Here is a 111084-nt window from a genome sequence, read left to right on the forward strand (position 1 = left end):
CCGGCTGTGCCGGCGTGGCGGCCTTGGGCTGTGCCGCCGGTGCGGCCGGGGTCTTGTTCTTCGGCGGGATGACGGTGCGCACGCGGCTGCCGTCACCACCGGAGTTCATCTCGCCGGTGCGGGTGTTGTAGACCATGCGCTGGCCGGCATTGGTGCCGCGCGCGCTGGTGACCTTGTAGTTGCCGGTCAGGGTGATGATCTCGGTCTTGATGTCGTAGTCGATGCGATCAGCCAGCGCGTCCATCCAGGTACCGTCATCAAGCTGCTGTTTCATCTTCGCCTGCTTGCCGGTGAACACCGCGCGCACGGCTTCGCCGTCCTTGAGGTAGATCTCGGCCTCGGACGAGCGCAGGTCCAGCGTGCCCTGGGTGATGACCACGCCCTGCGACAGCACGGTCTTGCCGTCGCCGGTGAGCGTGCCCGACTGGGCGCCGGAATCGATGTGCATGTCTTCGTTGCGGTCGGTGGACTTGGCGAAGGCGGCGCTGGGGACAAGAAGACCAAGCGCGAGTACGGCGGCAAAGGGAATCTTCATCGGGGTCCGTTCTACCGGTGGGGGCCTCCCGGGTGGACCGGGGGCGGGCGGGTGGGGCTGCCGGCCCTGCGCCTGTCCGGAGACGTCGCAGGCTGGCGGCGGAATCAGCGTTTGGGCGTGTAGCGGCCCTTGGACTGGCTGAGGAAATGATACGTGTTGTTCTTCGAATCCACTTCGAAGCCGACGCCGGACTGTTCCATGCCCGGGCGGGTCATGGTTACCAGGGCGTCGGTGCGGGCGCGGTTGTCCTTCGGGAACACGTCCAGATGGTCGGTGCGGAAGGTGGTCGGCACCACGCCCGGGCCCGCCGGGCTGTCGCCGGCGACATTGCCGCGCAGCTTCATCTCGTCGCCCTTGGCGCTGAGCCAGCCGGTCTCTGCACGCAGGGTCCAGTGCTTGCCATCCTTGTCCGGCATCTCGAACAGCGGGGTGGCGATGTTGATGGTCTGGTCGCCGCGCTGGCGCTCCAGCAACGGTGCGCGCAAGGTGGTCGATTCCTTGCCGTGCTCATCCAGGGCGACGATCTGGAAGTCATGCAGGATGTAATCCACGCCGATTTCCTGGCCACCGGTGGCTGGCCCCTTGTCGCGGTTGCGCAGCGCCGCCCAGCTGCTCAGCAGGGCGGCCAGCAGCAGGCCGATGCCGAGCAGGGTGCGCCAGTTCAAGGTGGGCACGTTCATGCGCCGAACCTCGCCAGCACCGCATCCACGCGGCCCTGAGCGGCCAGCAGGATGTCGCACAGCTCGCGCGCGGCGCCACGGCCGCCCTCGGCGCGGGTCTGCCAGTGCACGCGTTCGGCGATCCACGGATGGGCATTGGCCGGGGCCACCGCCAGGCCGACCGCACCCAGCGGCGCCAGGTCGGGCAGGTCATCGCCCATGAACGCCACCTGTTCCAGGCCGATGCCGTGCTGCGCACACAGCGCCTGCACGCTGGCCAGCTTGTCGCCCACGGCGATCTGGGTGTCGATGCCGAGGTCGGCGCCGCGCTTGAGCGCGGACTGGCTGTTGCGCGCGGTGATCAGCACGGGGTGGATGCCGTGCTGCTGCAGCAGTTTCAGGCCCAGGCCGTCCTGCACGAAGTACGCCTTGCTCTCGTTGCCGTCCTTGTCGTAGTACAGCCGACCATCGGTGAGGGTGCCGTCCACGTCGAAGCACGCCAGGCGGATCTGGGCCGCGGCGGCATGCAGGTGGGCGGGGAAGGCGGGCAGGGGGGACCAGGGCATCAGGGCGGCAGGCTCGTTGTGGGCGGGTACGGCGTTACAGACTGAATGGGGTCTATGGACTGTCGGTTAAACCACCCGGGCCCGCAACAGGTCATGAATGTTCAGGGCACCGACCGCACGGCCCTGGCCATCGACCACGATCAGGCCGGTGATCTTGTGGGTCTCCATCAGCCGGGCGGCCTCGACCGCCAGCTGGTCGGCGCCGATGGTGCGCGGGTTGCGGGTCATCACGTCGGCGATCTTCGCCGTGCGCACGTCCAACGCGCTGTCCAGCGCACGGCGCAGGTCGCCGTCGGTGAACAGCCCGATCAGCACGCCGTCGGCGTCGACCACGGCGGTCATGCCCAGCCGCTTGCGGCTCATCTCCATCAGTGCTTCGCTGAGGCTGGCGTCGGTGCCCACGCTGGGCAGGTCGTCGCCGGTGTGCATGACGTCGGTGATGTGCAGCAGCAGGCGGCGGCCAAGGCTGCCGGCCGGGTGTGAACGGGCGAAGTCATCAGCGGTGAAGCCACGTGCGTCGAGCAGGGCCACGGCCAGTGCATCGCCCATGGCCAGCGAGGCGGTGGTGCTGGAGGTGGGCGCCAGCGCCAGCGGGCAGGCCTCGGCCGGCACGCTCACGTCCAGGTGGATGTCGGCGGCGGTGGCCAGGCTGGACTGCGGGCGGCCGGTCATGGAAATCAGTACGTTGCCCTGGCGCTTGAGCACCGGTAGCAGCATCAGCACCTCGTCCGATTCGCCCGAATAGGACAGGGCCAGCACCACGTCGTCCTCGGTGATCATGCCCAGGTCGCCGTGGCCGGCTTCGCCGGGGTGCACGTAGAACGCCGGCGTGCCGGTAGAGGCCAGGGTGGCAGCGATCTTGCGGGCGATATGCCCGGACTTGCCCATGCCGGTGGCGACCACCCGGCCACGGCTGGCCAGGATCGCCTGGCAGGCCTGCTGGAAGGCTTCGCCGAGGCGGTCGGCCACGGCATCCAGCGCCTGCCGCTCGATCTCGAACACGCGGCGGCCGCTGGCAACCAGGCCGGCAGGGTCGACGGAACGGGGGGGCAACAGGGATTCGGCCATGCGGACGCCACGCAGCGGAAGTAGAATGGACGCACATTTTATTAGGAAAGCCCGTTGGACGCCGACACCATCCGCAATCTGATCGAAACCGGCCTGCCCGGCGCCCGCGCCGACGTGCAGGGCGACGATGGCGTGCATTTCGAAGCGACCGTGGTCTGCGAGGCCTTTGCCGGCAAGATGCCGCTGGCCCGCCACCGCATGGTGTATGCCACTCTGGGCGACCTGATGGGCGGCGCGATCCACGCGCTGGCGCTGAAAACCGTGACCCCGGCCGAAGCCGGCTGAACCGCAGAAGATCCCGAATACATGGCCAAGATCGTTGTGACCGGCGGCGCTGCGCTGCACGGTGAAGTGAGCATCTCCGGCGCCAAGAACGCCGTCCTCCCCATTCTCTGCGCGACCCTGCTGGCCGATGAACCGGTGGAGATCACCAACGTGCCGCACCTGCACGACGTGGTCACCACGGTGAAGCTGCTGGGCGAGCTGGGCGCCAAGGTCACCATCGACCAGGGCACGTTGTCGCGCGGCAGCGCGATCGTGGTCGACCCGCGCTCGGTGAACCAGCACGTGGCACCGTACGAGCTGGTCAAGACCATGCGCGCCTCGATCCTGGTGCTGGGCCCGCTGCTGGCCCGTTTCGGCGCGGCCGAAGTGTCGCTGCCGGGCGGCTGCGCGATCGGCTCGCGTCCGGTCGACCAGCACATCAAGGGCCTGCAGGCGCTGGGTGCCGAGATCGTGGTCGAGAACGGCTTCATCAAGGCCACCGCCAAGCGCCTGAAGGGTGGCCATTTCACCTTCGACATGGTCAGTGTCACCGGCACCGAGAACGTGCTGATGGGCGCGGTGCTGGCTGAAGGCACCACCATCCTCGACAACTGCGCGATGGAACCGGAAGTGACCGATCTGGCGCATTGCCTGATCGCGCTGGGCGCGAAGATCGAAGGCCTGGGCACTGCCCGGCTGGTCATCGAAGGCGTCGAGCGCCTGTCCGGTGGCCGCCATGAAGTGCTGCCCGACCGCATCGAGACCGGCACCTTCCTGGTGGCCGCGGCGATGACCGGTGGCAAGGTCACCGTCAACCGTGCGCGCCCGAACACCATGGACGCGGTGCTGTCCAAGCTGGTCGAGGCCGGTGCGAAGATCGAGACCACCGACGACAGCATCACCCTGGACATGCAGGGCAAGCGGCCGAAGGCGGTCAACCTGACCACCGCGCCGTACCCGGCATTCCCGACCGACATGCAGGCGCAGTTCATGGCACTCAACTGCGTGGCTGACGGCGTGGGCGTGATCAACGAAACGATCTTCGAGAACCGTTTCATGCACGTCAACGAACTGCTGCGCCTGGGGGCGGACATCCAGGTCGAAGGCCACACCGCCATCGTGCGTGGCAGCGAGCACCTGAGTGGCGCACCGGTGATGGCGACCGACCTGCGTGCGTCGGCCTCGCTGATCCTGGCCGGCCTGATGGCCAGCGGCGATACCACCATCGACCGCATCTACCACCTTGATCGTGGCTACGAGAACATCGAAGAGAAGCTGTCTTCGCTCGGCGCCACCATCCGGCGCGTGCCATGATCCTGCGCGGCAAGTTCAGCCCGCGCCGCAAGGCGCTGCTGGCCCTGGTGCTGATCGTGCTGGCGTGGCTGGGCTATGCCTGGTACGCCAACATCGCCATCACCCAGGGCATCGAGCAGAAGGACATGGACTGGAACGGCGACGGAACGGTCACGCGTGACGAGATCATCGAGTCGTTCTATGCGGTTGCGGTGAACGACAGCCAGGACGGCAACCGCCATTGCCGCACGTTTGTCTGGCGCAGCACCGGCGAGCAGATCCGCGTGGACTGCCGCACCGAGTTCAAGCCCGCCGAAGAAGCGAAGAAATAAAAAAACGCCCGCGAAAGCGGGCGTTTTTTTCGGTAGTGCCGGCCGCTGGCCGGCAACCCCATGAATCTCGTGGAGCATCGTGAAAATGCCGGCCAGCGGCCGGCACTACCGGTCTACCGGTCAGTTCATCGCCTTGATGGTCAGGTCCAGCGCATCGCGGCCGCTCTCACGCTGCAGCATCCGCGCCGGCACCGGGAAGTCCGGTACGATCCAGGCGATCAGCTCCTTGTTGCCATCGGCACGCGATACCTTGGTGGCCTCGTAACTCTTGCCGGCCACGGTGATCGATTCCTTGCCGACCACGCGGTAGGTCATGTTCTTGATCCGGCCCTCGTCCACCATGCGGTAGGTCAGCGGCTTGCCGGCCGCCAGGTCACGGGCAATTGCCAGGTTGATCAGCAGCGCATCCATGTCACCGGCCTTCAGTGCGATCGGTCCGGCGCGGTCGGGCTTGATGTCGCCGCTCCAGGTGGCCTGGTTGCTGTTCCAGTTGTAGGTGGCCTGCACGTTGCGCTTCTTCACCAGCAGGGCCGAACGGTCCTGGCTGCTGAGCGGGCGCAGCTGGCCGCGCACTTCCTCGAACACGGTGCTCTGGCTGAGGTCGGCCAGCTGGTTCTTCACCTGCAGGCTGTAGCGCCACTTGTTGGCGCCTTCGCTGGACAGGGTCATGGTGCCGTTGGCCTGCATGCCCATGTAGCTGGCCAGGTAGTCGGCCTTGAACGGCTCCAGCGCCATTGCCGGCAGGCTGGCCACGGTCAGCGCGGCAGCGGCGATCCAGGTGAGGGGGCGGGTCAGGGTGCTCATGCTCAGACTCCTTGGTATTCGATCAGGCGCAGGTCGACGCGGTCTTCGCCGTCTTCGCGTTGCAGGATGCGCACCGGGGTGGGGACACCGTTGGCGATCCAGAGGATGGTTTCGTTGTTGCCGCCATTGGTCCGGTAGACCCGCAGCGCGTTGTAGGACAGGTCGCCGACCTCGACGTTCTCGGTCTGCGGCGCGGCCTGGTAGTCGTGCTGGCGGACCTTGCCCATGTCCACGTAGCGGTAATGCATGGCGGCGCCGGGGCGCGCGTCGCGCATGATCGCCAGGTTGATCAGCAGTGCGCTCTGGTCGCCCGGCTGCAGCGGGATCGGCTGCGCACGTTCCTTCTTGACGTCGCCGGTCCACTGCGCGGTACCGGCCTGCCAGTTGTAGGTGCCCACGGCCTTCTTGCCCAGGAACAGGCCCTTGCGCACCGTGCTCTGGCTGAGCGGTGCGTAGACGCCACTGCGCTCTTCGAACACCGTGCTCTGCTCGATGTTCAGGCCGAGCACGCTGGCAAAGCCGCGGCGGCCGACCACCTGCATGTCCACCCGCCACTGGGTGCCGCCGGTGTGGGTGACCTGCATGCTGGCATCACCCGCTTCCTTGCCCTTGTAGAAGGCCTGATAGGTGGCGGTGAACGGCTGCAGCGGCGGCGGTTCCCAAGCCAATGCCGGCAGCAGCGGCACACTGGGCTCGTTCGGTGGCAGCGCAGCGGGTGCAGGTGGCGGTGCCGGTGAAGCCGCGGGCGGCTGCGCCTGGCCCCAGCCCACGCCGGGAAGCACGGCAAGCGACAACAGCAGTGAAGTGGACAGCAGCGTCGTGGTCTTCATGGAGGACAGGGACCGCAGGAGGGGGCAGGATGCCAGCCCCGCAGTCAGCGGGGCGTGTGCAAGGGCGTTACCGGTTCAGGTTTCCGGCGGAATCTAGGGCCAAGGGGCTAAACAGGGGGTGACCGTCCAGCCAGGGCTGACCCTCCCGTTCAGCCAGGCGGCCCTCGCACAGCAGCTGCAGCGTGGCGATCAGCAGCGGGTGCTCCACCGCCAGCACCCGCTCGGCCAGGCTGTGCGCGTCGTCGCCGGGCAGCACGGGAACCCGCACCTGCGCCAGCACGGCTCCGGCATCCAGCTCCGGCACCACCAGGTGCACGCTGGCACCGTGCTCGGCATCGCCGGCCTGCAGCGCCCGCGCGTGGGTGTCCAGGCCCTTGTGCAGCGGCAGCAGCGACGGGTGGATGTTGACCAGGCGGCCAGCGAAGCGCTGCACGAAGGCCGGACCAAGGATGCGCATGTAGCCTGCACAGACGATCCAGTCCGGCTGTACTGCTGCCAGCGCATCGCCCAGAGCCTGCTCGTAGGCGGCGCGGTCGCTGAAGGACTTCGGCGTGTGTGCCCAGCGCAGGCTGGAATCGACGCGTTGCAGTGCTTCTGCAGCGGGGCGGTCGGAGAACACGCCGATCACCTCGGCCGGCAGGCGGCCATTGCCGATCGCGTCGAGGATGGCCTGCAGGTTGCTGCCGCGGCCCGAAGCGAGCACGGCGATGCGGGTTGGGGCGGTCATTGCAGGGAACTCCGGCGGATCAATGGCCAGGTCAGCAGGCTGCCGATGGTCGCCATCAGCATGTCGGCATGCGCATCCCACATGTCACCCTGCTGGCCGTTGTAGGCCTCGGCGGCATCCGGCGACAGCGCCAGCGCGATGGCCCATTCGAACCATTCGTAGACCAGGCTGGCGCACATCACCGTCATTACCGCCAGGGCGAAGGCCTGGCCCAGGCGCAGCGCTGGCCACGCATGGCGCGCCAGCTGCAGCAGCGCGGGGGTGAAGCAGACGCCGAACAGGAAGTGGATGAGGCGGTCGAAGTGATTGCGCTGCCAGCCGAATGCCGCGTTGGGCGACCAGCCGGTCAGCGCCTGCGCCCAGGCGTCGTAGGGCACGTTCGAATACAGCCAGCGCGCCGCCACGCAGTGCAGGGCGATGAAACCGCAGATGGCGATGAAAGCGCCATTGCCCAGCCAGCCGCCGCGGCGGTCGACCCATAGCAGCGCGGCCAGCCCGATCACGGTCAGGGTACTGTGCAGGGCCTGTTCGGTAGGCCACAGCGGGTGGATCCAGCTGATCGCGAAGACCGCCAGCACGGCGGCGAAGGCCAGCTTCTTCGGGCCCGAAAAGCGGTAGCGGGCGGGTGAGGCGGTTGTCGAGAGGGCAGGCGAGGACATGGAGAGTCGATCTGGGAAGGGCGGGTCGTCTGCCTGCGGGCTCAGACGCCGAGATGGTCGCCGCGGTCGAACAGCGCGGCCATGTCCGGCTTGGACAGGAACACCCAGGCATAGGCGGTCAACGCCATGCCCAGTGGGCCAGCCAGCACGCCCAGCCACGCCGCGCGCTGGCACCAGGCCAGGCCGGTGCGGCGTGACAGCAGGCGCGCGGTATGCAGCTGCACAACACCCAGCACGATGGCCAGCACGGCGATCGAGGCATAGACCGTGGTCAGCATCCAGGCATCGTCCAGGCCGCGTGAGTGGGCCACCCATCCACTGAGGCCAAGGAACGCCACTGCGGCGACCCAGTGGAAACCGGCCAGGGCGTAGAACAGCACTCCCAGTGTCTGCAGATGGCTGACCAGCTGCAGCTGCGCCAGGGTCTGCTGCGGCAACGGCGGCGGCATGTTGGAGGCGGTCATGCGGCCGTGGCGGGAGCGTCGAAGGCAGCCTTGACCTGCGGACGCAGCAGGGTGATCAGGCTGAACACACCCAGCACCGTGCCGACCGGCGTGAACAGGCAGGCCAGGCCAGCCGCGATCAGGCACAGCAGATGGCGGCGACGGCGGGCCAGGCAACGACCCGCATAGGCCACGAACCCGCCCAGCGCGATGCCACCGAACACAACGACGCAGCCGAGAACAGTGAACACCCAGCCCATCAGGCGCTGTTCCTCCGGCGAGGAGGGCTCGCCGCCAGACTTCATCGGCAGGCTGCCGGTCAACGCAGCGATGCCGATCACGATGTGCAGGATGAAGATCAGCGAGAACAGCACGATCAGGCCACCGACCACGAAGTGTGCGATGGCCAGCATGCGCAGGTGGTCGGCATCCTGCGCGCTGAACGGCGGTACCGTCGCCAGCGGCGGCGGTACGGGGGCGGGCGACAAGGGGGGCGTTGCGTCCATGCGGGCTCCTGGTTGCCGGGCTCAGCCGATGTGGACGCGCTCGGCGCCTTCGGCGGTGACCACCTGGCCGATGGTCCAGTGCTCCAGGCCCTGCGCCTTGACCGCCTCGGACACGGCGGCCACCTGCTCCGCTGCGACGATCAGCACGAAGCCGATGCCGCAGTTGAAGGTGCGCCACATCTCGCTGTCGGCCACCGCGCCTTCCTTCTGCAGCCACTGGAACACCGGCGGCAGGGTCCAGGACGACGCCTGGATGTCCAGGCCGAGGCCGTCGGGCACCACGCGGATGATGTTCTCGGTCAGGCCGCCACCGGTGATGTGGGCCATGCCATGGATGGCCTCGCCGTGCGACTTCAGCAGCGACAGGATCGGCTTGACGTACAGGCGGGTCGGTGCCATCAGGGCATCGACCAGCTTCACGCCGCCTTCCAGCTCCAGATCGGCCGGGCGGCCGGCGCGGTCGTAGATGCGGCGCACCAGCGAGTAGCCGTTGGAGTGCGGGCCGGAGGAGGCGATGCCGATCAGCACGTCGCCGGCGGCCACGCTGGCGCCGTCCTTCAGCTCGCTCTTCTCGACTGCGGCGACGGTGAAGCCAGCCAGGTCGTACTCGCCCGGGGCATACATGTCGGGCATTTCAGCGGTTTCGCCGCCGATCAGGGCGCAGCCGGCCTCGGTGCAGCCGTTGGCGATGCCGCCCACGACCGCCGCGGCGGTATCGATGTCCAGCTTGCCGGTGGCGAAGTAGTCCAGGAAGAACAGCGGCTCGGCCCCCTGCACCAGCACGTCGTTCACGCACATGGCGACCAGGTCGATGCCGATCGTATCGTGGCGGTTCAGCTGGTGGGCCAGCTTCAGCTTGGTGCCCACGCCGTCGGTACCGGACACCAGCACCGGCTCGCGGTACTTGTTGGACAGGTCGAACAGGGCGCCGAAGCCGCCCAGGCCGCCCATCACTTCCGGGCGGAAGCTGCGCTTGACCAGGGGCTTGATCCGCTCGACCAGCTCATTGCCGGCGTCGATGTCGACACCCGCGTCACGATAGGTGAGGGGGGAGGGGGCGGAAGACGGGGTGTTGGTCACGGGCGTCGGCGCTGGCAGGGGTTGAACGGGCGATTTTAACAGGCCGCATTGGCGCAAAGGCCGTATTCGGGCAACAATTCCCCCGGATACGTCGAGCCAATGGATGTCCTGATGCGCCGCAGCCTGATTCTGACCCTGCTCCTTGCGCTGAGCCTGCCGGTGGCCACGATGGCCCAGAGCGGCCTTCGCACCGAGGGTGATGTCGCCACCGCCAGTGGCGCGTACGAGGCCGAAGTGCCCGTCAACAGCCAAGCCGAGGCCGATCGCAACGGCGCCCTGGCCCGCGCCCTGAGCGTGGTACTGGGCAAGCTGTCCGGCGACCGCAGCGTGATGTCCCGCCCCGGCGTGGTGCAGGCGCTGCGCAACGCCAAGGACTACGTGGCCAGCTACGACTACAAGCAGGACCAGAGCGTGAGCGCCAGCGGTGCCCCCAGCTTCCGTACTCTGCTGGTGGCCCGCTTCCGCGAGGACGACGTTGATTCGCTGGTGTCGGCGCTGGGCCTGCCACTGTGGCCGCAGCCGCGACCGAAGCCGGTGCTGTGGCTGGCCGTCGACGATGGCAGCGGCCCGCGCCTGGTCAGCGTGCAGCAGGCCAACGCCGCCCGCCCGCTGCTGAACCGCGCCATCGAGCGTGGCTACAAGCTGGGCCTGCCCAGTGGTGGTGCCGCCGAACAGGCGCTGGCGGGTGCGATCTGGCGCCAGGACAGTGCCGCCGTGGCCCGTGCCTCCTCGCGCTACTCGCCGCCGATGCAGCTGATCGGCAAGCTGTACCGCGCCAATGGCGGCTGGCAGGCGGACTGGGTGTTCGTCGACAACGGCCGTGAACTGAACAAGTGGACCAGCAAGGACGCCAACGCCATGCGCGCGATGGCCGCCGGTGCCGACGGCGCCGCCGATGCGCTGGTCAAGCGCTATGCCAAGGCGGGCGCTGCCGTCGGCCAGGCCGGGACCTACCGTGTGGTGGTCACCGGCATCAACAGTGCCGACGACTACCTGCGCCTGGCTGCCGGCCTGCGCGAAGTGCCGGTGGTACGCAGCGTCACCCCGCTGCACGCCTCGGCAAGCCAGCTGGAACTGAGCCTGGAGATGACCACCGGCCTGGCCGGCTTCAACCGCATGCTGGGCGACAACGGCGTGCTGGTGCCGAGCGCGCCGCTGCCGGCCCTGCCTACGCCGATCGATGACACCACCGGTACCCCGGTGGCCGCCCCGGTCAGCAACGAGTACCGCCTGCGATGACCCTGACCCCTGAAGCGGAAATCGCGCAGTTCCTGCGCCGCCTGAAGTACATCCTGTTCGCCGGCCTGATCGGCTGGGTGGTGTGGCTTCTGGCGCCGATCCTGACCCCGTTCGTGCTGGCGCTGGCGCTGGCCTGGCTGGGTGACCCGCTGGTGGACCGCATCGAGGCCACCGGCCGCTCGCGCATGACCGGCGTGGTGCTGGTGTTCGCGGCGATGGTACTGGTGATCGTGGCGCTGCTGCTGGTGCTGGTGCCGATGATCGAGCGCCAGATCACCACCCTGATCGCGGTCGCGCCGCAGGCACAGGCGTGGCTGATGGAGAAGGGGATTCCCTGGTTCGAGCAGAAGACCGGCCTGGAAGTGATGCAGTGGATGGACCCGGACCGCCTGATCGAATGGGTGCGCAGCCACTGGCAGCAGGCCGGCGGCTTTGCCACCACGTTCATGGGCTACGTCTCGCGCTCGGGTTTTGCGATGGTGACCTGGGTGGTCAACATCCTGCTGCTGCCGATCCTGGCGTTCTACTTCCTGCGTGACTGGGACAAGCTGGTCGAGCGGGTGGCTTCGGTGATCCCGCGCAACCAGATCGGCACCATCAGCGCGCTGGCGCGTGAATCCAACGAAGTGCTGGGTGCGTTCATCCGCGGGCAGTTCCTGGTGATGCTGGCGCTGGGCGTGATCTACGCCGGTGGCCTGTCGCTGGTCGGCCTGAAGCTGGGCCTGCTGATCGGCCTGATTGCCGGCCTGATCAGCTTCATTCCCTACCTGGGCGCGACCACCGGCATCCTGATGGCGGTGGTCGCCGCGCTGGTGCAGGCGCAGGGCTTCGACCTGAAGCTGCTGATCCTGGTGGGCGTGGTGTTCACCGTGGGCCAGCTGCTGGAGAGCTACGTGCTGACCCCGCGCATCGTCGGCGACAAGATCGGCCTGCACCCGGTGGCGGTGATCTTCGCGGTGATGGCCGGTGGCCAGCTGTTCGGCTTCCTCGGCATGCTGCTGGCGCTGCCGGTGGCCGCAGTGACCAACGTGCTGCTGCGCTACGCGCACCAGCGTTATCGCCAGAGCGAGCTGTACGTGGGTGAGAAGCCGGCGATCGTGCTTGATGGCGTGGTCGATGCCCCCCATATCATCATTCCGAACGACAAGGGCCCCGACCTGAAGTGATGGGTGTGCCGCAACTGCCGCTGGCCCTGCATTACCCGCGGGACCAGCGCCTGGAGACCTTCATCGGCGCGCCGGATGGCGCGCTGGCGCAGCTGCGCGCGATCGCGGTGGGTGCCAGCCACGATTGGGTCTACCTGGAAGGTGCGGCGGGCACCGGCAAGACCCACCAGGCGCTGGCGATGTGCTCCAGCGCCGAGCAGGCCGGGCGGCTGCCGACCTACGTACCGCTGGCCAGTGCGGCCGGCCGCGTGCGTGCGGCGCTGGATGGGCTGGAGGCGCGCGAACTGGTGGCGCTGGACGGCCTGGACGAGGTTGCCGGCAACCGCGAGGACGAGATCGCGCTGTTCGATTTCCACAACCGTGCGCGCGCGGCGGGCGTGACTGTGCTGTACACGGCGCAGAAGGCGCCGGAAGCGCTGGGCCTGGTGCTGCCGGACCTGCGTTCGCGGCTGGGCCAGTGCGTGCGCGTGCTGCTGCAGCCGCTGGATGAGGAAGGGCGAGCAGCGGTGCTGCGTGAGCGTGCGCTGCGCCGTGGGCTGGCGATCGACGAGGCGTCCATCGAGTGGCTGCTGTCGCACACCGGACGCGAGCTGGGTGGGTTGATCACGCTGCTGGACTGGCTGGACCGCGAGTCGCTGGCGGCGAAGCGGCGAATCACCGTGCCGTTCCTGCGGCAGGTGCTGGAAGAAGGCCGGCCGCGTTACTGAGGGATGTTGTTCGGCAGGGCTGCGCCCTGCACCCGCAGAAGCCGAAGCAACGTCAACGTCAAAAGCGGGCTATCCGTGGGATGGCGGGGCGCTGTGGGTTTGCGGGGACGCCGTGAACCCGTCCATGGGGGCTTGGTCGCCGCATCCATGCGGCTCACACCCCGCAAACCCACAGCGCCCCGCCTTCGACAGGTTCCCGCGATCTGCCGGGACTGCGTACTGCACTGCTGACTACTGTTGGTGGGTGTCGACCTTGGTCGACACCAGAGCAAGCGCAGCGAAGCAACCCGCTTTTGCTTTTCTTTCTTTCTTCCGTGGCTGGACGCCCACGGAAACTGTCAGAGGCCGGGCGGGGTGGGTTCGTGGGGGTGTCCGCGGCATGGATGCCGCGGCCAAGCCCCCAGGGATGGGTTCACGGCGTCCCCCGCGAACCCACCCCGCCCGGCCAAGCACGGCTTTTGCTCTGAAAACGCCCAGCCACGAGGGGCTCAGCCGTTCGCCGCCAACTCAGCATCCAGCGCACGCAGGCGATCCACGGTGCCGACATCGGTCCAGCGCCCGCGATGGTGCTGCCCCGTCATCAATCCCTGCCCCATGAAATGCTTCTGCAGCGGCACCACCGAGAACTTCGGCGGCATCCGCTCGCTGCCCGGTGCCTCGCCGATCACTGCGCGCCAGTCGGCCACGATCGAAGGACGGTACACGCCGATGCCGGCATAGGTCAGGCAGGGCCCTTCGCGGTCGTGGTGCAGCAACCCCTGCGCATCAAGGCGGTAGTCCCCGTCCGGGTGCTGCGTGGGATTGTCGACCAGCACCAGGTGCGCCTGGCCCTGCGGCTCGCGCGGCAGCGTGGCGAAATCGAAGTCAGTCCAGATGTCGCCGTTCACGACCAGGAACGGGGCGTCGTCCAGCACCGGCAACGCGTTGAGGATGCCGCCGCCGGTTTCCAGCGGGGTCTGCCCTTCGTACATGAAATGCAGGCGCAGGCCCCATTGGCTGCCATCGCCCAGCGTCGCCGGGAACTGCTCGGCCAGCCATGCGGTGTTGACCACCACCTCGCGCACGCCGAGTGCGGCCAGGCGTTCCAGGTGCCACACGATCAGCGGCTTGCCAGCTACTTCCAGCAGCGGCTTGGGCGTGTGCAGGGTCAGCGGGCGCATGCGCTCGCCGAGGCCGGCGGCAAAGACCAGCGCCTTCATCGGGCCACGCGCATCGGTGCGGCCAGGTCGGCCAGCGCCGGCTTGATGCGGTGCTCCAGCAGCTGCTGCAGTGGTGCCAGTTCGCGGTAGCGCGGCAGCACTTCATCCAGATAGGTGATGAAGCGCGGCGCGTCGTCGAGGTAATGGCCCTTGTTGTCGCGGTAGCGCAGGCGGCAGAACAGGCCAAGGATCTTTACGTGGCGCTGGATGCCCATCCAGTCGGCATCGCGCAGGAAAGTGGCGCGGTCGGGCACCGGCAGGCCGGCCTCGCGCGCACGCTCGTGGTACTGCGCCAGCCATTCGTCCACACGCTGCAGCGGCCAGCTCAGGAAGGCGTCCTTGAACAGGCTTACCGCGTCGTAGGCGATCGGGCCGCGCACCAGGTCCTGGAAATCCAGTACCGCCGGGCCGTCGTCGACTGGCATCAGGTTGCGCGGCATGTAGTCGCGGTGGGTCATCAGCTGGGCCTGGCCCAGCGCGTTGTCCATCAGGCGGCGATGCACCAGCTGCAGGCCTTCGATCTCGCCGCAGTCCAGCTCCAGGTTCAGGTGCCGCTGCAGGAACCATTCGTCGAACAGGCCGGCATCACGCTGCAGCAGCGCTTCGCCGAACTGGCCGAAGTCGGCCGGCACCGGAATCGCCTGCAGGCGCAGCAGTTGTTCGATCGAGCGGCCGAACCATTCATCGGCGTTGCGCTCATCGAGGATCTTCGCCAGGGTCGGGCCACCGAGATCTTCCAGCAGCAGGAAGCCGGCCTCCAGGTCCTGCGCGAGCAGCATGGGCACGCGCAGACCGTTGTCGTGCAGCAGGCCGCGCATGCGCAGCCACGGCCGCGGATCTTCCAGCCCCGGCGGGGCGTCCATCACGATGTGGCTGCCGCGCGTGCTGGTGGTGCGCCAGTAGCTGCGCATGCCGGCATCGACCGAAGCGCGCTCGACCACCGCGTTGGCATCATCGAGCTGGGTACGGGCCCACCGCAGGCGCTGCGCGCTGCGCTGGGGATCGGAGGCGGGTTCGGTCATGCAGGCATATCCGGGCGCGCCGGGCGCGCCAACGTCGGGAACAGGAAAGGAAGGGGACGGGGTCAGCGGCGGCCGCTGAACAGGCGCAGGATGGCCAGCACGGCCACCGCGCCCACCACCGCACCGAGGAAACCGGCCGGTTCACCGGGGGCGTACCAGCCCATGTACTGGCCGAACCAGCCGGCCAGCAGCGCGCCAAGGATGCCCAGCACGATGGTCAGCAGGCAGCCCATGCGGTTGTTGCCGGGCATGAAGAAGCGCCCGAGCAGGCCGACGAAGAAGCCCACCAGCAGGATGTACAGCCAGCTGCTGCTGCCGAACAGACCATTCATGCGCGCGGATTCCGCTTGAGTGTGGACGCAGCCTAGCAAGGCCAGGCTGCGTCCGTCACGGGTGCCGGATCAGCAGCAGCCGTGGTCGCCGTGGCGGGTGCCGCTGTCGGCGGCCACCGGCGAACCGCTGGTCTCGCCGCGCAGGCTGGCGGCGTAGTGCTCGCTGATCACCTTGGATACGCAGGCGGTGACCTTCTTGCCCATCGGGATGTGCAGGAACTCGTTCGGGCCATGCGCGTTGGAGTGCGGGCCGAGCACGCCGGTGATCATGAACTGCGCACCCGGGAACTTCTCGCCCAGCATGCCCATGAACGGGATCGAGCCGCCTTCGCCCATGTACATCGCCGGCTTGCCGAAGAAGGCCTGGCTGGCGTCGTCGATGGCCTGGGTCAGCCACGGCGCCATGGCCGGGGCGTTCCAGCCGGTGGACGCCTTTTCAAGGTCCAGGGTGACCTGTGCGCCGTTCGGCGGGTCGCGCAGCAGCGCTTCCTTCAGCAGTTCGCCGCAGGTCTTGCCATCGGCGGTTGGCGGCAGGCGCAGCGACAGCTTCACCGAGGTCTGCGGGCGCAGCACGTTGCCGGCCGATTCCAGCGGCGGCATGCCGCCGACGCCGGTGACCGACAGCGCCGGGCGCCAGGTGCGGTTGAGCACCAGCTCGGTCAGGTCCTCGTTCATCGGGCGCAGGCCGTCGACCATCGGGAACTTCTCGAAGATCTCGGTATCGACCACTTCGGCGGCGCGCTTGGCCTGTTCCTGGCGCTCGGCCGGGATCTCGACGTTCATGCCGTCGATCAGGATGCGGCCGGTGTCCTGGTCCTCGATGCGCGAAAGGATCTGGCGCAGCAGGCGGAAGCTGGACGGGATCACGCCGGAGGCATCGCCGGAATGCACGCCTTCGTTGAGCACCTTCACGGTGAAATTGCCGCCGGTCAGGCCGCGCAGCGAGGTGGTGCACCACAGCTGGTCGTAGTTGGCGCAGCCCGAATCCAGGCAGACTACCAGCGATGGCTTGCCGATACGGTCGGCCAGGTGGTCGACGTAGGCCGGCAGGTCGTAGCTGCCCGATTCTTCACAGGCTTCGATCAGCACCACGCAGCGCGCGTGCGGCAGGCCCTGGGCCTGCAGCGCCAGCACGGCGGCCAGCGAGCCGAAGATGGCGTAGCCGTCGTCCGCACCGCCGCGGCCATACAGCTTGTCGCCGCGCAGGACCGGGGTCCACGGGCCGAGGTCGTCGTCCCAACCGGTCATTTCCGGCTGCTTGTCCAGGTGGCCGTAGAGCAGGATGGTGTCGTCGCCGGTTTCGGCGCCGGTGGCCGGAATTTCCAGGAAGATCAGCGGGGTGCGGCCTTCCAGGCGCACCACCTCGACCTTCAGGCCGGGCAGCTGCTGGGCCTTGGCCCAGTTCTCCATCAAGGTGACCGCCTGTTCCATGTAGCCGTTCTGCACCCAATTGGCGTCGAACATCGGCGACTTGTTGGGAATGCGGATGTAGTCGACCAACTGCGGGACGATCTCGCTGTCCCACTTGTCATTGACGAATTGGCCGAGCTTGGCGCTGTCCATCTGAAACTCCGGTTGCATGGGCTGTGATCGCGCCATTCTACGCCTGTGCTGGGGTAGGGTTTTTCCTACATCACGTCGGGTATTTGGCTGGCTTACGGAAATCCGGGAAACCGATAGGCTGTGCACATGTGGTGACGGACACTGTTCCTACCGACGGGATTGCCGGTCGGGACGGCCAGAATCACAAGGAGATACACGTCGTGCCTTGGTTTGTCGTGTTGAGGGTGCTGGTACTGGTAATGGGGATCGCTGGGGCGCATGCCGCCGAACCGATCGACATCAACCGCGCTGATGCCCAAGCGCTGCAGCAGGGATTGACGATGGTCGGAGCCGCCAAGGCCGAGGCAATTGTCGAGCACCGGCGCAGACACGGCCCGTTTCATCGCGTCGAGGACCTGACGCAGGTGAAGGGAATAGGGAATGCAATCGTCGAACGGAATCGACAGCGGATCACCGTAGGCAACAGGCTGTTGCCGGCGGATCCGGTACCCGGATCGGTACCGGTGCGAACCGTACCCAGGCGCTGACAGCAGGAATCGTCGGAACTGGCAGGAGGCTGGTTCACCGGACACGGGCAGGACGCCTGTGACCACCGACCGCCGCAGGATGCGGCACCAATCACCAGGATGGTGGCATCACAGACCTGTGGAAGGGGCTGAGATACAAACAGGACAGACGCGGCCGCGTGCAGGATGCAACGCTACCCCCACAGCGCAGGATGCGAGGGGGCGGCAGCAGGCCGACAGGGACGTAACGATTGCCCGGTACGACACATGGCTGTGTCGCCGGGCAGTTTCATTTGCGGCGCCCGGTTTTGCCGCGGCCACCACGGGTCGATGGTGTACGGTGGCTGCTCCGCACGGAAAGGACACCCGCTGGATGTTTCCGCATCGCCCCACGACCCTGATGCTCGCCCTTGCACTGGCCCTGCCGCTGCTGGCCCATGCCGCTGCGCCTACACCGGCTGCCAAGCCCGCCGCTGCCGCCAGCACGGCCGACGTGCGCGGGCCGACTGACCTCAAGCCGGGCGAATACCTGTGGCATCCGGAAATCTCGCCGAGCGGCCCGATCGTGCTGGTGGTCAGCCTCGATGAGCAGCGCGCCTACGTGTACCGCAACGGCATTGCCATCGGCCTGACCACGATCAGCTCGGGCAAGGCCGGGCACGAAACACCGACTGGTGTGTTCACCATCCTGCAGAAGGACAAGGACCACAAGTCCAACCTCTACAACAGCGCGCCGATGCCCTACATGCAGCGGCTGACCTGGGACGGCATCGCCCTGCATGGCGGCAGCCTGCCCGGGCATCCGGCCTCGCACGGCTGCGTGCGCCTGCCGCAGGCCTTCGCGCAGAAGCTGTTCAGCGAAACCCAGCGCGGCGATACCGTGGTCGTGGCCGATGCCAAGAGCTCGCCGATGACCCTGGCCTATCCGTCGGTGCTGGCGCCGGTGAACGCGCGCGGCCAGGCCCTGCCGGAGACCGAGGGCGGAGCCCCGGCACAGGCCTGGTGGGACGACGCCGCGGCGCCGGCCGGGCAGGTCGGCATCCTGGTCAGCCTGCACGACCAGCGCCTGTACGTGCTGCGCGATGGCGTGATGATCGGCGAGTCGCCGTTGAAGGCCGATGCACTGCCGGCCTTCCAGGGCACGACCCTGTTCGTGATGGGGCAGGGCTACAGCGACACCCCCAGCCCGCTGGACGTGAACCAGCGCCTGCACCAGTGGACGGCCTACCCGTTGCTGGGCCAGGACCGTGCCCAGGCCACGCCGGACCTGCTGGCCACGCCCTCGCTGCCGATGGCGCTGCCGACCGATTTCGCCCGTCAGCTGTACCAGGTGCTGGTGCCGGGCACCACCCTGCTGGTGACCTCGCTGCCGGCGGTCCGCCCAAGCCCGGCTGAATCCGGAATGCAGCCGGTCTTGGAATCCGAGCCGCCAGGGTCCACCCTCAAGGGCAACTGAGTCCCCTCGTTGTGCCCATGACTGCATCCCGCCTGTGCCGGCTGGCCGCGTTCGGCCTGCTGGCGACCTCGGCCAGCGCCCCGGCGCTGGCACAGACGCCCGCCCTCGCCACCTCTGCCGATGATCTGGCTGCCCTGCTGTCGCGCAGCGCACCCAAGGCCGACCGCCACGTGCTGCAACTGGCGGCGCATGCCATGCGCTGCGCACTGCAGCGGCCGGAGCTGGGCATCAATGGTGATCGCCTCAGCGTGATCGACTATTCGCGGCCGTCCACCGAGCCGCGCCTGTGGGTGTTCGACCTGGCCCACCAGCGCCTGCTGTTCGAGGAATGGGTGGCGCATGGCCGCAACAGTGGCGAGAACCGCACCGAGCACTTCTCCAACCGCGATGGCAGCTTCATGTCCAGTCTTGGCGCGTTCACCGCGCAGGAGACCTACATGGGGGGCAATGGATATTCGCTGCGCCTGGCCGGGCTGGAACCGGGCTTCAACGACCGCGCGCGTGACCGAGCAATCGTCATCCACGGCGCGCCGTACGTGAATCCGGCCACCGCACAGCTGCAGGGGCGGCTGGGGCGCAGCCTGGGCTGTCCGGCGGTGCGGCTGTCGGTAGCCAAGCCGCTGATCGATGCGTTGCGTGGTGGCACGATGGTGTTTGCTTACTACCCCGACCAGGATTGGCTGAAGCACTCGCAGCTGCTGGCCGGTGGGTGCGGCGGCCAGGGCACGCTCGCCACGCGGTGATGCACGACGGCGCGCGGCATGATGCAATGCGCTGATGAACATTGACTCCCTGCTGCACACTCCGAGCCAGGTGATCTCCAGCCTGGACTACCGCCGCGAACGGTGGCGCAACGGCCTGGGCTGGACCCGCGAGATCCTGCGCCTGCCCGTGCAGGGCGATGACTGGGCGCTGCGCCTGTCGGTGGCCGAGATCGAGCAGGACGCGGCGTTCTCCGCCTTCCCTGGTGTGGAGCGCGAGCTGGTGCTGCTGCAGGGCAATGGCGTGCGCCTGCGCTTCGACGATGACCGCGTGGCCGACGTGTTGCCACCGCATGGACGGGTGCGCTTTGCGGGTGAGGAAACACTGCACGGTGAACTGGTGGACGGCATCACCCACGACTTCAACCTGATGTGGAAGCGCGAGCTGCTGCAGGCCGAACTGCTGCACCGGCCATTGGTGGGGTCGATGTTCTTCTTCTGCGAACCGGGTGTGGCCTGGGCGCTGCACCTGTTGGCCGGGCACGCCGAATTTGGTGAGGACAGTGGATTGCCGGCCATGCAGGCCGGCGATACCGCGTGGTTGGCAGCCGGTGAACGTCAGCGGCACGCGTTGCAGGGCGGTGGCGAGCTGTTGGCGATCCGGGTCAGTGCGGCGGGGTGATGATTCGTTGGCGCCGGTGGGCACGGCCAGCCGAGCATGGCTCGGCTCTACAGTAGATCCACGCCATGCGTGGATGCGGCCACCTCAATACACATCGCGCCGGTAACGACCGGCCAACAGCAACGCTTCCTTGCCGTCCGCTCCCAGCACCTGCTCGATCACCGCATCCACCGCCGGGGCCATGCCCTGCAGGCTGCCGCAGACCAGGATCGCCGCGCCTTCATCCACCCACTGCCGCAGCGTTGCCGCTTCGGCCAGCAGCCGGTCCTGCACGTAACGGTGCACGCCGCCATCACGGCTGAACACTGCATCCAACCGCGCCAGCGAGCCGTCGGCCAGCATCGCCTGCAGTTCTTCACCGAAGTGGAAGTCGTGCGCAGCGGTGCGCTCACCGAACAGCAGCCAGGTACGGCGTGCGCCACGCTGGGCACGTTCGTGCAGGTGCGCGCGCAGGCCGGCGATGCCGGTGCCGTTGCCGATCAACAGCAGCGGCACGTGGGCGGCGACGCCATGGAAGTTGTCGTTGCGACGCAGCCGCAGCTGCACCGGCTCGCCGATGACCGCGTGGTCGCACAGCCAGCCGCTGCCGATGCCGGGTGTACCGTCCGCGCGCAGCTGGCGACGCAGCAGCAGTTCCACCGCGCCACCGGCCATCACCGAGGCGATCGAGTATTCGCGATGCGGCAGCGGCTGCAGGGTCGCCAGCAATGCGGGCAGATCACCCGGGGGAACCAATGAGGGCAGGTGCGAGCGCGCGACGCGTGCCAGCAACGTCTGCCCGTCATCCAGCACGATGTCCGCATCGAAGCGTTGTGCGTCCAGCCAGGCACGTACGGTGTGCGATGCATGCTGCGGGCCGATCTCGGCGATGTCGCCGGCCTGCCACTGCGCATCTGCATCGGCCGGTGGCTGCAGGCGTATCCAGTACACCGGGCCGCCGGGGCTGCCCGGGTTCAGATGCGTGCGCTGCAGCAGCGTCCACGGCTGGTACTCGGCCGGACTCCAGTCGGGCAGTTCGCTGGCGTTACCGCCGAGTTGTCCCAGCAACTGCTGCCAGTGACGCAGCGCGGCCGGATCGGCGTTGTCGACGTCGATCGCATCGAACAGAGGGTGCGCGCCGTGCTGGCGCAGCCATTGGTCGAGCTGGTGGCCGAATCCGCAGAAGTGGCCATAGCTGCGGTCGCCCAGCGCGAGCACGCCGTAGCGCAGGTGCTGCAGCGAGGGCGGCGTGGCCATCACCCCGCGCAGGAAGGGCAGGGCGTGGTCGGGCGGATCACCTTCGCCGGTGGTGCTGGCGATGAACAGCGCGCGCTGGCTGTCGGCCAGCAGCGCCGCGTCCACCTCATGCAGGCCACGCACGCGCACCGGCACGCCGGCACCACGCAATGCCTCGGCACTGCGTTCGGCCAGTTCGCGGGCAAAGCCGGTCTGGCTGGACCAGACCAGCAGGATCGGGGGCGTGTCACCGGTTGCAGTATCGTCGCGCGGTCGCCCACGCCACCACAGTGCGGCGCAGGCCAGCGCATACAGCGCGGTGGCGATGATGGCGATCTGCGATTGCCGTTCCGGCGGCGCGCCCTGCCACCAGGCTTCGCCGAGATGCAGTCGCAGCAGCGCCCAGGCGATCAGCGCCAGCAGGATCAGTACAAGCGCGTTGCCGAGCAGCGCGCGCGACGGTCGTGCACTCATGCGTCCTGCTCGTCGAGCAGGCGCTGGAGGGCGCTGCTGAGGAATTCCCGCGGGCCTTCTGCGGCGCGTTGCAGGTAGCGCGCGGCCAGTCCTTCGCGTTCGGCCAGCGCCATGCCCTGTTCGCGACCGAGTACGGTCAGTGCGGTGGCCCAGGCATCGGCGTGCATGGCGTCGTCGGCCACCACCGTGACCGCCGCTGCAACCTGCCGCACCGGTCTGCCCGAACGCGGGTCCAGGCTGTGGCTGTAGGCCTCGCCATCGGCCTGGTACTGGTGCCAGCGATCACCGGAGGTGGCCACCGCCTTGCCGTCCAGCGCCAGCACCCGCGGTGGTGTTTCGGTGTGCGCGTCTTCTTCCGGCGCCGATTCCACCAGCACGCGCCACGGCTGGCCGTTCGGCTTGCGACCATAGCCAGCCAGTTCGCCACCGACCTCGATCAGTGCAGCAGCAATGCCTTGCCCACGCAACCAGGCGGCCACGTGATCGACGCCAAAGCCCTTGGCGATCGCAGAAAGATCCAGTTCCAGTCCACCCGGTTGCAGCAGCGCATCGTCCTGCCACTGCAGGCGCTGCCAACCGCAGCGATCGCGCGTGGCCTGCAGGGTAGCGTCGTCGGGCTGGCGGCGTTCACCGGCATGTGCACCGAAGCCCCACAGTGCAACCAGCGGGCCGATGGTGGGATCGAAGGCACCGTCACTGGCGGCAGCGATGGCCAGTGCGCAGGCCAGAACGTGGCGCGTCTCGGCCGGCAGCACGCACCATTGGCCGGCGTTGGTGCGGTTGTAGCGGCTTAGATCCGAGCCGGGCTCCCACGTGCTCATCTGCGCGACCACATCATCCAGCCGCGCCTGGATGCCGGCGTGCAGCGGGTGCAGGTCGCGCTGGCGCGGCGCAACCAGCGACACGCTCCAGGTGGTGCCCATGGTGGTGCCGCCGAGGCGGGCGATGTCGAGCAGGGAATCGGTCATGGTGAGGCGTTGCGGCGGCGATGCCGGGGCCTGCCCGGCATCGCGGTCCACGTCATTACTGCGGCAGCACTTCCAGCGTGGCCACGTAGCTCAGGCGGCGCTTCGCGGCCTGCTTCACCGAGGTCTTGTTGTCCTCGGTGCCGGTTTCCAGCCAGTACATGCCGGCTTCCGGCCAGGTCACCTTGATCTCGCCCTTGGCATCGCTGGTCAGCTTCAGTTCGTCCTGCGCGTTGCGGTAGCGGGTGGCGCCACGCACGATCTCGAATTCGAGGCCGGCGGTCGGCTTGCCGTCAACCAGTACGCGGAAGGTGGCTTCCTCGCCGGCGAACAGGTCGTTCGGGTGGCCGACGGCGACCAGCTCGATGCCACGGTTGGTCGGCTTCAGCGCGGTGTCGTTCGGCGCGCCGTTGGTGACGAAGGTCTCCACGCGACCGACCGACTGGCTCACTTCCAGCTTCTTCGCATCCTTCGGCAGTTCACCAAAGGTGGCGACGCTGCCGCGCCAGCGCTTGCGCTCGCCGTTCTGTTCGTAGGTGGCGAACAGGCCGTCGTTGACCGAGGCGATGCGGTAGGTGCCCGCCTGCTTCAGTTCGATGTCGAACACGCTGCGGTACTTGCCGGTCGACGCGTTCTGCGGCTGCACGGTGCTGCCGTCCGGTGCGGTGATCACCAGCGATTCCAGGCGCAGCGGCACGTGGTTGAAGTAGAACAGGTCGTTGGAGACCGCACCGTCGACGGTGATCCACGGCGCGTTGCCGGCGATCACGGTCTGCGAGGGCAGCAGCCAGGCCTTGTGGGCCAGGGCGGAGAAGGGAAGGGCAGCGGCCAGGGCGGCGGCGAGGACGAGCGTGCGCTTCATGCGGAAGACTCCAGTGGATGCGGGGTGATGCGACAAGAGCGAGGGGATTAGGACTTAATCCCCTCCGTCCCCTTTTCAGGGTTTGACGGCGAGGGTGACCTGGCCCAGTTCGGTGGCGCCCTGCGCCTTGCCGTTCTGCGCGGCGGTGGCTGGCCAGGTGAAGGGGATCTTCAGCAGTTCGCGGCCGCCGACTTCACGCACCGCTTCCACTACCAGGGTGTAGTTGCCCGGGGCCAGCTGCTTCAGTGCCGGCTGCTTGTCGTTGAACGACAGCGCGTGCTTGCCGACCGGGCGGGTCGGACCGGTCACGCCATCCACCGGCACCTGCAGGGTGCGACCGCTCTTGCGCCACCACTGGCGCAGGTCGGGCAGCCACTTGGTGCCGTGGCCTTCGCTGTTGCTGGTCTGCTGGTACCAGACCGAGAGGTTGGCCGCGACCTTCTGGTCGGCGCCTTCCAGCCACACGGCCACATACGGGCGGTGGTATTCGGCCACGTTGAGCTTGGGCACTTCGACGTTGATGTCGAGGGTGGTGGCATAGGCTGGCGAGGTGGCCAGCAGGCCGCTGAGGGCGATGGTCAGGGTGACGCGCATGGGGCGGCTCCGGAAACGGGGAAAAGTCAGTGGATCAGCAGCAGGGCGATCAGCAGCGGGATCATCAGGCCGAGGCCGACCAGCGGCCAGGTCATGCGCCGCTGCCGTGCATGGAGGTGCAGCAGGAACAGGCCGGTGATGCAGAACACCAGGCAGGCCACGGCGAACAGGTCCAGAAACCAGCCCCATGCCGGGCCGGCATTGCGGCCCTTGTGCAGGTCGTTGAGGTAGGACACCGCGCCGCGCGAGGTTGATTCGTACTCCACCGCGCCGGTCTCGCGATCGATGCTCAACCACGCGTCGCCACCCGGTCGTGGCAGCGACAGGTAGATCTCCTCGGCCGACCACTCGGCCGGGCGGCCGCCGATGGCGATGCCCAGCTGCGTATCCAGCCATTGCCGGGCGGGGCGCGGGATCGGCGCATTGCCGTCTTCGCGCGTGCCGAGCTGGCCAAGCAGATCGGCTGGCAGTTCCAGGTGCTGGTTCTGCACCTGTGGCTTGGCCTCGATCTTCGCGGCATGGTTGAGGGTCAGGCCGGTCACCGCGAACAGCAGCATGCCGATCAGGCACACCGCCGAGCTGATCCAGTGCCACTGGTGCAGCGTCCGCAGCCAGAAGCCACGGCTTTGTTGCTGCTGCACGGCGGAAGAGGCAGGACGGCTCACGGCACGGTTCGAGGCGGACGGGGACTGCCCATTACATCATTGGTGAGAATAGCTCGCAATTGCGTGTCGTTCTGTATCCCGGAGGGGCCCTTGCTGGTTTCCGCCAGCGGCCGGCACTACCGCTACCACGGATCGTGGATGAAGCGGTGCCGACCAAGGTCGGCACCCACCGGAGCAGGGCAATGCCGGCCAGTGGCCGGCACTGCCGGTGCGCGGCGGTCAGAACTTCGCGTTCAACGAAATCCAGTAGCTGCGGCGCTGGTCCTTGGTCGCGTAATCGTCCACGCAGTTGAACTCGCTCTGGCTGATCAGCAGGCACGACTGCGAGACGAAGTTCTTGTCGAACAGGTTGTTGACCCGCGCATTGACCGTCAGCCATGGCGTGGCCTTCCAGCTGCCACCCAGGTGGAAGATGGTGTAGTCCTCGTAGTAGCGGGTCTGGCTGGCGCCGTTGGCGTCCAGCAGCGTGTCGCGGTAGCGGTCGTAGCGGCCCTCGCCGATCAGCGACAGGCTGATGGCCTCGTTGAGCTGCCAGTTCAGGCTGGCATTGGCCATGTGCTTGGCCGGGGTGGTGCCGGTGATCGGCAGCCCCTTCTGCGGGCCGCTGGTCTGCTCGCTCCTGGTCCAGGTGTAGTTGCCGCGCAGCTGCAGGGTGTCGAGCAGGTCGACGTGGCCGGCCAGTTCGGCACCACGGGTTTCGGCCTTGTCGATGTTCACGCTCTGGGTGAAGGTGCTGTAGCCCAGCGCCGCCCAGCCCGGGCCGATGTCCACGCAGTAGCCGCTGCCGGCCGGTGCCACTTCGCAGTTCGGGAAGGTGCCGCCGCTGGCGATCTTGTCCTCGAACTTATTGATGAAGCCGGTGACGTTGAATCCCCAGCGCTGGCCTTCGTAGTAGGCGGCCAGCTCGTAGTTGGTGCTGGTTTCCGGCTTCAGGTTCGGCGAGCCCACCAGCGGCAGCACGCCCTGGCCACCAAAGCCGGTGATGCCCGGGAACAGCTGGTCCGGACGCGGGGTCTTGTAGCCGGTGCTGACGCCACCCTTGAAGGTCCACGCATCGCTGGCATTCCACACCAGGTAGCCGCGCGGGCTGAGATGGCTGCCGAAGATGTTGTGGTCGTCGTAGCGCAGGCCGAAGGTGGCAGTCAGGGTGTCGGTCAGCGCCCAGTTGTCCTCGGCGAACAGCGCCCACATGCGATGCTTCTGCTTGGTGTTGCTGCGGTAGCCGGCGCCGTCCATGCCGAACACGCCGTCGATCATGTCGGTGTCGTTGTACTGGCCGCCGACAGTGAGCTTGTGCGTGCCGAAGTCCAGATCCAGCATCGTGTCGAGCACGTAGCCTTCCAGTTCCATGGTGCGCAGCGGACGCGGCAGGAAGGCCTGCAGGCGCGCCATTTCACTGGGGTTGAGTGCGGTCAGCGCATTGCCACGGCCGGCCGCGCAGTTGCTGGCGGCACCGGTACGACGGCACACGTCGTTCCACAACGTCTGCAGGTTGGCGCGCTCGTCAAGGGTCAACGGCAGCGATCGGCCGAGGTTGCTGCTCTTGCTGTGGGTCAGCGAGGTCTGCCAGGTGCCGAAGCTGTAACGGCCCTGGTGGGTCAGCGACAGCTGGTCGCGCTCGTAGCGCTGGTAGGCGGTGTAGCCCACGCGCGGCTGCACCACGCGGCGGGTGACCGTGCCGTTGCCGTTCGGGTTGGGAATGACTGCGTTACCCACGCGCCACAGGCTGGCCAGGCTGTCCAGGGTGCCGGTCTGGCCTTGGCTGTTGTCGTACTTCTGCCGCGAGACGTCGTAGTCCAGCCACAGCTCGTGGTCATCGTTGACGCGGAAGTCCAGGCGCACGCCGGTATTCCAGTTGGTGTTGGCCACCGACTTGCCGCCGCCACCGAAGCCGATGCTGCGCTCCCACAGCGTGCCGTCGGGAAGGGGCAGTGCATCCCATTCCGGATTCGATGCCTTGGCATCGTAGTAGCTGCCGCGCACCGCCAGGCTGAGGCGGTCCTTCAGCAGCGGGCCGCTGAGGTACAGGTCGGTGGTGCGTGCATCGCCGAACTGGTCGTCCTGCTGCACGGTGAAGCCCTGGGTGAGCGCGCCATGCCAGCTGTCCTGGTTGCGACGGGTGATGATGTTGATCACGCCGCCCATCGCGTCCGAGCCGTACAGCGTTGACATCGGGCCGCGCACCACTTCGATGCGCTCGATCGCATCCAGCGGCGGCAGGTAGGCGAACTGGCCGCCGCCGAAGTTGTTCGGGTACAGCTGGCCGACATTGCTCTGGCGGCGGCCGTCGATCAGCACCAGGGTGTATTCGGAGGGCAGGCCGCGCATGGAGATGGTGGCGCGGCCGTTCTTGTCGGTGGCCTCCAGGCCGACGTCGATGCCTTCCACGTCGCGCAGCGCATCGACCAGGTTGGTGTAGGGGCGCTTGCTCAGTTCCTCGCGGCTGACCACGCTGATGCTGGCCGGTGCATCGACCACCTTCTGTTCGAAGCCGGAGGCGGTGACCACCACCTTGTCCAGCGTCTGCGGGGCGCCGGCGACCTCTCCATACGCGAAAGCAGGGGCCGCCATCGCCGCCAGCACGGCGCTGGTCAGCAGGGGGCGGGACAGGGACGAACGGACACGATGGCGCTGGGCCATGGCAGTTACCTCGAAAGATGCAGGGAGGTGCGATGCCGGGCGCGAAGGGCGCGGCATGCGTGGGAAGCCCGGTCAGGGGCGGCAGGGATGAAGCAGGCAGCGGCGTGCGGGCGCGACCGCGCAGGCGGTCACGTCGGGCCGTTGATCAGGCGAGCGGCGGCGCCTGGCCGCGTTGCTGGCGACGCCCGGGCGCGTCGGCCCAGGGCGTGTCCGGAGCGGCCAGTGGCCAGTCCGTGCGCACGCCAGGCATGGCCGGCGTGGCGGGTACGAGTTCAAGTTCGGTACGCAGCCACTGGCTGGCCAGCAGCAGCGGCGAACGGGCCTTCTCGGCCGCTTTCACCGGGGTGGAGGCACAGCGGCGCAGCTTGGCCGGGGCTTCTTCCTGCAATGGGCCTTCGCCGCCGCGTTCTTCCAGCGGTACCTGCACGGTCGCCGCTGTCGCCGGATGCGGCAGCAGCGGCAGGGTGCCCAGCAGCAACGCCAGCATCGCCACCCACGCCAGCAGGCTGGCCAGCGCAGGACGCTGGCCGCGCATGGCGGCACCCATCTTGCGATGGATCAGTGGGCGAGGGCGGAGCGGACGCAGCAAGCGGGGGTCCCCATGGGGCTGCCGGCAGCGGCCGGCATCAACGGGGCGTGATTGTAATGAGAGCCGTTAGCCGTTGCAAATGAGAATGATTGCCAAAATGTCGCAGGCCGGCCCGGCAAGACTCAGACTTCGCTCCAGCGCCGCAGCAGGTTGTGGTACACGCCGGTCAGCTGCAGCACCGCCTCGGCGTCGCCACCGGTCTGCCGCAGGCGTTCGATCGAGCCGTCCATCTCCCACAGCAGGCGCCGCTGCACGTCGTCGCGGATCATGCTCTGCACCCAGAAGAACGAGGCCACGCGCGCGCCGCGGGTGACCGGATTGACCTTGTGCAGGCTGCTGGACGGATACACGACCAGGTCGCCGGCCGGCAGCTTCACTTCGTGTTCGCCGTAGGTGTCGCTGATGATCAGCTCGCCGCCCTCGTACTCGTCCGGATCGGACAGGAACAGGGTGCAGGAGATGTCCGAGCGCAGCTGCTCGCCGTTGGCCAGGTTCATCACCGCGCCGTCGACATGGAAACCGTAGGTGCCGCCACCGCTGTAGCGGTTGAAGCGTGGCGGCAGGTACTTCAGCGGCAGCGCCGCGCTGAAGAACAGCGGGTGCCGGGCCAGCGCAACGAGGATGGTCTCACCCAGTTCGCGGCGCAACGGCGATGCCTCGGGCAGCTGCTGGTTGTGCTTGGCCTGCGCCCCCAGATGGCCGACGGTTTCGCGGCCATCGGTCCAATCGGCGGCATCCAGGCGACGTCGGAATGCGGCCACCTGCTCGGCGCTGAGAATGTCGGGGATGTGCAGCAGCATGTAGGACTCCTCAGGGGGACGGCGGTGCGACCAGGGCGCGCACCTGCGGATGTGGGGACGCCGCCAGTTCCGGCACGATGTGCGCCATGAACGCCGGGCTGCCGTGGGCCAACGCCAGTCGCAGCCAGTGCACCGCCTGCTCGATCTGGCCGTCCTGCAGCAGGATCGATGCGTAGTTGGCCTGGCCGCGGAAATCGCCGGTCTCGGCGGCGCGCCGGTACCAGTCCAGCGCGGCCTGCGGATCGCGCCCGATCTCCAGGCCGTCCTCGAGATGGCGGGCCAGCAGGTTCATCGATTTGGCGTGGCCCAGGTGCGCGGCGCGGGTGTACAGCGCCAGCGCCTGCGCGCGGTCCTGTGGTACACCGCGGCCGGTGGCCAGCAGGTTGGCCAGGTTGTACAGGCCCCAGTCCAGGCCGGTATCGGCCGCGCGCCGGTACCACACGGCGGCGAGTGTCGGGTCGAGGGCGGTGCCCTGGCCCAGTTCGTGGCAGCGGCCCAGCATGTTCATCGCCATCGGCGCGCCGTTGTTGGCGGCGGTCTCGTACCAGAGCCGTGCCGCCGAGGCGTCCTGTTTGGTGCCTTTGCCTTCCATGTGCATCTGCGCGAGCAGCAGTTGTGCCTCGACCTGCCCGGCCTGCGCGGCATCGCGGATGTGCGCGAACGCGGCAGGCGGGTCGTGCTGCAGCAGCGCGGCCAGGGCGTCGCTGTCGATGGGGGTGCGGTTGGCCATGCAGTGAGTATCGCCGGAAACAAAAACGGCGGCAGGAGACCCTGCCGCCGTGGTGGAGCGGAGCTACATCAGAACTTCACGTTCAGTGCCAGGGTGGCCGAGCGACCCGGGGCGATGCTCGCGTAGTGCGAGGCATAGGCCTTGGTGAAGTAGGTCTTGTCGGTCAGGTTCTGCACGTTCAGCTGCAGGCTGATGTTGTCCTGGATCGCGTAGCTGGCCATCGCGTCGAAGCGGGTGTAGCTGGCGATCCACTTGGTGTTGGCGACATCACCGTACTGCTTGTCCGAGTAGAACGCACCGGCGCCGACGGTCAGGCCGATCGGGAAGCGGTAGGTGGTCCACAGGTTGGCGCTGTGCTTGGCGGTGTTCGGGAACACGTTGCCGTTGTTCGGCGACGGCACGTAGACGTTGGAGGGGCAGGTGCGGCCCGACACGGCGCAGACGAAGCCGTTGTCCTTCAGTTCCGAATCCAGGTAGGTGTAGCCGCCATACAGGCTCCAGGCATCGGTCAACTGGCCATTGAAGCCCAGTTCGAAGCCGTTGATTTCCTTCTTGCCGGCATTCTGGCTGGTGCCGTTGTCGATGGTCACACGTGCGTTGTTCATCACGGTGTGGAAGATCGCGGCGGTCAGGTTCAGGCGGTTGTCGAGCAGGTCCCACTTGGTACCCAGTTCCAGATTCTTGGTGTCCTGCGGCTTGAGGTCGGCCACGGCGGCGCTCAGGCCGTCCGAACCGTCACCACCGTCCATGCCCGGCGGGGTCGAGGAGGTGCCCCACGACAGGTAGATGCTGCCATTGGCGGCCGGCTTGAATACCACGCCGGCCTGGTAGTTCAGGAAGTCGTTGTCATTGCGCACGCGGGTCGGTGCCGCGCCCGCCACCGGGGTGGTCAGGGTGGTGCTGTAATCGTCGTAGCGCAGGCCAACGTTGAAGCTCCACTGCGCGGTGAGCTCGATGGTGTCGAACAGATACGCGGACGTGGTCTTGGTGCGCTGCTCGACGTCCAGCGCCTTGTCGCTGCGGTACACCGAGTGGGTAGCCGCCCACGGATCGTTCGGGTTCGGGTTGGCGAAGCTGGTGCAGTTGTAGCCGGTGGCCGCACCGGTGGTCGGGCACTTGCTGTTGCCGGTCAGCGGGTTGCTGGTGCCCGGGGTCATCAGATAGCTGCCGCGGGTCATCTTCTCGTCGCTGTACTCCACGCCCGCGCTGTAGCTGTGCTTGAGCGCGCCGGTCTGGAAGGCGCCGGTCAGGCCCAGCTGGTCGGCGAAGCTCTTGACGTCAACGGCGCGGGTGTTGGTACGGCGCCACAAGGTGCCGTAGTTGTTCGGGTTGCCCTGGCTGTCGTCCGGCTGGGTCCACAGGTAATCGTTGCTGGTGTTGCCCAGGCGCGCGATGTTGCGCAGCTTGTGGCCGCCGAAGTCGTAGCTGGCGTCCAGGGTGCTGATGTCGGCGCGGGTGCGCTGGAAGTCACGATCGACCAGGCCGTAGTAGTTGTTGCGGTCCGGCACCATCGGGCGGCCATCGACCCACTTCGAGGCCGGCGCACCGTTCGGGTTGCCGTACGGGAAGCCACCCGCGTCCGGCAGGTCATCGCTCTGCATGTGGTAATGGCTGGCGATCAGCTGCGCCGGGCCGTTCAGGCCGAATGCGATGGACGGCGCGATGCCCCAGCGGCTGACGTTGGCCGCATCACGGCCGGCGATGTCCGATTCGTGCTTCATCAGGTTCAGGCGGGCGGCGATGCCATCGCCCAGCACGTAGTTGGCGTCCACGGTGCCGCGGGCGTAGCTGTCGGTGCCGATGCCCATGCTGGCGCTGGTCTCGTTCTTCAGCTTCGGCGTCTTGCTCACCAGGTTCAGGCTGCCACCACCGGAGTCACGGCCGCCGTAGGCCGAGCTCGGGCCCTTGACCACTTCCACCTGCTCCAGGTCGAAGATTTCGCGGGTCTGCGAACCGACGTCGCGCAGGCCGTCGACGAACACGTTGCTCTGCGAATCGAAGCCACGGATGAACGGGCGATCGCCGGTCGGGTTGCCGCCTTCGCCGGCACCGAAGGTGATGCCCGGCACCATGCGCAGCGCATCCTGCAGGTTGGTCGCGCCGGTCTCGGTGATCAGCTTCTCCGACACGATCGAGACCGACTTCGGGGTGTCCAGAAGTTCAGCGGTGAACTTCGGCGAGGACGGATTGAACCAGCTGCCGCGCACCTGCACTTTGTCCAGGTCAGTGGCCTTGCTGGTGCCGGAGGCGGCGCCGTCGGCGGCCTGTGCGGCCAGCGGTGCGAAGCCGGCGGCCAGGGTGGCCGAGGCGAGCAGGGAAACGCGCGGGGCGTACTTGCGGGTCTTGATGTGGGTCATGGTCTGGGTGGCGGTGGCTTGGATCGGGAAAGGGTGCGGGCCGGCACGCAGGCGTGGCGGCAGGCAGGAGACGGGTGCTGTAGAGCCGAGCCGATGCTCGGCTGGCCCGAAACGCAATGAGGCGCACGGCAAAGGCCGCAGGGCGCCTCAGCTGGCGTGCGGTGCGGGCGGTGCGTGGCCGGGGTTCAACCGCAGTGCGGGATCGTGCAGCTGCCAGCGCAGGGCGTCGGAGCGCCACAACGGGATGTGTGCGACCAGGGTGGCACGCGCGGGGGCCAGGCCGGTGCAGGGTGTACTGCCCTCGCCATCAAGCGGTGGCTCGGGGGCAGGGGCGGCGTGTTGCGGGCATTCGTCGGCCGGCGTTTCCGGCAGCGGCATGGTCTGCAGCAGATCATCCGCGTGTGCCTGCCAGCCATGTGCGGCCGGATCGCTGGCACGCCCCTCGTGCAGCGCCGACCAGCCCAGCAGCAGCGTCAGCAGCACGGCCACAAGCAGCGGCCACCCCTGGCGGGCAAGCTGGCACAGCGTGGCGGCGGGCGCGGGCGAAGCCATGGCGCAGGAGCGGAGTCGTTACGAAGATGTTACGTAGAATAACATCAACGATAATGATTCGCATGTGCGGGGTGTGGTGGGCCGCCGGGGCGGCCTTGGAGCGCCCTGGGAAGGCCCTTGTGGGCCTCCTGTGGGTCCACCCCACAGGTGGATGCCCTTGTTCAAGGCGCGGCTTTAGTCTCGGTCGTCGCGGGTCCAGACCGCGTCGTGCTCCCGCTTTACCGGGAACTTGGGCACCGGGGTATAGGCCGGGGCGCACAGGGCGCGGCCATCGCGCACGTCGAAGCGCGCGCCGTGCAGCACGCACTCCACGCTGCCTTCGGTGGTGTTGAACTCGCCCGAGGACAGCTCGAATTCTTCATGCGTGCACTGATCTTCCAGTGCGTACAGCTCGCCGTCGAGGTTGAACACCACGATCGGCGTGCCGGTCACTTCGTCGAACACGCTCTTCATTTCGCCCGGCAGCAGCTCGTTGCCGGCACAGACAAAGGTCCAGGCCTCGCTCACGCGGCGGCTCCGGCCAGCGGCTTTTCCAGGATCTCGAAGCGCAGGTCGTCGCGCTTGGGGATGCCGAAGCGTTCGTCGCCATACGGGAACGGCTTCTTGATGCCGGTACGGCTGTAGCCGCGACGCTCGTAGAAGGCGATCAGTTCGTCGCGCACGTCGATGACGGTCATCTGCATCACCGGCACGTTCCATTCGCGCGCGGCGTGCGCTTCGGCGGCATCCATCAGCTGCTTGCCGACGCCACCGCCCTGCTGGGCCGGGTCGACCGAGAACATGCCGAAGTAGCCCTTGCCGTCGACATCGGCGACGTGGGCGCAGGCCACCAGTTGGCCCTCGCGTTCGGCCAGCAGGATGGTGGAGCGCGGGCGGTCGAGGTCGCCCTGGATGCCTTCGGCGTCGATGCGGGCACCGTCCAGCAGGTCGGCTTCGGTGGTCCAGCCGACGCGGCTGGCGTCGCCGCGGTAGGCCGAGGTGACCAGGGTGATCAGGGCGGGGATGTCGGCCGACGTGGCGGCGCGGTAGGTCAGGGTGCTCATCGGCCCATTCTAGGTGGGCCGTGGGCGGGCGCAAATGGGGGAGCGGCGTGGGGTCAGAGCCCTTTCGCTGGGCGAAAGGGCTCTGACCCCGTCTGCAGGGCTCAGCCCAGCAGCTTGCGTACCTTGGTCAGCGCGGTCATGAAGCGCTCGATCTCGGCGTGGGTGTTGTAGAACGCCAGCGAGGCACGGCAGGTGGCTGCCACACCGAAGTACTGCAGCAGCGGGTGCGCGCAGTGCTGGCCCGATCGCACGGCCACGCCTTCCAGGTCGAGCAGGGTGGCCAGATCGTGGGCATGCGCGCCATCGATCAGGAACGAGACCACGGCGGCCTTCTCCGGCGCTTCGCCGATGATGCGCAGGCCGTCAACGCGGCGCAGCTCTTCGGTGAAGTGCGCCAGCAGTTCGGCCTCGCGTGCTTCCACGTTCTCCTGGCCAAGCTGCTGCAGGTAGTCGGCAGCCACGCCCAGGCCGATGAAGCCGGCGATGTTCGGGGTGCCGGCTTCGAACTTGTGCGGGGCATCATTGAATACGGTGCCGTCGAAGCTGACTTCCTTGATCATCTCGCCGCCACCGAGGAACGGCGGCATCGCATCAAGGTGCTCGCGGCGCGCCCACAATGCGCCGGTGCCGGTCGGGCCACACATCTTGTGGCCGGTGATGGCGTAGAAGTCGCAGCCGATCGCGGCCACGTCGACCTTGCGGTGCGGCACTGCCTGCGAGCCGTCGACCACGGTGATGATGCCGCGCTTGCGCGCTTCACGGCAGATTTCGCGCACCGGGTTGACAGTGCCCAGCACGTTGGACACGTGGGTGACCGCCAGCAGCTTGACCTCGGGGGTCATGGCAGCACGCAGTGCATCCAGGTCCAGCGCCCCATCTGGAGTGATCTCGGCCACGCGGATGGTGGCGCCGGTACGCTGGGCGACCAGCTGCCACGGCACGATGTTGGCATGGTGTTCCATGCGGGACACCAGGATGACATCGCCGGCCTTCAGCCGCGGCAGCGCCCACGAGTACGCCACCAGGTTGATGGCGAAGGTGGTGCCGCTGCACAGCACCAGGTCGCTGGGGCGCACGTTGAGGAAGCGCGCCAGCTTGTTGCGTGCGCCTTCGTAGGCATCGGTGGCTTCGCTGCCCAGTGCATGCACCGCGCGGCTGACGTTGGCGTTGTAGCGGCGGTAGAACTCGTCCACCGCGCCGATCACCTGCACCGGCTTCTGGCCGGTGTTGGCATTGTCGAAATAGACCAGCGGCTTGCCGTGCACTTCGCGCATCAGCAGCGGGAAGTCGAGGCGGACGCGGTCCCAGTCGGGGGCGCCGCTGGGGGTTTCGATCGGGCGCGGGGTGGACAGGTTCATGCCACACCCGCCTCGGCCAGGGCCTTGTCCAAACGGCGTGCCAGCTGCTCGCGCAGGGCGTCCGGCAGGACCTTCAGCGGCTCGTGGCAGAACGCGGCGCTCAGCAGTGCCTGCGCCTGTGCCTGCGGCAGGCCGCGCGAGCGCAGGTAGAACAGCGCATTGGCATCGAGCTGGCCGACGGTCGCACCGTGCGCGGCCTTCACTTCATCGGCGTCGATCACCAGCGTCGGTTGGGTGTCGATCTCGGCATCGGCCGACAGCAGCAGGTTCTTGTTGGACAGGTTCGCGTCGGTGCCGTCGGCGCCTTCGCGGATCTGGATGCCACCATGGAACACCACGCGGCTGCGGTTGGCGGCAACGCCACGCCACAGCAGCTCGCAACTCGTATCGCGTGCGATGTGGTCGATGCCCAGGCGGGTTTCGACGTGGCGGCGGCCATTGCCAAGCAGCACGCCGTTGGCGGTCAGCTGGGCGTTGTCGCCTTCCAGGCGCACGTTCAGTTCATGGCGGCTGAGCGCGGCGCCCAGTTCCAGGTCGACGCGGTGGTACTGCGCGTCACGTGCCAGCACCGCGTCGGTGCGCAGGAAGCTGGTCTGGCGCGCGCTGCCGGTCTGCACGCGGGCGTGCTTGAGCACGGCATCGCGGGCGACATGGGCGTGCAGCACGGTGTTGTCCAGGTGGGCCGAATCGCCGACGCTGAAGCGGTGCTCGACCACGCCCAGGCTGGCGCCGGCACGCAGTTCGATCAGGTGGCGGTGGTGCCAGGCCAGGTCGGTCTCGCCGGCGACGCTGGCGAACACCAGCTGCAGCGGCGCTTCGACCTGCACGCCTTCGTCCACGCGCAGCACCACGCCTTCATCGGCCAGTGCGGCGTTGAGGCGGGCGAAGATCTCCTCGCTGCGCTCGTAACGGCGGCCAAGGAAACGCACGGCGTCTTCGCCGGATGCCAGTGCGGCCGACAGCGGCTGCAGCTGCACGCCGGCCGGCAGGGCCTGCACGTCGCTCAGCGCGGGATCCAGGCGGCCGTTGACGAACACCAGGCGCGGTGCCGGGATGTCCTCCAGCAGCGCGGCATCCAGGGCAGGGCCCTGCAGTGGTGCAGCCGCGAACGCACGGCGCTCCAGCTGGCGCAGCGAGGTGTACTTCCAGGCTTCGTTGCGGGCGGCAGGCAGGCCGTCACGCAGGGCCGCGTCGAGCACCTCGCGGCGCGCATCGCTGCCGCAGAAGGCCTGGGCCATGGAGTCGAGCAGGGCGCTCATCAGACCGCCGCCTCGCGCACCACGCGATCCTTGAGGAAATCGTAGCCGTGCGCTTCCAGTTCCAGGGCCAGTTCCGGGCCGCCACTCTTGACGATGCGGCCATCGGCCAGCACGTGCACCACGTCCGGCTTGATGTAGTCGAGCAGGCGCTGGTAGTGGGTAATGACCAGGAACGAGCGGTCGGCGCCGCGCAGCGCGTTGACGCCGTCGGCGACGCTCTTCAGCGCATCGATGTCCAGGCCCGAGTCGGTTTCGTCCAGGATCGCCAGCTTCGGCTCCAGCACGGCCAGCTGGAAGATCTCGTTGCGCTTCTTCTCGCCACCGGAGAAGCCCTCGTTGACGCCACGGTGCAGCAGTTCGTCCTTCAGGTGCAGCACGGCCAGCTTCTGGCGCACCAGCTTCAGGAACTGCATGGAATCGAGTTCTTCTTCACCGCGGGCCTTGCGCTGTGCATTCAGCGCGGCGCGCAGGAAGTAGGTGTTGTTCACGCCCGGGATTTCCACCGGGTACTGGAACGCCAGGAACAGGCCGGCGGCGGCGCGCGCTTCCGGGTCCTGGTCGAGCAGGTCGACGCCGTCGAACTGCACGCTGCCTTCGGTCACTTCGTAGCCGTCGCGGCCGGCCAGGACATTGCCCAGGGTGGACTTGCCGGCGCCGTTGGGGCCCATGATGGCGTGCACCTGGCCGGGCTTAACATCCAGCGACAGGCCCTTGAGGATTTCCTTGTCGCCGATGCGGGCGTGGAGGTTTTCGATCTTCAGCATGGTGGGGATTTCCGTGGGGCGGGCCGCGGCCCGCCGGTAAAGAGAATGCGTTTGCGAGGGGCAGGGGCGGGCGGTCAGCCCACCGAACCTTCCAGCGAGACTTCCAGCAGCTTCTTGGCTTCCACCGCGAACTCCATCGGCAGTTCGCGGAACACCTGCTTGCAGAAGCCGTCGACGATCATCGACACCGCGTCTTCCTGGCTGATGCCACGGGCGCGGCAGTAGAACAGCTGGTCGTCGGAGATCTTGGAGGTGGTGGCCTCGTGCTCGACGGTGGCGCCGGGGTTCTTCACCTCGATGTAGGGGAAGGTATGGGCACCGCACTGCTTGCCGATCAGCAGCGAATCGCACTGGGTATAGTTGCGCGCGCCATCGGCGTTGCGGTCCACACGCACCAGGCCGCGGTAGGTGTTCTGGCCGCGGCCGGCGCTGATGCCCTTGCTGACGATCTTGCTCTTGGTGCGCTTGCCGATGTGGATCATCTTGGTGCCGGTGTCGGCCTGCTGGCGGTGATGGGTCAGCGCCACGGAGTGGAACTCACCGACCGAGTCGTCGCCCAGCAGTACGCAGGACGGGTACTTCCAGGTGATCGCCGAGCCGGTCTCGACCTGGGTCCAGGTGACCTTGCTGCGCGCGCCACGGCATTCGGCACGCTTGGTGACGAAGTTGTAGATGCCGCCGACGCCGTTCTCGTCGCCCGGGTACCAGTTCTGCACGGTGGAGTACTTGATCTCCGCGTCTTCCAGCGCCACCAGCTCGACCACTGCGGCGTGCAGCTGGTTCTCGTCGCGCATCGGCGCGGTGCAGCCTTCCAGGTAGGACACGTAGGCCTTGTCCTCGCACACGATCAGAGTGCGCTCGAACTGGCCGGTGTGGCCGGCGTTGATGCGGAAATAGGTGCTCAGCTCCATCGGGCAGCGCACGCCCTTGGGGATGAACACGAAGCTGCCATCGGAGAACACCGCCGAGTTGAGCGCGGCGAAGTAGTTGTCACCCACCGGCACCACGGTGCCCAGATACTGGCGGACCAGCTCCGGGTGTTCCTTGATGGCCTCGGACATCGAGCAGAAGATGATGCCTTTCTCGGCCAGTTCCCTGCGGAAGGTGGTACCGACGGACACCGAGTCGAACACCGCGTCCACCGCCACGCCGGCCAGCTTGGCGCGCTCGTGCAGCGGCACGCCCAGCTTGTCGTAGGTGTCCAGCAGCTCCTTGGGCACGTCATCCAGCGAGGCGTACTTCGGGCCCTTCGGCGCGGAGTAGTAGCTGAGCGCCTGCAGGTCGATCGGGGCGATCTCCAGCTTGGCCCAGTCCGGCATCGGCATGGTCAGGAAGTGGCGGTAGGCGTCCAGGCGCCACTGCGTCATCCACTCCGGCTCTTCCTTCTTGGCCGACAGGGCACGGATGGTGTCCTCGTCCAGGCCCGGCGGCAGGGAGTCCGATTCGATCTCGGTGATGAAGCCGGCCGAATACTTGCGGCCGAGCTGCTCGTGGATCTCGCGGTTGGGGGTGTCGTCGTGGGCGACGTTTTCGATGGTTTCGGTGGCCATGGGGGGCTGCCTACGGATCAGGAGACGACGTCGACAGCGATGGTGCGGCGCTGTTCGTCATCGGCAAGGGGGAGAGGGGGCAGGATCTGGGCGAGGGTGACATCGCGCAGGGCCTCGGAAACCACGTCGTTGATCAGCCGCCAGCTGCTGCGCGCGCCGCACTTGGGGGCCATGCCGCACTGGTGGTGGTCGTGGCTGCATTCGGTCAGGGCCAGCGGCCCTTCCATCGCTTCGACCACTTCGAACAGCGAGATCTCGATGGCCGGGCGGGTCAGGCGATAGCCGCCACGGACGCCGCGCAGGCCTTCAACCAGGCCGGCCTGGGCCAGCGGCTTGAGCACCTTGCTGACGGTGGGCGGCTCCAGACCGGTGAATTCGGCCAGCTCGGTGGCACTGAGTACCTCGCCCGGACGGGCGGCAAGCACGGTCAGTACCACGGTGGCGTAATCGGTGAGCTTGGTGACACGCAACATGGGAATGCGAGCGGTTCTTAAAGCGGACTGAAATTGTACGCTTTTATTCGCCGGCATCCAACCCGGGCATTCAGCCGGCGCTGGGGCCGGGCCGGGAGGACACACCGGGGCCGTTGCCAGGGCGCCATGCTGCGCCAACGGGGTGATTTTCGCAATCACCCGGAATGGGCGAGAATCAACGTTCCTTTCGCTGCAGACCTCCCTTGCCGATGCCCAAGAAGATCCAAGCCCGCAAGTCCGCCATCCACGGCAACGGTGTGTTTTCCGTGGCCCCGATCAAGCAGGGCGAGCGCGTGATCCAGTACAAGGGCCTGCTGCGCAGCCACGGCGACGTTGATGCCGATGACAGCGGCGACGTCGAAAGTGGCCATACCTTCCTGTTCACCCTCAACGACGATTGGGTGATCGATGCCAACTACAAGGGCAATGACGCGCGCTGGATCAACCACAGCTGCGACCCGAACTGCGAGGCGGTGATCGAGGAAGACGAAGACGGCGACAGCCGTGGCGACAAGGTGTTCATCGAGGCGCTGCGAGACATCAAGCCCGGTGAGGAACTGACCTACAACTACGGCATCACCCTGGCCGAACGCCACACCGCCAAGTTGAAGAAGATCTGGGAGTGCCGCTGCGGCTCGCCCAAGTGCACCGGCACCATGCTGCAGCCCAAGCGCTGACCCGCAATGGGTAGTGCCGGCCGCTGGCCGGCACATACGTGAAAAGCGTGCCGGCCAGCGGCCGGCACTACCTTATTTACCCAGCACGCCTGCCGGCACCAGGTTGCCCAGGTTCTGGTTGAAGGTGACCACCAGCTTGCCGTTCTTCACCTGCGCCGACTGTACCTGCAGGGCGCCAAGTACACCGGCCACGGCCGGATCCAGCTTGTAGATCGGCTCGCGCTGGGCGTAGTCGCTCAGCCAGGCGTTGAGCAGGCCGCGGGTGCGCGAGTCGAGACGACCGCCCTGGTTGGCGGGGGTGAAGTCATCCACGCTGGGCTGCTGCAGGTGGAAACCCTGGGTCTGCGCGTCGTAGCGCAGGCCGCTGCTGAGCTTCACCGTACCCAGTCTGGCCGGATTGCCACCGGCGGTGGCCAGTGCAACGTCCATGCCGAGGTTCAAGCGCTCGCCGGCCGGGAGGCTCAGCTGGGGGTGGCTCATGGTCAGCGCGATCAGTCCGCCCAGGGCGTCCTGGGTGCGCGGGAAGCTGCCATCGAGGTACTGCTGCACATCGCTGGCGCCCACCGACAGTTCGCGGCCGGAAATGGAAGGGGCGGCCTGGGCACCGATCGCGGCTGCGATCAGTACGGTGGAGGCGGCGAGGCGGGTCATCAGGGAACGCAGGCGCATGGCGGTGACCGCTGGACAGGGAATGGATGGAGGAAAGAGTAGCCGGGGCGGCTGAATCGTGCGTGCATGCCGCTGCAACGGTTCAGTCCAGCGTTGGCCGCAGTTGCGCCGACTGGATCTGCCAGGCGCGGCCATCGGGGCTGGGTTGCACGCGGTACCAGCCGCCGAAGCGGAAGGTGCCTTGTGCGGTGGTCGCGCGGAGCCGCACCGGCACCTCCAGCAACCGGGATGGCTGCCGGCCGTCGCGTGCCAGCGGGGTTCCGCTGTCCAGGCGCAGCGTGCGCAGGTCCTGCAACTGGCGTATCGCAGCGTCATCTGCGCGGTGCGGATCGGCCGGTGGCATCGCCCATGCCGCGTCGCTGGCGCTGCGGTTGCGGTTGAGCAGCGCGATCACGTAGCGGTTGAGCATCACCGAAGGTGGTTCGGCGTCGGCAGCGACCGCGGCGAACAGCGGATCGATCGTTGCTGACTGCAGGGGCGCTGCGTCGGTGTCTGCAACGGCCTGTGCTCCCGCGCTGGCTGGTGATGGCGCAGGCGCAACGTCCGGTTGTGCAGTGGGCCTGGAACAGCCCAGCAGCACCAGTGGCGCGATCAGGAATAGAGTCCTGCGCATGCCTCCTCCCCGAGGCGACGTGGAGAAGGCAGTGTATCGACTGCGCCCCGGTCAGCGGGAGGTGGGCAACTGTTCCAGTGCATCCAGCGCCGGCAGCACCTGCCCGGCGATGGCGGCCAACGCGTGTCCATCGGTTTCGGCGTGGCGCTGCACGATGTCGCGCAGCAGCTGGGTGGCAATCACCAGGGTCGCACGTTCATCGCCGCTGAGCCCGGCGGTGCGCGGTGCCGCTTCCAGCAGGCGCATCAGGTCGCGGCTGGCGCGATGTTCCAGTTCGATGGTGCAACGCCCGGTGCACTGCACCCCGTCCTTTTCGATGGGGGTCACCGAGATCCGGTAGCGGGTGGAGGGGCTGGCCATGAGGGGATGCTCGCCGTAGCTGTGGAGGATGTGCCAACGATAGGCAAGGCAACGGCCGGCGGCGACGGCCGGCGCTGCACGCAGTGTTCCACCCGGTACGTTCCGGCACCGCCGCAGGCGGGGCCCAGCCAATGGCGACGGGCCTGTACGGGCATTCCCGGGGATGCGGCAACGCTGTGTTGCGGGCCGTGGTTGGGACAAAAAAAACGGGACGGCCAGAGCCGTCCCGTCGGAATCCGCGTTGGGGCGCGCGCTTACAGCGCGGCGTCCTTCAGCTTCTTCAGCGGACGCACCTTCAGCTTGGTGGTAGCCGGCTTGGCGGCGAACCACTGTTCTTCCTTGGTGAACGGGTTGATGCCCTTGCGCTTCGGCTTGGCCGGCACATTGACGGTGGTGATCTTCAGCAGGCCCGGCAGGGTGAAGGAGCCAGCGCCCTTCTTGTGCACCGAGGATGCGACGGCGCTTTCCAGCGAGGCCAGCACAGCGCGGACGTCCTTGGCGATGACGCCGGAGGCTTCAGCGATGTGTGCAACCAGGCCGGACTTGGTCAGCACTTCCTTGATCGGCTTCGGAGCGGCCGGCTTGGCGGCTGCCTTCGTCGCGACTTTCTTCACTGCCTTCTTCGGGGCAGCCTTCTTAGCGGTCTTTGCCATGGTTTCCTGTTCCGTGAACGGTTGGTTGTTTGGTCGGCGCCGAACCCCGTCGGCAAGCGCAATGTAGGGCAACTCTCGGGCGCCGCCAATAGCCCGAAGCGCGGAAAGTGCATGTTTTTTCATATCCAGGCCGATTCAGTACATGGCCGGCGATGGCGGACGGGGGTGTCGGGGCGCGGCTGGCCGCCAGCGCCTGGTCATCGGCAGGATGCGCGAAACCACTGAAAACAAGGGGGAAATGCGTTTCCGGCTGGTGAGGAAGTGTCCATCTTCCCAGCGCCGGAGCGACGTGGCGCGTGCGGCGGAGCGACGCAGGGCTAACGCGCCACGTGCGAGGGTGATCGTTCATCACCGTCACGCAGGAGCAGCACATGGGAATCTCGCGACACGCCACCGCGCACTGGGAAGGCGACCTGAAGTCGGGCAAGGGGCAGTTGAGCACGCCGCAGAGTGGCCTGCTGGACAAGACCCGCTACGGCTTCAACAGCCGTTTCGGCGACGAAAAGGGCACCAATCCGGAAGAACTGATCGCTGCCGCGCACGCCGGCTGTTTCACCATGGCGCTGTCGGCCAAGCTGGGCGAAGCCGGCTTTACCCCGACCTCGCTGGATACCGAAGCCAAGGTCGATCTGTCGCTGGAAGGCGGCCCGCAGCTGTCGCAGATCCGGTTGAAAGTGAAGGCCGTTGTGCCGGGTATCGACTCGGCGAAATTCCGCGCGATTGCCGATGATGCCAAGCAGAACTGCCCGGTGTCCAAGGCGTTGAGCGCGGTGCCGATCAGCCTGGAAGCCGAGCTGGGCTGACCCAGGGTAGTGCCGGCCGCTGGCCGGCAACTGCATGAATCGATGATTGCAGAGGCAGCCGGCCAGCGTTATGGCGGCCTTCCTGGCCGCCACCCTCCGGGCCGTCGCGTCCGACGTTGGCAGCGGCTCCTGCCGCTGCCTTCGGCTCTACCCTGCGGCGTTTACCAGTCAAGGGTGCCGGTAATCACCGTCTGCACCTGGCCGCCGGACCAGACCTCGCCGTCCTCATCGACCAACAGGGTCAGGCGCGCATCGTGGCCGACTTCGCGGCCCTGGCTGACTTCGTACGGCGCACGGCCCCGCGGCAGGGCCTCGCGCAGGTCCAGCCACGCGGCCAACACGGCGTTGGCGGCACCCGAGGCGGCGTCTTCGAAGCGGCGACCGTTGCCGACGAAGGCGCGCACGGCCAGGTCGAATCCCTCGCGGCCATCGCTGAAGGCATAGGCGAACACGCCCATGCTGTCGGTGGATTCAGCCAATGCCGCCACCGCATCCCAATCCGGACGCAGGGCGCGCAACGCGGCTTCATCGGCCACCTGCACCACCCACCAGCTGCGGCCACCCTGCATGCGTGCCGGCGGCAGCGTGCCCAATGGCCAGCCCTTCAGTGCTGCCTGCAGCCGCGGATCGGTGGCCTCGGCGGTTTCGGCCAGCTGCGCGCGCGGGGTGCGGATGGCGATGCGCTGCTGCGCGCCTTCGCCGCTGACACGCAGCGGCAGGGCACCGGCAATGCCGTCCTGCACCAGCACACCGTCGACCGGTGCGGCCAGGCCCGCCTGCAGCACCGCATGCGCGGTACCGACGCTGGGGTGGCCTGCGAACGGGACTTCCTTCTGCGGGCTGAACATGCGCAATCGATAGCTGGTGCCGGGCGCCTGCGGCGGGAGCACGAAGGTGGTCTCGGGCAGGCGCGTCCAGCGCGCGATGGCCTGCATGCTGGCGTCGTCCAGGTCTTCGGCGTCGAGTACAACGGCCAGCGGATTGCCAGCGCCGGCGCGCGGGGAGAACACATCCAGCTGCAGGAAACGACGGGTGGTCATCGGGGCAAAACTCCAGTAAACAGGCGGCATAGCGTAGCGCGCGGCACCCAAAAGGGGACGGAGGGAATTAAGTCGCTTTTGCCCCATGTGCCATAAGCGACTTAATTCCCTCCGTCCCCTTTTTCCGTGCGCTACCAGCGAATGTGTCCGTCGATGACCGGCTGCACCTGGCCGCCAATCCACACCGTGCCCTGCGCATCGACCTGTACCTGCACGAGGCCATCGCGTCCCACTTCACGGCCCTGGCTGGCCACGTAGCGGCCCTCGTGGCCGGGCAGGGCATCGCGCTGCCGCAGCCAGGCGCCAATCAGCGCATTGGCGCTGCCGGTCACCGGGTCCTCGGGCACGCTGGGCGCATCAGCGGGACAGAACGCGCGCACCACGCGGGTGTGGTCGGCGCCGGCTTCGTCGGCGAATACCGCCACGCCCGTGGCATCGGTCGCCCGACTCCAGCCGGCCAGCGCGGCCATGTCCGGCACCAGGCTGCGCACGGCGGCGGCATCGCGCAGTGGCAGCAGCCACCAGCGTGCACCGTTGTCCCACAATTCGGGTGCGTGCCCGCTGGCCGCCAGCGTCAGCAGCTGCTCCGGTGCGGCGTCCGCCGTCGTGTCCAGTTGTCGTGCCGGTGGGCTGGCCAGCTGGATCTGCAGTGCCTCGGCCGGGCCGCTCACCTGTACCGGCAGCAACCCCGCCGCGCATTGCTGCAGCAGGGCGCCGCCGCGCGGTTGCGCCAGGCCGCAGGTCACCGCCACCCACGCCGCACCGACGCTGGGATGCCCGGCGAACGCCAGTTCCCGGGTCGGGGTGAAGATGCGGATGTGGTAGTCGGCGCCGGGCGTGCTGGGGCGCAGGAAGAACACCGTCTCGGACAGGTTCAGCCAGGCGGACAGGGCCTGCATCTGGCTGCCGGAGAGCCTGTCGGCGTCCAGGATGGCGCCCAGGGGATTGCCGGTGCCGGGGCGGGGGGCAAAGACATCGAGCTGCAGGTAACGAAGGACGGCCATCTACGGGGATATTGCGCTTAGAATCAAAGGTTCCGCCCCCGAGGGCGGCTTCCCCACATTCTACATAGCCAATCCATGTCAGCTTCCCCCCTTGTCGATCGTTGGATCGTACTGAAGTTCGGCGGCACCTCGGTGTCGCGTCGTCATCGCTGGGACACGATCGGGAAGCTGGCGAAAAAACGTGCGGAAGAGACCGGCTCGCGCGTGCTGGTGGTGGTGTCGGCGCTGTCCGGGGTCACCAACGAACTGACCGCGATCGCCGATGGCGCGCCGGACAGCCGTGATCGCGTGGCCGCGCTGGTCGAGCGCCACGAGGGCTTCCTGGTTGAACTGGGCCTGGGCCGTGAGGTGCTGGCCGAGCGTCTGGCGGCGCTGCAGGGCCTGTTGGACGACGCGCGCGCCGCGACCCGTCCGTTGGACTGGCAGGCGGAGGTGCTGGGCCATGGCGAGCTGTTGTCCTCCACCCTGGGCGCGGCCTATCTGCACGCGTCGGGCCTGGACATGGGCTGGATGGATGCCCGCCAGTGGCTGGATGCGATGCCGCCGCAGCCGAACCAGAGCGACTGGTCGCAGCGCCTTTCGGTAAACTGCCAGTGGCGCGCCGACGCGGAGTGGATGCAGCGCTTCCGCGCGCAGCCGACCCGCCTGCTGATCACCCAGGGCTTCATTTCCCGCCATGCCGACGGCGGCACCGCCATCCTCGGCCGCGGCGGCTCGGACACCTCGGCGGCGTACTTCGGTGCGCTGCTGGGGGCCAGCCGTGTGGAGATCTGGACCGATGTGCCGGGCATGTTCAGCGCCAACCCGAAGGACGTGCCGGACGCGCGCCTGCTGACCCGCCTGGACTATTACGAAGCGCAGGAAATCGCCACGACCGGCGCCAAGGTGCTGCACCCGCGCTCGATCAAGCCGTGCCGCGATGCCGGCGTGCCGATGGCCATCCTCGATACCGAGCGCCCGGAACTGCCGGGTACCAGCATCGATGGCAGTGCCGCACCGGTGCCGGGGGTGAAGGCGATCAGCCGCCGCAACGGCATCGTGCTGGTGTCGATGGAAGGCATCGGCATGTGGCAGCAGGTCGGCTTCCTGGCCGATGTGTTCAACCTGTTCAAGAAGCATGGCCTGTCGGTGGACCTGATCGGTTCGGCCGAAACCAACGTCACCGTGTCGCTGGACCCGTCCGAGAACCTGGTCAACACCGATGTGCTGGCCGCGCTGTCGGCCGACCTGTCGCAGATCTGCAAGGTGAAGGTGATCGTGCCATGCGCGGCGATCACCCTGGTTGGTCGTGGCATGCGTTCGCTGCTGCACAAGCTGTCGGATGTGTGGGCCACCTTCGGCCGCGAGCGCGTGCACATGATCTCGCAGTCGTCCAACGACCTGAACCTGACCTTCGTCATCGACGAGGCCGATGCCGATGGTCTGCTGCCGGTGCTGCACGCCGAGCTGATCGACAGCGGCGCGATGCCAGTGGAAGAGACCGAAGTGTTCGGCCCGCGCTGGCGCGAGATCGCCGGCACCGTGCGCCCGCGTGGCACGCCGTGGTGGCGGGGCCAGCGTGCGCACCTGCTGCAGCTGGCCGATGCCGGCACGCCGCGCTATGTCTACCACCTGCCGACGGTGCGCGCCCGCGCCCGTGCGCTGGCTGCGATCAAGCCGATCGACCAGCGCTACTACGCGATCAAGGCCAACAGCCACCCGGCCATCCTGCAGCTGCTGGAAGCCGAAGGTTTCGGCCTCGAGTGCGTATCGCACGGCGAGCTGAAGCACGTGTTCCAGCACCTGCCGGAACTGTCGCCCAAGCGCGTGCTGTTCACCCCCAGCTTCTGCCCACGCAGCGAGTACGAAGCCGCATTCGCGCTGGGCGTGACCGTCACCGTCGACAACGTTGAAGCACTGCAGCGCTGGCCGGACCTGTTCCGTAACCGAGAGCTGTGGCTGCGTGTCGACCTGGGCCGTGGCGAAGGCCACCATGCCAAGGTCCGTACCGGCGGCAAGGACTCCAAGTTCGGCCTGCCGATCGCCCGCGTCGACGAGTTCGTGCGCGCGGCCACCGATCTGGGCAGCCGCGTGGTCGGCCTGCATGCGCACCTGGGCAGCGGCGTGGAGACCGCGCAGCACTGGCGCCTGATGTGCGATGAACTGGCCGGTTTCGCCCGCCGCATCGGCAGCGTGCAGACCATCGACATCGGTGGCGGCCTGCCGATTCCGTATTCCGCCGAGGACGAGCCGTTCGACCTGGATGCCTGGGCCGAGGGCCTGGCCGAGGTCAAGGCGCTGCATCCGGCCTTCCGCCTGGCGATCGAGCCAGGCCGCTACCTGGTGGCCGAGTCCGGCGTGCTGCTGACCCATGTCACCCAGGTGGTGGAGAAGGACGGCGTGCGCCGCGTCGGCCTGGATGCTGGCATGAACGCACTGATGCGCCCGGCCCTGTACGACGCCTGGCACGACATCGAGAACCTCAGCCGCCAGGGTGGGTATGCCGAGGCGGCGTTCGATGTGGTTGGCCCGATCTGCGAATCCAGCGATGTGTTCGGCAAGCGCCGCAAGCTGCCGGTGTCGACCGCGCCGGACGACGTGATGCTGATCGCCGATGCCGGCGCCTACGGCTATTCGATGGCCAACACCTACAACCAGCGGATGCTGCCGCGCGAAGACGTGATCGAATGATCGCCGCGCGCGCCCTGCACCCGCCCACCGACACGCCTCGCGCCATCGCGCGGGCCCGTGCCTGACCGGATACACCATGACTGCTTTCGACAAACACCAGGTTTCCCGCTTCCGCTTCGTCCGCTGCGAGTTCGCCGCGCAGACCGGCGTGGCCAAGCTGGTCTATGCCTTTGATGACGGCCCGGAGATGGTGGAGACCATCACCGTGCCGGGCGCCCCGTTCGTGCTGGACGAGGCGCGTACCGCTGCCGTGCAGCGCGCGCTGCAGCTGCTGCACCTGATCGCCGGTGTCAGCTACTACAAGGCGGGCGTACCGGAGACGGTCAGCATCGACAGCTATGCCATCGATGCCGATACCGCTGCGCTGGTGGAGACGGTCTACCTCAACGGCCTGGGTGAATTCGCGTACCGCAACGGCCTGAACCTGCGCGGGCGCTTCCGCCTGCCGGTGCAGGGCGAAGCGGTGCAGGCGCCGGTGCTGGGCCTGCAGCCGCACGCGCTGGTGGCGATCGGCGGCGGCAAGGATTCGCTGGTCAGCATCGAAGCGCTGCGCCGTGCCGGCGTGGACGAAACGGTGACCTGGATCGGCGGTTCGCAGCTGATCCGCGCCTGTGCCGAGCGTACCGGCCTGCCGACGCTGAACCTGGGCCGCGCGCTGGCGCCGGAACTGTTCGAGCTCAACCGCCAGGGCGCCTGGAACGGCCATATCCCGGTCACCGCGGTGAACTCGGCGATCATGGTGCTGGCCGCGCTGCTGCAGGGCGTGGACCAGGTGGTGTTCTCCAATGAGCGTTCGGCCAGCTACGGCAGCCAGATTCCGGGCACCGGCGAAGTGAACCACCAGTGGTCCAAGGGCTGGGCGTTCGAGCAGGCCTTCGGCAGCCATGTGCAGGCGCACGTCGCGGCGGACCTGCAGTACTACTCGCTGCTGCGCCCGATGTCCGAGCTGGCGGTGGCCCGCCAGTTCGCCAAGACCGACTTCTACGACGCGCACTTCTCCAGCTGCAACCGCAACTTCCACATCCTCGGCGAGCGTCCGGTGAACCGCTGGTGCGGCGTCTGCCCGAAGTGCCATTTCGTGTTCCTGGCGCTGGCCCCGTTCATGCCCAAGACGCGCCTGGTGCGCATCTTCGGCCGCAACCTGCTGGACGATGCCGAGCAGGCCGGTGGTTTCGATGCGCTGCTGGAATTCCAGGACCACAAGCCGTTTGAGTGCGTCGGCGAAGGCCGCGAATCGCGTGCGGCGATGGCGACCCTGGCGCAGCGCCCGGAGTGGAAGGAAGACGTGCTGGTGAAGCGCTTCTGCAATGAGATCCAGCCGCAGCTGGATGCCGCCGAACTGGAACTGGCACCGCTGCTGCAGCTGCAGGGCGAGCACCGCGTTCCGGCTGCGCTGTGGGAACGGGTGCGTGAAGATTTCGAAGCTTGAAGGAAAGCGCGTTGCGCTGTGGGGCTGGGGCCGTGAGGGTCGCGCCGCGTTCGCGGTGCTGCGTGAGCGCCTGCCCACGCTGCCGCTGAGCCTGTTCTGCCCGGAGGCCGAAGTCGAGGCCGCGCGTGCGGAAACGCAGGGCGTGCTGGACGTGCGTGGCGAGCCTTCTGCTGAAGCGCTGGCCGCGTTTGACGTGGTGATCAAGTCTCCCGGCATCAGCCCCTACCAGCCGGTCGCGCTGGCGGCGGCGGGGCAGGGCACCACCTTTATCGGCGGCACTGCGCTGTGGTTTGCCGAGCATGCGGGTGCCGATGGCACCGTGCACGACACCGTGTGCGTGACCGGCACCAAGGGCAAGAGCACCACCACCGCGCTGGTCGCCCACCTGTTGCGCGCGGCCGGCCACCGTACCGGCCTGGTCGGCAACATCGGCCTGCCGCTGCTGGAAGTGCTGGACCCGCAACCCGCACCCGAGTACTGGGCGGTGGAACTGTCCAGCTACCAGACCGGCGAAGTGGCGCGCAGTGGCGCCCACCCGCAGGTGGCGGTGGTGCTGAACCTGTTCCCCGAACACCTGGACTGGCACGGCAGCGAGCAGCGTTACATCGAGGACAAGCTGCGGCTGGTGACCGAAGCTGCGCCGCGCATCGCCGTGCTCAATGCCGCCGACCCGCATCTGGCTGCGTTGTCGCTGCCTGACAGCGAAGTGGTCTGGTTCAACCAGCCTCAAGGCTGGCACATGCGTGGCGACATCGTGCATCGCGGCGAACAGGCGGTGTTCGATACCCGCAACACGCCGCTGCCGGGCCGCCACAACCGCGGCAACCTGTGCGCGGTGCTGGCCGCGCTGGAAGCACTGGGCCTGGACGCGGTGGCGCTGGCGCCGGCGGTGCAGGACTTCCGTCCGTTGCCGAACCGTCTGCAGCGCATCGGCGTGGCCGATGGCCTGACCTATGTCAACGATTCGATCAGCACCACACCGCATGCCAGCCTGGCCGCGCTGGAGTGCTTCGCCGGGCAGCGCATCGCGTTGCTGGTGGGCGGGCACGACCGTGGCCTGGACTGGACCGATTTCATGCAGCACATGGCCCACGACGTGCCGCCGGTGGAGATCGTGACGATGGGCAGCAACGGCCCGCGCATCCACGCGAAGCTGCAGCCGTTGGCCGATGCCGGTCGCTTCGGCCTGCACGCTGCAGGTGATCTGCCCGAGGCGATGGCCTTGGCGCGCGCCGCGCTGGGTGTGCAGGGTGGGGTGGTACTGCTGTCGCCGGGCGCGCCGAGTTTTGGTGCTTACCGAGACTACGTGGCGCGTGGTCGTCATTTTGCCGAACTGGCCGGGTTCGACCCGGACAGCATCAGCGCAATTCCCGGGCTGGGTATCGCTTGAAGGTAGTGCCGGCCGCTGGCCGGCAACCTCCGGAGAAATTCATCCACGCATGGAGTGGATCTACTGTTCCTCGTCGATGAACGCGTAGCCGCCGTCGATCAATTGCTGCAGATACGCATCGAAGCTGGGCGCGATCACCGCGTAGCTGTCCGGATCGTGCAGGTAGCGCACCACCTGGCCGACCGTGCCACCCGGCGCCGGATCGAAATCCAGGTACAGCATCGAGGTGCCGCCATTGTTCATGCAGTGCGAGAAGCACAGGCGGCGGTTCATCGGCAGATCGGCGTCGATGCCTTCACCCAGGATCTCCGGCTCGTCGTCCAGCCATTCCTCGTAGATGGAACGGATGCTGTCGTCCCATTGCTGCTGGTCTTCGAAGATCTGCGCGACCGAGCGCAGGTAGTACGGATAGCCGCCGTCTTCCACGTCCGAGCCGAGCATCAGCACGCAGACCTCACCGCTGGGGTACTCGCGGAAGTGGGTGCCATCCACGCGGGACAACAGTTCTGCCAGGCTGTCCGGCACCAGCGGCCACTGCGCACGCAGGCGCTGCAGGTCTTCGGCGCTGGCGCCCTGCACATGGGCCCACTGCGGGGCATCGTCGGCAGGCAGGCGTGGGATCAGACCAGACAGAAAGCGATCAACCAGGTTCATGCGAAAAAAGGGGACGGAGGGGATTAAGTCGTATCCAACCACACCTGCGTCACGTCGCCAATGCAGAATGCGACGCGGGAGGGGCGAATACGGCTTAATCCCCTCCGTCCCCTTTTTCTTGCGGAGCAGGCGCATGAATCGTTGGCGATGCGGTGTGGCGGTGATGCTGGGGCTGGCGGCGATGCCGGCGTGGGCGGCGATGAAGACGCAGCCGGTGGAGTGGAAGCACCAGGGCACGACCTTCAGTGGCGTGCTGGTCTATGACGACGGCGACAACGACAAGCGCCCCGGCCTGGTGATGGTGCCCAACTGGAAAGGCGTGAACGAATCGGCCATCGAGAAAGCCAAGCAGCTGGCCGGCGATGACTACGTGGTGCTGGTGGCCGATGTGTACGGCAAGGGCGTGCGGCCGAAGACCGATGCCGAGGCCGGCCCGGTGGCGACCAGGCTGCGCAACGATCGGCCGCTGCTGCGCGCGCGTGCGCTGGAAGCGGTGAACGTGCTCAAGGCGCAGGCCGGCAAGGTGCCGCTGGATGCTGGCCGGATCGGTGCGGTGGGCTTCTGTTTCGGCGGCACCACGGTGCTGGAGCTGGCCCGTGCCGGCGCGCCGTTGGCCGGCGTGGTCAGCCTGCATGGGGGGCTGGGTTCGCCGCTGCCGGCGCAGGCCGGTGGCACGCACCCGTCGGTGTTGGTGCTCAACGGGGCCGACGACAAGAGCGTGACCACCGAGGACATCGCCGGTTTCCAGAAGGAAATGAACGCGGCCAAGGTCGATTGGGAGTTCACCAACTACAGCGGTGCGGTGCATTGCTTCGCCGAGCGCGATGCCAACAATCCGCCCGGCTGCCAGTACAACGAGCGTGCGGCCAAGCGTGCGTGGAAGGCGCTGGATGAGTTCTTCGAGGAACGCTTCGAGAAGCGTTGAGCCGCGGTGTTCGCCGGGCATGGCCCGGCGCTACCCGATCGCGTGCGGTAGCGCCGGGCCATGCCCGGCGACGCCATCAATGCGAGCGCTGCACCGCGTAACGGGCCAGACCACGCAGGGCGGCCACGGCGTCGTTGTCAGCCAGGCCATCGAGCGCGCGCTCGGCGGCTTCGGCATATTCCTCTGCACGGGCGCGGCTGTACTCAAGGCCGCCGGTGGCGCGGATCGCGGCCAGCACTTCCGGCATCGCCGAGGCATCACCATCCTGCACGATGGTGCGCAGGCGCTCGCGGGTGGCATCGTCGGAGTGGGCCATCGCGTGGATCAGCGGCAGGGTCGCCTTGCCCTCTGCAAGGTCGTCGCCCAGGTTCTTGCCCAGCTCCTCGGCGTTGGCCGAGTAGTCCAGCACGTCGTCGGCGATCTGGAACGCGTAGCCCAGGTGCATGCCGTAGTCGAACAGGGCCTGCTGGGTGGCTTCGTCCACACCGCTGGCCAGCGCGCCCAGGCGGGTACCGGCAGCGAACAGCACCGCGGTCTTGCGCTCGATAACGCGCAGGTAGGCGGCTTCGTCGGTATCGGGGTTGTGCACGTGCAGCAGCTGCAGCACCTCACCCTCGGCGATGCGGTTGGTGGCATCGGCCAGGATCTGCATCACCGACATGCGCTCCAGCTCGACCATCAGCTGGAAGCTGCGCGAGTACAGGAAGTCGCCGACCAGTACGCTGGGCGCGTTGCCCCACAGCGCGTTGGCGGTGCTGCGGCCACGCCGCAGGCTGGATTCGTCCACCACGTCGTCGTGCAGCAGGGTGGAGGTGTGGATGAACTCGATGATCGCGGCCAGCTGGTGGTGGTCCGCGCCGATATTGCCGACCGCACGGCCGGCCAGCATCACCAGCATCGGGCGCAGGCGCTTGCCGCCGGCGGAAATGATGTGGTCGGCGATCTGGTTGATCAGCACGACGTCCGAGGACAGCCGGCGCCGGATCAGGGCGTCGACGGCGGCCATGTCGGCCGCGGCAAGCGACTGGATCTGGGGCAGGCCCAGGGCGGGACGGGTGTCTTCGGTGATGGTCATGCGATCAGGCTTTCAGGCTCACCACTGATTATAGGCGCTGGCCGTGAATTCGGGCGCAAACCGGGCCGACCGGCGTCCGCGGCCTGGCCAAGGCGGCCGCCTGCGTGAATACGTATGCAGGTTGCGCCATGCCCGGGAGGCCGCCGCTAAGCTTGCCGGAACAGGATTTCGGCCCGCTTCCGGCGGGCCCCGCATGCCCGGAGGGGGGCTGTCGATGTCGCACTATCCATGGTGGCGCGGAGCCGTCATCTACCAGATCTACCCGCGCAGCTACCTCGATGCCAACGGCGATGGCGTGGGCGACCTGCCGGGCATCATCGAGCGGCTGGACCACATTGCCGCGCTGGGCGTGGACGCGATCTGGATCTCGCCGTTCTTCAAGTCGCCGATGGCCGACTTCGGCTACGACATCGCCGACTACCGCGACGTCGACCCGTTGTTCGGCAGCCTGGACGACTTCGACCGCCTGCTGGCCAAGGCGCACGGTCTGGGCCTGAAGGTGATGATCGACCAGGTGCTGAGCCACACCTCGATCGAGCACGCCTGGTTCCGCGAGAGCCGCCAGGACCGCAGCAACCCGAAGGCGGACTGGTACGTCTGGGCCGACCCGCGCGAGGACGGCACGCCGCCGAACAACTGGCTGTCGCTGTTCGGTGGCGGCGCCTGGCAGTGGGAGCCTCGCCGTGAGCAGTACTACCTGCACAACTTCCTGGTCGACCAGCCGGACCTGAACTTCCATCACCCGGACGTGCAGCAGGCCACCCTGGACAACGTGCGCTTCTGGCTGGACCGCGGCGTGGACGGCTTCCGCCTGGATGCGATCAACTTCTGCTTCCACGATGCGCAGCTGCGCGACAACCCGCCCAAGCCGGCGGACAAGCGCGTGGGCCGCGGCTTCAGTCCAGACAACCCGTACGCGTACCAGTATCACTATTACAACAACACCCAGCCGGAGAACCTGCCGTTCCTGGGGCAGCTGCGCGCGCTGCTGGACGAGTACCCGGGCGCGGTCAGCCTCGGCGAGATTTCCTCGGAGGACTCGCTGGCCACCACCGCCGAGTACACCCAGGACGGCCGCCTGCACATGGGCTACAGCTTCGAGCTGCTGGTCAACGACTACAGTGCGGCCTACATCCGCGATACGGTCTCGCGCCTGGAAGCGGTGATGACCGAAGGCTGGCCCTGCTGGGCGGTTTCGAATCACGACGTGGAGCGGGCGGTCAGCCGCTGGGGCGGCCACCCGGCCGACCCGCGCCTGGCGCGGATGCTGGTGGCGCTGCTGTGCTCGCTGCGCGGCTCGGTGTGCCTGTACCAGGGCGAGGAGCTGGGCCTGGCCGAGGCCGAGGTGCCGTTCGAGGCCCTGCAGGACCCCTATGGCATCACCTTCTGGCCGAACTTCAAGGGCCGCGACGGCTGCCGTACCCCGCTGCCGTGGACCGACGCTCCGCTGGCTGGCTTCACCTCCGGCAAGCCCTGGCTGCCGATCCCGGCCGAGCACCGGGCGGCGGCGGTGGCCGTGCAGGAGCGCGACCCGCACTCGGTCCTGGCGGCGTTCCGGGCATTCCTGGCCTGGCGGCATGGCCAGCCGGCGCTATTGCATGGCAGCATCCGATTCATCGAAAGCGCCGAGCCAGTGCTGCTGTTCGAGCGTATGCTTGCAGATGAAACCCTCCTGCTGGCCTTCAACCTGTCGGCCGAGGTGGTGAGCCATCCGCTGCCGCCGGGCAACTGGCAGCAGGTGGCGGTGCCGGGCCCGGATGCGGGCACGGTGCAGGGCAATGAACTCCAGCTGCCGCCGCGTGCGGTGTATTGCGCCCGACGCAGCTGACCGTTTTCTCCGGTGGCGGTACTTGCGGGGACGGGGCCGAAGCGCCCCGTCCCTTTTTTGTGGGTGCGGTTGGTGAAAGGCATCCACGCATGGCGTCGATCTACCGGGGATGGCGCTCATCCACGCATGGCGTGGATCTACTGGTTGGGGTGTCGCTGGGTAGATCCACGCCATGCGTGGATGGGCCTTGCCAACCAACGGCCGGCACTCGCGCAAAAGAAAACCCGCTGCCTGCGCAGCGGGTTTCCGGTCCTGCTCCCCTTGTGTTGCCGGCCAGCGGCCGGCACTACCTGGTCATGGTCAGAACTTGTAGTTCACGCCCAGCATGTAGGTGCGGCCCCACTCGATGTACTCCAGCGGGCGGTCCTTGCTGCCGGCGTAGGTGCGGTACGGCTCGTTGGTCAGGTTGCTGCCCTGCAGCAGCAGGGTCAGGCCCCGCAGGGCGCTGCTGTCGCTGAAGGTGTAGCTGACCTGCGCATCGGTCACGTTTTCGCCGACGACGTAGCGCAGGCTGCGGTTGCCGTTGAAATTGCCGATCTCACCGATGAAGTCCGAACGCCGGCGCTGGCTGACGCGTGCTTCAAATCCGCTGCGCTCGTAATAGGCGGTGAAGTTGTACACGCGCTTGGACAGGCCCGGCAGGCTGATCGGGTCACTGCCCACGCTGGAGGCGCTCTCCGGATCCAGGATGGTGATGTCGCTCTTGTTGAAGGTCGCGCTGGCCTGCACGCCGAAGCCGCGCAGATTGTCGGTCAGCATGTCCAGCGGGAACGACGCGGTCAGTTCCAGGCCCTTCAGCGTGCCGCCTTTGCCGTTCTGCGGAGCGGAGAAGGTGCCGGTGGTCAGCACCGGCGCCGTCATGCCCGGCGGCGGCACGTAACTGCCCAGCAGCGCGGTGAAGTCGTAGTTGTCCACCGACTGGGTGTAGACGTAGCTCTTCAGGTCCTTGTAGAAGATTGCGGCGGCCACATAGGCCTTCTCGCCGAAGTACTTCTCATAGGAGAGGTCCAGCGCGGTGGCACGCCACGGGTCCAGCAGCGGATTACCGCCGCTGCCGCCAGGGCGGCCGGTGCCGGTGTCCACGCCGAACTCCAGGCCGGCGCGCATCTGGTCCACGCGCGGGCGCGCGACCTGCTTGGCGGCGGCGAAGCGCAACGTCTGCTGGTGCGGGAACATGAAGGCCAGGTTCAAGCTCGGCAGCCAGTCGTTGTACGTGCGGCCAGCGGAGTAGGGCTGGATGTTGCTGCCAGCCGGCTGCGAGCTGTCCCAGTAGCGCGAATCCGAGCTCTGGTCGGTGTGCTGCATCTGCACGCCGATGTTGCCGCGCACGCCGACCACGCCGATGTCGGTGTTGATGTTCAGGCGCGCCCACGCGGTGGTGATCTTTTCCTGCACCGTCCACGACTTGGGAATCAGGTAGTCCAGGTTGTCGACCGGGTTGAAGGTCATGTAGCGCCCCACCGCGGCCGGCACGTTCCAGGCCGGGATGGTGCCGAGGCCGGCGAAGCTCAGGTCCACCGGGCGGTACTGCAGGTCCGAGGCGATGTTGGCGTCGCCCTGCGCGCCGAGCAGGATGTTGCCTTCGGACTGGGTCTTCACCTTGCGGCGGTCGGCGTAGTTCACGCCGATGTCGATGTCCGGCGCCCACGAGGCGATGGCATCGGGCAGGGCGATGGTGGCGGCCAGCTTGCCACCCTTCAGGCGGTCTTCCACCTTCGGCACCTTGCCGTAGCCGGAACCGTAGATGGTGTTGGTCAGGAACAACGCGCCGGGGTTGGAATAGTCCAGCCCCGGGCTGATCTGCGAGAAACCATCCTGGCGGATCGTCACGCCGACCGTATCCAGCTGCGGCATCGGGGTCAGCTGCAGGTTGTTTTCCAGGTTCAGCTCATCGCGGGTGGCCTTGGAGTAGTTCAGGTCGGCGACCAGCTTGACGCCACTGAAGTTGAATTCGTTGTTCCAGCCGAACGCGTCGATCTTGTCCTTGCGCTTGTTGTACATGCCGCGTACCAGCGGGTACACGCCGCTGGCGGTGCCGCCGGTGAACGATCCATTGGCGTTGATCTGCGGGTTGCTGACCAGCAGGCCGGGCGTGTAATTGCCGTTGTAGTTGCTCAGGTTGAGCTCGAACTGGTTGGCGGTGTCGATCTGCTCGGCTTCGGTGTGGAACGCATCGAAGGTGCTGGTCCAGCTGTTGTTCGGCCGGAACTGGATCGTGGCCATCACGCCGTCGCGCTTGTTGTTGCCGGTGCGGCGCAGCGCCTTGATGCCATCGGAGAAGTAGGTGCCGGCGGCAACGCCCGGGCGGTTGCCCTTGTCGGTGTGCTCGGTGGTCCACGGCTCATACAGGCCGACCTGGTTCTCCTGGATCGGCATGTCGCTGTGCGCGTAGCCGATGGCGATGCCCAGGGTCTTGTCCAGGAACTGGTCGATATAGCTGGCGCTGAAGCGGTTGCCGTACGGATCGACGTTGGCGGCGCGACCGAGCGAGCTCTTCTGGTACCGGCCGCTGACCGCGATCACGCGTTCGCCGAAGCTGAGCGGGCGTGCCGTCTGCATGTCGATGGTGCCCGACAGGCCCTGGCCGACCAGCGCCGCATCCGGGGTCTTGTACACGGTCACGCCGTTGACCAGCTCGGACGGATACTGGTCGAACTCGACGCCGCGGTTGTCACCGGTGCTGACCACTTCGCGGCCATTGAGCAGGGTGGTGGCGAAGTCCGGCGACAGGCCGCGCACGCTGATCACCTGCGCACGGCCCGCCACGCGCTGCGCGGCCAGGCCGGGCAGGCGCGAGATCGACTCGGCGATGCTGACGTCGGGCAGCTTGCCGATGTCTTCGGCGGAGATCGCCTCGACCACCGAGGTGGCGTCCTGCTTGACCGCGATCGCGCTCTCGATGCCGCGGCGGATGCCGGTGACCTGCACCGTGTCCAGGTTGGTGGCGGCGGTGCCGGCCGGCGTGGTGGTGCTCTGCGTGGACTGTGCCGACGCCAGCGTCGGCGCCAGTACAACGGCCAGCGCGAGACTCAGCGCACTGCGCTTGTGGTTCAACATTTTCCCCTCCCAGGCAATGTTGCAGATCGATTCGTGAGCGTCCCGGCCGGGCCGAGGACGTGCGACGCGGTGGCCGCTGTCGTCGCCGCTATGGTAGGCAGCGCGTTCTTCGCGGGAATCACCCTGCATACGTATTCAATGGTGTTTGCAGGGATGTAATCGCTTTCAGATCCTGCTTGCGGTAGTGCCGGCCGCTGGCCGGCAATCGCGTTCACCGGGTTGCCGGCCAGCGGCTGGCACTACCGGGGCATTCACAGCGGCGTGAAGCGAATGGCCTGCCCACCGCCCGGTGCCAGCACCAGCGTCACTGCATCGGCACTGGTCACCTCGCGGGTTTCGCGTGCGAACGCGAACGGGTTGCTGCGGAAATCAGCGCCTTCACCATCACGGTAGATCTCGGCGCGATAGCGCACGCCTGGCTCCAGGAAGCCCAGCGACACCGGCAGCACGCGGCCGTGTTCATCCGTGATGCTGCCGAGGAACCAGTCGCGGCTGTTGCGGTCGCGGCGCACGATGGTCACGTAGTCGCCCACTTCGCCATCGAGCACGCGGCTCTGCTCCCAGTCCACCGCCACGTCTTCGATGAAGCGGAACGCCTCGCGATGCTGCAGGTAGTGCTCGGGCAGGTCGGCGGCCATCTGGATCGGGCTGTACAGCACCACGTACAGCGCCAGTTGGCGGGCCAACGTGCTGGGGATGGCCTGGCCGTGGCGGCCCTTCAGGCTGAGGATGCCGGGGGTGTAATCCATCGGCCCGGCCAGCATGCGGGTGAACACCAGGTTGACCTCATGTTCCGGCGGGTTCGGTGGCTGGCCCCAGGCGTTGTACTCCATGCCACGCGCACCTTCGCGCGAGATCCAGTTGGGATAGGTGCGGCGCAGGCCGGTGTCCTTGATCGGCTCATGCGGGTTCACCGACAGGTGCCGGCGCGCGGCTTCCTGCACCACCTTCAGATGGTGGCGGGCCATGAACTGCCCGTCGTGCCACTCGCGCCACAGCGGGCCCCCCGTGGGATTGCGGCGGTCGACCTGGCCGTCGTCGCAGACATAGCCGGTCTTGAACTGGTCCACGCCCAGCCGTGCGTACAGGTCCAGCGCAGCGCCCAGCTGATCCTCGTAGTGTTCGATGGCGCAGCCGGTTTCATGGTGGCCGATGAGGTGAACACCCTTCTTCAGGCCATACGCCGACAGTGCTTCAATGTCGAAATCGGACGTGGCACGGGTGAAATCGAAGTCGTAGCCATTGCCTACCCACATGCCGTCCCAGCCCGGATTCCAGCCTTCCACCAGCACACCACGGAAGCCGTGCACGGCGGCGAAGTCGATCACCTTCTTCGTCCTGGCGGTGGTGGCCGCATGCTTCGGTCCGGTCGCCCAGCTCTCGTTGTCCAGGTGCATCGACCACCACACGCCCACGTACTTGGCCGGTTTCACCCAGCTCACATCGCCCAGCGCATTGGGCTCGTTGAGGTTGAGGATCAGGTCCGATTCGACCAGGCCACCGGCACGGTCTGCGATCTGCAGCGTGCGCCAGGGCGTGGCGAAGGGCAGGGCACGGCGCACCTTCCAGCCTTCGGCCGAGGGTGACAGCTGCGCGCGCAGGCGTTGTCCCTCGGTTCGCCGCAGCCACATGCCGGCGTAGTCCACCAACGCGGCCTCGTGGATCGCCACGTGCAGGCCATCACGGCTGCGCAGGGTCATCGGCGTATGCACCAGCGGCACCTCGCGAAGCGGCGTGCGCTGGTACAGGTATTCGTAGTGGATCGGCTCACCGGCGGGAATCCACCAGGCGGTTGATTCGGGCGCGATGGCGAACTCGGTCAGTTCGTCATCGATGATGGCCTCGCGCAGGTTCGGCTGCTGAGGGAATACATAGCGGAAGCCCAGGCCATCGTCGTAGACGCGGAACACCACATCCAGCCGGCGCCTGCTGCCGGTGGTCCCGGCCAGCTGCACGGTCATCTCGTTGAAGTGGTTGCGGGTGAGCCGGCGCTCGCCCCAGGGCTGTTCCCAGGTGTCATCGACGCTGCGCTGCTGGTGGCCGAGCAGGGCGAAATCGCGGTCCAGGCGGCCATCGCGCAGTTCGAAGCCCAGCTTCGAATCGGCCACCACGGGCTCGCCGAAACGCTCGACGCGGTAGCGGGCGGTGCCGCCGTCCAGCACCAGGCTGACCTTGAGCACCTTGCCGGGTGATTCGACGCTGACGACCTGTGGCGCGGCCTGTGCCTGCGTGGTCAATCCCAGCAGGGCCACGCCGAGCATGTGCGCGAACAGTGCGCGTACAACCGTGTGTGACATCGGCATTTCCCCTCCCAAGGCGCCGTTGGCAGACCCGGACCATAAGCCAGCGCAGCAGGCGCGCTACCGCGTGGCGCCATGAATACGTATGCAGCTGGACGCAGCCGACAGCCCCGCGTCTACCATGGGGCCAAGGCACCTTGAGGGAGGGGCCGCGCCCGCCCGCCGGCAACGACGGTGCGGACCTACAACGCGTGCAGAGAGGGAGGGAGGCCGACGGGCGCAAGCCGGTCCGCCGCTTCGATGCTGAAGATCATTTGCCTGACCGCTGCCCTGGGGGCAGCGCTGGGATCGACCGCGCAGGCGGCCGACCTGCAATTCGACGGCCGCCATGCGCGTGCCGAAGCCGCTGCCAACGGCAGCTACCTGCTGCATGCGCCGAAGGGTGAGGTGCGCATCGCGCCCATGCCGATGCGCAGCCAGACAGGTAGCGTGATGTTCGACGCGTTGTTCGCGCTGGCCCAGCAGGAGATGGACCAGGATCGCGTGGATGCGATCCGCGATCCTGCGTTCGACGAAGGCCGGCCGGTGCCATGCGAGTGCTTCCAGACAGGCGCGCGCTGGCCCTATGTGTGGACCCGCGATGTCAGCTTCGCCGCCGATCTGGCGCTGGCGCGGCTGGACCCACAGCGCACCCGGCAGTCCCTGCAGTTCAAGTTGTCGGCAGCCCGTGATGGTCAGACGCCTGGCCTGTACGTGGCGCAGGACACCGGTTCCGGCGGCAGCTGGCCGATCAGCAGCGATCGCGTGGTGTGGTTCCTGGCTGCACGTCATCTGCTGGAGAATCGCGCGTTTGCCGACCAGGTCTGGCAGGCGCTGCAGGGCACGCTGGCGCAGGACCGCGCGATGGTGTTCGACACGCAGATGGGCCTGTACCGGGGGGAAACCTCGTTCCTGGACTGGCGCGAGCAGACCTATCCTGACTGGACCCGCGAGGATGTGCGCTTCATTGGTGATTCCTATGCGCTGTCCACCAACGTGCTGCACTACCAGGCACTGCGCCTGGCCGAACGCCTGGCCGGCCAGCACGGCGATGCCCGCGCGGCCGAGTACAAGGCGTGGGCCGATGCGTTGGCGCAGCAGATTGATGCGCGCTTCTGGCGCGAGGACATCGGCCAGTACATGAGCTACATCGGCGAAGCCGCGCACCCGGTGCCGTACACCAAGGTCGATCTGCTCGGGCTGTCACTGGGCATCCTGGCCGACGTGCTGCCGCCCGAGCGTGCGCGCCGTGCGCTGGCGGCGTACCCGATGGGGCCGGCTGGCAGCCCGGTGGTCTGGCCGCAGGAAGCGCAGCAGCCGATCTACCACAACCGCGCGATCTGGCCGTTCGTCAGCGCCTATTCGCTGCGTGCAGCGCGGCAGCTGGATGATGCGCCGCGCATCGCGGCCGAGATCCGCTCGCTGATGCAGGGTGCCGCGCTGGCCGGCTCCAACATGGAGAACTACGAGCTGGTCAGCCAGGCCGTGCATGTCGAGGAAGGCGCGCTGAGCGGCCCAGTGGTCAATTCCGAACGCCAGCTGTGGTCGGTGGCCGGCTATCTGTCGATGGTGGTCGAAGGTGTATTCGGCGTGCAGGACGATGGCCGCGTGCAGCCCAAGCTGCCGGCGGTGCTGGTGCCGGAGCTGTTCGGCACGCAGCGCAGCATCAGCCTGGAAGTCGCTGGCAAGCGCTACGTGCTGGAGCGCCCGCAGAACGTGGGCGACGGCCTGCTACTGGCCGGTAGGACCACCACGCGCGGCACGACCACCACGGTGCAGCTGGTCGCTGCACCGGCAGCAACTGGTTTCACCGCCACGACGGCGGATGCCAACGCGCGTGCGCCGGCCACGCCGGTGGCGCCGCAGCCCCTGCGCAAGGGCGCGGGCTGGGACGTCCAGGTCGCCGCGCATCACGTGCTGTGGCAGGACGGCAAGACGGTCACCGCCAGCAACGGCGTGGCGCACATCAGCGACGATGGCCTGCAGCACTGCCTCAGCCTGACCCATCGCCAAGGCATGCTGGAATCACTGCACAGTCCGACGGTCTGTGTCGGATCGGAGCAGCTGCTGAAGGGGGAGCAGCACTGGCAGTTCACCTCGGCCAACGCCGGACACGTACGGCTGCGGTTGCAGTACGCCAACCCGAACGGCCCGATCAACACCGGCGTCACCGCTGCGGTGAAGCAGCTGGCGCTGCAGTGTCCCGGCCAGCCGCTGCAACGGCACACGGTTGCCTTGCCGCACAGCGTGGGCTTGCAGGAATCGACCTCCGCAACGTTCGCGGTGCCCAAGGGCCGCTGTACGGTCACGCTTGAAGAGGGCTTCAACATGAGCGCGCTTGAACACTTCGCGCACTACACCGGTGGCAAGGGCGGCCGTGAGGGCGTGCTCAACCAGGCGCAGGTGCAGGCGCTGAAGGTGGCACCGGTGGCGATGGAAGAGGGCGCACGATGAATCGTCCCGCCAAACCGCAGCTGTCGTTCTGGCAGATCTGGAACATGTGTTTCGGCTTCCTTGGCATCCAGTTCGGTTTCGCGCTGCAGAACGCCAATGCCAGCCGCATCTTCGAGACGCTGGGCGCGGACATTGATGCGGTGCCAGGGCTGTGGATCGCCGCACCGCTCACCGGCCTGCTGGTGCAGCCGGTGATCGGCTACCTGTCCGACCGCACCTGGACGCGCTGGGGCCGCCGCCGTCCGTTCTTCATGATCGGTGCCGTGCTGACCACGCTGGCGCTGCTGGTGATGCCGAACTCGCCGACGCTGTGGATCGCCGCCGGCACGCTGTGGGTGCTGGACGCTTCGATCAACGTATCGATGGAACCGTTCCGTGCCTTCGTCGGTGACCAGCTGGCGCCACGCCAGCGTCCCACCGGCTATGCGATGCAGAGCTTCTTCATCGGCGTGGGCGCGATCGTTGCCAGCTTCCTGCCGTTCATCCTCGCCCACTTCGGCGTGGCCAATACGGCTGCCGCCGGTGAAGTGCCGGACACCGTGCGCTACGCGTTCTACTTCGGCGCGGTGGTGCTGCTGGCAGCGATCACCTGGACGGTGGTGAGCACCCGCGAGTACTCGCCGGCGCAGCTGGCCGCATTCGACGATGCCGAGCCACCGGCGCACCACGCCGCGCGCGTGATCAGCGGACCGGCACCGTGGACGCAGGTGGCGTTGTGGCTGGGACTGGGTGTGCTGCTGGCCCTGCTGATCGCCTGGCGCCAGGGTGACAGGATGCTGTACGTGCTGGCGGGGCTGTGTGCGGGCTACGGCCTGCTGCTGGCCGTGGCCCGCGCGCTGCCTGCCACCCATATGCTGGCCGCCATCGTCGGCGACCTGCGCGCGATGCCGGTCACCATGCGCCGCCTGGCGTGGGTGCAGTTCTTCTCGTGGTTCGCGCTGTTCGCCATGTGGATCTACACCACCGCTGCGGTGGCCGGTACCCACTTCGGTTCGACCGATCCACAGTCGGCCGCCTACAACGAAGGTGCCAACTGGGTGGGCGTGCTGTTTGGCGCCTACAACGGCTTCGCTGCGCTGGCGGCGGTGCTGATTCCGCCGATGGTGCGTGCGATCGGCCTGCGCTGGAGCCATCTGGTCAACCTGTGGCTGGGCGGCGCCGGCCTGGTCTCTCTGATGTTCATCCGGGACCCGCACTGGTTGCTGCTGTCGATGGTCGGCGTCGGCTTTGCCTGGGCGTCGATCCTGTCGCTGCCGTATGCGCTGCTGTCCGACAGCGTGCCGGCGTCGAAGATGGGCGTGTACATGGGCATCTTCAATTTCTTCATCGTGATCCCGCAGCTGGTCGCGGCCAGTGCGCTCGGCTTTGCCCTGCGCGCCTGGCTGGGCGGTCAGCCGATGCATGTGCTGGTACTGGGCGGCTGCAGCCTGTTCATTGCCGGCCTGTGTGTGCTGCGGGTTCCGTCCCGACCGGAGGTGGTGTGATGCGTGCTGCGTTGGCTGTTGCTGTTTCCCTTGCCCTGTTCGCCGGCCAGACCGCGGCCGCGCCGCGCCCGGACTACGTCGGCACCACCGAGCCGTTCGCCAGTGATGCGGTGTACTTCGTGGTCACCGACCGCTTCGTCAATGGTGATCCGTCCAACGACCATCGTGACCAGGGGGGTGCGCACCGCACCTTCGATATTCCGGTGCCATGCCCGGACAAGGTGGACGGCAACATCGGCTACCTCGGCGGTGACTTCCGTGGCGTGCTCGACAATGCGCAGTACATCCGCAACCTGGGGTTCGGTGCGGTGTGGATCACCCCCATCGTCGACAACCCGGATGAAGCCTTCACCGGCAGCAAGCCGATCAGCTGCACCAGCACGCTGACCGACCGTGGCAAGACCGGCTACCACGGGTACTGGGGCATCAACTTCTACAAACTCGATGAACACCTGCCCAGCAAGGACCTGGACTTCGCCGGGCTGACCAAGGGCCTGCACGGTGCTGGCTTGAAGGTGGTGCTGGACATCGTCGGCAACCACGGTTCGCCGGCGTGGACCATGCCGACACGGCAGCCGCAGTTCGGGCAGATCTTCGACAAGGACGGAAAGCTGATCGCCGACCACCAGAACCTGCCGCCGCAGAAACTGGATCCGAAGCACAACCCGCTGCACGCGTTCTACAACAACATCGGTCCGGTCGACAGCAAGGATGGCTCGATCTTCGATGGCAACCTGGCTGAGCTGTCCGACTTCAATCAGGACAATCCGGCGGTGATGGACTACCTGGTCGGTGCCTACCTGCAATGGACCGCGCAGGGCGTGGATGCGCTGCGCATCGACACCATCGGCTGGCTGCCGCATCCGTGGTGGCATGCCTTCGTCAAGCGCATCCGCGCCGAGCACCCGGGCATGTTCATGTTTGGCGAAGCCTTCGACTACAACGCGGCGACCATTGCCGAGCACACCTGGCCGGCCAACGCCAATGTCAGTGTGCTCGACTTCCCGCTGCGCGGCGCACTGGAGCAGACCTTCGGCACCGCCGGCAAGGGCTTCGAGACCCTGGCCGAGCCGCTGCACCTGAGCGGGGGGCCGTACGCCAACCCGTATGAGCTGATGAGCTTCTACGACAACCACGACATGCCGCGCCTGCAGGCCAGCGACAACGGCTTCATCGATGCGCACAACTGGCTGTTCACCGCGCGCGGCATTCCGGTGGTCTATTACGGCTCGGAGACCGGTTTCATGCGTGGCCGTGCCGAGCATGCCGGCAACCGTGCGTACTTCGGCCAGCCGCGTGTGGATGCGGCGCCGAAGAGCCCGATCTTCGCGCCGCTGCAGCGTATCGCCAGGCTGCGCGAAGCCACCCCGGCGCTGCAGCGCGGCCTGCAGGTGAACGAGCGCCTGCAGGGCGATGAGGCGGTGTTCTTCCGCGTGCTGCAGCATGGCGAGGTGGCGCAGACCGCGCTGGTGCTGTTGAACAAGGGCGACCAGGCCAGGACTCTCACCGTGGCGCGTTACGTCCAGTCCGGCCGCTGGCGTGATGCGCTGGACGGCGGTTCGTTGCAGGTGGATGCATCCCTGAAGGCCGACGTGCCCGCGCACGGTGTGAAGGTCTATGTGCTGGACGCCGCCGTGCAGCAGCCGGCGCTGCAGGCCGAGCTGGACAAAGCGATGGCCGACCAGCGGGCGCGGGACCAGCGCCTCGGACGTTGACCCCCGCCGGTAGTGCCGGCCGCTGGCCGGCAACACCAGGATTCCTGGTACCTGCAGATGCCGGCCAGCGGCCGGCACTACCGGGTTTGGCCGCATCCGGCACAATAGGCACCCCTCACGCCCCGCCGTAATGCCATGACCGACCTCGCCCCGCAGACCCCGATCGAAACCCTGCTGAAGGCGGCGATGGACGGGGCGGTGCCGATCCGCGCCTTCATGGAGGCCTTCGTTGCCTCTGAGGTGGTGCTGCTGACCGGCAGCCTGGTCACCCCCGACGGCAGCGGCTTCGACCCGCTGCTGTTCGACCAGCAGGGCACCCTGCACGTGGCCGTGTTCACCGATCCGTCGCGGGTGGGCATCTACAGCCAGCAGGCCGAACACCAGATCCGCTGGCTGATGCTGGACGTGCTGCGCCGCGTGCCGGGTGGCTATGGCGTGGTGATCAACCCGGGTACTTCGCTGGGCTTCGAGATCTCGCCCAGCGGCGTGGGCGAGATCCTGAAGGACTTCGCGCGGGGCTGAATACCTCTGTAGAGTCGAGCATGGCTCGACTCTACAGAGCGCTTCCCCAGCGAGGTTACGCCATGGAATTCAGGGAATTACCCGTCAATGCGCCGGAACGGCAGCAATTGGCCCAGTGGTACCACGCGGAATGGGGCCAGGACGCCGGCCTGACACTGGAACAGGAACTGCAGCGGCTCAATCCGCCGCAGGATGCCGAAGGTTTCCCGCACCTGATCGCAGGATTCGATGGAGACCAGTTGGTCGGTGCCGTGCAGCTCAAGCGGCGGGAAATGCAGGCGTTCCCACAGTACGAACATTGGCTGGGCAGCGTGTTCGTGGCCGACAGCCATCGTGGGCGTGGGCTGGCTGGCGCGCTGGTGGAGCAGGCAGCGGCGCAGGCGGTGCGGATGGGGGTTTCCGATCTCTACCTGCAGACCGAGGCCCTGGACGGTGGTCTGTATGCGCGGCTGGGATGGAAGCCGCTGCAGGAAGCCGACAACCGCAGCTATCGCGTGCTGGTGATGGTGCGCAGGTTGGCCGCATGAGCGTATCCACGGCACGTCATTCCCGCTCGGCCCTGATCTTCCTGATCGCGGCCATCGCTGCCGCGCTGGTGTCCATGCCCCTCCTGCGCGCGGTGGGCATGGTGCTGTGGCCGGTGTTCGTCATTGCCTGGCTGATCAACCTGGGCGCGGCCTGGCATCTGGCCCAGTGGGCGCGCCAGCAGGGTCGTTCGGCGTGGGCATTCGGGTTGCCGGCGGCGCTGGGCACTGTCGCCTCGATCGTGGTCTATGTACTGCTGGCCTTGCTGGGGCCGAAGGCCGGGGCGCCGCCACGCGGCTGATGCCCTCATGCAGGGCGCCAGCCGCCGGGCGTGTCCCGGCGTTAACCGGGGGGCGAGCCATGTGTTGGCAGGTCGCGTGTCAGGTGGACGGCCCCGTCAAGCGCATTGCGCCGCGCATCAGACTGCTCGACATATCTCAGCAGATCCTGCTGCAGTACCCGACGGCTGAGGGCTCTCAGGCGCTCGAGTTCTGTCTCCGACCTGCCCGGTGATCTGGCGGAAAGGTGCAGGCTGTTGGCGATGTTCAGGGAGATTCTGCGGCGAAGGTCGGCCTCGTCCCTCGCCTGCCCCTGTTCGTCGAAAAGAAGGTGGACCGACATTGCAAGCTCATTGCTGTACTGCTGCCGCGGGCTGGGAAACGTCTGGATTACGTAGAGCCCTCCCAGCAGGGAGGAGATCATGGCGATCAGGATATGTGTTCCCAGCAGAAGCCACTGCTTCATCTAGTGGAACTCCTTGGATGAGGAATCATGTCTGTGGACCCGCCTCGTGTTCGAGGTCGTTCCGTAGCTCCACATTGCGGGCGCGGCGATCCGCCTTGCATCAGCGGTCTGCTCGCGAAGCGCAAGGATTCTGGATCAACGTGATGTCAGGAGATGGGAAGCGGGCGCGCGGGCCGAAGTGCGGCAGGAGGCATCGTTGCTGATGCGGTTGTGCCTGGGACAGACGTCAGCGGAGTGTCTTCAGGCAGATGGTGCCGGGCATGGCTCGGCACTGCAGATGGACTGCGCGCGGTGCCGGCGATCAGTCGGGGTAGTGAGCTAAAGCAGAACCTTCAGCCATGGATCATCGCAACCACATTGCATTCCCATGCACGCAGTCGATGGTGGTGCCGGCCGCTACCGGCACCATCGCATACCTCACATCGTCACCTTGCGTCGATTGTCATCGCTCACCCGGTCGATCAGCTTGTTGTACGGGTCGAAGCCCGCTTCATCCGGCTTCTCGTCCACCGTCACCGTGATCTTCGGATCGGTGCTGGTGATGTGGTGGCGCTGCAGGTACAGCACCTTCTGGTCGCGCTCCTTGCCCGACGGACCATTGGCGAACACGCCGACCTCGACCCAGTCATCCATCTTTCCGTCGCTCTCCTTGCCCTTGCCGTCGGCGTACTGCTTGGCGGCGTGCAGGTCCAAGGTCACGTCGTAGCGGCCGTCATCGCGCTTGCGGGCGCTGGCGGCCATCACGCGGTTGTCGTAGAAGCTGATCTTCTCGAACAGGTCGGTGACCAGCTGCTGGCGGTCGGCCGGGGTCTCGGCCCTGATGTAGTCCAGCAGCTCGCGTGAGGTGGTGTAGGGCGGTTGCTGGTATCCCTTGTCCTGCAGGAAGCGCTTCAATGCCCGGTTAAGCGCCTGCTCGCCGATCTCCTCGCACAGCCGGTAGAACACCAGCGAACCCTTCTGGTAGTGGATGTACTGCTGGTTCTCCACGCGCTCCAGCGGCTGTTCCTCGATGGCCTCGCCGCCGCGGCCGGACAGGTAGCCGTCCAGTTCGCGCTTGAGGAACTGGCGCATGTGCTGGCGGCCGTACTCCTGCTCCATCACCATCAGCGCCGAGTACTGCGACAGCGATTCGGACAGCACCGTGGCGCCCTGCACGTTGGCACCGATCACCTGGTGCGCCCACCACTGGTGCGCGATTTCGTGCGCGGTCACGTAGAACACGTAGTCCACCTTGTCCGGGTCACGCAGGTCAGCGATGAAGCCGATGGCCTCGGAGTAGGGGATGGTGTTGGCGAACGACTGCGCGAAGCGCGCATAGCCTGGGAACTCGATGATGCGTACCTGACGGTGCTGGTACGGGGTGAAGTTGGCTTCGTAGTAGGCCAGCGACTTCTGCACTGCCTCGATCATCCGGTCCACGTTGTAGCCGTGCGCCGGGTCGAAGTAGACCTCGATCGGAATGCCCTTGTACCTGCCCTTGCGCACGTCCCAGCGCGCCGACAGGTAGGCGTAGAAGTTCAGCATCGGGCGATCCATGGCATAGCTGAAACAGCGCCGGCCATTGACCGTGGTCTCGTGCTGCAGGTAGCCCGGGGCCAGCGCGACCTGGTCCGGTGCTGTGCACACCGTGGTGCGGAAATCGAGCCAGTCGGCATCGTTGGAGATGTAGGTGTCGGCGCGTGCTGCTTCGTCTTCCAGCTTGGGCATGCGCCGCGGCTCACCCAGGTCGCGCTTGCGCCGCTCGTTGCGGTCGCTGATCTCGGCGCCTTCGTTGTAGCCGAACGACGGCAGGACACGGCTGTTGAAGAACGTGCCGTTGTCGACGAGGTTGCTCGGCGCCTGGCCGGCGGTGATGCCATTGGGCTTCTGCGCCACCCGGAAATGGACGCTGCGGCTTTCGCCCGGTTGCAGTGGCGTGTCCAGCCGGTAGATGCGGTAGCCGAGATCCTTGTCGTGGAAGGTCAGCTTCTGCCCGCCAAGATCGGTCGCCAGCAGCTGCTTGTCGTCACCCATCGAGACATGCAGTTCCTGGATGGGCTGCGCGTGCAGGTTGCGGATCGTCCAGTTCGCATCGATCACCATCGACTGCGATTCCGGGAACAGGTCCACGCGGTTGTCCACGGCGACGATGCGTGGTTGCGGCAGGTTGCGGTACTTCGACAGCTCGCGCTCGTAGCGGGCCTGCAGGTCCAGTTGCTGGTCGGGCGAGATGAACTCGTTGCGGATGTTGGTGCTCCAGTACAGCCAGCCACCCACGGCGACGAACGCCGCTGCGGCCAACGCCGCAAAGGTACCGGTCGGCCCACGCAGGCGGTGGCCGGCCAGGGCCAGGCGCTGGCGCAGCCCCTGGCTGACACCGCGCACCCAGAAGGCGGAGGCCACGCACATCAACGCGAGCAGGAACAACGCCCAATAGCCCTGGAACGCCAGCTGTCCGGTGAGGAAGTGGCCGTAGCCGTTCATGTCCGAATAGGGGGCGATCGGCCAGCTGCCGAAGTTGTAGATGTTCTGCGTGTAGTCGAGCATGCCCAGCACGCCTTGGCCGATCATCACCACGATCAGCAGCGCGTAGCCGATGAACTTGTTGTTGGTCAGCACCTGCAGCACCAGCGCCATGCCGCCCATCAGCACGTACACCACCGAATCCAGCGCCAGACTGCGCAGGTACAGCAGCGGCTCCAGGTGCGTGTAGCCCTTGGCCAGCTGCACGCTCATCGCAGCCAGCGCGCCGGCAGCCTGGAAACAGGCGATCACCGCCACCAGTGCGGTGAACTTGGCCAGCAGCGGCACCCAGTTCGGCACCGGCATGGCGTCGGTCACTTCATTGATGCGCGCGCCGCGCTCCTTCCAGACCAGCTCGCCGGCGAAGAACAGCACGATGATGATCAGCAGCCAGCTGAAAGCCCCCTGCAGGCCCATGATCATCTGCGAGGTGACCGGCCAGATCGAGGTGCCGTACAGCGTCTGCCGGAACAGGGCGCTGGGCAGGAAGTTCGCCAGGCCCAGCACCAGCAGCACGATGAACGGGACGCTGCGCAGTACGCCGCCGGTGTCGAAACGCACCTGGCGAAGGAATTGCTGCCACGCCGTGGTGGCTGTGAACGCCGGTATCACGCGCGGCAGCGTCGCGCGGGTGGGACGGACCACGCTGGCATCGGCAGCCGGTTGCGCCTGCCTGTGGCCCCAGCGCCGGCGGCGGCTGCCGCTGCGTTCGGTGCGGAACAGCGCGAACGTGGCGGCGAACAGCACCGCGGCCACGCCCAGCCACAGGGCGCGGTTGGCCAGCAGGTAACCGGTCAGCGCGGGAATGCCGCTGTTGCGTTCGGCGGTGGACCAGTAGCGGATGGTGCGGCCCAGCGCACGCATGCCGAGCGGCTCACTCAGCACCGCGATCCAGGTGTTGTCGATGTCGCGCAGCAGGGCCGCGCTGGCACCGAACAGCACCAGGTAGGCGACCAGGCCGATGTAGACCCACAGGATCGAGCGGGTCACCGCGGCCAGCAGCGACAGCAGCGCGGTGGTGAACAGCAGGTTGGGAATGACGATGACCGCAAAGGTCCAGGCATAGCCCTGCCAGCTGATCGGGCCCATGCGTTCGGGATCGACCCAGGGCATGAACGGCGCCAGCCACAGGCCGAATGCGATCAGCACGTAGACCAGCAGCCCGGACGCCAGTGCCGCAGCGATGCGCCCGGCCAGATAATCGCGGCGTTTCACCGGGCTGGCGAAGATCAGTTCGGCGGTGCCGAGCTCGAAGTCACGCAACAGCGCGTTACTGACGAACAGCGCGGTGACCAGCATGCCGAGCAGGGTGAAGATGCCCAGCATCTGCGCGATCACGGTGGGCGCGTTGCTGTGCACGTTGCCGGTGCCGCCACCGATCTGCACCGCATCGCTGGAGGCGGCTGCGAAGGCGAGCAGGGCGAACAGCCCGGCCAGCAGCCATAGCAGCGGGGAACGCAGCTGCTCGCGCAGCTCGAAGCGGAAGAAGTCGAGGATCATGGTGTGCTCCGCTCAGGCCGCCGCGCGGGCACGGGCCTGCAGGCGCAGGCGCTGGAAGTACACGTCCTCAAGGTCGGGAGCCACGGCCGCGAAGCCATCGCCAGGGTCGTTGGCGCTGTGCACGTGGATCACCGGGCGTCCCCCGACCAGGCGCGTGGAAAGCACCACGTAGCGCGCCTCGTGGTCGGTCAGTTCCGAAGGATCGACCTGCTTGCGCCAGACCTGCTGCTGCAATGCGTCGATGGCATCGGCCGGTCGCCCGGTCAGCAGTACCTGGCCCTTGTTCATGATCGCCATCGTCGGGCACAGGTCGGTCACGTCCTCGACGATGTGGGTGGACAGGATCACCGCCACGTTCTCGCCGATCGCCGCCAACAGGTTGAGGAAGCGGTTGCGTTCCTCGGGGTCGAGGCCGGCGGTGGGTTCGTCGACGATCACCAGACGCGGGTCGCCGAGCAGCGCCTGGGCAATGCCGAAGCGCTGGCGCATGCCGCCGGAGTACGTGCCGAGTTTGCGCTTGCGTGCGTCCCACAGGTTTACCTGCTGCAGCAGTCCATCGACCACTTCGCGCCGCTGGGCGCGCTGGGTCAGGCCCTTGAGTACAGCGAAATGCTCCAGCAGGTCCAGCGCGCTGACCTTGGGGTAGACGCCGAAGTCCTGCGGCAGGTAGCCCAGTCGGCGGCGCACCGCGTCCTTGTCGCGCAGTACATCGATCGGCGCCTCGCCTGGAATGGTGAGTGTGGCCGTACCACTGTCGGCCTCCTGCAAGGTGGACAGCGTGCGCATCAGCGACGACTTGCCGGCGCCGTTCGGGCCGAGCAGGCCGAACATGCCGCGTGGGATGTCCAGGCTGACGTTGTTGAGGGCATGCACGCCATTAGCGTACGTCTTCGACAGCGAATCGATCTTCAGCATGTGACGTACACCTTTCCATGAGCGTGTCTGCGCGTTATCCGCGCATCGGCCTCCGTGCGCATCCGCCGTTGGTCATGGGGGGAGGCGCCTGCCGCTGTGCGTTGGGAGGGGCGGTGGAGGCCACCGCCCGCTCCCGCAGCTGCGTCAGTCGCTGTTGACCGGCAGCTGCCAGCACACCACTGGGCCGTCTTCGGCGTCGATGCGCCGACCGGTGACCATGAAGCCGTTGCGGCGCAGTACTGCCTGCGAGCGTGCATTGCGCACAGCCGTTTCAGCGGTGAGACAGCACACGCGCGCATCGTGCCGCGCCCAGGTCACCAGTTCGGCCAGTGCCCGGCCCGCCAGGCCCCGCCCCTGATGTGCCGGGGCGATGCCATAGCCGATATCCAGCACGCCCTGCTCCGGCGGGCGGGTCAGTGAGAACAGCCCAACTGGCTGGCCGGCATCCACGACCTGCCAGGCAGCGGGCGCGAACAGCGTTTCGATGCGCTCGGCCAGGTCGGCCAGCATCGTCAGTACGGGCAGCGGTGCGATGGCATCGTCCGCGGAGCAGGGGCGTGACAACAGTGCGCGCAGATCAAGCGCGGAAACAGGTGAAAGCATGGGAGCCTCGACAGGTGGAAGTGCCCGAAGCGGGCATGACCGGCACGAGGAGGGCCGCGGGCGTCAATCGTGACGCAGCGTGGCTTTCGCCGCCGTTACCGGTGCGGGAAGTGGACGCTGGCGGAGGACAAAGGCCTTCTCCCGGGTGGGGCATGCGATGCCGGGGCGCGCCCGGCGGGTGGGTGCAGCATAGCCGACGCTGCCGCCTCAGCGCAGCGACGATTCCCGCACCACCAGCTTCACCGGGATGCTCTGGCTGTCCACCGGCTGTCGGCCGATCAGCGCCAGCAGGCGCTCCACCAGCAGCTGCCCGGCCTGCTTGGTGTCCTGCTGCACGGTCGTCAGCGCAGGGGACACAGAGGCTGCCAGCGGGATGTCGTCGAAACCGGTCACCGCCACGTCCTGCGGCACCCGCAGGCCGGCTTCGCGCAGGGCGCGGATCGCACCGATGGCGATCAGGTCGCTGGCCGCACAGATCGCATCGAGTGGTTCGCCACGCGCCAGCAGCAGCTGGCAGGCCTCCTGGCCGGACGCCTCGGTGGTGATCGCATCGTGCTGCAGCGCCGGTTCGGCGGCCAGGCCGTGGTCCTGCAGGGCCGCGACGTGGCCGCGGTAGCGCTCCTGGAATTCGGGGTAATGGCTGGAGGCATGACCGAGGAAGGCGATGCGGCGGCAGCCCTGCTGCAACAGGTGGGTGGTGATGTCGTGCCCGCCCTGGAAGTTGTCGCTGCCGATCGACACGCCCGGCTGGCCGGGCAGGGCGGCGCCCCAGCGCACGAAATGCGTGCCCTGTTCGACCAGCCGCTGCAGGCGGTCGCGCGATTCGTGGTAGTCGCCGTAACCGAGCAGGATGATGCCGTCGGCCTTGTTGCTGTCCTCGTAATCGGCCTGCCAGTCGGTGGACAGCTGCTGGAACGAGACCAGCAGGTCCTGCCCGTGCAGGGCGCAGGCGCGGGTGATCGAGCCCAGCATCGAATGGAAGAACGGGTTGATCAGCGAATCGTCGTTGGTCGGGTCCTCGAAGAACAGCAGGGCCAGGGTGCCGGCGTTGCGCAGACGCAGGCTGGAGGCGTTCTTGTCGACCTTGTAGTTCAGCTCGCGGGCGATGCGCAGGATGCGCTCGCGGGTCTCGGCGTTGACCATCGGGCTGCCACGCAGGGCCCGCGACACGGTCGGCTGGGAGACCCCGGCCAGATGGGCGATGTCCAGGGAGGTGGCTTTGCCTTTGATGGTCATGTGCGGGTGGCAGGGGCCAGGTGGAAGGTGCCCGGGCATGATGCCATGGGCAGACGCGAATGCCCCCGCATGCGTTCGTCGGAGCGAAGGTAAGTCATTGCCGGACAAGGAAATCAGCCTGATCCTTCGATGCTGTCGGGATCTCCTGACCGGGCGGATGGCGGCGGCAATGCTAAGATGCATCGTTCTCGCATTCCCCCAAATTTCACCAGGGGCGGCCCAGCGTACTGCACCCCCGGCCGGGGCTGTGCTATCACTGGCGGTCTGCCCCTGGACAACGGACGAAGGTACCTATGGCGCGCGGCATCAACAAAGTCATCCTGGTCGGCAATCTCGGCAACGACCCGGACGTGAAGTACACCCAGGGCGGCATGGCGATCACCCGCATCAGCCTGGCCACCACCAGCGTCCGCAAGGACAAGGATGGCAACCAGCAGGAGCGCACCGAATGGCACCGCGTGGTGTTCTTCGGCAAGCTCGGTGAGATCGCCGGCGAGTACCTGCGCAAGGGCAGCTCGGTCTACGTCGAGGGCAGCCTGCGCTACGACAAGTACACCGGCCAGGACGGCGTGGAGAAGTACTCCACCGATATCATCGCCGATGAAATGCAGATGCTGGGCGGCCGTGGTGAAGGCGGCGGTGGCGGTGGTGGTGGTGGCAACTACGGCGGCGAGCGCCCGCAGCGCCAGCAGGCTCCGCGCCAGGAGTACGGCGGCGGTGGCGGTGGCCAGCGTGGCGGCCAGGGTGGTGGCTATGGCAACCAGGGCGGCAACCAGGGTGGCGGCTACGGCAACCAGGGGGGCAACCAGCGCCCGCAGCCGCAGCAGGCGCCGCCGATGGACGACTTCGCTGACGACGATATTCCGTTCTGATCGAACGCTCGTTCGCAGCAGAAAAGAAAGCCCCGCTCATGCGGGGCTTTTCTTTTTGCGCGATGACATCAGCGTTGTGCCGCGCAGCATCGATTTTCGTGCACCGCGACTTGCAAACAGACAATTTCCTCCCCTATGGTGCAATCGATTGCATTGCTGTGAATCGTTGCGTTTGATACCGGTTGGGAGGCCGGAAGGTGGATGTCCATCCATTCGATCAGACCGGCTCCTTCGAGGGGGCTCACGCGGCGCGATGCGCTGCGCATCGCAGTTGCCGGCAGCATTGGCCTGGGGGCTGTGACGGCCGCGGGAGCGCTGCCCGCATTCGCCGCCACGGCGCCGCTCAAGGGTAACCTGAAGCATTCCGTCGCCCGCTGGACCTTCCCGCAGCTGTCCGTCGCCCAGCTTTGCGCGACGGTGAAGGACATCGGTTTTGCCGCCATCGACCTGGTCGGCCCGGAAGACTGGCCCACGCTGAAGGCGAATGGCGTGTACAGCTCGATGTGCAACGGCGCGGAGCTGGGCCTGACCAAAGGCTTTGCCGGCCGCGAATTCCATGACCAGCTGGTGGAACGCTACACGCGGCACATCGATCTGGTCGCCGATGCCGGTTACCGAAATCTCATCTGCTTCTCCGGCAACCGCAACGGCATGGACCCCCATGACGGCATGGCCAATGCCGAGGCTGGGCTCAAGCGCATCCTCGGGCATGCCGAGAAGCGCGGCGTGGTGCTGGTGATGGAGCTGCTCAACTCCAGGGTCGACCATCGCGACTACCTGTGCGACCACTCGGCCTGGGGCGTAGAGCTGTGCCAGCGGCTGGGCTCGGACAACTTCGGCTTGCTCTACGACATCTACCACATGCAGATCATGGAGGGCGACATCATCGCCACCATCGGCAAGCATCACGCATGCTTCAAGCATTACCACACCGCAGGCGTGCCTGGCCGGAACGAGATCGGAGACCAGCAGGAGCTCCACTATCCGGCCATCTGTCGCGCTATTCGCGACACCGGTTTCAAGGGGTATCTGGCGCAGGAATTCACGCCTGCAGCGCCCGATCCCGTTGCCTCATTGCGCGAGGCGATCTGCCTCTGCGACGTCTGAAACGATATCCACCCAGGTGAGAAACCCATGGCAGATAATCACTACGACGCCATTGTTGTTGGCTCGGGAATCAGTGGCGGTTGGGCAGCGAAGGAGCTGACCGAGAAGGGCCTGAAGGTCCTGATGCTGGAACGCGGACGCAACATCGAGCACGTCAAGGACTACGTCAACGCGATGAAGGAGGCGTGGGACTTCCCGCATCGCAACCGGCCAACGCAGGCGATGAAAGCCGACTTCCCGGTGCTGATGCGCGACTATGGCCTGGCAGAGAACCTGGAAGGAATGTGGGCCAACGAACAGGACTCACCCTACATCGAGACCAAACGTTTCGACTGGTTCCGTGGCTACCACGTCGGCGGCCGCTCGCTGCTGTGGGGGCGGCAGAGCTATCGTTTCTCCGATCTGGATTTCGAGGCGAACCTCAAGGACGGTATCGCCGCTGACTGGCCGATCCGCTACGCCGATATCGCGCCGTGGTACGACCATGTCGAGAAGTTCGCCGGCATCGCCGGTACGCGCGAGGGACTGGACGTGCTGCCGGACGGCGAGTTCCTGCCGCCGATTCCCTTGAACATCGTCGAGAAGGATGTGGCCGCGCGGATCAAGAAGGCCTTCGGCGGAACGCGCCATATGATCCACTCGCGCACTGCCAACATCACCAAGCCGATGCCCGAGCAGGGGCGCGTCAATTGCCAGTACCGCAACAAGTGCATCCTGGGCTGTCCCTTCGGTGCCTACTTCTCGACCCAGGCGGCGACACTGCCAGCGGCGATGAAGACCGGCAACCTGACCTTGCGTCCGTTCTCGATCGTCAAGGAAGTGCTCTACGACAAGGATCGCAAGCGTGCGCGTGGCGTGGAGGTCATCGACGCCGAAACCGGCCAGACCTACCAGTACACGGCAAAGGTGATCTTCCTCAACGCATCGTCTTTCAACTCGACGTGGCTGCTGATGAACTCGGCCACCGATATCTGGGACGGGGGGCTGGGCTCTTCGTCCGGCGAGTTGGGGCACAACGTGATGGACCACCACTTCGGTGCGGGTGCCTCGGGCCGGGTCGAGGGCTACGAAGACAAGTACTACTTCGGCCGCCGTCCCTGCGGTTTCTATATTCCACGGTTCCGCAACGTCGCTGCCGACAAGCGCGGCTATCTGCGCGGGTTCGGCTACCAGGGCGGTGCCAGCCGCACCGGCTGGTCGCGCGAGATCGCCGAGCTCAACATCGGTGCCGACCTGAAGGAGGCACTGACCGTGCCTGGTGACTGGCGGATCGGCATGACCGGTTTCGGCGAGATGCTGCCGCACCACGACAACACCATCCGCCTGGACCACGACCGCAAGGACAAGTGGGGACTGCCGGTGCTGGCGATGGACGTTGCCATGCGTGCCAACGAACTGGCGATGCGCAAGGACATGGCCGCCGACGCGGCCGAGATGCTGGAAGCGGCCGGCGTCAAGGACGTGAAGATGCACGACAACGACTATGCCCCGGGCAAGGGCATCCACGAAATGGGAACGGCGCGGATGGGACGTGACCGCAGGAGCTCCGTATTGAACGCACACAACCAGATCTGGGATGCGCCCAACGTCTACGTCACCGACGGTGCCTGCATGACCTCCAGCGCCTGCGTGAATCCGTCACTGACCTACATGGCGCTGACCGCGCGCGCGGCCGACCACGCGGTACGCGAACTGAAAGCGGGGAACCTCTGATGGATCGCCGCGAACTGTTGAAGATGATCGTGGCCGCCACCGGTGCGGCGATGGTCGGGCTGCCGGCGCTGGTGCATGGCAAGGTGCCGGCTGCCGGGGCAATGCCCGCGTTCTCCGATGCCGAAATCGGCACGCTGGGCGAGATCGCCGAGACCATCCTGCCGCGGACCCGAACGCCCGGGGCGAAGGACGCGGGCGCCGGTGCGTTCATGGCGACGTTCGTCACCGACTGCTACACCGCCCGGCAGCAGGCGACGTTCCGCGCCGGACTGGTCGACATCGACAAGCGCGCGGGTGGCCGGTTCGTATCGCTCACGCCGGAAGCCCGTACCGAACTGCTGCGTGCTCTGGATGCGGAGGCCAAGGCACGCAAGGCCGATGTGACCGAGACCGGTACGCCTGAAGAGGGCGAGGCGATGCCGCACTACTTCACGATGCTCAAGCAGTTGGCCATCTTCGGCTTCTTCACTTCCAAAGTCGGTGCAACAGGGGTGCTGCAGTACGTCGCGGTGCCGGGTCGCTACGACGGCGACCTCGCCTATGTCCCCGGTACGCCCGCGTGGGGGACCAGCTGATGGACGAGACCCTGATGATCCGCTCTCTGTTGATTGCCACCGGCCTGCTGGCCGCAGTACCTGCGTTCGCGCAGAACGGTGCCGATGCCGCGCGCGATCCGAAGAAGACCGAGGTGTGGACGCCGGTGCCTGCAGTCGTGGCAACGCCCGCGGGCAAGGCGCCGTCCGACGCCATCGTGCTGTTCGATGGCAAGGATGTCTCCGCGTGGGAATCGGAGCAGGGCGGGCGCGTGCCCTGGAAGGTTGCTGATGGCGCCATGACCGTCGTTCCGGGCAGCAAGGGCATCCGCACCCGGCAGCGCTTCTGCGATGTCCAGCTGCATGTCGAATGGCGTACCCCCACCGAGACGAAAGGCTTCGACGGCCAGAACCGGGGCAACAGCGGCATCTTCCTGCAGGAACTGTATGAGCTGCAGGTGCTCGACAGTTACAACAACCCGACGTATGCCAATGGCCAGGCGGGTTCGATCTACAAGCAGGCGATGCCGTTGGTGAACGCCTCGCGCGCACCGGGCCAGTGGCAGGTCTACGACATCCTCTGGAAGGCCCCGCGCTTCTCGCAGGGCGGCGGCCTGACGTCGCCCGCGCGCATCACCGTGCTGCATAACGGCGTGCTGGTACAGGACGACACCGTGCTGGCAGGCAAGACCGAGTACATCGGTGCGCCTTCGTACGCGCCCCATGCGTGCGCGCCGCTCTATCTGCAGGAACATGACTCCAAGGTCAGCTACCGCAACATCTGGGTGCGCGAACTGTAGTGGCACGCGGCCGGCGTGGTCGCCGGCCGCTTACTTCGCCAGGTAGCTGGCGATGTCATTGATCTCCTGCTGTGACAGCTGGGAAAAGGGCGGCATCAATCCGCCGCCCTTGCTGATCTTTTCCTTGATCTGCGCGGGTGGCATGCGCTTGCCGATGTCGGTGAGCGCCGGGAACGCGCCCGGCATGCCTGCGCGGTCGGCGCCGTGGCAGGCCACGCAGTTCGCGGTGTAGAGCTTTGCACCGGCAGCCGGGTCGTCCTTGCACCAGGCAGCTGTCGCAACGCTCATGCCGCCCAGGGCCACCGCCGTTGCCAGGATCATTTTCATGTGGGGCTCCTTGATGCGTCAGCGCCGCGCATGGGCAGGCGCATTCGTGGTCAGGTGTTCACGCAGATAGTCCGCGCCGGTCTGGATCACCTTGGCCGGATCGCGTGGCTGGTCGTGCTCGATGATGTACCAATGCACGCCGGCGGCTGCCGCAGCAGGCAGGATCGCGTTCCAGTCGAGAACGCCCTGGCCCACCGCCGCGAATCCGCCTTCATCTTCGGCCTGGCCCTTGGGCGCATTGTCCTTGGCGTGTACCGCGAACAGGCGGCCGCGGAACTTGCCCAGCATCACCGCCGGGTCGTGTCCGGAGCGTGCCACCCAGGCCAGGTCCAGCTCGGTCTGCAGGTCGGGGCCGGCAGCAGCGAACAGCAGTTCCAGGCCGGTCCTTCCGTTGAAATCGGCAAGTTCGAAGTCGTGGTTGTGGTAGGCCAGGCGCATACCCTTGCCGCGCACCTGCTTTGCAATCTGGCCCAGTTCCTGGCCCAGGGCGGTCCAGCCGGCGGCATCGCTCGGGCGATCCTTCTTGTCCAGGTAAGGTACCACCAGCGTCGTGTTGCCGATCGAGCGGTTGAACGCCACCACGCCGTCCAGGTCCTTGCGCAGCTCGGCCAGTGCCACGTGCGAAGAAATCGCCTTGATCGAATACCGGTCCAGCAGCTGCTTGAGTTCGGGGGCGCTGACGCCCTGCGTGCCCACCGTTTCCACCGCATGCACGCCTGCGTCGTGGACGATCTTCAACTGCTGCTCGAGCGAGCCGGCATCGCGCAAGGTGTACATCTGCACCGCGATCGGCTTCTGCGTGCTGGCGGCTTCGACTGCGAAAGCGGGCAGGGCGGCCAGCAACAACAGGGCGAGGGTTGCAGTTCTACGGACAGGGATGTTCATCAACGGGTCCTCCCGGGATTCAACCGATGGTGGTCCAGGCGTGTGACCTGGCCGATGCGATGACGCGGTCGACGATCCGCGCCGAGCGCACGCCATCGTCGAAGGTGGGCAGGCCCTCGGGGCGCTCGCCTCCGATGGCGCGATAAGTGTCGGCGATGAACGCCTCGAAGCACTGGCCGTAGCCCTGCGCGTGCCCGGCCGGCAGCACCGACAGCCGCCGTTGTTCGGCACTGCCTGCACCCGGGCCGCGCACGAAGATCTCCTCGCGCTGGTCGGGTCTTCCGATCCACAGCCGCTCGGCATCCTCCTGGTTGAAGGCCACGCTGGCCCTGGCGCCATCGATCTCGAACCAGAGGCGATTGTGGCGTCCTGCCGAGACCTGGCTGACCGTCAACGACGCCAGCGTGCCGGCGCCGGTCCTGAACATCGCTGCGGCGACGTCTTCGCTGGTGACCGCCTGCATCGCGCCGCTGGCCGTAGGCGTGCTGAAGCTCTGGCCGGTGATGTCGCCGCGTTCGGCGATCACCGTCTGGAACGCCGCACTGACCTCGGTGAAGCGCTCGCCGCTGACCCATTCCACCAGGTCGCACCAGTGCGAGCCGATGTCGGCGAACACGCGCGACGTACCGCCCAGTGCCGGGTCCACGCGCCAGTTGTTGCTGGCCGGGTCCAGCAGCCAGTCCTGCAGGTAGCTGCCGTGGATCAGGTGCAGCGGCCCCAGCTCGCCGTGTGCGATGCGTGCGCGTGCCTCGCGCACCACCGGGTGGTAGCGGTAGACGAAGGGCACCGTGGTAACCAATCCGACCGATGCGGCCAGCGTCGCCAGCGCCTGTGCATCGTCCAGTGTCGTCGCCAGCGGTTTCTCGCAGATCACGTGCTTGCCGGCTTCCAGCGCAGCCTGCGCCATCGCCCGGTGCAGGTGATTGGGCGTGCACACGTGCACGACCTGCACCTGCGGATCGGTGATCACGTCCTCGATATCCCGGTAGGCGCGCGGGACATTCCAGGATTGCGCTGCCTCATGCGCGCGCTGCGGCGACGAGGCGGCCACGCCGCGTACCTCGGCTCCAGCCAGCAAGGCGGCGTGACGATGCACTGCACCGATCATGCCGGCGCCGACGATGGCGATTCCAAGCTTGCGCATCGACTGGGATCCTCAGGGTGTGGAGGGCGCGGCGGTGGCCGCCGGCCGGTCGCGGAACAGCAGCAGGAAGGCGATCAGCACCACCAGTGCAACACCGGCCGGGAACAGCCAGATCTGCTGCCAGTCCGGGCCGGCCTCGCTGGTGAAGTGCTCCACCACCGCGCCGGACAGGAAGGTGCCGATCAGCATGCCCACGCCGTAGGTGGCCAGGGTGATGAACCCCTGCGCGCTGCTGCGCGCGGCGGGGCCAGCATGCGCGTCGGTGTAGATCTGGCCGGTGACGAAGAAGAAGTCGTAGCAGATGCCGTGCAGCACGATGCCGATCACCAGCAGTGAGAAACCGCCGCCCGCATCGCCGAAGGCGAACATGACGTAGCGCACCACCCAGGCGGCCATGCCTACGGCCAGCATCGTCTTGACCCCCAGCCTGACGAACAGGAACGGCATGGCCAGCATCAGCAGCACTTCGGAGACCTGGCCCAGCGACTGCAGGCCCGCGGCGCCGCGCACGCCCAGGTCGTTGAGGTACGGGTTGGTGAAGTTGTAGTAGAACGACAGCGGGATGCAGATGGCGATGGAGGCCAGGAAGAACACCAGGTAGGCACGCGACTTCAGCAGCCGCAGCGAATCCAGGCCGAGGATCTGCCCGAGCCCGGCATCGCGCTGCTTCGCCAGCGGCGGCGTGTGCGGCAGGGTGAACGCGTACAGGCCCAGCACCAGCGACGCCACTGCTGCCATCTGGAAGGTGAGTTCGAGCCGATGCGCCTGTTCCCAGCCCAGCCAGCCAATCAGCACGCCGGCCACGATCCAGCCGACGCTGCCAGCCACCCGCACCAGCGGGAACTGTTTCTCAGGCGATTGCATGTGCCGCATCGCCACGCTGTTGGCCAGCGCCAGCGTCGGCATGAACAGCAGCATGTAGCCCATGACGCAGGTGGAGAACATGCTGAAGCTGGTGGCCGTGGAGGCCAGCCACATCAGTACTGCGCCGGCCAGGTGCAGGACCGCCAGGATGCGCTGTGCGGCGAAGTAGCGATCCGCGATCAGGCCGACCAGGAAGGGAGCGACGATCGCACCGATGGACTGGCTGAGGAAGGCCGTCGCCACCTGGCTGGCGCTGGCCTGCAGCGGGCCCTGCACCAGGTAGGTGCCCAGGGTCACGAACCACGCTCCCCAGATGAAGAACTGCAGAAACATCATCGCGCCCAAGCGCGACATGGCGTGCGTCATGGCTTGCCCTCCCGGGGCGGTATCGGCTCAGAGTCCCAGCATGCGGTGCAGTGATGCGGCGTCGGCGCCGCTGTCGGCAAAGTCGTCGAAAGCGCGTTCGGTCACGCGGATGATGTGGTCGCGGATGAAGGCGGCACCCTCGCGTGCGCCGTCTTCCGGGTGTTTCAGGCAGCACTCCCATTCCAGTACCGCCCAGCCGGGGAAGTCGTACTGCGCGAACTTCGAGAAGATCGACTTGAAGTCGATCTGGCCGTCGCCAAGTGAACGGAACCGCCCCGGGCGATCGATCCAGTCCTGGTAGCCGCCATAGACGCCGCTGCTGGCGCTGGCACGGTACTCCGCATCCTTCACATGGAAGGCGCCGATGCGCGCGTGGTAGCGGTCGATGAAGCCGAGGTAATCCATCTGCTGCAGCAGCAGGTGGCTGGGGTCGTAGAGGATCTTCGCGCGCGGATGGTGATCGACCACGTCGAGGAAGCGCTCGAAGGTCGCGCCGTCGTGCAGGTCCTCGCCGGGGTGGATCTCGAAGCACAGGTCCACGCCACAGGCGTCGAAGGCATCGAGGATCGGACGCCAGCGCCGGCCGAGTTCGGCGAAGGCCTCGTCCACCAGGCCGGGCGGGCGCTGTGGCCAGGGATAGAAGTACGGCCAGGCCAGTGCGCCGGAGAACGTGGCGTGCGCGGTCAGCCCCAGCCGCTGGCTGGCCTTGGCTGCCAGCATCAGCTGTTCCACCGCCCAGGCCTGGCGGGCGGCGGGATCGTCGCGTTTGTCCGCGGGTGCGAATCCGTCGAACAGGCTGTCATAGGCGGGATGGACGGCGACCAGCTGCCCCTGCAGGTGGGTGGACAGTTCAGTGATCTGCACGCCATGCCCGGCCAGCATGCCGGCGAGGTCGTCGCAGTACGCCTGGCTGCGTGCGGCCTCGGCCAGGTCGAACAGGTGGGGGGCGCTGGTCGGTACTTGTACGCCAGAATAGCCCAGGCCCGCGGCCCACCCGGCCAGCGTGTCCAGCCGATCAAAAGGAGCTGTGTCGCCGATGAACTGCGCCAGGAACAGCGCTGGACCCTTGAGCGTCTTCAACGTGATTCGCCCTCGATGCAATCGATTGCATTATCCTAGCAGGGGCTTACGCTGGACCTGTTGTGCACTGCACAGCGGGCGGGAGAACTAACGCCATGGCCACCATCTACGACATCGCAAAGCACGTCGGCGTCTCTGCCGGCACCGTGTCACGTGCACTTTCGCGGCCGGACAAGGTGCTGCCGGCGACGCGCGCGCGCATCGAGCAGGCTGCTGCCGCGTTGGGCTACGTGCCCAATACGGTGGCCCGTACGCTCAAGACCCAGCGCAGCGGCAAGATCCTGGTCACCGTTCCGGATATTGCCAATCCGTTCTTCGCGCAGATCCTGCAGGGGGCGGAAGACGCCGCGCAGGCCGTCGGCTATGCAGTGCTGCTGGGCGATACGCAGGACCAACCCGACCGCGAGGAGCGCTACGCGCAGATGCTCCGGCGCAACGAGGCCGACGGCATGATCGTGCTCGGCCATCGCCTGCCACCGACGGCGCGCGAGATTGTCCAGCAGAGGGGGGCTGCCGCGCCGGTGGTCAACGGATGCGAGTTCGACCCCGCGCTGGGCCTGCCCAGTGTGCACATCGACAATGCCGCCGCTGCACGTGCCGTCATGGAGCATTTGTACGCACTGGGCCATGAACGGATCGCCGTGGTCGGCGGGCCGCCGGATAATCCCCTGCACCAGCAACGCCTGGAAGGGGTGCGAGCCGCCGCCAAGGCGCGCGGCCGCCTGCGCCAGCTGAGCGTAGTGCCGGGCGATTTCTCGGTGGAATCCGGGCATGCCGCAACGGTGGCGCTGCTGGCCGATGGGGCGGCATCGACCGCAGTCTTCTGCTTCAGCGACCAGATGGCGCTGGGTGCGCTGGCGGCCTGCCGCGATCTGGGCATCCGCGTGCCGGACGAGCTGTCCGTCGTCGGTTTCGATGACCTTGCGTCTTCGCGCTACCTCACGCCGCCGCTGACGACCATCCGGCAGCCGATGCGGGAAATCGGCGCGCGCGCGGTCAACCTGCTGCTCGCCATCATCGAACAGGTGGACGTTCCGCTTCAACAGACGCTGGATTTCAGCCTGATGGTTCGGGGGTCGACGGCTGCGCCTGGGCCCAGGTGAGGCCATGGACGCTGCAGGTTCGAGTCCTTGATCCCGAATTGACGTAAAGCTGTCAGACTCACGACAGGCAGCCCGGCAGGGGCCGGGGTGGAACGTGCGATCGCGCAAGGGGGTCGGCAATGCCGTTCTTGACTGACTCGACGGAGGTCGCGGTCGAAGGCGCCGGCGCGGCACGGCGCATTGGCTGGATGCGCTTCGTGGGCAATGGCCTGGGCGCGATCCCCATCGCCTCGATCATGCTGGAGCGCCAGGATGGCGCGCTGCCCTGGGTCCTGTTGCTGCTCAATGCGCTGGCATGGCCGGCGCTGGCGCTGGTGCTGACCCAACGCTCGCGCAAGCCGGCCGCGGTCCAGTTCCGCTGCATGGTGGCCGACTCATTGTTCGGCGGCGGCTGGATCGCGTTCATGGCCTTGAGCGCCGTACCCAGTGCACTGTTCGCAGCATTGCTGGTGGCCGACAAGATCGCGGCCGGCGGCGTGCGCCTGGCGATGCGGGCAACGCTGGCTCTGGTGGTGGGCTTCGCGCTCACCTGGTGGGCGCTCGGGTTTCCTTACCAACCCGTGTCGTCGCAACGCACGATCGTGCTCAGCGTGCCGTTCCTGTTCGTCTACGGCATCGGGCTCAGCATCCTCAGCTGGCAGCTGGCGCGTCGGGTGAAGTCGCAGAACCGCCAGCTGCAGCGTCTGAGCCGGATGGATCCGCTGGTCGAACTGGCCAATCGCGGCTTCCTGATCCTGCGTGCGCAGCAGGCGCTGGACAAGGCGCAGGGGCAGGGCGGCTTTGCCTGCCTGTTGATGCTCGATGTGGATGACTTCAAGCACATCAATGATTCGCACGGGCACCGCGCCGGTGATGAAGTACTGCGGCACATCGCCTCGACCCTGCGCGCCTTCGCCCGGCCCGGTGATACACCAGCGCGCCTGGGCGGCGACGAGTTTGTCGTGCTGCTGCACGACTGCGCGCCCGTGGATGCGATGCATGTGGCCGAACGGGTTCGCCTGCACCTGCTCGAAGCGGCACGGCAGGCGACCCCGGGCGTTGAGTTCAGCGTGAGCATCGGGATTGCTGCCACGCCGCGCGGCGGCAGCGTGGAGGACTGGCTGGCCCTGGCCGACCGCGCGCTTTACCACGCCAAGCGGCAGGGCAAGAACACCGCCAGCTATGGCGAGTGAGTTCGTGCGTCCGCCCTGGAACAGGCCAGTAGCTGTGCGGCCGCCGTTGGGGAATCGCCACGCATCACCAGCTGCAGCGCGGTGATCGGCATGCCCAGCTCCAGTGCAACGAAGCACAGGCCCTGGCGGTGCATGTTCTGCATCGACGCCGTCTCGCCGCACGTGCCCGGGCCGAAGCTGATCAACATGTTCCACAGTGGCAGGACGCCGCTGGTGCCGGTGGAGCGCCTGGCCGAACTCGACTACCGCCTGGTGATCATTCCCTCGGATCTGCAACGGGCCGCGATCCGGGCCCTGCAGCGCACCTTGCAGGAGATTGCGCTGACCGGTGACAGCGGGCGCATCGCCGATGAACTGGCCAGTTTCGGAGAGCGCGAGGCGATCGTGCGTACGGCGCGCTATCTGGCATTGGATATCCATACGGAATCAACGCAATAGCGTCCGGGCCGTGCGCACGTGACGGTCGTTGCGCTGCATCATGGGTCAGTCGGAATCCATGCATATACTTTGCTCACCAAGGAGGGTGAACAGATCGGGGGATCTTCGCGACGATTGAAGTTTCGGGCTCTGACCAAGACCTCTCCGGGTGCTTGGCAAGCTTAGGTGCAGAAGTGACGCCCATTTGGGGATGGGCAGGGTGATGGGAATTCTGGCTTCAGTCGGCTCTGAACGGAGCGACATTGGGGCTGCACGCGCTTCCCTGCATGGTCCAGAAGCTGCGTGACATTCGTTTGGTCTGGCGGAGGACCTGCCGGCAGATGGGCTCATTCTTCGAGGATAGACATGGATCGCTTCAAGCGGATCGTCCTGGCAATGGCGGCACAGCTGCTGGCCTTCGGCGTACAGGCACAGGTTCACTCTTTCGAGACGTATGGGCGAGAGCTGGCACGCAGCGAGTCCATCACTGCGCTTCCTGCGGGGTTTGGCCAGTTCGGCGAGCGCATCGACTTCTACTCAGGCGCCGTGTCCTTCCACAAAACCGTGGTCGAACTCCCGGGCAATAATGCGCTGAGGGTGGCAGCGGACTATGAGTACACCGTCCAGGAGAAGCTCGGGTGGCCGCCCAAGTATGCGTTGAGGCGCGCGGAACCATTCATCATGGGCATTCATTCCACCGAACTGGGCTGGATGGTCGGTAGCCCGAACGCCTACACCGGACGTCGATGCTCCGACCCTCGGAGACGGGGTGTCGCCGAAGTGGTCAGGTCGAGCAAGCCGCCGATCGACAATTTTCTGCCCGAAGACTACTGGGATGGGAATTCGCTGGTTGGCACGGAGGGTGGCGGAATCATCCGACGGCTGGATCAGGGGGAACCGAGCATTCCGAATGTCGATGTACGCTGGGCAACCAACGGCGGATGGCGTTTCAGCTGCTACCAGCTGGCCGATGGTAGTGATGGATTCGTTGGTCACGGTCCGGATGGAAACAGGTACTACTTCGGCCGTCCCGAGCGTGACGAAGAGACGCTACAGATAATGAGCAATTTCCAGCAGTCCGACACCTGGCTGGATGTTTCCCTGTATCGCATGCGACTGACTCGTGTGGAAGACCGGTTTGGCAACTGGGTCAATTACTCGTCCAGCCAGATTACGGCGAGTGATGGCCGCAGCATCACTTTTTCAGGCACGGACGGCTCGGTGATCGAGGCTGGGGGGCGCCAATGGCGCCTTCAGGGGGGAGTGCTGACCAATCCGGATGGCTCCACATGGTCGATCGGCAGCGTGGGGGGCATTGCGGCGAGGCCGGATGGGGGGGCGATCGCCCTGTGTGGAAGTCTCTCGCAGATCCCGATGGCCTTCAGCGGGCAGCTGACGGTGAACGTCAAGCTGGAGTCCAATGTGAGCGCGAGCTTCGCTCTGGAGCCACGCCGGCGGGGCTATTCACAGGTGACCTCCTACTGCCTTCAATCCCCGACGGGCGGGAAATTCTCGGAGCTCCCGCACTATGTCGATGGCATCTCACTGGTGTCGCGTTCGATGCAGGGTGCGGGGGTGCCACTGCTGACTCATTCCATCGACTACGGACCGCCCAACGCCTGCTATCAGCCGGCAGTGGGGCAGGGACTGGCAGAGGTCTGCACGTCAAGTTCGCCGGTGACGCGGACGACGGCAGTCACTGGCTCGGATGGAACGGTTGAACGATATGTGTTCGGCAATCGTGCGCGGATGGACGCAGGCCTGCTGCTGTCGCATTCAATTGGAAGTTCGCAGGTTGTCAGTTACGAGTACGCCCTTCCGTATGAGAACGCGTACGACATGGGGAAGCGCAGGCTTTACGACGTGGGCCAGACCAGCATCACGGTGCTGACCCGTAGTCTGATCAGACGGGATGGAGTGAACTTCGAGCGACGGGTTCCCTCTGACTGTGGTCCCGGCGCCAATGCGCTCTGCATTGACACGTTCTATCGTCCAGTCAAGTTCGTCAGTTCAAGCGCCGCAGTTCCTTGAGGGCAGCGGAAATGCACAACGAATGGATCCGTGGCCCGTGTCTGCGGCTGCTTGCCAGCAGCGCGGCGAGTGCGCAGAACCATTCGCGCACCGAGACGAGCCTGTACTCGGACAACGCAACTTCATGAGCAGTGGGGATCGTGGGATTGCCGCGATGCGACCGGGCGACGCATGGCGGGGCGGCGGCTGTTTCGAGCTTGCGGTGATAAGGGTGGACGACGCGTTCCTGATGCGTCGCCTGGGGCAGTCACTGTTGACGGGGAGTGAGCCCGGAATGGGAGCGTGGCGGTCGCTGGGAATGCGGTTGCCGTCAGGGACCGTTGCTGAATTGATCGCATATGATGCTGAACCAGATGCGGGCTTCACCGTGAGGATCGACAATCAATCCGATCCACGCATCGCATTGCAGGAGGTCATCTCCGCCCTCGGTCTTTGCGCGGACCGGATCATATGGTCCAACATCAATGGGATGCCGTGTGCTGCAGGGTGTCGCCAGGGCATATCAAGGTAAGGTCGATGACGATGCAGGCGGTCAAGGTAGTTTGATCCGTTGGCACGGCCAATCCTCTACCATGGGCCACCCCGCCCGGACGTGCCCCCATGCAAGACGCCCTCGTTGCCCAGCCCAAGCCCCCCGTTGCGAGGATCGCGGCATGGTTGATGATGCTGCTGGGCATGTGGCTGGCGCTGAAGCTGGGCCTTGTGGTGACCCTGCTGTCCGGCCTGCTGGTGTTCCAGCTGACCCACGTGCTGGCCTCCACCGTGGAAGGCAAGCTGCCGCCGGGGCGGGCACGGGCGATCGCAGTGATCGTGCTGTCGGCGATCATCATCAGCGCGCTGGTACTGGCTGGCATCGGCGTGGCCTCGTTCTTCCGCACCGAGACCGGTGGCCCGGATGCGCTGCTGGGCCATCTGATGGACATCCTCAACAGCTCGCGGCACCAGGTGCCGGCGCTGCTGCAGCCGTACATTCCCGAGGACATGCCGACGTTGCGCGCGGCACTGAACGACTGGGCCGCCGAGCACCAGCGACAGCTCGGGGTGGCCGGGACCTCGGCGGTGCAGATCGGCGTGCGGATGCTGATCGGCATGGTGCTGGGCGCGATGATCGCGCTGTATGACGAACTGCCGCTGCCGAAGATGGGGCCGCTGGCGCAGGAGCTGATCGGGCGCACCAGCCGCCTGGCCACCGCGTTCCGCCAGGTGGTGTTCGCGCAGGTGAAGATCTCGCTGCTCAACACCGTGTTCACCGCCATCTTCCTGCTGGGCGTGCTGCCGCTGTTCGGGGTGCACCTGCCGCTGTCCAAGACGCTGGTGCTGATCACCTTCATCGCGGGCCTGCTGCCGGTGGTGGGCAACATCATCTCCAACACCATCATCACCATCGTCGCGCTGTCGGTCTCGTTTTACGTGGCCGTGGCCGCGCTGCTGTACCTGATCGTGATCCACAAACTGGAGTACTTCCTCAATGCGCGCATCGTCGGCGGTGAAATCCAGGCGCGCGCCTGGGAGCTGCTGCTGGCGATGCTGGTGATGGAAGCGGCGTTCGGCCTGCCCGGCCTGGTGGCGGCACCGGTGTTCTACGCCTACGTGAAGCGCGAACTGGTCGATCAGCGCTGGATCTGACCCGGCATGATGTGACATTCCCGCTACGATGAGGCGGGCCTTCCCATCTTGGCGGCGCGTTCGCGGTCGCTGTGCCATACCTATCGCAACGGTTCGCATGGCGCTGGCTTGGCGCTGCCGGAACCGGTCGTTACAGTGAACCGCACGTCAGGGGAATTCTGCATGGCCGGCAAGGCATCGCCCATCAGGTTGCGGACCTGGGTCTGGATCCTGGCTGGGCTGTTCGTGGTGTGCACGTTGCCGTTGATGGCCATCGCCCTGGCCCAGGGCACGCTGCGCTACACCGGCGCCGAAGACAACCTGGCCAGCCTGCGCCAGCTGCGGCAGACCTTCGATCTTGCCAACCTGGCTTCGGCCGAGCGCGGCCCGGCCAACAGCCTGCTGGGGGCTGACCCGGCCGACGCCGCCGAACAGGCGCGGCTGGCCGCGCAGCTGGGGGCCGCGCGCAAGCGGGTCGACACCGCCCTGCTGCAGCTGGACACCGTACTCAAGGACGACCCGGGCATGCTGGATGAGCATGGCCTGCTGGCCGACGCGCAACGTCGCCTGCAGTCGGCGCGGGCTGAGGTCGACCGGGTCGTGGCGCTGCCCCATGACGCACGCCGGGTGGAGGAGGTGGAGCGTGCGATCAGTGGCATGTTCGCCGTGGTTGATCGCCTGCACCTGCTGACCTCGGCACAGACCAACGTGCTGGTCAGCGCCGATCGCGAAGCGGCGATTCCGGCGATGCAGGGCCAGGTGCTGATCGATCTTCGCGAATATGGTGGCCGCCTGGCCTCGAACGTGATGGCGCCGGTGGCGATACCAGGGGCATGGCGTGAGGAGCAGGTACGCGCGGCGCTGCAGACCCAGGGCCGCCTGCTGGAGCTGTGGCGGTTGGCGGGCAGCCACGAGTCGGTGTTCCGCAGTGACCCGGAATTGTCATGGCACTGGGACATGGCGCGACGGCAGTTCTTCGGTGAGTCGCTGCCGATGATCGAGCAACTGATCGAAGACGGTCGCCGCGGCCTGCCGCCGCCGTGGACCGCCGCGGAGTTCACCACGCGCTATGTGCCCACTCTGCAGTCGCTTGAGGCGCTGCGCGATGGTTACCTGAGCGTGTCCATCGCCCGCTTTGAACGCACCCGCAACCGCGAAGCGACGCGCCTGGTCGTGCTGGTGGCGACGGTGCTGGGTACGCTGCTGGTGCTGGGCGTGGCCCTGCGCATTGCCCATCGGCAGATCCTGCGGCCGCTGCTGCAGGCGCAGAAGCAGGTCATCCAGATCGCCTCGGAGGCACCGGGGCCAGAGCAGCATGTCACCCACCCGCTGGCCGAAATGCAGCGCCTGTTCGATGCGATCGAGGTCCTGCGCGAGAAGTCGCGCGAGCGCTCTGCGCTGACCAGCGAACTGCGCCAGCTGGCAGGTACCGATGAATTGACCGGGCTGTTGAACCGGCGCGCGCTGGAAGAAAGGGTGCAGCAGCGGCATGCCGAAGGAGGCGCCGGCGCCGTGGTGATCCTGCTGGACGTGGACCGGTTCAAAGCGATCAACGACGGCCACGGTCACGATGCCGGTGACGAAGTGCTGGTGCAGGTGGCGCAGTTGCTGCAACGGCACCTGCGCCGCAGCGACAGCATCGCCCGCTATGGCGGCGAGGAGTTCCTGGTGCTGCTGGCCGACGGTGATCTGGCCGGTGGCCGCCAGCTGGCCGAGTCATTGCGATTGGCCCTGCAGCAGATGGACATCGCGCTGGCCGGCGGCACCGTGCTGCGGGTGACCGCCAGTTTCGGCGTGGCCGAGGGCGGCACCGACGCACTGGGCTGGCGCACCCTGCTGCGTGCCGCCGATGCGGCCATGTACCGGGCCAAGGCGCAGGGGCGTGATCGGGTACGGGTGGCGGGGGGCGGTCGTGGCGCCCGCTGATCGTGGCATTCATCGCCGGCGCACGCGGTCCTGCCTAGACTGGCCCTCCGATCGCTGCAGGAGCCGTCCATGATCTTTCGCCCTGTTGTTGCCACGGCCCTGCTGGCCGGGTTGTTGGCCGGCTGTGCTTCGACCGCTTCCCAGACCAGCGCCGACGCGCCTCGCCATCCTTCCATCGCTGCCGACCTGAGCCCGGTACCGGCCTTCACCGGCGGTGGCACTGGCTGGAGCATCGAGATCGCCTCCACCGGCAAGGGCAACCACGACGCCAGCCTGAGTGCCGATGGACGCACCCACAAGGGCGTGCTGCGCTACCTCGGCCAGCCGGCCGATGCACCCGGTTCGCTGATCGTTCTCAACGGCGAGCTGGGCAAGCAGCCGGCCATCGTCGAGATCAAGCACGAGTCGTGCCGCAATTCCGAAGGCGTGGACACGCTGGCCAGCGTGCAGGTGACGATGGAAGGGCAGCCCCAGCGCCGTGGCTGCGGCCACCTGGCCGTGTACTGATCCTGTGCGCCGTCGTGCTTGAGATTCCAACCCTGCACACCGTGCGCCTGCGGCTGCGTGCACAGCAGCTGGATGACTTCGGCGTCTATGCCGCGTTCCTGGCCTCGCCGCGTGCGCGGGGCATGGGCGGGCCGTTCGGTGAGGTGGCGGCGTGGGGCCAGTTCTGCCACGACCTGGCCAGCTGGCACCTGTTCGGCCACGGCGCGCTGATGATCGAACGCATCGATACCGGTGCCTGCATCGGTCAGGTCGGGATCAACCACGGCCCGCTGTTCCCGGAAAAAGAGCTGGGCTGGTTGCTGTACGACGGCCATGAAGGGCAGGGCTTCGCGACTGAAGCCGCCGGTGCGCTGCGTGATTGGGCCTTCGTGGTGCCGCAGCTGCCGACCCTGGTCAGCTACATGGCGCCGGACAACCTGGCATCGCAGGCCGTCGCACGGCGTCTGGGCGGCGTGCTGGATGAAAAGGCCGCGCGCAGCGACGCGGATGATCTGGTGTACCGCTACAGCGCAGGGTAGTGCCGGCCGCTGGCCGGCATCACCAGTGCACCGGGCGCGCGGCCCACGCATCAAGATCAGCCAGTTCCGGCGCCAGTGCATGCTCCACCGCCCGCCGCAGCAGCGCCGGTGCCACGTAGTGCCGGTGCGCGGCATCGATCAGCGCCATGTAGATGCGGCCGAACGCATTGCAGGTCTGCACCCGTGAGCCGAGGCTGATCTCGATGCATCCATCGGCACGCCGCTGCACACGCACGCTGCTGCGGAAACGCAGATGGCGATCGTCGGCGCCGAGCAGCACTTCGGCACAGTCATCTTCTGCATCGACGTGCGAATCCAGCACTGGATAGCGACCGGCGAACAACCGGCTGCGATCGGTCGACAGTAGTGACGACACCGGGCATCCCAGCGGCGACGTACGCAGCCGCAGCGGTGCCACCAGGCGGTTGCGCAGGGCCATCAGATGGCCGACGCCGCTGGGTGGATTGCGCAGGAAGCCCTCCAGTACATCGGCCAGCAGCGCCGACGCGGAACGGTAGGCCACCTGCGAGGGTTCCAGGCACAGGGTGGTCAGGTCCTGATAGTGGCTGTGCGGCAGTGCCGTGGGCAGCAGGCCATCGCTGGCAGCAGACCGTGCATGGATGGGATAGGCCGGCGTGGCGCGTTCGACGAAGCCACGCAGCGGCCGCAGCGGGATCCGCCGCAGCGGACCGAACAGGGCGCGGGTACGAGCGCACAGATGCGCGCACAGGCTTGGGGGCGCCGCCTGCAGCGACAGTTGCAGCAGCGGTGCCGCTGCAAGTGTGGTGCCCGAAGGCCAGTGCGATTCCGGCAGCACCTCGGTCAGGCTGGGGATATCGGCGGCATTGCGCTCCACCTGCGCACGGGCCTGTTCGCTCATTCGGCCTGCCAGTTCATCGCTGTGGCAGGACAACGCGAACAACGCCGGGTGTGCACGATGGTTCGAAGCGAACTGGTGCCAGGTGCCGCCGCCGAAGCGCACGGTAAACAGGCAGTCCGGTGGGATGCGGACACGCCGAAGCGTGCGCGCGAAGGCACCGGGATCTGCTGCCAGCTGCGTGTCGGAGACGGTGGCGAAACGCAGCTCGGCACCGGCGCTGCCGGCAATGGCGGTGAACATGCGCGGGCCTGCATGGCGATGAAACGGGTGGCCACCGGCACCGACGGTGAAGCTGTACAGCGAGGAGGCGTCTCCCTGCTGCAGATGCATGCCGCCCAGTCGCGCCGAAGGCTCGTCCAGCGCATCGATGAAGGCCGGGTGTTGGCGCTGGCGCTGGCTGGCGTCGGTCACCAGCGCATCACCGGCGCCGATGCCGAGCTGTGCGATCAGGGTGACTTCGGTCGGACTGCCGCCGTCCTGTGCCGGAAGCTGCACTGCTGGAAACGAACGGCGATCGCGGGTCGAACCAGGCATTGTCATGCTCCTTGGCGGGCGGATCAGCGGGCGGGGGACTTGCGGCGCGCGCGTGCTTCGCGCTTGAGCGGACCGCCGACCGGACAGACTTCGGCCGCCCACGAGAACAACGTGTTGGCCAAACGGTCGGGCACCTGCCGGAAGTACACGAACTGGCCGCGCTTCTCGCGTTCGATCAGGCCGGCTTCCTCGAGGATGCGCAGATGGCTGGACAGCGCCGGCTTGCTGAAGTCGAAGCGTTCGGCCAGTTCGCCCGCGCTGAGCTCGCCGGCGCTGAGATAGGCCAGGATCTGCCGGCGGGCGGTGGAGGCGAGGGCTTCGAAAATACGGTCCATGACGAGTTAATTAACTAATTCGTTAACTGATACTCCTCCCGCCGGTGGCGGCTGTCAAGCCATGACCCGTTGCGCGGCACGCCTGGGCTTTGCCATCCTCCCTGCTGTTTTCCGTAGCGTGGAATCCCGATGCGTCCTGCGTTCTGGCTGGCTTTGGCCCTGCTGCCCACCCTGGCGGTGGCGCAACCCGCGCGTACTCCCAAGACCAAAGCTCCGGCGCAGGATCCCTTCAGCGAGCTGTTCGATACCGCCTGCATGCAGCACATCGGGGCCCCGGCGCGGTTGCAGTCGCTGATGGAATCCAATGGGCTGTCGCCGCTGCAGCCCGCCGAAGCCGCGACGCTGTTGCAGGGGCAACCGGGCGTGGCCTGGATGGTGCCTCTGGCCAGTGGTCGCTATGCGGTGAGCTGGGCTGACGATGGCACGTGCACGGTCTACGCCGAAAAGGCCGACGCGGCGGTCGTGCAGAAGGGATTCGCCCGGTTGGTGCAGGCCGCACCGATGCCGTTGCAGGTGCGCTCGCTGCCGGGACGTGGGCCGCTGTCGGCCGATCAGGTGGCGATCCAGTACGGCTGGGCCACGCCGGGGCAGGGCAAGCTGCAGGTGCGCTTCCGCCTGGTCACGCGGCAGGCCGCCGATGCGGGCGTGCAGGCGATGGCCTCTGCGGCGCCGGGGGAGGCGATGCTGGAGCAGGGCGCGTCCGGGCCCTGACAGGAGCCGCGCCTGCGGTTCAGGCTTTCACGTGGGATGTGATATATCGTTTATCGATAAATCCACCCCGGGGCGGCGAGGCCACCCCAACACCGGAGGCCGCTTGACCGCTCGTCTCGCCCGCGCAAGACCCGCGCGAGGCCTGTTCACCCTGGCCCAGGCCGCCGTACAGGCCGTCCGGGCGATGTGCTGGCTGGGCATCCTGGCCGCACTGCTGGCGGTGCCGCTGGTCGCCCACGACCGTCGCTGGCTGCTCGACAGCGTGCACGACGCTGCGGCCGCCGCCGCGCACGGCAATGATCTGTTCCTGCACTTCTGCCTGGGCCTGGGTGCGATCATCGCGCTGCTGGTGCTGTGCCTGCTGTTCCTGCGCCATCTGCTGAGGCTGCTGAAGTCGGCGGCGCGCGAGCGTCCGTTCACCCATGCCAATGCACAGCGCCTGCAGCGCATGGCCTGGCTGATGCTGGCGATGGAGCTGCTGTCGATCCTGATCGGTGCCTATGCGGCCTGGATGGGCCCGGATTTCACCTGGATGGAGGTCGGCGGTGGCATGTCGATCACTGGCCTGGTCGCCGTGCTGATGCTGTTCGTGCTGGCGCGCGTCTTCGCCGTGGGCGCAGCGATGCGCGACGACCTCGACGGTGTCATCTGATGGCGATCGTCATCACCCTGGACCGCATGCTGCAGGAACGGGGCATGACCCTGTCAGAGCTGGCCGGGCGTATCGACATCACCCTGGCCAACCTGTCGATCCTGAAGACCGGCAAGGCGCGCGCCATCCGCTTTTCCACGCTGGATGCGATCTGCCGCGAGCTGCAGTGCACGCCTGGCGACCTGCTCGGGCATGACCCGGCGCAGGCGCAGGACGCCGACTGAGTGGTTCTCCTTTTTCCTTACCTACTGACGAAACGGACCTGAAATGGAATGGTTGGCTGACCCCTCGATATGGATGGGCCTTGCAACCCTGGTCGTGCTGGAGATCGTTCTCGGCATCGACAACCTGGTGTTCATCGCAATCCTTGCCGACAAGCTACCGCCGCACCAGCGCGACCGCGCGCGGGTGATCGGCCTGGCGCTGGCCCTGCTGATGCGGCTGGTGCTGCTGGCCGCGCTGGCCTGGATCATGAAACTGACCGAGCCGCTGCTCACGCTGTTCGTCCACAGCTTCTCCGGACGTGACCTGATCCTGCTGGGCGGTGGCCTGTTCCTGCTGTTCAAGGGCACCATGGAGCTGCATGAGCGGCTGGAAGGCCGCCAGCACGAGGACAACGGCAAGAAGGTCTATGCCAGCTTCGCAATGGTGGTGGCACAGATCGTGGTGCTCGACGCGGTGTTCTCGCTGGACTCGGTGATCACCGCGGTCGGCATGGTCGACAACCTGGGCGTGATGTATGCCGCGGTGACCATCGCGATGGTGCTGATGCTGGTGGCCAGCAAGCCGCTGACCCGCTTCGTCAACAAGCATCCCACGGTGGTGGTGCTTTGCCTGGGCTTCCTGTTGATGATCGGCTTCAGCCTGGTGGCCGAAGGCCTGGGCTACAAGATTCCGAAGGGCTACCTGTACGCGGCGATCGCCTTCTCGATCCTGGTCGAGGCGTTCAACCAGTGGGTGCGCTTCAACCGTGAGCGCAACGAGCGCCGCCAGCCGTTCCGCCAGCGCACCGCCGACGCCGTGCTGCGCATGCTCGGCGCGCGCCCGGCCAATGGCCACGACGACGAAGGCGCGGACGAACCTGTGGATGCCGGGGAACGCCTGCAGCCGGCCGAGCACGAGATGATCCGCAGCGTGCTGGGCCTGGCCGATCGCCCGGTGTCGAGCGTGATGACCGTGCGCGCCGACGTACAGTGGATCGACCTTGCGCGTGGACAGGACGATGTGGTGGCACGCCTGGTGGCATCACCGCACACCCGCCTGCTGGTCGGCGATGGTGATCTGGACAGCCTGTGCGGCGTGGTGCAGAGCCGCGATCTGCTGGCCGACCTGCTGCAGGGCAAGCCGCTGCAGCTGGAAGGTAACCTGCGCGAGCCGCAGTACGTGCTGTCCAGCGCCAGTGCGCTGCAGGCGCTGGAGCTGATCCGCCAGCATCCGGTGCCGTTGGCGGTGGCGGTGGACGAGTACGGCAGCGTGGAAGGCCTGGTGACGGCCAACGATCTGCTGGCGGCGATTGCCGGTGATCTGGTCGACACCCAGGACGAACGCTATGGTGTGATCGCGCAGGGGGAAGGCCAATGGGAGGCCGATGGTGCGTTGACCCTGGACGATCTGCAGCGCCTGGCCGGCGTGTCGCTGCCGCGCAGTGCCGACTACATGACCATCTCCGGACTGGTGCTGGAGCAGTTGGGTCGCCTGCCGGACATCGGTGATGCGGTGGACGTGGCCGGTGTGCGCATCACAGTGCTGGCGATGGAGAAGCGCCGCATTGCCCGCCTGCGGGTGGAGCGCCTCGACGAAATGGCCTGACCCACCTGTTGTTGCAGGGCCGAGCCCATGCTCGGCTGCAGGTTGGGACACCGAGCATGGGCTCGGCTCTACACAACACGGCCCGCAGCCTTCACCATGGCGGGCCGCTTTCTGTCATGGATGGTTGCAGTGCTGAGTACGATCGGTTTGTTGATGGGCCTGTATGTGGCCTGGCGCCTGTTCTGGCCGCTGCGCATGCCCATCGGGTTGAAGGTCGTGCTGTCGCTGCTGGTGGTGGCCGTAGCCGTGCAGTTGCGCATCGTGGCCACCTTCTGGGGCACGATGGCGTCGCCGGAGATCCCGAAGATGGCCATCGCCGTGCTGGCCACCGGCTCCACTGCGGTGCTGCTGCTGGCCTTGATGATGCTGGTACTGGACGCCGGCCTGCTGCTTTCGCGCCTGCTGCGTTGGCCGCGCATGGTAGCGGCCCTGCGCGCACCGAAGCTGCGGCCATTGGCCGGCCTGCTGGCCCTGCTTGTGAGTGGCTATGGCATCAGCCAGGGCATGGCCGTGCCCCAGCCTCGGCAGATCGACGTGGCGATCAGGGATCTGCCGGCCGCGTTCGACGGTTATCGCGTGCTGCAGCTGACCGACATCCACGCCAGCCGCCTGCTGACCGGCGACTGGGTACGCAGGGTAGTGGACGAGAGCAACGCGCTGAAGCCGGACCTGATCGTGATCACTGGCGATCTGATCGACGGCAGTGTCGAGGCCCGTCGCGACGACGCGCGTCCGTTGGCCGATCTGCAGGCGCCGGATGGCGTCATTGCCATCACCGGCAACCACGAGTACTACGCGCAGTACCAGGACTGGATGCAGGCGTTCCGCGCGCTGCACATGCAGGTGCTGGAGAACAGCCATCTGCAGGTGCGGCGTGGTGATGCGGCGCTGACCATCGCCGGTGTCACCGACCCGGTGGCGGCACGCTACGGCATGCCGTTGCCGGATCTCCAGGCTGCACTGGAGGGTGCCGATCCCTCCGCACCTGTGATCCTGCTCGATCATCGCCCACGCAATGCGCGTGAGGCTGCTGCGCGCGGTGTGAGGCTGCAGTTGTCCGGACATACCCATGGCGGCCAGATCATCGGCATGGACCAGCTGGTGAAGCGGGCCAACGGCGGCTACGTCTCCGGCCGCTACGAGGTGGACGGGATGACCCTGTACGTGAGCGATGGCGCTGGCCTGTGGGCCGGATTCCCGGCACGCATCGGCGTGCCTTCGGAAATCACCCTGATCACCCTGCGCCGCGCCCCGTGACCTGAAGTGGGGTCAGATCCCTTTCCTGCAGGGAAAGGGACCTGGCCCCTGACAGACCATATGGAGGGAGCCATGTCCCGTACCCGCGCGCCGATGGAACGCCTGATCCGCGCCAATGCGGACGAGATCAACCGGCTGCGCCAAGCCATCCGCGAAGCCGCTGGCGCGCGCTGGCGTGGCCCGGAACAAATGCAGCGGCATGCGGCAGCCTGCGCGGAATACAACCAGCGCTATGAACAGCTTGCGTTCCCGGGTGGATACGCCAACGCGCTGAGGCAACTTGCCGAACACGATCCACACACGGTGGATGTCGTGCTGACCTTCCTTGAGGTGCGCCCGTACTTCTTCCGTTCCGGATACATGTGGAAGACGCTGCTGAAGCGCGTGCAGCGGGCGCCGATGGGCGTGAAGCAGCAGGCCCGGATGCAGAAGATCCTCGAAGCCTACGCCGCTTACAGGGCGGGAAGCCAGCACACCGGGTAGCGCCACGCCATGCGTGGAGGTCGTGTCCTTCCCGCCGCGGGCCCAGGATCGGCGATCATCTGCACGGTCCATGCGGAATCAGGGAGCACACAATGCAGGGAATGCTTCATCCAGTCCGGCGTCCACGCCACGTCGCGCTGCTGGCCGGCCTACTCGCGCTGGCCGCATGCCAACGCACATCGGATGCGCCGACCGGGGCACCCGCAGCGGGCACACCGCTTGCCGCCCCGGCCACCGCAACAGACCTCTCTCCGCTGCTGGATGCGCTGCCGACCTGTGCGCTGGACGGCTGGTACATCGACCTTCAGACCGATCGCCCGGCCCATCCCTGGCTGGCCGCGAACGCGCCGAAGCCCTGCAAGGTGGACGAAGAGAACGAGATCGCCACGTTCTGCATGCGTGGGCAATGGAAGGGACTGCCGGTGGAGGAGGTGGTCCTGCCGACGATGACGTTCGTCTCGTTCCGTGGGGCGAAGATCGGTCTGCCGCTGGAGAAGGCGCGTCCCGTCGTCCGCCAGCGCTTCGGGCAGGAATTCCCGGGTGGTGCGGCGTACGAGGCGGGCCGCGAGCCGAAGCTGATGGCCGACCCGGAGGACGCGCAGCGCTCATGGCTGCTGTGCAGCACGCCGGAACTGGGCCACGACGTGGACAGCGGGGGAAGCATCAGCTATTCCGGCATGAACCTGCCCTACGATCACGACGGTTGCAGCTACCGCTACAGCCCGGTCGACTTCTGCGATGCGCCGCACCGGGCCGCCATCGAAGATGCGCTCCAGCACCAGGAGCCCAATTTCAACCAGCACTACCTGCTGGTGCAGGTCGATGATCGCCCCGAGTTCTTCCAACGCACACTGGTGCTGGTCGACACCCGCACGGGACGCGCCACGCCATTACCGATCGATGCCTTCACCGGCCCGGCGGGGAAGGGCGGAGATGCCACCGGCTACGGGACACTGGAAACGGGCGTGGACCAGCCGCAGTTCTGCCTCGATGGCGCGTTGCTCGTCTACCGCGTGTTCGAGGAAGGACGCTTCTGCTTCGGCTTTGACGGTGAGCGCTTCACCGGGCACGAAACCCAGTACATGCAGCCGATGGATGACCGATGACCGGCATTTCACCCGGGCCGTGACACTCTGCCTGCAACCTGCATCCACGGGAACGAGGCTGTTGAAGGCGAACACGCAATGACCGCGGCGCGGCAGCGCTCGATGTGGGTGGCCGGCCTGTCCACGGTGGTGGAGTGGTACGACTTCACGCTGTACCTGTACTTCGCCACGGTGCTGTCGCGAGTGTTCTTCGGCGGTGGCGAGCAGGCGCTGCTGGTCACCCTGGCCGGCTTTGCGGTGTCCTACCTGATGCGCCCGCTGGGTGCGCTGTGCTTCGGCCACCTGGGCGACCGCCTGGGCCGGCGCTGGATGCTGCTGGCTTCGATGGCGTTGATGGCAGCCGCAATGCTGGCCACTGCGCTGCTGCCGACAGTGGCCACGGCCGGTACGACGGCGGGCGTGCTGCTGCTGATCCTGCGCTGCGTGATGGCGTTTTCGGTGGGCGGTGAGTACACCGGGGTGGTGGCGTACCTGCTGGAAAGCGCACCGGAGAGACGACGCGGGCTGGTCACTTCGCTGGCCTCGGCGGCCAGTGAAGTGGGCGCACTGCTGGCGGTGGCGATTTCCGCGCTCACTGTCGCGCTGCTGCCCACCCCGCAGCTGGACAGCTGGGGCTGGCGCATCCCGTTCTTCTTCGGTGCGGCGCTGGCACTGGTGATCCTGATCGCACGCTCGGGCATGCACGAATCGCCCGAGTTCGAGCGTCAGCGCCGTGAGGGCAGCATTCCGGCCACGCCGCTTCGCCATGTCCTGCGCAACCATCCGCTGGCGGTGGCGCGCACGTTCGCGATTTCGGCGCTGGGGTCGATCACCTACTACGTGGGTATCACCTATGTGCCCGCATTCCTTCATGCGCGGGGCCACGATGAGGGCGATGCGCTGTGGCTGTCGACGATTGCGGCAGTGGCGGTGATCGCGATCACGCCACTGTTCGGCGCATTGTCCGACCGCGTCGGACGACGGCCGGTGCTGTTGGGCCTGACCGTGCTGGCAGCGCTGCTGCCACTGTCCTTGTTTGCGTGGATGGCGCAGGCGACAGCGCTGGGCATCGCGCTGGCTGCGGTGCTGCTGGCCTGCGTGGCCGGTGGCGTGAGCGCGGTGGCGGCGCCGGCCACGGCCGAGCAGTTCCCCGGTGAAGGCCGGGTCAGCGGGCTGGCACTGGGCGTGACCATGGCCACTGCATTCTTTGGCGGAGCAACACCCTGGCTGGCGCAATGGTGGGTGGAGCGCAGCGGCTGGGCAGCAGCGCCAGGTGCGATGATCGCGTTGGTGGCAGTGCTGGTGTTGCCGGTGCTGTGGACCCTGCCCGAGACGGTCCCGGGCAGGGCCAAGCGCTAGCGGGTCAGACCTTCAGGGTCTGCTCGATGTCGGCCAGTACCGCGGCCGCATCCACGCCGATGGCAATCGACTGCACCACGTGGCCGTCCCACACGCTGGGGCCGAATGCCAGGCCTTCCGGCTTGGGAATGGTCATGCCGCGGGCGACGCCGTCGGTGGCCACGCGCACGCTGGCGCGCTCGAACTGGAACAGCTCCGGACGGGTCAGCGCAATGCAGGCGCAGCAGTCGTGCACGACCATGCCCTTGTGGCCGGCCTGCAGGTAGAAGTCCACGTAATCCTGCGACAGCGCACGCACCAGTTCGGCATCGGCACCGCCGATGGCGGCCAGCGTGTCCAGACCGTCACGGTTCATTTCCACGCGGGTGGTCACGTCCAGGCCGATGGCAGTAACCGGCCAGCTGGCGGTGAACACCACATCGGCCGCTTCGGCGTCGCCCCAGATGTTGGCCTCGGCGGCCGGGGTGATGTTGCCGTTGACGTGGAAGGCGCCGCCCATGATCACCACGCCGCGCACCAGGCCGGCGATGTCCGGGGCCTGCTGCAGGGCCAGGGCCAGGTTGGTCATGCGACCGACCGCGACCAGAGTCACTTCGCCCGGATGGGCACGGACCAGGTCGATGATCAGCTGGTGGGCGGGGCGCGCGTCGGCGGCCACGTCCAGTTCGGCCGGCACCGGGTGATTGCCCAGGCCGTTGTGGCCATGGATGTGCACCGGCCAGGCTTCCGGGGTGGCTTCCGGCTGCAGCGGGCCACCGGCACCGCGCGCGACCGGGGCGGCAAAGCCCCAGGCCTGCTTCAGGTACAGCGCATTGTGCGTGGTCGACTCCACCGAGGCATTGCCGAAGGTGGTGGTGACGCCGATCAGGTCGATCTGGGCGTGCTTGTGCAGGTACAGCAGGGCCAGGGCGTCGTCGACGCCCGGGTCGGTATCAAAAATGACTTTCAGCATGTTGTTGTTCTTCTTCTTCCGTGTGGTGCGGGGGGCGCCGGCGGCCCGGAAGCAGGCCGGCGCGCCCTACATTGTCCCATCTTCATGACAGGCAGGGCCATTGCCGGGCTGGCAGGCCCATAATGCCCTCCAGTCCAGGCATGGAGCCGCCGAATGCTGATCGTTGCCCTTCTGCTGGTCCTGCTGGTGCTGGGCCTGAACGTGGTGGCTACCGTGGTGATCGTCAGGCGTGATGGCCTGTCGGCGGGCGGCCGGACAGTGCAGTTGCTGCTGATCTGGCTGCTGCCGCTGGTCGGCGCGATCCTGTGCATGGCAGTGGCCACGGCCGATGGCTTGGGAAGCCGGGGGGAGGGGGGCGGACGCCATGACACCTCCGTTGGCTATTCCAGTGACAACCACAGCCATCACAGCTACAGCAACTCTGACTGCGGAAGCGACAGCGGCAGCAGTGACGGTGGTAGCTGCGGTGGTGGCGATTGACGAGATGTTCCGGGATGCCGGCCAGCGGCCGGCACTACCAGGGCGTGACCTCGGCTGGGTAGTGCCGGCCGCTGGCCGGCAACCTCAGCCGCTCAGCCGCCGCCTTCGGTCGGCAACGGCGCTGGCACGTTCAGCAGGCCTCCCGCCGCCACATAGGCGGCCAGCGCCTGGCCCTGGCTGAGCAGGTGGCGCTCCATGGTGCGTTCGGCGGCCTGCGCGTCGCGGCGACGGAAGCACTCCATCAGTTCGCGGTGTTCGGCCAGCGACTGCGCGGTACGGCCCGGGGTCAGCAGCTGGCGGCCGCGATGCATCTTCAGGATGCGGTGCAGGTCATGGGTGATGCGGATCAGCCACGGGTTGCCGGCGTAGTGCTGCACGGTTTCGTGGATCAGGTAGTTGTTGCGGTAGTACTCGGCGATGTTGCCTTCGGCCGCCGCCGCTTCCATCGCTGCATGCAGCTCCTCCAGCTGCTGCACGCCGGCATCGTCGATATGCCTGACCGCCTCGTGCGCGCAGCGGCCTTCCAGCATCGCCATCACCGGGAACAGCTGGTTGAGGTCTTCCAGCGTCAGTCGCGTGACCCGGCTGCCACGGCCGGCATCGATCTGCACCAGGCCTTCGGCAGCCAGCAGCTTCAGCGCCTCGCGCAGCGGCGTACGACTGATGCCCAGTTCCTCGCACAGTGCGGGCTCGTCGATCCACTCGCCCGGCGGAAGCCGGTAATCGTAGATGCGCTCGCGCACATGTTCGGCCACCTCTTCGTACAGAGGTGCGCGTTTCTTCGGTGACCGCGGAGCAGGGGCAATGGCCATGGAGGAAGTGTACCGCCAGGTAGTGCCGGCCGCTGGCCGGCAACCCATGATCGCTGGATGGCTTCATGGGATTGCCGGCCAGCGGCCGGCACTACCGTTGGGTGGTTACATCCAGCCCGGTACCACGAATACCAGCCAGGCCAACAACGGCCCCAGGGCCACCACCAGGCCGCTGTAGACCAGGAAACGGCGGAACAGGGTCTCGCGTTCTTCCTTCGCGGCCGAGGCCACCACCAGTGCGCCATTGGTGGAGAACGGGCTGACATCGACGATGGTGGACGACACCGCCAGCGCGCAGATCACGCCGGCGGCGCTGAGGTGACCCTGCATCAGGAACGGTACCGCCAGCGGGATCGTGGCACCCAGTACCGCCGCCGACGAGGCGAATGCGGAGACGATGCCGCCGACGTAGCAGACCAGCAGCGCACCGAGCAGCGGGATGCCGATGCTGGAGACGCCGTGGCCGATGAAGTCCACCGCGCCGGCATGTTCCAGTACGCCGATGTAGGTCACCACGCCACAGATCAGCAGCACGGTGGACCAGCTGATGCCATCGACCGCGCCCTTCTGGCTTTGTGGCGACAGCAGCGCCAGAGCCACCGCGACGGTGATCGAGACCAGACCGACATTGAGGTTGTAGATCAGCGCGGCCACGCCCAGACCGAGCAGGCCGATCAGGGTGAACAACCGCTCGCGGGTCAGGCTCACCGCGTCCAGTGCCGCCGGATCATTGCTGAGCGTGCCACCGCCCGCCGCGACCAGCGCACCATGGCCTTCGATCGCGAACTGGCGCGACGACGCCTGCGGGCCACCGGCCATTGCCAGCTCCGCATTGCCCATAGTGCCAGCTGCGGTAATCGAGCCGCGGCGCAGCAGGGCGATGCCACCGAAGGCGAAGAAGCAGATCGTCGCCATCATGAAGTTGAAGCCGAGGCTGGTCAGGAACACCGCCATCTCGGTCACTTCCAGCCCGGCCTTCTGCACCACGCCGTTGGTGATGCTGCCGTACACGCTGATCGGCGAGAAGCCGCCGGCCTGCGCACCATGGATGACCAGCAGGCCCATCATCAGCGGATTGATGTTGTACTGCTTGGCAAAGCGCAGCGCGACCGGGCCGATGATGGCTACCGCTGCCGGGCCGAGCGCGCCGAAGGCGGTCAGCACCGCGGTGATCACGAACATCACCCAGGGGATGGCCACGATGTGCCCGCGCACTGCTTTCACAGCCCAGTGCACCAGCAGGTCGATGGTGCCGTTCTTCTGCGCGATGGCGAACAGGTAGGTGATGCCGACCAGGGTCAGGAACAGATCGCCGGGGAATCCGGCCAGGACCTCCTTGCCGCCCATGTCGACCCACAGCCCGCCGATGATGAAGGCCAGCGCAAAGGCGACGGCGCCCATGTTGATCGGCATCGCCGTGGCGACGATGAACATGATCACCAGGCCGATGATCGTTGCGATTTGTGGACTCATGCGCCCTCCCAGACACGTGACTCACGTACAGCGCGGATGGAGACCCGCCATCCCGGGGTAAGGCGACGTACTGCGTGTTGCGTGATACGTACTGCTCGAACCCGTTACTGCAGCCGCTCCAGCGCGCTGCGAACCCATGCCGAGGCGCCGTCCAGGCTCTGGAACTCTTCCACCGCGCGCACTTCGCAGCACGCGTATGACGGCGCGACCATGCGCGCCAGTGCATTGCCCGGGCCCAGCTGCAGGAATACCCGCGCGCCTCGCTCGAAGGCCTGGCGCATCACCTGCGCCCATTCGATGGTCTGGGCCAGCTGTGCCGACAGGGTGCGCACCGCTGCCGCGCGATCACGTACCGGCCGTGCATCGATACCGGCCAGCAGCGGCAGGCGCGGGGCCTGCAGCGCAGAGGCATCGAGGGCCGCAGCGAACGGTGCGACCGCCGCTGCCAGCAGCGGTGTGTGCGCCGGAACGTGTACCGGCAGCGGACGGATGTCTGCACCCTGTGCACGCGCTGCATCGGCCAGGCCCTGCAGCGAGGCGTGCGTGCCGCCCACGATGAAATGATCCTGGCCGTTGGCGATGGCCACGTACGCGCCCTGTGCATCGCACAGCGACTGCAGGCTGCGGCGGTCCAGCCCGAGCACCGCCTGCAGGCCTGCATCGGTGGGGCTGGCGCTGTCCATCAGTTGCGCGCGCCGTGCGGCGAGGGCCAGGCAGCTGGCGGCATCAACGCTGCCTGCGATCGCATGCGCGGCCAGTTCACCGATGCTGTAGCCGGCCACCAGCACCGGTGCCGGCACCGTTTCGCGAAGTCCCTGCCAGTGCGCGAGGCTGGCTGCACACAGCAAGGGTTGCGCCAGGGCATTGTCGAAGCGCGATTCGTCAGCGGCCGCCGCGAACACGTCGCGTCCAAGCACTGCGCTGGCAGTCTCCAGTACCTCGTACGCGGCCGGCAGATCGCGCACGCGGTCGAACATCGCCGCGTGCTGCGCGCCTTGGCCGGGGCAGAGCAGGGCAAGGCTCATGCACCCTCCTGCTGCAGCAGGAACCAGCTGCAGGCGAGCAGATCAGCACTGCCACCGGGGCTCAGGCGGCGTGCGACGAAGCGCTCACCGATGCCGTGAAGGCGCGCCTGCCAACCGACTGTGAAGGCGCCGCCGCTTTCCAGAAAGCCACGTGCCTGCTGCTGGGCCCAGTGCAGGCCGTCGGCGCCGCCGCGGTGCAGCAGGTTGAGGTCATCGATCTGCGCGACCAGCTGCATCAGGGTCTGGCACAGCGCCGCATCGTGCGTCAGGCCTTCCTCCAGTGCATGACGCAGCGTGGGTATCGCCAGCTCGCGCAGCACAGGGTAGCCGGCCGCCGCCTGCTCGCGTACGCCCGGCACGCCATGGCGCACGCGTGCCCGCTGGCCCGGGCTCTGCGCATCCAGCGGTGCACCGGCGAAATCATCGGCCCAGTGCTGCACGCCCAGACAGACCTCTGCGGCGGAAACGCTATGGCCCTGCTGGCGCCGGCAGCGTGCGGCGGAAGCGACCAGCAGGCCGAGGCTGAAGATTGCACCACGATGAGTGTTGATGCCGCCGGTGGCGTGCAGCATCGCGGTTTCGGCGGCGATGCCCTGCATGCGCAGCAGTGCGAAGGGTGCATCGTCAGCCCCGGCATGGGCGATCGCAGTGAAGTAGTGGCGCAGCGAGAACAGGCTGCGCAGGAAGGTGCCGGCATCCATGTCGTGATGGCTTCCGGCATCAAATGGAGTGACCAGGCCGGGTTTGGGAGCCAGCGCCAGTTCGGCATGCAGACTGGCGATGGCCAGGCGGCCCAGTCGCGCGCTGTCGATCGCGCCTGCATCCGGCCGGCGGGACTGGAAGGCCGCGCTCACGCCGCCACTCCAGCTGCCTCGAACAGGCGCTCTCGGGCGTCCAGTGCAGCACCTTCCAGGCGCTTCACCAGTACCTGACGGCTGTCACCGGCAAACTCACGCCAGTTCACCGCGCCGCCATCAGGCAGGCACAGTTCGCCATCGGCGCGACGGGCATGCTCGTGCTCCCAGGCGTTCAGGCGTGCGGCAAGTGCATTGGCCTGCGTACGGGTCTCCACCTGCCACAGCAGATCGATGTCCGAGCGTGCGTGCACATAAGGCAGGCCAGTGAGGTGCTGCCACGCGAAGGCACCGAATACGCGCGCCTCAGCGATGTTCTGCAGCGCCTCAAGGGGCCGCTGCCAGTCCTGCGGAACGTCGCCTTCCAGCACCGTCTGAAGTGCCGGCGGTGGCGTGGTGCGCAGTACATCGTGTGCTGGCACGCGCAGGGCCAGGCGCAGTTTGCCCTCGGCGGGCGGCAGCGGCACACCGAGACGCAGGCGGGGGTCTGCATCGTCGGCGGCACGTCGCGCGACGATGGCCGGCAATCCCTGCGCAAACCAGTCGGCCAAGCGTGACTCATGCGCGGCGATGTCCGCCTGCCAGCCGGCGTGCGCTGACAGCCACACCAGCGCATGGCGGGGCAGCCGCTCAGGCATCGCCCTGGCTCACGGCAACAGCCACGCGTGCGGCCAGCATGCGCCCGCCACGTTCGGCGCCGCGCATCGCGCGACGGTCGCCATCGGCGGGCGTGCGCAGCGCTTGCAGCAGGTGGGCAGCCAGGTTGCCGTTCCAGATCGAGTCCACCGCACCCATCGCTACGTAGTTCTCCACGCCCGGTGCGAACACCGGCGAGCTCTGGCTCAGCGCCTGCAGTTTCTCCAGCGGTTGCTTGGTCACCCGTGCCATTGCGCGCAGGTCCATCACCCGCACCTGCGCATCGGGCAGGGCGTGGATGTGGTCGGCCATCAGGCCGAATGAGAGGAAGCCGCCACTGACGGATTCGCCGTAGACCAGGGTGATCAGGCGCGCACCACGGCGGCGTGCCAGATCGAGCGTCTGCGCGAGATGCGCAAAGTAGCCATTGATGCCCAACAGTTCGTCGCGCCGCGCCAGGCGCTGGCCAGCGGTATCCACCAGCATCACGATCGGTTGCTGCGGATGCGCGGCGGTGCTGGCCAGCACCGTTTCGGCCAGTGCCAGTGCGTGATCCACGCCCACCTCGAGCTTGTCGGCGGTGCCGATCACGGTCACGTCGCCGTCGTTGGTGGTGGCGCTGCCGGTCAGCACCGAGTCGTTCACCGCAATGGCATGCCCATGCGGAAACAGGGCGTCGAGCAGTGTCTGCAACGGCATGCTCATGGCAGGCTCCGGTTGGCGGTAGCGATGAGGAATTCATCGGTGTCGAGCAGTGGCAGGCGTTCGGGGTAGGGAATGCCCAGCCGCGCCCAGATCTCCAGACCATCGCGGCAATCGCTCCAGGCCTGCACGCGCGCCTTCAATGCCACATGGCGTTCCTGCAGCGTGGCCAGTGCAGCATCTGGATCGGCACTATTGGTATCGGGCTGCAGCGCATTGAATGCCGCATGCGCGAACGCCTCGATGGCATCGGGTACCAGCACCTGTGCCTGATCGATCAGGTAGCGGTGCTTGCCACCGGTCACGCGCCAGACCAGGGCACGGTCGCGTGAGTCGAACTCTTCCACCCCACGTACGGTCTCGATCACTTCCGGGCCGGACAGCGACAGCCGGCCTTCCTCGGACATGATCACCATGGTGCAGCAGCGGGCGACGATGCCCATGCCGCCGAACGCACCGTTGCCGCTGCCGATCAGCGCGATGACCGGCACGCCGGCTGCACGCGTGCCCAGCGTGGCACGCATGATTTCTGAAATCGCGATCAGGCCTGCATTGGCTTCGTGCAGGCGCACGCCGCCGGTGTCCAGCAGCAGCAGTACGCCATCGGGTCGTGTCTCGGCTGCGCGGCGCAGCAGTCCGGTCAGCTTGGCGCCGTGCACCTCACCCACGCCGCCGCCCATGAATTCACCCTGCTGCGCGGCCAGCAGTACGCGCCTGCCGCGCAGCAGGGCTTCGCCCACCACGATGCCATCGTCGAAGGCGGCCGGCTGGTCCAGCTGGGCCAGGTGCGGGCTCATCATCCGCCGCGCCGGGCCAAGGAACTCGCGGAACGAACCGGCGTCGACCAGCCCGGCAATGCGTTCGCGCGCATCGGCTTCGTAGTAGCTGTGGCGCTGTATGTGGCTCATGGCGTGCCTCCGGCCAGCAGGGTTTCCACCGCCTGGTCGAGGCGCAGGCTGACCACCGCCGGGGTCGCACCGGCATCGTTGATGGATACGCGCACATCGCGCAGCGGATGGCGCTGGGCGAAATCGGCGATCACCGCCTGCCAGATGCTGCCAAAGCCCTGTGCGGCGGTGATGACACGCACGGTCATTGCGCCGTCCAGGTCGGCCGGTTCCAGCAGGATTTCCAGGTTGCCCGAGGCCAGCACGCCCACCAGCACCGCATCGCGCGGGAACTGCACGGCGGTGCGGCCGTCGAATCGATAGTCGAGGGTTTCCATGCTCTGTCCCTTACCAGTTGCGGAAGCGCTTGGGCGGGTCGTAGAGGCCGCCAGACCAGCGCACCAGGTCCTTCACCGAGCGTGCGGCCAGCAGGTCGCGGCTGGCATCGCGTACTGAAATGCCAAGGTCTTCAGGTCGACGGATCACACCACGGTCGCGCAGGTTTTCCACCATCGCGCGGTCGCGGCCAAGGCCGACGGCGGTATAACCGGACACACCGCGGATCGCCTGTTCGCGTTCTTCCGGCGTGCGGCACAGCAGCAGGTTGGCGATGCCTTCCTCGGTCAGCACGTG

110 protein-coding genes (2 of these 110 only partly in view) are annotated in these 111084 nt (G+C 67.1%); 45 read left to right on the forward strand and 65 right to left on the reverse strand.

The genetic code is table 11. From position 1 onward, the window contains the following. The 4 genes from lptA to ACZK4H_RS05290 form a co-directional block, all read right to left on the reverse strand. On the reverse strand, window positions 1-535 hold the 5' portion of the coding sequence (gene lptA / locus ACZK4H_RS05275; protein ID WP_099553984.1) for a lipopolysaccharide transport periplasmic protein LptA. 17 nt of this gene lie to the left of the window's left edge; only the first 535 of its 552 coding nucleotides appear in the window; the start codon lies at window positions 533-535; its stop codon lies off the left edge, out of view. Window positions 536-639: 104 nt separating this feature from the next. Then, window positions 640-1215, reverse strand: a complete 576-nt coding sequence (gene lptC, locus ACZK4H_RS05280; protein ID WP_099555262.1) for an LPS export ABC transporter periplasmic protein LptC — start codon at window positions 1213-1215, stop codon at window positions 640-642. After that, entirely contained in the window at window positions 1212-1760 is a 549-nt protein-coding gene (locus ACZK4H_RS05285) for a KdsC family phosphatase (RefSeq protein ID WP_099603840.1), read from the reverse strand. Before ACZK4H_RS05285 ends, lptC begins: the two co-directional genes overlap by 4 nt. Window positions 1761-1826: 66 nt before the next feature. Continuing rightward, on the reverse strand, window positions 1827-2828 hold the full coding sequence (locus ACZK4H_RS05290; RefSeq protein ID WP_099553101.1) for a KpsF/GutQ family sugar-phosphate isomerase: 1002 nt from the start codon (window positions 2826-2828) through the stop codon (window positions 1827-1829). Between the two features lie 54 nt (window positions 2829-2882). Here ACZK4H_RS05290 and ACZK4H_RS05295 point away from each other — a divergent pair, with 54 nt between their 5' ends. Genes ACZK4H_RS05295 through ACZK4H_RS05305 form a run of 3 tightly spaced genes read left to right on the forward strand, consistent with a single transcriptional unit; the run spans window position 2883 to window position 4717 of the window. Then, a complete protein-coding gene (locus tag ACZK4H_RS05295; protein WP_005408396.1) occupies window positions 2883-3113 on the forward strand; it encodes a BolA family protein in 231 nt (76 codons plus the stop codon). A 21-nt stretch (window positions 3114-3134) separates the two neighbouring features. Next, complete coding sequence (gene murA, locus ACZK4H_RS05300; protein WP_099553100.1) at window positions 3135-4406, forward strand: UDP-N-acetylglucosamine 1-carboxyvinyltransferase; 1272 nt, start codon at window positions 3135-3137, stop codon at window positions 4404-4406. Further along, complete coding sequence (locus tag ACZK4H_RS05305; RefSeq protein WP_099553099.1) at window positions 4403-4717, forward strand: hypothetical protein; 315 nt, start codon at window positions 4403-4405, stop codon at window positions 4715-4717. The genes murA and ACZK4H_RS05305 overlap by 4 nt, the downstream gene beginning before the upstream one ends. A gap of 120 nt (window positions 4718-4837) precedes the next feature. On the opposite strand, the gene ACZK4H_RS05310 is transcribed toward ACZK4H_RS05305, so the two are convergent. The 7 genes from ACZK4H_RS05310 to purM all read right to left on the reverse strand — a co-directional run bounded on the left by ACZK4H_RS05310 (window position 4838) and on the right by purM (window position 9766). Continuing rightward, window positions 4838-5521 (reverse strand): DUF3108 domain-containing protein, encoded by a 684-nt coding sequence (locus tag ACZK4H_RS05310; protein WP_099553098.1) that lies wholly within the window; start codon window positions 5519-5521, stop codon window positions 4838-4840. Between the two features lie 2 nt (window positions 5522-5523). Beyond that, on the reverse strand, window positions 5524-6351 hold the full coding sequence (locus ACZK4H_RS05315; RefSeq protein WP_099553097.1) for a DUF3108 domain-containing protein: 828 nt from the start codon (window positions 6349-6351) through the stop codon (window positions 5524-5526). 67 nt (window positions 6352-6418) lie between these two features. Further along, a complete protein-coding gene (purN, locus tag ACZK4H_RS05320; protein WP_099553096.1) occupies window positions 6419-7078 on the reverse strand; it encodes a phosphoribosylglycinamide formyltransferase in 660 nt (219 codons plus the stop codon). Next, on the reverse strand, window positions 7075-7737 hold the full coding sequence (locus tag ACZK4H_RS05325; RefSeq protein WP_099553095.1) for a DUF2238 domain-containing protein: 663 nt from the start codon (window positions 7735-7737) through the stop codon (window positions 7075-7077). Before ACZK4H_RS05325 ends, purN begins: the two co-directional genes overlap by 4 nt. A 41-nt stretch (window positions 7738-7778) precedes the next feature. Continuing rightward, on the reverse strand, window positions 7779-8201 hold the full coding sequence (locus ACZK4H_RS05330) for a hypothetical protein (RefSeq protein ID WP_099553094.1): 423 nt from the start codon (window positions 8199-8201) through the stop codon (window positions 7779-7781). Then, entirely contained in the window at window positions 8198-8686 is a 489-nt protein-coding gene (locus ACZK4H_RS05335; protein WP_099553093.1) for a hypothetical protein, read from the reverse strand. Before ACZK4H_RS05335 ends, ACZK4H_RS05330 begins: the two co-directional genes overlap by 4 nt. A 21-nt stretch (window positions 8687-8707) precedes the next feature. Continuing rightward, window positions 8708-9766, reverse strand: coding sequence for a phosphoribosylformylglycinamidine cyclo-ligase (gene purM, locus ACZK4H_RS05340; protein WP_099553092.1), 1059 nt, complete (start codon window positions 9764-9766; stop codon window positions 8708-8710). A 99-nt stretch (window positions 9767-9865) separates the two neighbouring features. Between purM and ACZK4H_RS05345 the strand changes: the two genes are divergently transcribed. From ACZK4H_RS05345 to hda, 3 genes are read left to right on the forward strand one after another with little or no spacing between them, the layout of a single operon-like run. After that, on the forward strand, window positions 9866-11005 hold the full coding sequence (locus ACZK4H_RS05345) for a DUF2066 domain-containing protein (RefSeq protein ID WP_099553091.1): 1140 nt from the start codon (window positions 9866-9868) through the stop codon (window positions 11003-11005). Next, complete coding sequence (locus ACZK4H_RS05350) at window positions 11002-12171, forward strand: AI-2E family transporter (protein ID WP_099553090.1); 1170 nt, start codon at window positions 11002-11004, stop codon at window positions 12169-12171. The genes ACZK4H_RS05345 and ACZK4H_RS05350 overlap by 4 nt, the downstream gene beginning before the upstream one ends. After that, a complete protein-coding gene (hda, locus tag ACZK4H_RS05355) occupies window positions 12171-12878 on the forward strand; it encodes a DnaA regulatory inactivator Hda (RefSeq protein WP_099553089.1) in 708 nt (235 codons plus the stop codon). The genes ACZK4H_RS05350 and hda overlap by 1 nt, the downstream gene beginning before the upstream one ends. A 488-nt stretch (window positions 12879-13366) precedes the next feature. On the opposite strand, the gene murU is transcribed toward hda, so the two are convergent. The 4 genes from murU to ACZK4H_RS05375 form a co-directional block, all read right to left on the reverse strand. Next, window positions 13367-14077, reverse strand: a complete 711-nt coding sequence (gene murU / locus ACZK4H_RS05360) for an N-acetylmuramate alpha-1-phosphate uridylyltransferase MurU (protein WP_099553088.1) — start codon at window positions 14075-14077, stop codon at window positions 13367-13369. Next, a complete protein-coding gene (locus ACZK4H_RS05365; protein WP_099553087.1) occupies window positions 14074-15099 on the reverse strand; it encodes an aminoglycoside phosphotransferase family protein in 1026 nt (341 codons plus the stop codon). Before ACZK4H_RS05365 ends, murU begins: the two co-directional genes overlap by 4 nt. A gap of 62 nt (window positions 15100-15161) precedes the next feature. Next, complete coding sequence (locus ACZK4H_RS05370) at window positions 15162-15431, reverse strand: GlsB/YeaQ/YmgE family stress response membrane protein (RefSeq protein ID WP_053516629.1); 270 nt, start codon at window positions 15429-15431, stop codon at window positions 15162-15164. Window positions 15432-15500: 69 nt separating this feature from the next. Further along, complete coding sequence (locus ACZK4H_RS05375; RefSeq protein ID WP_099553086.1) at window positions 15501-16994, reverse strand: M20 family metallopeptidase; 1494 nt, start codon at window positions 16992-16994, stop codon at window positions 15501-15503. 200 nt (window positions 16995-17194) lie between these two features. Between ACZK4H_RS05375 and ACZK4H_RS05380 the strand changes: the two genes are divergently transcribed. From ACZK4H_RS05380 to ACZK4H_RS05395, 4 genes are all read left to right on the forward strand, one after another. Then, entirely contained in the window at window positions 17195-17521 is a 327-nt protein-coding gene (locus ACZK4H_RS05380; protein WP_239503787.1) for a ComEA family DNA-binding protein, read from the forward strand. A 352-nt stretch (window positions 17522-17873) separates the two neighbouring features. Then, window positions 17874-18956 carry a L,D-transpeptidase gene (locus ACZK4H_RS05385; protein ID WP_099553084.1) on the forward strand — a complete coding sequence of 361 codons (1083 nt, stop codon included), beginning with the start codon at window positions 17874-17876 and terminating at the stop codon, window positions 18954-18956. A 17-nt stretch (window positions 18957-18973) separates the two neighbouring features. Next, a complete protein-coding gene (locus ACZK4H_RS05390; protein ID WP_010483599.1) occupies window positions 18974-19699 on the forward strand; it encodes a murein L,D-transpeptidase catalytic domain family protein in 726 nt (241 codons plus the stop codon). Between the two features lie 34 nt (window positions 19700-19733). Next, window positions 19734-20339 carry a HutD/Ves family protein gene (locus tag ACZK4H_RS05395; RefSeq protein ID WP_099553083.1) on the forward strand — a complete coding sequence of 202 codons (606 nt, stop codon included), beginning with the start codon at window positions 19734-19736 and terminating at the stop codon, window positions 20337-20339. 84 nt (window positions 20340-20423) lie between these two features. Here the strand turns inward: ACZK4H_RS05395 and ACZK4H_RS05400 are convergent, their stop codons facing one another. From ACZK4H_RS05400 to ACZK4H_RS05485, 18 genes are all read right to left on the reverse strand, one after another. After that, window positions 20424-22028: a sulfite reductase subunit alpha gene (locus tag ACZK4H_RS05400; RefSeq protein ID WP_099553082.1), complete on the reverse strand. Its 1605-nt coding sequence runs from the start codon at window positions 22026-22028 to the stop codon at window positions 20424-20426. Next, window positions 22025-22996, reverse strand: coding sequence for an FAD:protein FMN transferase (locus ACZK4H_RS05405; protein WP_099553109.1), 972 nt, complete (start codon window positions 22994-22996; stop codon window positions 22025-22027). The genes ACZK4H_RS05400 and ACZK4H_RS05405 overlap by 4 nt, the downstream gene beginning before the upstream one ends. Before the next feature lie 55 nt (window positions 22997-23051). Continuing rightward, window positions 23052-23855, reverse strand: a complete 804-nt coding sequence (locus ACZK4H_RS05410; protein ID WP_099553081.1) for a DUF4198 domain-containing protein — start codon at window positions 23853-23855, stop codon at window positions 23052-23054. Between the two features lie 75 nt (window positions 23856-23930). Next, window positions 23931-24449: a DUF2271 domain-containing protein gene (locus ACZK4H_RS05415; RefSeq protein WP_099553080.1), complete on the reverse strand. Its 519-nt coding sequence runs from the start codon at window positions 24447-24449 to the stop codon at window positions 23931-23933. A gap of 26 nt (window positions 24450-24475) precedes the next feature. After that, complete coding sequence (locus ACZK4H_RS05420; RefSeq protein WP_099553079.1) at window positions 24476-25114, reverse strand: PepSY-associated TM helix domain-containing protein; 639 nt, start codon at window positions 25112-25114, stop codon at window positions 24476-24478. A 219-nt stretch (window positions 25115-25333) separates the two neighbouring features. Beyond that, on the reverse strand, window positions 25334-27754 hold the full coding sequence (locus ACZK4H_RS05425; protein WP_099553078.1) for a TonB-dependent receptor domain-containing protein: 2421 nt from the start codon (window positions 27752-27754) through the stop codon (window positions 25334-25336). Window positions 27755-27899: 145 nt separating this feature from the next. Continuing rightward, window positions 27900-28301 carry a hypothetical protein gene (locus tag ACZK4H_RS05430; protein ID WP_099553077.1) on the reverse strand — a complete coding sequence of 134 codons (402 nt, stop codon included), beginning with the start codon at window positions 28299-28301 and terminating at the stop codon, window positions 27900-27902. Between the two features lie 164 nt (window positions 28302-28465). Then, window positions 28466-29143: a Fe2+-dependent dioxygenase gene (locus tag ACZK4H_RS05435; protein WP_099553076.1), complete on the reverse strand. Its 678-nt coding sequence runs from the start codon at window positions 29141-29143 to the stop codon at window positions 28466-28468. Between the two features lie 10 nt (window positions 29144-29153). After that, window positions 29154-29873, reverse strand: coding sequence for a tetratricopeptide repeat protein (locus tag ACZK4H_RS05440; protein ID WP_099553075.1), 720 nt, complete (start codon window positions 29871-29873; stop codon window positions 29154-29156). Between the two features lie 68 nt (window positions 29874-29941). Further along, window positions 29942-32230: a TonB-dependent receptor gene (locus tag ACZK4H_RS05445; RefSeq protein WP_099553074.1), complete on the reverse strand. Its 2289-nt coding sequence runs from the start codon at window positions 32228-32230 to the stop codon at window positions 29942-29944. Between the two features lie 147 nt (window positions 32231-32377). Then, window positions 32378-32782: a hypothetical protein gene (locus ACZK4H_RS05450; protein ID WP_099553073.1), complete on the reverse strand. Its 405-nt coding sequence runs from the start codon at window positions 32780-32782 to the stop codon at window positions 32378-32380. Between the two features lie 174 nt (window positions 32783-32956). Continuing rightward, entirely contained in the window at window positions 32957-33289 is a 333-nt protein-coding gene (locus ACZK4H_RS05455; RefSeq protein ID WP_012479365.1) for a non-heme iron oxygenase ferredoxin subunit, read from the reverse strand. Beyond that, on the reverse strand, window positions 33286-33825 hold the full coding sequence (locus ACZK4H_RS05460) for a GNAT family N-acetyltransferase (RefSeq protein ID WP_099553072.1): 540 nt from the start codon (window positions 33823-33825) through the stop codon (window positions 33286-33288). The genes ACZK4H_RS05455 and ACZK4H_RS05460 overlap by 4 nt, the downstream gene beginning before the upstream one ends. Before the next feature lie 101 nt (window positions 33826-33926). Further along, window positions 33927-35183, reverse strand: coding sequence for a cysteine desulfurase (locus ACZK4H_RS05465; RefSeq protein ID WP_099553071.1), 1257 nt, complete (start codon window positions 35181-35183; stop codon window positions 33927-33929). Beyond that, complete coding sequence (gene sufD / locus ACZK4H_RS05470; RefSeq protein ID WP_099553070.1) at window positions 35180-36442, reverse strand: Fe-S cluster assembly protein SufD; 1263 nt, start codon at window positions 36440-36442, stop codon at window positions 35180-35182. The genes ACZK4H_RS05465 and sufD overlap by 4 nt, the downstream gene beginning before the upstream one ends. Next, window positions 36442-37206: a Fe-S cluster assembly ATPase SufC gene (sufC, locus tag ACZK4H_RS05475; protein WP_099553069.1), complete on the reverse strand. Its 765-nt coding sequence runs from the start codon at window positions 37204-37206 to the stop codon at window positions 36442-36444. Before sufC ends, sufD begins: the two co-directional genes overlap by 1 nt. A 74-nt stretch (window positions 37207-37280) precedes the next feature. Next, window positions 37281-38756, reverse strand: a complete 1476-nt coding sequence (gene sufB / locus ACZK4H_RS05480; RefSeq protein WP_099553068.1) for a Fe-S cluster assembly protein SufB — start codon at window positions 38754-38756, stop codon at window positions 37281-37283. Between the two features lie 17 nt (window positions 38757-38773). Next, on the reverse strand, window positions 38774-39229 hold the full coding sequence (locus tag ACZK4H_RS05485; RefSeq protein ID WP_005408436.1) for an SUF system Fe-S cluster assembly regulator: 456 nt from the start codon (window positions 39227-39229) through the stop codon (window positions 38774-38776). Window positions 39230-39438: 209 nt separating this feature from the next. On the opposite strand from ACZK4H_RS05485, the gene ACZK4H_RS05490 reads away from it, so the two are divergent. Then, entirely contained in the window at window positions 39439-39906 is a 468-nt protein-coding gene (locus ACZK4H_RS05490) for an SET domain-containing protein (RefSeq protein ID WP_029550719.1), read from the forward strand. A gap of 72 nt (window positions 39907-39978) precedes the next feature. On the opposite strand, the gene ACZK4H_RS05495 is transcribed toward ACZK4H_RS05490, so the two are convergent. From ACZK4H_RS05495 to ACZK4H_RS05510, 4 genes are all read right to left on the reverse strand, one after another. Then, window positions 39979-40575 carry a YceB family lipoprotein gene (locus tag ACZK4H_RS05495; protein ID WP_014036282.1) on the reverse strand — a complete coding sequence of 199 codons (597 nt, stop codon included), beginning with the start codon at window positions 40573-40575 and terminating at the stop codon, window positions 39979-39981. 82 nt (window positions 40576-40657) lie between these two features. Next, entirely contained in the window at window positions 40658-41188 is a 531-nt protein-coding gene (locus ACZK4H_RS05500) for a hypothetical protein (protein ID WP_099553067.1), read from the reverse strand. Between the two features lie 51 nt (window positions 41189-41239). After that, window positions 41240-41548, reverse strand: a complete 309-nt coding sequence (locus ACZK4H_RS05505; RefSeq protein WP_099553066.1) for a DUF3861 family protein — start codon at window positions 41546-41548, stop codon at window positions 41240-41242. A gap of 254 nt (window positions 41549-41802) precedes the next feature. Further along, on the reverse strand, window positions 41803-42201 hold the full coding sequence (locus ACZK4H_RS05510) for an HU family DNA-binding protein (protein WP_010483539.1): 399 nt from the start codon (window positions 42199-42201) through the stop codon (window positions 41803-41805). A 371-nt stretch (window positions 42202-42572) separates the two neighbouring features. Here ACZK4H_RS05510 and ACZK4H_RS05515 point away from each other — a divergent pair, with 371 nt between their 5' ends. After that, a complete protein-coding gene (locus tag ACZK4H_RS05515) occupies window positions 42573-43004 on the forward strand; it encodes an OsmC family protein (protein WP_099553065.1) in 432 nt (143 codons plus the stop codon). A gap of 161 nt (window positions 43005-43165) precedes the next feature. Here ACZK4H_RS05515 and ACZK4H_RS05520 read toward each other — a convergent pair whose 3' ends face one another. Beyond that, window positions 43166-44044 (reverse strand): PhzF family phenazine biosynthesis protein, encoded by an 879-nt coding sequence (locus ACZK4H_RS05520; RefSeq protein WP_099553064.1) that lies wholly within the window; start codon window positions 44042-44044, stop codon window positions 43166-43168. A 131-nt stretch (window positions 44045-44175) separates the two neighbouring features. After that, window positions 44176-45048, reverse strand: coding sequence for a PhzF family phenazine biosynthesis protein (locus ACZK4H_RS05525; RefSeq protein WP_099553063.1), 873 nt, complete (start codon window positions 45046-45048; stop codon window positions 44176-44178). A gap of 75 nt (window positions 45049-45123) precedes the next feature. Here ACZK4H_RS05525 and ACZK4H_RS05530 point away from each other — a divergent pair, with 75 nt between their 5' ends. The 3 genes from ACZK4H_RS05530 (at window position 45124) to murD (ending at window position 50537) form a co-directional block, all read left to right on the forward strand. Then, window positions 45124-47718 carry a bifunctional aspartate kinase/diaminopimelate decarboxylase gene (locus tag ACZK4H_RS05530; RefSeq protein WP_099553062.1) on the forward strand — a complete coding sequence of 865 codons (2595 nt, stop codon included), beginning with the start codon at window positions 45124-45126 and terminating at the stop codon, window positions 47716-47718. A 76-nt stretch (window positions 47719-47794) separates the two neighbouring features. Further along, window positions 47795-49147: a UDP-N-acetyl-alpha-D-muramoyl-L-alanyl-L-glutamate epimerase gene (murL, locus tag ACZK4H_RS05535; protein ID WP_099553061.1), complete on the forward strand. Its 1353-nt coding sequence runs from the start codon at window positions 47795-47797 to the stop codon at window positions 49145-49147. After that, entirely contained in the window at window positions 49128-50537 is a 1410-nt protein-coding gene (gene murD, locus ACZK4H_RS05540) for a UDP-N-acetylmuramoyl-L-alanine--D-glutamate ligase (protein WP_099553060.1), read from the forward strand. The genes murL and murD overlap by 20 nt, the downstream gene beginning before the upstream one ends. A gap of 60 nt (window positions 50538-50597) precedes the next feature. Here the strand turns inward: murD and ACZK4H_RS05545 are convergent, their stop codons facing one another. Further along, complete coding sequence (locus ACZK4H_RS05545) at window positions 50598-51191, reverse strand: SMI1/KNR4 family protein (RefSeq protein WP_099553059.1); 594 nt, start codon at window positions 51189-51191, stop codon at window positions 50598-50600. A 133-nt stretch (window positions 51192-51324) separates the two neighbouring features. Between ACZK4H_RS05545 and ACZK4H_RS05550 the strand changes: the two genes are divergently transcribed. After that, a complete protein-coding gene (locus ACZK4H_RS05550) occupies window positions 51325-52116 on the forward strand; it encodes a dienelactone hydrolase family protein (RefSeq protein WP_099553058.1) in 792 nt (263 codons plus the stop codon). 76 nt (window positions 52117-52192) lie between these two features. On the opposite strand, the gene ACZK4H_RS05555 is transcribed toward ACZK4H_RS05550, so the two are convergent. Then, a complete protein-coding gene (locus ACZK4H_RS05555; RefSeq protein ID WP_099553057.1) occupies window positions 52193-53191 on the reverse strand; it encodes a polyprenyl synthetase family protein in 999 nt (332 codons plus the stop codon). 214 nt (window positions 53192-53405) lie between these two features. Between ACZK4H_RS05555 and ACZK4H_RS05560 the strand changes: the two genes are divergently transcribed. Beyond that, entirely contained in the window at window positions 53406-55019 is a 1614-nt protein-coding gene (locus ACZK4H_RS05560) for an alpha-glucosidase (RefSeq protein ID WP_099553056.1), read from the forward strand. A 300-nt stretch (window positions 55020-55319) separates the two neighbouring features. Here the strand turns inward: ACZK4H_RS05560 and ACZK4H_RS05565 are convergent, their stop codons facing one another. Together ACZK4H_RS05565 and ACZK4H_RS05570 are read right to left on the reverse strand one after the other, a co-directional pair. After that, window positions 55320-58076: a TonB-dependent receptor gene (locus ACZK4H_RS05565; RefSeq protein ID WP_164145945.1), complete on the reverse strand. Its 2757-nt coding sequence runs from the start codon at window positions 58074-58076 to the stop codon at window positions 55320-55322. Window positions 58077-58327: 251 nt separating this feature from the next. Beyond that, window positions 58328-60379, reverse strand: a complete 2052-nt coding sequence (locus ACZK4H_RS05570; RefSeq protein WP_099553055.1) for a glycoside hydrolase family 97 protein — start codon at window positions 60377-60379, stop codon at window positions 58328-58330. Between the two features lie 237 nt (window positions 60380-60616). Between ACZK4H_RS05570 and ACZK4H_RS05575 the strand changes: the two genes are divergently transcribed. From ACZK4H_RS05575 to ACZK4H_RS05600, 6 genes are all read left to right on the forward strand, one after another. Further along, window positions 60617-62809 carry an MGH1-like glycoside hydrolase domain-containing protein gene (locus tag ACZK4H_RS05575; protein WP_099553054.1) on the forward strand — a complete coding sequence of 731 codons (2193 nt, stop codon included), beginning with the start codon at window positions 60617-60619 and terminating at the stop codon, window positions 62807-62809. Further along, entirely contained in the window at window positions 62806-64293 is a 1488-nt protein-coding gene (locus ACZK4H_RS05580; RefSeq protein ID WP_099553053.1) for an MFS transporter, read from the forward strand. The genes ACZK4H_RS05575 and ACZK4H_RS05580 overlap by 4 nt, the downstream gene beginning before the upstream one ends. Continuing rightward, a complete protein-coding gene (locus ACZK4H_RS05585) occupies window positions 64293-66008 on the forward strand; it encodes an alpha-amylase family glycosyl hydrolase (RefSeq protein WP_099553052.1) in 1716 nt (571 codons plus the stop codon). The genes ACZK4H_RS05580 and ACZK4H_RS05585 overlap by 1 nt, the downstream gene beginning before the upstream one ends. A 135-nt stretch (window positions 66009-66143) precedes the next feature. Then, on the forward strand, window positions 66144-66530 hold the full coding sequence (locus ACZK4H_RS05590; RefSeq protein ID WP_099553051.1) for an SseB family protein: 387 nt from the start codon (window positions 66144-66146) through the stop codon (window positions 66528-66530). Between the two features lie 62 nt (window positions 66531-66592). Beyond that, window positions 66593-67057, forward strand: coding sequence for a GNAT family N-acetyltransferase (locus ACZK4H_RS05595; RefSeq protein WP_099553050.1), 465 nt, complete (start codon window positions 66593-66595; stop codon window positions 67055-67057). After that, window positions 67054-67356 carry a hypothetical protein gene (locus ACZK4H_RS05600; protein WP_099553049.1) on the forward strand — a complete coding sequence of 101 codons (303 nt, stop codon included), beginning with the start codon at window positions 67054-67056 and terminating at the stop codon, window positions 67354-67356. The genes ACZK4H_RS05595 and ACZK4H_RS05600 overlap by 4 nt, the downstream gene beginning before the upstream one ends. A 41-nt stretch (window positions 67357-67397) precedes the next feature. Here ACZK4H_RS05600 and ACZK4H_RS05605 read toward each other — a convergent pair whose 3' ends face one another. The 5 genes from ACZK4H_RS05605 to ACZK4H_RS05625 form a co-directional block, all read right to left on the reverse strand. Continuing rightward, a complete protein-coding gene (locus ACZK4H_RS05605) occupies window positions 67398-67799 on the reverse strand; it encodes a hypothetical protein (protein ID WP_099553048.1) in 402 nt (133 codons plus the stop codon). A 417-nt stretch (window positions 67800-68216) separates the two neighbouring features. Next, a complete protein-coding gene (locus ACZK4H_RS05610; RefSeq protein WP_099553047.1) occupies window positions 68217-71801 on the reverse strand; it encodes an ABC transporter permease/M1 family aminopeptidase in 3585 nt (1194 codons plus the stop codon). 12 nt (window positions 71802-71813) lie between these two features. Beyond that, window positions 71814-72716, reverse strand: coding sequence for an ABC transporter ATP-binding protein (locus tag ACZK4H_RS05615; protein WP_099553046.1), 903 nt, complete (start codon window positions 72714-72716; stop codon window positions 71814-71816). 144 nt (window positions 72717-72860) lie between these two features. Continuing rightward, the gene (locus ACZK4H_RS05620) at window positions 72861-73319 is read right to left on the reverse strand and encodes a GNAT family N-acetyltransferase (protein WP_099553045.1); all 459 of its coding nucleotides are present in this window, start codon (window positions 73317-73319) and stop codon (window positions 72861-72863) included. 207 nt (window positions 73320-73526) lie between these two features. Beyond that, window positions 73527-74555: a LacI family DNA-binding transcriptional regulator gene (locus ACZK4H_RS05625; protein WP_099553044.1), complete on the reverse strand. Its 1029-nt coding sequence runs from the start codon at window positions 74553-74555 to the stop codon at window positions 73527-73529. 293 nt (window positions 74556-74848) lie between these two features. On the opposite strand from ACZK4H_RS05625, the gene ACZK4H_RS05630 reads away from it, so the two are divergent. From ACZK4H_RS05630 to ACZK4H_RS05650, 5 genes are all read left to right on the forward strand, one after another. Next, window positions 74849-75427: a single-stranded DNA-binding protein gene (locus ACZK4H_RS05630; RefSeq protein ID WP_099553043.1), complete on the forward strand. Its 579-nt coding sequence runs from the start codon at window positions 74849-74851 to the stop codon at window positions 75425-75427. Window positions 75428-75628: 201 nt separating this feature from the next. Next, complete coding sequence (locus ACZK4H_RS05635) at window positions 75629-76534, forward strand: hydroxypyruvate isomerase family protein (protein ID WP_099553042.1); 906 nt, start codon at window positions 75629-75631, stop codon at window positions 76532-76534. A 27-nt stretch (window positions 76535-76561) separates the two neighbouring features. After that, on the forward strand, window positions 76562-78247 hold the full coding sequence (locus tag ACZK4H_RS05640; protein WP_099553041.1) for a GMC oxidoreductase: 1686 nt from the start codon (window positions 76562-76564) through the stop codon (window positions 78245-78247). Next, a complete protein-coding gene (locus tag ACZK4H_RS05645; RefSeq protein ID WP_099553040.1) occupies window positions 78247-78822 on the forward strand; it encodes a gluconate 2-dehydrogenase subunit 3 family protein in 576 nt (191 codons plus the stop codon). Before ACZK4H_RS05640 ends, ACZK4H_RS05645 begins: the two co-directional genes overlap by 1 nt. Beyond that, complete coding sequence (locus tag ACZK4H_RS05650; protein ID WP_099553107.1) at window positions 78822-79580, forward strand: 3-keto-disaccharide hydrolase; 759 nt, start codon at window positions 78822-78824, stop codon at window positions 79578-79580. Before ACZK4H_RS05645 ends, ACZK4H_RS05650 begins: the two co-directional genes overlap by 1 nt. Before the next feature lie 30 nt (window positions 79581-79610). Here ACZK4H_RS05650 and ACZK4H_RS05655 read toward each other — a convergent pair whose 3' ends face one another. The 5 genes from ACZK4H_RS05655 to ACZK4H_RS05675 are packed head-to-tail and all read right to left on the reverse strand — an operon-like array spanning window position 79611 to window position 84246. Further along, the gene (locus ACZK4H_RS05655) at window positions 79611-79907 is read right to left on the reverse strand and encodes a c-type cytochrome (RefSeq protein ID WP_099553039.1); all 297 of its coding nucleotides are present in this window, start codon (window positions 79905-79907) and stop codon (window positions 79611-79613) included. A gap of 18 nt (window positions 79908-79925) precedes the next feature. Beyond that, on the reverse strand, window positions 79926-80792 hold the full coding sequence (locus ACZK4H_RS05660; RefSeq protein ID WP_099553038.1) for a sugar phosphate isomerase/epimerase family protein: 867 nt from the start codon (window positions 80790-80792) through the stop codon (window positions 79926-79928). Window positions 80793-80811: 19 nt separating this feature from the next. Beyond that, a complete protein-coding gene (locus ACZK4H_RS05665; RefSeq protein WP_099603839.1) occupies window positions 80812-81936 on the reverse strand; it encodes a Gfo/Idh/MocA family protein in 1125 nt (374 codons plus the stop codon). A gap of 12 nt (window positions 81937-81948) precedes the next feature. Continuing rightward, entirely contained in the window at window positions 81949-83166 is a 1218-nt protein-coding gene (locus ACZK4H_RS05670) for a nucleoside permease (protein ID WP_099553036.1), read from the reverse strand. A 27-nt stretch (window positions 83167-83193) separates the two neighbouring features. Continuing rightward, entirely contained in the window at window positions 83194-84246 is a 1053-nt protein-coding gene (locus ACZK4H_RS05675) for a sugar phosphate isomerase/epimerase family protein (protein ID WP_099553035.1), read from the reverse strand. Window positions 84247-84341: 95 nt separating this feature from the next. Here ACZK4H_RS05675 and ACZK4H_RS05680 point away from each other — a divergent pair, with 95 nt between their 5' ends. The 8 genes from ACZK4H_RS05680 (at window position 84342) to ACZK4H_RS05715 (ending at window position 93525) form a co-directional block, all read left to right on the forward strand. Next, window positions 84342-85349 (forward strand): LacI family DNA-binding transcriptional regulator, encoded by a 1008-nt coding sequence (locus ACZK4H_RS05680; protein WP_099553034.1) that lies wholly within the window; start codon window positions 84342-84344, stop codon window positions 85347-85349. Window positions 85350-85468: 119 nt separating this feature from the next. Beyond that, window positions 85469-86521: a sensor domain-containing diguanylate cyclase gene (locus tag ACZK4H_RS05685; protein WP_099553033.1), complete on the forward strand. Its 1053-nt coding sequence runs from the start codon at window positions 85469-85471 to the stop codon at window positions 86519-86521. A gap of 132 nt (window positions 86522-86653) precedes the next feature. Beyond that, window positions 86654-86959: a hypothetical protein gene (locus ACZK4H_RS05690; protein ID WP_239503788.1), complete on the forward strand. Its 306-nt coding sequence runs from the start codon at window positions 86654-86656 to the stop codon at window positions 86957-86959. A 345-nt stretch (window positions 86960-87304) separates the two neighbouring features. Further along, window positions 87305-88969, forward strand: coding sequence for a hypothetical protein (locus ACZK4H_RS05695; RefSeq protein WP_099553032.1), 1665 nt, complete (start codon window positions 87305-87307; stop codon window positions 88967-88969). 600 nt (window positions 88970-89569) lie between these two features. Next, entirely contained in the window at window positions 89570-90595 is a 1026-nt protein-coding gene (locus ACZK4H_RS05700; protein WP_099553030.1) for an AI-2E family transporter, read from the forward strand. Window positions 90596-90757: 162 nt separating this feature from the next. After that, a complete protein-coding gene (locus tag ACZK4H_RS05705) occupies window positions 90758-92500 on the forward strand; it encodes a GGDEF domain-containing protein (protein WP_099553106.1) in 1743 nt (580 codons plus the stop codon). Window positions 92501-92569: 69 nt separating this feature from the next. Then, a complete protein-coding gene (locus ACZK4H_RS05710; protein ID WP_099553029.1) occupies window positions 92570-93007 on the forward strand; it encodes a hypothetical protein in 438 nt (145 codons plus the stop codon). Window positions 93008-93021: 14 nt separating this feature from the next. Further along, complete coding sequence (locus ACZK4H_RS05715) at window positions 93022-93525, forward strand: GNAT family N-acetyltransferase (RefSeq protein WP_099553028.1); 504 nt, start codon at window positions 93022-93024, stop codon at window positions 93523-93525. 19 nt (window positions 93526-93544) lie between these two features. Here the strand turns inward: ACZK4H_RS05715 and ACZK4H_RS05720 are convergent, their stop codons facing one another. Continuing rightward, window positions 93545-94939, reverse strand: a complete 1395-nt coding sequence (locus ACZK4H_RS05720; protein WP_099553027.1) for a DUF2867 domain-containing protein — start codon at window positions 94937-94939, stop codon at window positions 93545-93547. A gap of 23 nt (window positions 94940-94962) precedes the next feature. Beyond that, window positions 94963-95274 (reverse strand): metalloregulator ArsR/SmtB family transcription factor, encoded by a 312-nt coding sequence (locus tag ACZK4H_RS05725; protein ID WP_004147836.1) that lies wholly within the window; start codon window positions 95272-95274, stop codon window positions 94963-94965. 129 nt (window positions 95275-95403) lie between these two features. On the opposite strand from ACZK4H_RS05725, the gene ACZK4H_RS05730 reads away from it, so the two are divergent. The 8 genes from ACZK4H_RS05730 (at window position 95404) to ACZK4H_RS05765 (ending at window position 102630) form a co-directional block, all read left to right on the forward strand. Then, window positions 95404-95985 carry an NMCC_0638 family (lipo)protein gene (locus ACZK4H_RS05730; RefSeq protein ID WP_099553026.1) on the forward strand — a complete coding sequence of 194 codons (582 nt, stop codon included), beginning with the start codon at window positions 95404-95406 and terminating at the stop codon, window positions 95983-95985. Between the two features lie 184 nt (window positions 95986-96169). Then, window positions 96170-96637, forward strand: coding sequence for a DUF2975 domain-containing protein (locus tag ACZK4H_RS05735; protein ID WP_099553025.1), 468 nt, complete (start codon window positions 96170-96172; stop codon window positions 96635-96637). Beyond that, the gene (locus tag ACZK4H_RS05740; protein WP_005408494.1) at window positions 96637-96861 is read left to right on the forward strand and encodes a helix-turn-helix domain-containing protein; all 225 of its coding nucleotides are present in this window, start codon (window positions 96637-96639) and stop codon (window positions 96859-96861) included. The genes ACZK4H_RS05735 and ACZK4H_RS05740 overlap by 1 nt, the downstream gene beginning before the upstream one ends. Before the next feature lie 43 nt (window positions 96862-96904). Beyond that, window positions 96905-98446, forward strand: coding sequence for a TerC family protein (locus ACZK4H_RS05745; protein WP_099553024.1), 1542 nt, complete (start codon window positions 96905-96907; stop codon window positions 98444-98446). 120 nt (window positions 98447-98566) lie between these two features. Next, window positions 98567-99703 carry a metallophosphoesterase gene (locus ACZK4H_RS05750; protein ID WP_099553105.1) on the forward strand — a complete coding sequence of 379 codons (1137 nt, stop codon included), beginning with the start codon at window positions 98567-98569 and terminating at the stop codon, window positions 99701-99703. 72 nt (window positions 99704-99775) lie between these two features. Continuing rightward, window positions 99776-100186 carry a hypothetical protein gene (locus tag ACZK4H_RS05755; protein WP_099553023.1) on the forward strand — a complete coding sequence of 137 codons (411 nt, stop codon included), beginning with the start codon at window positions 99776-99778 and terminating at the stop codon, window positions 100184-100186. 92 nt (window positions 100187-100278) lie between these two features. Next, window positions 100279-101292 (forward strand): hypothetical protein, encoded by a 1014-nt coding sequence (locus ACZK4H_RS05760; RefSeq protein WP_099553022.1) that lies wholly within the window; start codon window positions 100279-100281, stop codon window positions 101290-101292. Between the two features lie 78 nt (window positions 101293-101370). After that, window positions 101371-102630, forward strand: a complete 1260-nt coding sequence (locus ACZK4H_RS05765) for an MFS transporter (RefSeq protein ID WP_099553021.1) — start codon at window positions 101371-101373, stop codon at window positions 102628-102630. Between the two features lie 4 nt (window positions 102631-102634). Here ACZK4H_RS05765 and ACZK4H_RS05770 read toward each other — a convergent pair whose 3' ends face one another. After that, window positions 102635-103582: a nucleoside hydrolase gene (locus tag ACZK4H_RS05770; protein ID WP_099553020.1), complete on the reverse strand. Its 948-nt coding sequence runs from the start codon at window positions 103580-103582 to the stop codon at window positions 102635-102637. Window positions 103583-103735: 153 nt separating this feature from the next. Between ACZK4H_RS05770 and ACZK4H_RS05775 the strand changes: the two genes are divergently transcribed. After that, window positions 103736-104062: a hypothetical protein gene (locus ACZK4H_RS05775; RefSeq protein WP_099553019.1), complete on the forward strand. Its 327-nt coding sequence runs from the start codon at window positions 103736-103738 to the stop codon at window positions 104060-104062. A 92-nt stretch (window positions 104063-104154) separates the two neighbouring features. On the opposite strand, the gene ACZK4H_RS05780 is transcribed toward ACZK4H_RS05775, so the two are convergent. The 9 genes from ACZK4H_RS05780 to mdcA all read right to left on the reverse strand — a co-directional run. Further along, window positions 104155-104874 carry a GntR family transcriptional regulator gene (locus ACZK4H_RS05780; protein ID WP_099553018.1) on the reverse strand — a complete coding sequence of 240 codons (720 nt, stop codon included), beginning with the start codon at window positions 104872-104874 and terminating at the stop codon, window positions 104155-104157. Window positions 104875-104979: 105 nt separating this feature from the next. Continuing rightward, window positions 104980-106347: an SLC13 family permease gene (locus ACZK4H_RS05785; RefSeq protein WP_099553016.1), complete on the reverse strand. Its 1368-nt coding sequence runs from the start codon at window positions 106345-106347 to the stop codon at window positions 104980-104982. A gap of 104 nt (window positions 106348-106451) precedes the next feature. Continuing rightward, entirely contained in the window at window positions 106452-107372 is a 921-nt protein-coding gene (gene mdcH / locus ACZK4H_RS05790) for a malonate decarboxylase subunit epsilon (protein WP_099553015.1), read from the reverse strand. Further along, window positions 107369-108184 (reverse strand): triphosphoribosyl-dephospho-CoA synthase MdcB, encoded by an 816-nt coding sequence (gene mdcB / locus ACZK4H_RS05795; protein ID WP_099553104.1) that lies wholly within the window; start codon window positions 108182-108184, stop codon window positions 107369-107371. Before mdcB ends, mdcH begins: the two co-directional genes overlap by 4 nt. Window positions 108185-108222: 38 nt before the next feature. Continuing rightward, window positions 108223-108864 (reverse strand): malonate decarboxylase holo-[acyl-carrier-protein] synthase, encoded by a 642-nt coding sequence (gene mdcG, locus ACZK4H_RS05800; protein WP_099553014.1) that lies wholly within the window; start codon window positions 108862-108864, stop codon window positions 108223-108225. Continuing rightward, on the reverse strand, window positions 108857-109561 hold the full coding sequence (gene mdcE, locus ACZK4H_RS05805; protein WP_099553103.1) for a biotin-independent malonate decarboxylase subunit gamma: 705 nt from the start codon (window positions 109559-109561) through the stop codon (window positions 108857-108859). Before mdcE ends, mdcG begins: the two co-directional genes overlap by 8 nt. A 2-nt stretch (window positions 109562-109563) precedes the next feature. Beyond that, window positions 109564-110463 carry a biotin-independent malonate decarboxylase subunit beta gene (locus ACZK4H_RS05810; RefSeq protein WP_197577873.1) on the reverse strand — a complete coding sequence of 300 codons (900 nt, stop codon included), beginning with the start codon at window positions 110461-110463 and terminating at the stop codon, window positions 109564-109566. A gap of 5 nt (window positions 110464-110468) precedes the next feature. After that, complete coding sequence (mdcC, locus tag ACZK4H_RS05815) at window positions 110469-110789, reverse strand: malonate decarboxylase acyl carrier protein (protein WP_099553012.1); 321 nt, start codon at window positions 110787-110789, stop codon at window positions 110469-110471. A 10-nt stretch (window positions 110790-110799) separates the two neighbouring features. Further along, window positions 110800-111084, reverse strand: partial view of a malonate decarboxylase subunit alpha gene (gene mdcA / locus ACZK4H_RS05820; RefSeq protein ID WP_099553011.1) — the 3' end only. 1359 nt of this gene lie beyond the right edge of the window; 285 of the gene's 1644 nt are visible here — the last part of the coding sequence; its start codon lies beyond the right edge, outside the window; its stop codon occupies window positions 110800-110802.

This window comes from Stenotrophomonas sp. 78350_Sma (genome assembly GCF_056482105.1).

Coding starts and splice junctions, on each gene's coding strand:
- lptC (WP_099555262.1), bottom strand. CDS start 1,215: ATGAACGTGCCCACCTTGAACTGGCGCACCCTGCTCGGCATCGGCCTG.
- ACZK4H_RS05285 (WP_099603840.1), bottom strand. CDS start 1,760: ATGCCCTGGTCCCCCCTGCCCGCCTTCCCCGCCCACCTGCATGCCGCC.
- ACZK4H_RS05290 (WP_099553101.1), bottom strand. CDS start 2,828: ATGGCCGAATCCCTGTTGCCCCCCCGTTCCGTCGACCCTGCCGGCCTG.
- murA (WP_099553100.1), top strand. CDS start 3,135: ATGGCCAAGATCGTTGTGACCGGCGGCGCTGCGCTGCACGGTGAAGTG.
- ACZK4H_RS05305 (WP_099553099.1), top strand. CDS start 4,403: ATGATCCTGCGCGGCAAGTTCAGCCCGCGCCGCAAGGCGCTGCTGGCC.
- ACZK4H_RS05310 (WP_099553098.1), bottom strand. CDS start 5,521: ATGAGCACCCTGACCCGCCCCCTCACCTGGATCGCCGCTGCCGCGCTG.
- ACZK4H_RS05315 (WP_099553097.1), bottom strand. CDS start 6,351: ATGAAGACCACGACGCTGCTGTCCACTTCACTGCTGTTGTCGCTTGCC.
- purN (WP_099553096.1), bottom strand. CDS start 7,078: ATGACCGCCCCAACCCGCATCGCCGTGCTCGCTTCGGGCCGCGGCAGC.
- ACZK4H_RS05325 (WP_099553095.1), bottom strand. CDS start 7,737: ATGTCCTCGCCTGCCCTCTCGACAACCGCCTCACCCGCCCGCTACCGC.
- ACZK4H_RS05330 (WP_099553094.1), bottom strand. CDS start 8,201: ATGACCGCCTCCAACATGCCGCCGCCGTTGCCGCAGCAGACCCTGGCG.
- ACZK4H_RS05335 (WP_099553093.1), bottom strand. CDS start 8,686: ATGGACGCAACGCCCCCCTTGTCGCCCGCCCCCGTACCGCCGCCGCTG.
- ACZK4H_RS05345 (WP_099553091.1), top strand. CDS start 9,866: ATGGATGTCCTGATGCGCCGCAGCCTGATTCTGACCCTGCTCCTTGCG.
- ACZK4H_RS05350 (WP_099553090.1), top strand. CDS start 11,002: ATGACCCTGACCCCTGAAGCGGAAATCGCGCAGTTCCTGCGCCGCCTG.
- hda (WP_099553089.1), top strand. CDS start 12,171: ATGGGTGTGCCGCAACTGCCGCTGGCCCTGCATTACCCGCGGGACCAG.
- murU (WP_099553088.1), bottom strand. CDS start 14,077: ATGAAGGCGCTGGTCTTTGCCGCCGGCCTCGGCGAGCGCATGCGCCCG.
- ACZK4H_RS05365 (WP_099553087.1), bottom strand. CDS start 15,099: ATGACCGAACCCGCCTCCGATCCCCAGCGCAGCGCGCAGCGCCTGCGG.
- ACZK4H_RS05370 (WP_053516629.1), bottom strand. CDS start 15,431: ATGAATGGTCTGTTCGGCAGCAGCAGCTGGCTGTACATCCTGCTGGTG.
- ACZK4H_RS05375 (WP_099553086.1), bottom strand. CDS start 16,994: ATGGACAGCGCCAAGCTCGGCCAATTCGTCAATGACAAGTGGGACAGC.
- ACZK4H_RS05385 (WP_099553084.1), top strand. CDS start 17,874: ATGTTTCCGCATCGCCCCACGACCCTGATGCTCGCCCTTGCACTGGCC.
- ACZK4H_RS05390 (WP_010483599.1), top strand. CDS start 18,974: ATGACTGCATCCCGCCTGTGCCGGCTGGCCGCGTTCGGCCTGCTGGCG.
- ACZK4H_RS05395 (WP_099553083.1), top strand. CDS start 19,734: ATGAACATTGACTCCCTGCTGCACACTCCGAGCCAGGTGATCTCCAGC.
- ACZK4H_RS05400 (WP_099553082.1), bottom strand. CDS start 22,028: ATGAGTGCACGACCGTCGCGCGCGCTGCTCGGCAACGCGCTTGTACTG.
- ACZK4H_RS05405 (WP_099553109.1), bottom strand. CDS start 22,996: ATGACCGATTCCCTGCTCGACATCGCCCGCCTCGGCGGCACCACCATG.
- ACZK4H_RS05410 (WP_099553081.1), bottom strand. CDS start 23,855: ATGAAGCGCACGCTCGTCCTCGCCGCCGCCCTGGCCGCTGCCCTTCCC.
- ACZK4H_RS05415 (WP_099553080.1), bottom strand. CDS start 24,449: ATGCGCGTCACCCTGACCATCGCCCTCAGCGGCCTGCTGGCCACCTCG.
- ACZK4H_RS05425 (WP_099553078.1), bottom strand. CDS start 27,754: ATGGCCCAGCGCCATCGTGTCCGTTCGTCCCTGTCCCGCCCCCTGCTG.
- ACZK4H_RS05430 (WP_099553077.1), bottom strand. CDS start 28,301: ATGGGTGCCGCCATGCGCGGCCAGCGTCCTGCGCTGGCCAGCCTGCTG.
- ACZK4H_RS05435 (WP_099553076.1), bottom strand. CDS start 29,143: ATGCTGCTGCACATCCCCGACATTCTCAGCGCCGAGCAGGTGGCCGCA.
- ACZK4H_RS05440 (WP_099553075.1), bottom strand. CDS start 29,873: ATGGCCAACCGCACCCCCATCGACAGCGACGCCCTGGCCGCGCTGCTG.
- ACZK4H_RS05445 (WP_099553074.1), bottom strand. CDS start 32,230: ATGACCCACATCAAGACCCGCAAGTACGCCCCGCGCGTTTCCCTGCTC.
- ACZK4H_RS05450 (WP_099553073.1), bottom strand. CDS start 32,782: ATGGCTTCGCCCGCGCCCGCCGCCACGCTGTGCCAGCTTGCCCGCCAG.
- ACZK4H_RS05460 (WP_099553072.1), bottom strand. CDS start 33,825: ATGAGCACCCTGACCTACCGCGCCGCCACGTCGGCCGACATCCCCGCC.
- ACZK4H_RS05465 (WP_099553071.1), bottom strand. CDS start 35,183: ATGAACCTGTCCACCCCGCGCCCGATCGAAACCCCCAGCGGCGCCCCC.
- sufD (WP_099553070.1), bottom strand. CDS start 36,442: ATGAGCGCCCTGCTCGACTCCATGGCCCAGGCCTTCTGCGGCAGCGAT.
- sufC (WP_099553069.1), bottom strand. CDS start 37,206: ATGCTGAAGATCGAAAACCTCCACGCCCGCATCGGCGACAAGGAAATC.
- sufB (WP_099553068.1), bottom strand. CDS start 38,756: ATGGCCACCGAAACCATCGAAAACGTCGCCCACGACGACACCCCCAAC.
- ACZK4H_RS05485 (WP_005408436.1), bottom strand. CDS start 39,229: ATGTTGCGTGTCACCAAGCTCACCGATTACGCCACCGTGGTACTGACC.
- ACZK4H_RS05490 (WP_029550719.1), top strand. CDS start 39,439: ATGCCCAAGAAGATCCAAGCCCGCAAGTCCGCCATCCACGGCAACGGT.
- ACZK4H_RS05495 (WP_014036282.1), bottom strand. CDS start 40,575: ATGCGCCTGCGTTCCCTGATGACCCGCCTCGCCGCCTCCACCGTACTG.
- ACZK4H_RS05500 (WP_099553067.1), bottom strand. CDS start 41,188: ATGCGCAGGACTCTATTCCTGATCGCGCCACTGGTGCTGCTGGGCTGT.
- ACZK4H_RS05505 (WP_099553066.1), bottom strand. CDS start 41,548: ATGGCCAGCCCCTCCACCCGCTACCGGATCTCGGTGACCCCCATCGAA.
- ACZK4H_RS05510 (WP_010483539.1), bottom strand. CDS start 42,201: ATGGCAAAGACCGCTAAGAAGGCTGCCCCGAAGAAGGCAGTGAAGAAA.
- ACZK4H_RS05515 (WP_099553065.1), top strand. CDS start 42,573: ATGGGAATCTCGCGACACGCCACCGCGCACTGGGAAGGCGACCTGAAG.
- ACZK4H_RS05520 (WP_099553064.1), bottom strand. CDS start 44,044: ATGACCACCCGTCGTTTCCTGCAGCTGGATGTGTTCTCCCCGCGCGCC.
- ACZK4H_RS05525 (WP_099553063.1), bottom strand. CDS start 45,048: ATGGCCGTCCTTCGTTACCTGCAGCTCGATGTCTTTGCCCCCCGCCCC.
- ACZK4H_RS05530 (WP_099553062.1), top strand. CDS start 45,124: ATGTCAGCTTCCCCCCTTGTCGATCGTTGGATCGTACTGAAGTTCGGC.
- murL (WP_099553061.1), top strand. CDS start 47,795: ATGACTGCTTTCGACAAACACCAGGTTTCCCGCTTCCGCTTCGTCCGC.
- ACZK4H_RS05545 (WP_099553059.1), bottom strand. CDS start 51,191: ATGAACCTGGTTGATCGCTTTCTGTCTGGTCTGATCCCACGCCTGCCT.
- ACZK4H_RS05550 (WP_099553058.1), top strand. CDS start 51,325: ATGAATCGTTGGCGATGCGGTGTGGCGGTGATGCTGGGGCTGGCGGCG.
- ACZK4H_RS05555 (WP_099553057.1), bottom strand. CDS start 53,191: ATGACCATCACCGAAGACACCCGTCCCGCCCTGGGCCTGCCCCAGATC.
- ACZK4H_RS05560 (WP_099553056.1), top strand. CDS start 53,406: ATGTCGCACTATCCATGGTGGCGCGGAGCCGTCATCTACCAGATCTAC.
- ACZK4H_RS05565 (WP_164145945.1), bottom strand. CDS start 58,076: ATGTTGAACCACAAGCGCAGTGCGCTGAGTCTCGCGCTGGCCGTTGTA.
- ACZK4H_RS05570 (WP_099553055.1), bottom strand. CDS start 60,379: ATGCCGATGTCACACACGGTTGTACGCGCACTGTTCGCGCACATGCTC.
- ACZK4H_RS05575 (WP_099553054.1), top strand. CDS start 60,617: ATGCTGAAGATCATTTGCCTGACCGCTGCCCTGGGGGCAGCGCTGGGA.
- ACZK4H_RS05580 (WP_099553053.1), top strand. CDS start 62,806: ATGAATCGTCCCGCCAAACCGCAGCTGTCGTTCTGGCAGATCTGGAAC.
- ACZK4H_RS05585 (WP_099553052.1), top strand. CDS start 64,293: ATGCGTGCTGCGTTGGCTGTTGCTGTTTCCCTTGCCCTGTTCGCCGGC.
- ACZK4H_RS05590 (WP_099553051.1), top strand. CDS start 66,144: ATGACCGACCTCGCCCCGCAGACCCCGATCGAAACCCTGCTGAAGGCG.
- ACZK4H_RS05595 (WP_099553050.1), top strand. CDS start 66,593: ATGGAATTCAGGGAATTACCCGTCAATGCGCCGGAACGGCAGCAATTG.
- ACZK4H_RS05600 (WP_099553049.1), top strand. CDS start 67,054: ATGAGCGTATCCACGGCACGTCATTCCCGCTCGGCCCTGATCTTCCTG.
- ACZK4H_RS05605 (WP_099553048.1), bottom strand. CDS start 67,799: ATGAAGCAGTGGCTTCTGCTGGGAACACATATCCTGATCGCCATGATC.
- ACZK4H_RS05610 (WP_099553047.1), bottom strand. CDS start 71,801: ATGATCCTCGACTTCTTCCGCTTCGAGCTGCGCGAGCAGCTGCGTTCC.
- ACZK4H_RS05615 (WP_099553046.1), bottom strand. CDS start 72,716: ATGCTGAAGATCGATTCGCTGTCGAAGACGTACGCTAATGGCGTGCAT.
- ACZK4H_RS05620 (WP_099553045.1), bottom strand. CDS start 73,319: ATGCTTTCACCTGTTTCCGCGCTTGATCTGCGCGCACTGTTGTCACGC.
- ACZK4H_RS05625 (WP_099553044.1), bottom strand. CDS start 74,555: ATGACCATCAAAGGCAAAGCCACCTCCCTGGACATCGCCCATCTGGCC.
- ACZK4H_RS05630 (WP_099553043.1), top strand. CDS start 74,849: ATGGCGCGCGGCATCAACAAAGTCATCCTGGTCGGCAATCTCGGCAAC.
- ACZK4H_RS05635 (WP_099553042.1), top strand. CDS start 75,629: ATGTCCATCCATTCGATCAGACCGGCTCCTTCGAGGGGGCTCACGCGG.
- ACZK4H_RS05640 (WP_099553041.1), top strand. CDS start 76,562: ATGGCAGATAATCACTACGACGCCATTGTTGTTGGCTCGGGAATCAGT.
- ACZK4H_RS05645 (WP_099553040.1), top strand. CDS start 78,247: ATGGATCGCCGCGAACTGTTGAAGATGATCGTGGCCGCCACCGGTGCG.
- ACZK4H_RS05650 (WP_099553107.1), top strand. CDS start 78,822: ATGGACGAGACCCTGATGATCCGCTCTCTGTTGATTGCCACCGGCCTG.
- ACZK4H_RS05655 (WP_099553039.1), bottom strand. CDS start 79,907: ATGAAAATGATCCTGGCAACGGCGGTGGCCCTGGGCGGCATGAGCGTT.
- ACZK4H_RS05660 (WP_099553038.1), bottom strand. CDS start 80,792: ATGAACATCCCTGTCCGTAGAACTGCAACCCTCGCCCTGTTGTTGCTG.
- ACZK4H_RS05665 (WP_099603839.1), bottom strand. CDS start 81,936: ATGCGCAAGCTTGGAATCGCCATCGTCGGCGCCGGCATGATCGGTGCA.
- ACZK4H_RS05670 (WP_099553036.1), bottom strand. CDS start 83,166: ATGACGCACGCCATGTCGCGCTTGGGCGCGATGATGTTTCTGCAGTTC.
- ACZK4H_RS05680 (WP_099553034.1), top strand. CDS start 84,342: ATGGCCACCATCTACGACATCGCAAAGCACGTCGGCGTCTCTGCCGGC.
- ACZK4H_RS05685 (WP_099553033.1), top strand. CDS start 85,469: ATGCCGTTCTTGACTGACTCGACGGAGGTCGCGGTCGAAGGCGCCGGC.
- ACZK4H_RS05690 (WP_239503788.1), top strand. CDS start 86,654: ATGTTCTGCATCGACGCCGTCTCGCCGCACGTGCCCGGGCCGAAGCTG.
- ACZK4H_RS05695 (WP_099553032.1), top strand. CDS start 87,305: ATGGATCGCTTCAAGCGGATCGTCCTGGCAATGGCGGCACAGCTGCTG.
- ACZK4H_RS05700 (WP_099553030.1), top strand. CDS start 89,570: ATGCAAGACGCCCTCGTTGCCCAGCCCAAGCCCCCCGTTGCGAGGATC.
- ACZK4H_RS05705 (WP_099553106.1), top strand. CDS start 90,758: ATGGCCGGCAAGGCATCGCCCATCAGGTTGCGGACCTGGGTCTGGATC.
- ACZK4H_RS05710 (WP_099553029.1), top strand. CDS start 92,570: ATGATCTTTCGCCCTGTTGTTGCCACGGCCCTGCTGGCCGGGTTGTTG.
- ACZK4H_RS05720 (WP_099553027.1), bottom strand. CDS start 94,939: ATGCCTGGTTCGACCCGCGATCGCCGTTCGTTTCCAGCAGTGCAGCTT.
- ACZK4H_RS05725 (WP_004147836.1), bottom strand. CDS start 95,274: ATGGACCGTATTTTCGAAGCCCTCGCCTCCACCGCCCGCCGGCAGATC.
- ACZK4H_RS05730 (WP_099553026.1), top strand. CDS start 95,404: ATGCGTCCTGCGTTCTGGCTGGCTTTGGCCCTGCTGCCCACCCTGGCG.
- ACZK4H_RS05735 (WP_099553025.1), top strand. CDS start 96,170: ATGTGCTGGCTGGGCATCCTGGCCGCACTGCTGGCGGTGCCGCTGGTC.
- ACZK4H_RS05740 (WP_005408494.1), top strand. CDS start 96,637: ATGGCGATCGTCATCACCCTGGACCGCATGCTGCAGGAACGGGGCATG.
- ACZK4H_RS05745 (WP_099553024.1), top strand. CDS start 96,905: ATGGAATGGTTGGCTGACCCCTCGATATGGATGGGCCTTGCAACCCTG.
- ACZK4H_RS05750 (WP_099553105.1), top strand. CDS start 98,567: ATGGTTGCAGTGCTGAGTACGATCGGTTTGTTGATGGGCCTGTATGTG.
- ACZK4H_RS05755 (WP_099553023.1), top strand. CDS start 99,776: ATGTCCCGTACCCGCGCGCCGATGGAACGCCTGATCCGCGCCAATGCG.
- ACZK4H_RS05760 (WP_099553022.1), top strand. CDS start 100,279: ATGCAGGGAATGCTTCATCCAGTCCGGCGTCCACGCCACGTCGCGCTG.
- ACZK4H_RS05765 (WP_099553021.1), top strand. CDS start 101,371: ATGACCGCGGCGCGGCAGCGCTCGATGTGGGTGGCCGGCCTGTCCACG.
- ACZK4H_RS05770 (WP_099553020.1), bottom strand. CDS start 103,582: ATGCTGAAAGTCATTTTTGATACCGACCCGGGCGTCGACGACGCCCTG.
- ACZK4H_RS05775 (WP_099553019.1), top strand. CDS start 103,736: ATGCTGATCGTTGCCCTTCTGCTGGTCCTGCTGGTGCTGGGCCTGAAC.
- ACZK4H_RS05780 (WP_099553018.1), bottom strand. CDS start 104,874: ATGGCCATTGCCCCTGCTCCGCGGTCACCGAAGAAACGCGCACCTCTG.
- ACZK4H_RS05785 (WP_099553016.1), bottom strand. CDS start 106,347: ATGAGTCCACAAATCGCAACGATCATCGGCCTGGTGATCATGTTCATC.
- mdcH (WP_099553015.1), bottom strand. CDS start 107,372: ATGAGCCTTGCCCTGCTCTGCCCCGGCCAAGGCGCGCAGCACGCGGCG.
- mdcG (WP_099553014.1), bottom strand. CDS start 108,864: ATGCCTGAGCGGCTGCCCCGCCATGCGCTGGTGTGGCTGTCAGCGCAC.
- mdcE (WP_099553103.1), bottom strand. CDS start 109,561: ATGCCGTTGCAGACACTGCTCGACGCCCTGTTTCCGCATGGGCATGCC.
- mdcC (WP_099553012.1), bottom strand. CDS start 110,789: ATGGAAACCCTCGACTATCGATTCGACGGCCGCACCGCCGTGCAGTTC.